Here is a 95,228-nt window from a genome sequence, read left to right on the forward strand (position 1 = left end):
CCCGCTCCCACACTTGATCTTCACAAGACCTTGCTACTCATTCGGCTTACTTAAGTAAGCCGGGATAAAACAATAAGAAAGGGATTCCATCATGCCCAGCGAACCGAATGGCGCTCCGGCGTCCGGGTCTTCCGTCGACTTTGAAAAAGTCGGCACCGAATACTTCCAACAACGGGAACTGAAAAAAGGCGCTGCCGGCTGGGTACTATTAGTCGGTCTCGGTGTTGCCTACGTCATCTCCGGCGACTACGCCGGCTGGAACTTCGGCCTGGCCCAGGGTGGCTGGGGCGGCATGTTCCTCGCCACACTGCTGATGGCCACCATGTACCTGTGCATGTGTTTCTCCCTGGCCGAACTGTCTTCCATGATTCCTACCGCCGGCGGCGGCTACGGCTTTGCCCGAAGCGCGTTCGGCCCCTGGGGCGGGTTCCTCACCGGCACCGCGATCCTTATCGAATACGCCATCGCCCCCGCCGCCATCGCGGTGTTTATCGGCGCCTATTGCGAATCGCTGTTCGGCATTGGCGGCTGGATGATCTACCTAGCGTTCTACATCATCTTTATCGGCATCCACATCTTCGGCGTGGGTGAAGCGCTGAAGCTGATGTTTGTGATTACCGCCGTCGCCGCGATTGCCCTGGGTGTGTTCCTGGTGTCGATGGTGCCGCACTTCAGTGTCGCCAACCTGCTGGACATCCCGGTGACCGAGGCCAAGGGCGCCAGCTCTTTCCAGCCCTTCGGTTATGTCGGCGTTTGGGCGGCGATTCCCTATGCGATCTGGTTCTTTTTGGCCGTCGAAGGTGTGCCACTGGCCGCTGAAGAAACCAAGAACCCCAAACGCGACCTGCCCCGCGGCCTGATCGGCGCCATTGTGGTACTGACCAGCTTCGCCCTGCTGATTTTGGTGATCGCCCCCGGCGGTGCTGGCGCCTACGCGCTGATGGCATCGGGCAATCCGCTGGTGGAAGCCTTGTCCAAAGCCTACGGCGGCTCCACGTGGATGGGCCACTTCGTCAATCTGGTGGGCCTGGCCGGGCTGATCGCGAGCTTCTTCTCGATCATCTACGCCTACTCCCGGCAGATCTTCGCCCTCTCCCGCGCCGGATACCTGCCGCGCAAGCTGTCGCAGACCAACAAAAGCAAGGCACCGGTACTGGCCCTGGTGATCCCCGGCATCATCGGGTTCGGCCTGTCGCTGACCGGCCAAGGCGATTTGCTGATCCTGGTCGCCGTATTCGGCGCGACCATTTCCTACGTGCTGATGATGGCCGCGCACATTACCTTGCGCATCCGCCGCCCCAAAATGGACCGCCCTTACCGTACTCCGGGCGGCATCTTCACCTCGGGCGTCGCCCTGGTACTGGCCTGCATCGCTGTTGTGGCGGGCTTTCTGGTGGATCCGCGCGTGGTGATTGGCGCGGCGATCATCTATGGAGTATTAATTGCTTACTTTGCTTTCTACAGTCGGCATCACTTGGTAGCAGGCACGCCGGAAGAAGAATTTGCGGCGATCCAGGCCGCAGAGGCCGCCTTGCACTAACTGCCATAAACCTCGACGCGGGCGCTTTACTCACATTCAGCCCGCGTCGACAAGGAGACTCTGTATGGCAAGCTTTTCCCACGCGGTCGGTGTATTGACCTACCGCTTCGACAGCCTCAAGGACGTGATGGCCAAGGCCAGCCCGGCCCGCTCCGGGGATTTTTTGGCGGGTGTTGCCGCCCAGAACGATGGCGAGCGGGTCGCGGCGCAAATGGCCTTGGCCAACATTCCGTTGAAGCACTTTCTCGAAGAAGTGTTGATCCCGTACGAAAGCGACGAAGTCACCCGGCTGATTATCGATACCCACGATAAACAGGCGTTTTCCGTGGTCAGCCACCTGACCGTCGGGGGTTTGCGGGATTGGCTGCTCAGCGACGCGGCCGACGAACAGAGCCTGCGCGCCCTGGCGCCCGGGCTGACACCGGAAATGGCCGCCGCCGTGTCGAAGATCATGCGCGTGCAGGACCTGGTACTGGTGGCGCAGAAAATCCGCGTCGTCACACAGTTCCGCGGCACGATGGGCCTGCGCGGGCGCCTGTCCACCCGCCTGCAGCCCAACCATCCCACCGATGAGCCGGCCGGTATCGCCGCGAGCATTCTTGACGGCCTGCTCTACGGCAACGGCGACGCCATGATCGGCATCAACCCGGCCACCGACAGCATCGCCTCGATCTGCGCGATGCTGGAAATGCTCGACGCGATCATCCAGCGTTATGAAATCCCGACCCAGGCCTGCGTGCTGACCCACGTCACCACCTCCATCGAAGCCATCAACCGTGGCGTGCCGCTGGACCTGGTGTTCCAGTCGATCGCCGGCACCGAGGCGGCCAATGCCAGCTTCGGCATCAGCCTGAGCGTGCTGCAGGAAGGCTACGACGCGGGCCTGAGCCTTAATCGCGGCACCCTCGGGCAAAACCTGATGTATTTCGAAACCGGCCAGGGCAGCGCCTTGTCGGCCAACGCACACTTTGGCGTCGACCAGCAAACCTGCGAAACCCGCGCCTATGCCGTTGCCCGGCATTTCAAGCCGTTTTTGGTGAACACGGTCGTAGGATTTATCGGCCCCGAGTACCTGTACAACGGCAAGCAGATCATCCGCGCCGGCCTCGAAGACCACTTCTGCGGCAAGCTACTGGGCGTGCCCATGGGGTGCGACATCTGCTACACCAACCATGCCGAAGCCGACCAGGACGACATGGACACCCTGCTCACCCTGCTGGGCGTGGCCGGGATCAACTTCATCATGGGCATCCCGGGCTCCGACGACATCATGCTCAACTACCAGACCACTTCATTTCACGACGCGCTGTACGCCCGCCAAACATTGGGTTTAAAGCCGGCACCGGAGTTTGAACAGTGGCTGGCGAAAATGGGCATCTTCACGCAAGCCGACGGCAAGGTGCACTTCGGCAACAGCCTGCCACCGGCATTCCGCCACGCCTTGGCGCAACTGGGATGAAGAAGGAACCGCCCGTGCACATCGACACCCCGGAAAACAACGTGGACAACCCGTGGCTTGAGCTGCGGCGCCTGACCCCGGCGCGGATTGCCCTGGGCCGCACCGGCACCAGCATGCCTACCGGCGCGCAGCTGGATTTCCAGTTCGCCCATGCCCAGGCCCGCGACGCGGTACACCTGCCGTTTGATCATGCAGGACTCAGCAGCCAACTGGCGGAGCGCGGCCGCGACAGCCTGTTGCTGCACAGCGCCGCCGTCGACCGCCACAGCTACCTGCAACGCCCGGACCTTGGGCGCCGCCTCAGTGATGAATCCGTCCAGGCCCTGCGGGACTATGCCGAAGCCAACCCCGGCGGCGTGGACCTGGCGGTGGTGGTGGCCGATGGCTTGTCGGCCCTGGCGGTGCATAAACATACGTTGCCGTTTCTTACACGCATGGAGGAACAAACCGACGCTGAAGGCTGGTCGCTGTCACCGGTGATTCTGGTGGAACAGGGCCGTGTCGCCGTCGCGGATGAAGTCGGCCAGTTGCTCGGGGCAAAAATGGTAGTGATCCTGATCGGCGAGCGGCCGGGGCTCAGCTCGCCGGACAGCCTGGGGCTGTATTTCACCTACAACCCCAAGGTCGGACTCACTGACGCCTACCGCAACTGCATCTCCAATGTGCGCCTGGAAGGCTTGAGCTACGGCATGGCCGCTCACCGCCTGCTTTACTTGATGCGGGAGGCCTGTCGCCGGCAGTTGTCGGGGGTCAACCTCAAGGATGAAGCGCAGGTACAAACCCTCGATTCGGATGATCCCGACCTGATGAAAGGAAACTTCCTGCTCAGCCCACCGAAGGACTGATCCCTGCACGATTGCGCTTTTTCTCTGCTTTAGGCAGCATCGAGACACGGCCGCTTGTGTGGTCATACCCCATTTGGAAGTTGAGGCCTGGCATGCGGATTACTCAAGCGACCCTGGAACACCTGGACCTGTTGACCCCGCTTTTCGTCAAATACCGCGAGTTTTACGGCGCGCTGCCATTTCCTGATTCGAGCCGCGCCTTCCTGGAAAAACGCCTGCGCCGCAAGGAGTCCGTGATCTACCTGGCGCTGGCCGACGATGACGACAAGAAACTGCTTGGCTTTTGCCAGCTGTATCCAAGCTTTTCATCGTTGTCCCTCAAGCGGGTGTGGATCCTCAACGACATCTACGTCGCCGAAGACGCACGCCGGCAGTTGGTGGCCGACAACCTGATGCGTACCGCGAAGAAGATGGCCAAGGAAACTCAAGCCGTGCGCCTGCGTGTGTCCACCAGCAGTGACAACCAGGTGGCGCAGAAAACCTATGAGTCCATCGGTTTTCGGGAAGACACCGAGTTCAAGAACTACGTGCTTGCGATCAGCGATGACTGACAACTATTAACCAAACCTCATACATCTGTTGTGGGAGCCCCCTCCCACACTGACGCTGTGTCTACAATCAGATCGCTTTCGCGACATTCCCCGCTACAAAACCAGCACGCTTTTCACAACTCTATCCGTATAATGCGGACCTTTCAGGGTCGTAAGAAATACGCCACTACCTTGTAGCCCTTATTACCCGAAGCCTCCGCACAGGCCCGCTGAGCCAGGCCATTCACACAGGTGCCCTCCATGGATTTCAACCCGCTCGACCTTATCCTGCATCTCGACGTGTACCTCGACATGCTGGTGAGAAACTACGGAGTGTGGATCTACGCCATTCTGTTCCTGGTTATCTTTTGCGAAACCGGCCTGGTGGTCATGCCGTTTCTGCCGGGTGATTCCTTACTGTTCATCGCCGGCGCTGTTGCAGCGGGCGGCGGCATGGACCCGATATTGCTGGGCGGCCTGCTTATGCTCGCGGCCATCCTGGGTGACAGTACCAACTACGTGATCGGACGAACGGCCGGGGAACGCTTGTTCAGCAACCCCAACTCGAAGATCTTCCGCCGCGACTACCTGCAAAAAACCCACGACTTCTACGACAAGCACGGCGGCAAAACCGTGACCCTGGCGCGCTTCCTGCCGATCCTGCGGACCTTCGCACCGTTCGTCGCCGGCATCGCCAAGATGCCTTACCCGCGCTTCTTCGGTTTCAGCGTGTTCGGCACCGTCCTCTGGGTCGGCGGCCTGGTAACCCTGGGCTACTTCTTCGGCAACGTGCCGTTCATCAAGAAAAACCTGTCGCTGCTGGTGGTGTTCATCATCCTGCTGTCGCTGGTACCGATGATCATCGGCGTGTTCCGCAGCCGCTTTGGCCGCAGCTCCTCCGAAGCCAAGCCGCAGTAATCTGCGATGTGGTCCCTGAGCGCCTGGCGTCGCCGGCGCCTGCTGGCCAAGCACCCGATTGCCGATGAAACGTGGCAGCGGGTGCGCCATCACCTGACCTTCCTCGACGGCATCACTGCCGAGCAAGACCAGTGGTTGCGGGAAGCCTGCGTGGTGTTCCTCGCCGAAAAACACCTCACCGCCCTGCCCGGCGTCGAACTGCACCAGGAACAACGCCTGCTGCTCGCCGCCCAGGCACAACTGCCGCTGATGAACCTCGGCGACCTCGACTGGTACCAGGGCTTCCACGAGATCGTGCTGTACCCCGACGACTTCCTCAGCCCGCAGCGCCATCGCGACGCCAGCGGCGTGGAGCACGAGTGGGACGGCGAGCACAGCGGCGAAGCCTGGCAACAGGGCCCGGTGATCCTTGCGTGGCCCGGCGTACTGGCCAGCGGCAACTGGGAAGGCTACAACCTGGTCATTCACGAACTGGCCCACAAGCTGGACATGCTCAACGGCGACGCCAACGGCCTGCCACCCCTGCACCACGACATGCGCGTGCAGGAATGGGCCAGCGTCATGCAAAGCGCCTTCGACGACCTCAACCGCCAGCTCGACCGCAACCCTGACGCCGAAACGGCCATCGACCCCTACGCCGCGGAAAACCCGGCCGAGTTCTTTGCCGTCACCAGCGAATATTTCTTCAGTGCCCCGGATTTACTGGTCAGCAGTTATCCACAGGTGTACGAGCAACTGAGCCACTTCTACCGTCAGGATCCCCTGGCGCGCCTGCACCAACTGCAGGCCGGCGACGTGCGGTATCAGACGGAACGCCAAGCGCACTACGACGTCTGACGCATGGCATCGGCGTCAGAATATGCCTATAATCGCCGCCACTTTTAGGCCAATCCGGCCATGTTCCATGGCCAACTACGGGGGCAACGCCCAATGAGCTACAGCAAGATTCCGGCTGGCAAAGACCTGCCGAACGACATCTACGTCGCCATCGAGATTCCGGCCAACCACGCGCCGATCAAATACGAAATCGACAAAGACAGCGACTGCCTGTTCGTTGACCGTTTCATGGCCACCCCGATGTTCTACCCGGCCAACTACGGTTTCATCCCCAACACCCTGGCAGACGACGGTGACCCCCTCGACGTGCTGGTCGTGACCCCTTACCCGGTTACCCCAGGCTCGGTTATCCGCGCCCGCCCGGTCGGCATCCTGAACATGACTGACGACGGCGGCGGCGATGCCAAAGTTATCGCAGTACCACACGACAAGCTGTCCCAGCTGTATGTCGACGTGAAGGAATACACCGATCTGCCGCCACTGCTGCTGGAACAGATCAAACACTTCTTCGAGAACTACAAAGACCTCGAAAAAGGCAAATGGGTGAAGATCGACGGTTGGGGCAATGCAGACGCCGCCCGCGCCGAGATCCTGAAGTCGGTCGCTGCCTACAAAGGCTGATACCGCTATTCGCTCTGAAAAAGCCCCGATTAAACGGGGCTTTTTTTGTGGGAAAAATATAAACATTCGGCTACTTTAATAAACATATTTACAGCAATTGTTTAACTAGCTTAATAAACTAGCAGAATAGTCCTGCGATAAGGAAACACCTACATACAGCAACTCAACGCATGGTTTATTTGATCTGATTTTACGGCCAGTAAACTCTGCGTTTATGAATACATCAGGTGATCGCTTAAGAGCGCTATTACGGGAAGTTCATCTTTCCGCTTCCGACTTCGCCAAGAACCGCGATGTTACGCCTCAACACGTAAACAACTGGTTCAAACGCGGCGTCCCCATGGGCCGGCTCAACGAGTTCGCAGAATTGTTGTGCGTCACCAGCCGTTGGCTGCGCACAGGCGAAGGCCCCAAACATCCACCCGCCAACTACCTGCTGGAAGGATCCGATGCAGACACCTCCCACCGTATCGCCCGCGAGACCAGCGGCAACTACATCACCCACCCGGTCTCGGGCCCGGTAAAAATCGACGTGGAGATCCCCCTCCACCCCACCTTCACCTCGACCGAAAGCATCCGCCTCTCCCTGCACACCCTTGAAGCCATCGGTGTAAGCCCGGAGCGGGCACTCGGGGCCTACATGGTCGGCAACAGCATGATCGACATCATCCAGGACGGAAGTACCCTTGCCATCGACTGTGGTCGCAAACAGATCATCGATGGCGAAATCTACGCGGTAGAGCACGACGGAATGCTGCGGATCAAATACCTCTACAACCGTCCAGGAGGTGGCCTGCGGATGCGCAGCCACAACAGCGCCGAGCATCCGGACGAGTTTTTGACCTATGAGCAGCGGCATGAGCAGAACTTTGAGATTCTGGGTTGGGTGTTCTGGTGGGCGACACTGAATAACCGCCGCCCGCCGGTGCCGCTGGATGAGCATTTATTGGGCTACGAAGGCTCTAAATCGGATCCGGAGCTGGGAAATTGAGGCGAATGTGGGTATTATCCGCCGCACATTTGGCAGGGGGTTGGCGTGAAGCCGGTCCGCCCTGCCTGGCGATGCGGAGGAGTTCCCGCTGATGCCCCTTATCACCTGGGTGTGAGCCCGGGTGAACGATTTGAAGGCTGGTGAGGTTTACCAAAAATAAGCTGAACCAGTCCCCGAGAAGCCGGCCACAAGCCGGCTTTTTAATGCCTGGAAGAAATGCGCTACACCTGCCAGGCATCGAGCTATTTGAGAACGCGCCAACCGCTCCAAGGCACGCAAGCCGTCTTTTCCATCCTCAGGACATTCGCCTGATACGTCGCTAAAAGCCCGTTCCAAGAACACGTTTCGCATACCTGTCGTTACCAACGACATGACATCAAGACGTGTCGCAGAAATCAAAATATAGCGACACGTAGTGCACGCATGTTTACACTGACGCCACGAAAGGGCGCCCTGATGAGCCCCTCTTACCTTTAGACGGATAAGTCAAAGACCGAGCCCCATCCATGACCGCATCCCACCTTCCCTGGCAGGCTGACAAGCCCTACAACCAGCTTCCCACTTTGCCACCGGCAACTGTTCTGGAAACCCATGCAGTGCTCAAACGCTGCATTGAGGCCCGCACAGCCCTGGCCGAATTGAAGCAAGCGGCTGAGCTGATCCCTAACCAGACAATGCTGATCAACACCATTCCATTGCTGGAGGCCAAGGACAGCTCAGAGATCGAAAGTATCGTCACCACCACGGATTTGCTCTTTCAGCATGCTCAGGATGGAGATAGCCACGCAGACCCAGCGACCAAGGAAGCACTGCGCTACCGCAAAGCCCTGCAGAAAGGTTATCAATCGTTGGCCGACCGCCCACTCTCCACCGGTACTGCAGTCGAAATCTGCCGCACGCTTAAAGGCGTGAACATGGATATACGCCGGGTGCCAGGAGTCCAGCTAGCCAACGACCGAACCGGCGAGATCATCTATACCCCACCGGAAGGCGAAGATCGCTTACGTGACATGCTCGCCAACTGGGAGCGCTTCCTGCACAACGAGACCGACCTGGATCCATTAGTACGTATGGCGGTTAGTCACTATCAATTCGAAGCCATTCACCCATTCACCGACGGCAATGGCCGTACCGGGCGAGTGCTCAACACCCTGTACCTGATCCAGGAAGGCCTGCTGAATCTACCGATTCTCTACCTTAGCCGTTACATCATTGCCCATAGAGCCGATTACTACCGCCTGTTGCTTGATGTCACTCGCAAACAAGCCTGGGAGCCTTGGCTGCTGTACATGCTCAGCGCTGTGGAAGAAACAGCACGCTGGACTTGTGCAAAAATTGCCGCTATTCGCAGCCTGTCCGAGCACACCACCCAGTTTGTTCGTGAGCAGTTGCCGAAAACCTATTCCCGCGAGCTGGTAGACGTCATTTTCGAACAGCCCTACTGCCGCATCAGCAACGTCGTCGACAAACAGATTGCCCAGCGTCAAGCAGCCTCCCGTTACCTCAAAGAACTAGTCGCCATCGGCGTTCTGCAAGAGGTTCAGGTTGGCAAGGAAAAGCTCTTCATCCATCCCAAGCTGATGCAGTTACTCACTCGCGACAACAACGACTTCAAGCCATACGCCTGAGGGGAGAGCTTTACTCGATGACAATCGTCTGCCGGGATCTGCGCCCCTGAGCCGTGATGATTAGCATTTGGTCAGTAGGTTGCTGACCAAATGCATCGTTACCTCAGTGTCGGCTTAGGATCCTCACCTCGGCTGCAAGCAATCCAACGCCCTATCCACCACCACCTTCGACATCTCCACCAAATGCATCACCGCCCGCTGCGCGCCGTTCAGCGGCTCGGTCGACGCCTGGGCGGTTGCTACGGCGCAATGCAGCAACTCGGCAGCATGGGCCAGCGCATCTTCGAAACTCAGTTCGTCATCGACGGTAAACGGGTTGGGTGAAGGCTGCGCGTCCGGCGCTTTAAGGTAGTGATCGATCACTCGACGCGAGGCATCAGTGTCGCGGAGTAAGGCTTTATGGAATGCGGGTGGATCGGGGGTAACTTTGACCATGGTAAATCTCCAATCAAACATTTGGAGCCACCACTCCTCGCGACTAAACGAAGGCGGCAGCTGTACGCAGGTTAGTCGACCGGTCGATTGGAAACCCGGCGCGCCCGAGGGCGCCCTGCGCACAGCCACCATAAAAGTGCAGGCGAAAAACGGCCTGACTCATGAACTGATCGTGCGCCAATCGAATCCGGGCGACTAAACCCGATCACCGAATATGCAGTGACGGAACGCAGACTAGTCGCGGGATTTTGCTGGCGCAAGCGCTTGGAATTCTCTAGGAAACGTCCTGCAAATGAAAGGGATCAGTCTTCCTGGCCATTCCCAATCACTGCATCTTCTTGACTCTCCCCCTAAGGTCACACCTCACCCTGAAACCCCAGTTTTCAGGACCGCACCACCATGAGCCAACGCATCCTGGTCATCCTCGGCCACCCTTCCAGCACCAGCTTCTGCTCGGCCCTCACCGACACCTACATCACCAGCGCCAAAAACGCCGGCCACGAAGTACGCATCCTGCGTCTGGGTGAACTGGCTTTCGACCCTATCCTCCACAACGGCTACAACCAGGCCCAGCCTCTGGAACCCGACCTGCTCAACGCTCAATCCGACATCCTGTGGGCCAATCACCTGACGTTTGTTTTCCCCGTCTGGTGGGGTGGCATCCCTGCGTTGATGAAAGGTTTTATCGACCGAATTTTCCTATCCGGTTTCGCCTTCAAATACCGCAAGGGAAAGACCTTCCCCGACAAACTCCTGAAGGGCAGAACCGCGCACTTGCTGGTGACCCTGGACACGCCGCCGTGGTATTACAGGTGGTTCTACCGCATGCCCGCGCTGCACCAGATACGCAAGACGACGCTGGAGTTTTGTGGCATCCAGCTGATCAAGACGTTGCAGTTCGGGCCGGTGCTTGGCTCTACGCCAGCACAGCGGGAACAGTGGCTGAAACAGGCCGGCGCACTCTTTGGGAAAAGGACTTTTCATGTACATCGGCAAAGCCGCGCAACTGTCGGGCACAACCATCAAAGCGATTCGTCACTATGAAGCCATCGGCCTGTTGCCGCCGCCGCAGCGGGAAGGTCGTTATCGGATTTACTCCACGCAAAGTGTCGAACTGCTGACGTTCATCAAGTGCGCCCAGCAGTTGGGTTTCAAGCTCAAGGAGTTGCAGGCGATTCTAAGTGGGCATCCTGGTGATGGTTTGCCCTGGGAGCTGGCGGACAAGGCGATCGCCAACAAGAAGCAGGAGTTGGTGCGGCAGATCGAGGCATTGCAGAAGATGCATGGAGGACTGGTCGAGTTTGAGGCCAGTCTCAAGGATGCTCAGGGCCAATGCACCGCACCACTGAAAACGCCACTGCCGTCAATGAGCTGAATCGCTGTTTTACGTAGTACCGGGCAGCGGCTCGGAACAGAAAAAGCTTCGCAAGTAATGGAGTGGTTTCCGGCCGCACTGGGAAAGGTCCACTTCGAGCGCGATTGGCAATGGCGTGCTGGCGGGAAGTTGGACGGCGATTACCGGCGTGTGGGACGCCATCAAGCAAGCGCAGGAGATCTTCAAGGACGCCGGCAAGCTGTTTGAAAGCCTGGGGGCGACAGCCAGCGAATCGATGGAGCTGGCGAGTACTGCGCCAAAGGTTATGGAACAGGCGATCCTGCTGGCCAGTGATGAGGCGGCGCTGTACCTGATGTGCGCATCTGACTGGACAGTGAGCCGAATAGCTCACACAATCGACTCACCAAATGAGCCGAATAAGCCTCCTATTCGGCTCACGCACAGAGCATGCCTCCATGGATCAACCGAACTGGATCTGGCAACAACCCGACTGGCCGCACTTTCACTGGCAACCAGAGCGCCTTGCAGCGTTGTTGCGAGAGTGCACGCAGGCGCAAGGAAAGTTGCTGGGCATGCTCGGTTCGGTCAGCCAGGCCCAGAGTTCGGAGAATGAACTGGATGCGTTGCTGCAAAACATTCTGACCTCCTCGGCCATCGAGGGTGAGCAACTGAATGTGGGTTCCGTACGTTCCTCTTTGGCCCGACGCCTGGGCCTGGAGCAATTGCAAGACGGCTCCGTGAGCCGACGTAGCGAGGGCCTGGCTGACTTGATGCTGGACGCCACGCAACAGTTTGCTCAACCGTTTACCCTCACCCGTCTATTCAAATGGCATCGATGGTTGTTTCCCGCCGAGGAAGCCCGCTTTTCAACCCACGGCTTGAACGTAGGCGCGTTAAGGGGGGATGAGCCTATGCAGGTTGTGTCGGGACGACTGGACCGACCCACTGTGCATTTCGAGGCCCCACCCCGCCAAGGACTGGAGCAGTCGCTGGACGATTTCATCGAATGGTTTGAAGCCAGCCGGAATCATGCGGCCCTTGACCCATTGCTCCGCGCAGGCCTGGCGCATTTCTGGTTCGTCACCCTGCACCCCTTCGATGATGGCAACGGTCGTCTGACGCGGGCTATTACTGACCTCGCGCTTGCCCAGGCGGAGAACCAGGCGATCCGCTTCTACGCCATGTCGGCAAGCATCCTTGAAGACCGGGCAGGCTATTACCGTGCACTGGAAACCAGTCAAAAAGCCACGCTGGATGTCACCGATTGGCTAGAGTGGTTCCTGCAAACCCTGCTTCGTAGCCTGCAGCAGGCGATGGCGCGGATCGACCGGGTGCTGGGTAAAACTCGCTTCTGGCAACGGCATCGAGACAACGTACTCAGCGCCGAGCAGACAAAAGTCTTGAATCGCTTGCTCGACGGCGGCGAGAAGGGCTTTGAGCACGGGATCAGCGCGGCCCAATATCAAGCGGTAGCCAAAGTGTCCAAGGCAACGGCGACCCGACATCTGGCCGATCTTCTGGAAAAAAACTTCCTGGTTCGGCTACCCGGCGGCGGCCGCAGCACCCGCTATCAAATCAACACCCAAGGCGATTGATTTACAAGGCAAATCCCCCCACTCATTTGCCCCAATCCCCCATGTCTGCTAGTGTCGCGCCGGTTTACCGTCTACCGGAATAGCCGCCATGGCCCGCAAAAAAGTTGCACTCGATTTCGAACAATCCCTCGCCGACCTGCAAACCCTGGTCGAGCGGATGGAGAACGGCGAGTTGTCGCTGGAAGACTCGTTGACCGCATTCGAGCAAGGCATCGGACTGACCCGCGACTGCCAGAGCGCCCTGGCGCAGGCGGAGCAGAAGGTCCAGGTGTTGCTGGAACGCGATGGGGAGTTGGCCGAAGAACCTTTCGATGCGGAACAGCCTGAATGATCGACGCTTATCAGGCCGGCAGCCAGGCCCGGGTCAATGCTGCGCTGGATCCGCTGTTTGTCGCGCCCAGCCCTGAGCTGAACCGCCTGTATGAGGCCATGCGCTACAGCGTGATGAACGGTGGCAAGCGCGTTCGCCCGTTGCTCGCCTATGCGGCCTGTGAAGCCCTCGGCGCCCAGCCGGAGGAAGCCAACGGCGCCGCCTGTGCGGTGGAGTTGATCCACGCTTACTCCCTGGTACACGACGATTTGCCGGCAATGGACGACGACGATCTGCGTCGCGGCCAACCCACTACCCATAAAGCCTTTGATGAAGCCTGCGCGATTCTCGCCGGTGACGGCCTGCAAAGCCTGGCGTTCAGCGCCCTGCTGGACCCGCGCCTGAGCAGCGTTAACGCCGAGATCCGTCTGCGCATGGTTACCGCGCTGGCGCTGGCCGCAGGGCCTGCCGGCATGGTCGGCGGCCAGGCGATTGACCTGGGCTCGGTCGGTTTGAAGCTCGATCAACAAGCCCTGGAATACATGCACCGCCACAAGACCGGCGCGCTGATCGAGGCCGCCGTGCACCTCGGCGCCCTGGCCAGTGGCCGTGCCGAAGCGGCGCAACTGGCGGCGCTGCAAACCTACGCGCGGGCCATCGGCCTGGCGTTCCAGGTGCAGGACGATATTCTCGACGTTGAAAGTGATACCGCGACCCTCGGCAAGCGCCAGGGTGCTGATATCGCACGGGACAAGCCGACTTATCCTTCGCTTCTCGGGCTGGAAGCCGCCAAGGCGTACGCCCTGGAGCTGCGGGACCAGGCCCTGGATGCCCTGCGACCTTTCGACGCGGCTGCCGAGCCACTGCGTGACCTGGCGCGGTATATCGTCGAACGTCGCCACTGACAACAGCGGCCTTTTCCACCGCATATCAGCCAAGTTCGGCGCTCTGCGTGGGCAGTTTGCGATGCTTGAGGTAAACTGCCGCCTCTTCTATACCTATAACGATTCGCCTGATGCCCACGACGTTTCAAGAGATTCCCCGCAAGCGCCCGGCCACGCCCCTGCTGGACCGTGCCAACACGCCAGCCGGCCTGCGCCGCCTGGGTGAAGCCGAGCTGGAAACCCTGGCCGATGAGTTGCGCCTGGAATTGCTCTACACGGTCGGCCAGACCGGTGGGCATTTCGGTGCCGGCCTGGGCGTCATTGAGCTGACCATTGCGCTGCATTACGTATTCGACACTCCGGATGACCGGCTGGTGTGGGACGTGGGTCATCAGGCCTATCCGCACAAGATTCTAACCGGACGCCGCGAGCGCATGGCCACACTGCGCCAGAAGGATGGCATCGCCGCCTTCCCGCGCCGCTCCGAGAGCGAGTACGACACCTTTGGCGTCGGCCACTCCAGCACCTCTATCAGTGCAGCGTTGGGCATGGCGATTGCCGCCCGCCTGCAAAACAGCGATCGCAAGGCGATTGCGGTGATCGGTGATGGCGCGTTGACCGCCGGCATGGCCTTCGAGGCGCTGAACCACGCACCGGAAGTGGACGCCAACATGCTGGTGATCCTCAACGACAACGACATGTCGATCTCGCGCAATGTCGGTGGCCTGTCGAATTACCTGGCAAAAATCCTCTCCAGCCGCACTTACGCAAGCATGCGTGAAGGCAGCAAGAAGGTGCTCTCGCGTCTGCCCGGCGCGTGGGAAATTGCCCGTCGTACCGAAGAATATGCCAAGGGCATGCTGGTTCCCGGCACCCTGTTCGAAGAGTTGGGCTGGAACTACATCGGCCCGATCGACGGCCATGACCTGCCAACCCTGATCGCCACCCTGCGCAACATGCGTGACCTTAAAGGCCCGCAGTTCCTGCATATCGTGACCAAGAAAGGCAAAGGCTTCGCCCCGGCGGAAGTCGACCCGATTGGTTACCACGCGATCACCAAGCTGGAACCGCTGAACGCCCCGGCCGCCGCGCCGAAGAAGCCCAGCGGTCCAAAGTATTCCGGTGTGTTCGGCGAATGGCTGTGTGACATGGCCGCCGCCGACCCGCGCCTGGTGGGCATCACCCCGGCGATGAAGGAAGGTTCCGACCTGGTGGCGTTCAGCGAGCGTTTCCCGCTGCGCTATTTTGACGTGGCCATCGCCGAGCAACATGCGGTGACCTTCGCCGCGGGCATGGCCTGTGAAGGCGCCAAGCCGGTGGTAGCGATCTACTCCACGTTCCTGCAACGCGGTTATGACCAGTTGATTCATGACGTCGCGGTGCAGAACCTCGACGTGCTGTTCGCCATCGACCGTGCGGGCCTGGTGGGCGAAGACGGCCCGACCCATGCCGGCAGCTTCGACCTCTCGTACCTGCGCTGCATCCCCGGCATGCTGGTGATGACCCCGAGCGACGAGAACGAACTGCGCAAGATGCTCAGCACCGGCCACCTGTACAACGGCCCGGCGGCTGTGCGCTATCCGCGGGGGAATGGTCCGAATGCGGTGATCGAAAAGGACCTTGAGCCTATCGAAATCGGCAAGGGTATCGTCCGCCGCCAGGGCAGCGGCGTTGCCTTGCTGGTGTTCGGCGTGCAATTGGCTGAAGCCTTGAAAGTGGCCGAGAAGATCGACGCCACGGTGGTAGACATGCGTTTCGTCAAGCCACTGGACGAGGCCTTGGTGCGCGAGATCGCCGGCAGCCATGAGCTGCTGGTGACCCTCGAAGAAAACGCCATCATGGGCGGCGCCGGTGCGGCAGTCAGTGAGTTCCTGGCGCGGGAGAATATCCTCAAGTCGGTGCTGCACCTGGGCCTGCCGGATGTGTATGTCGAGCATGCCAAGCCGGCGCAGATGCTGGCCGAGTGCGGGCTGGATGAATCCGGGATTGAAGCTTCGGTTCGTCAGCGCATGGCCCTGCTGGGCCTGTAGAAACGCGATTAAAAATGTGGGAGCGGGCTTGCTCGCGAAAGCGCTGGGTCAGTCGACAGATGCATTGACTGACACTGCGCCTTCGCGAGCAAGCCCGCTCCCACATTTGTTTTATGCCAACTTCAAATGCTACGGACAGCCCATGAACCGCCTTCGCCTCGCCCTGCCCCTTCTGTTACTGCCCGCCACCGACTTGCTCGCCGACAGTTTCGAACGCGACCAAGCCCTCAAGCTGCCCGACGTGGTGATCAGCGCCAACCGCCAGGTCCAGGCGCGCAACGACAGCAGCGCCGCCAACACCGTCTTCACCCGCGACGACATCGACCGCCTGCAACCCACCAGCGTGACCGACTTGCTCAGCCGCGTGCCCGGCGTGCAGGTTTCACAGGCCGGTGGCCGTGGCAGTCTGGCAAGCGTTTACATTCGTGGCACCAAGTCGGCCCAGAGCCTGGTGCTGGTCGACGGCCAGCGCATCGGCAACTCGACTTCCGGCGACAGCAACCTGCAGCACCTGAACATCCAGCAGATCGAACGCGTGGAAGTCCTGCGTGGTTCGCGCTCGGTGATCTACGGCAGCGATGCGATTGGCGGGGTGATCCAGATTTTCACCCGGCGTGGTAACGAGTCCGGCCTGCAACCCCGCCTGCATGTGGGATTTGGCAGCAACCAGACGTGGGAACGCAGCCTGGGCTTGTCCGGCGGCGATGCGCAAACCCGCTTCAACCTCGGCGCCAGCCTGGATGACACGGCGGGAATCAATCGCACGTACGACTCCTATCCCAGCGACCGTGACCATGACGCCTATCGCAACCAGGCCATCAGTTTCAGCCTGAGCCATGCCTTCAACGATGACCTCGAAGCGGGTGTGAACGTGCTGGATAACCGCGGCAAAAGCGAATTCGACAACCCGTTCGGTCGCTTCGATTCGACCACCTTCCAAAGCTTCCAGCAAAAGCCCTACACCCACTTCACCGTGAGCAGTGTCAGCACCTATGTTGACGCGCGTATCAATGACACGTGGAAGTCCCGGCTGGAAGCGGGCCACAGCGAAAACCGCGAAGAAACCCGGGACAAGCTCAGCACCGAACGCAGCGTGTTCAACACTTACCGCAACTCACTGAATTGGCAGAACGACCTGACCCTCAATGAGCAGAACAGCCTGATCCTGGGCGGCGACTGGTACGAGGACCAGGTCAACAGCAGCACAGCGTTCGCCGAAGACAGTCGCTGGAATCGAGCGGCGTTTATCCAGCACCGTTTTCAAGCCCAGTCCTTTTCCACTGAACTGGGCCTGCGTCGCGACGATAACCAACAGTTCGGCGGCCACAACAGTTGGAGCGGCACCTTCACCCTGCCGCTGAACCCGGACAATGATCTGTTGCTGAGCTACAGCGAAGGCTTCCGCGCGCCTACGTTCAACGACCTCTACTACCCGGACGAATTCGGCTTCAAAAACAGTAACCCGAACCTCAAGCCCGAGACATCGAAAAGCTACGAAGTGCAATGGCGCAGCCAGCTCAGCGACAGCAGCCGACTGGAAGCCTCGCTGTACCGCACCGATATTCAGGATGCGATCGTGTTTGCCAGCAACGGCCCGCAAAACGTCAGCGCCGCACGCATCAACGGCTTCGAGGCAGCGCTCAAGCAAGAACTGTTCGGCTGGCAAAGCAGCCTCGCCGTTGCATTGATCGACCCACGCGACCGCGACACCGGGCGCACACTGGCGCGTCGAGCCCGGCGCACCCTGAGCCTGGACCTGGATCGCCAATTCGATCAATTCGGCGTCGGCGCCAGCTGGCAAGCGGTCAGCAGCAGCTACGACGATGCGGCGAACCAGCAACGCCTGGGCGGGTATGGCTTGCTGGGGCTACGGGGCAGTTGGGCGGTGAACCATGAAGTCACGCTGGAAATGAAGCTCGATAACCTGCTGAACAAGGACTACAGCCGGGCGCTGTATCAGTATCAAGGCCAGCAATATGGCTATCGGGAAGAAGGCCGGGCACTGATGTTCGGGGTGACCTGGACGCCGGAACTCTAAGTCGTCTGCACCGGCCTCATCGCGGGCAAGCCCGGCTCCCACAGGGGACCGTGCTTATCCAGACGACTCAGTCAAATGTGGGAGCTGGCGTGCCTGCGATAGCGGTCTCACAGCCCCGGAGCAAGAACCTGACACAACCGCGCCACCGCCTGCAGCATCTGCCCGCTGGGCCGTTCCAGGCCCTTGTCGGGCACCAGCAGCAAATGCCCGTTCGCTACCGCCGCCACCTGGGGCCAGGCCTTCCAGGCATCCAGCTGCGCTTGATCGCCCGCCAGAATCACCTCGGGATTACGCTGCAACACCGACTCAATGCTGACCTGCGGTGCCGGTAATTTCAGGTCATCGAACACATTGCGCGCGCCGCACACACTCAGCGCATCGCTGATGATCTGCCCGCCACCCACGGTGTACAGCGGCTGGTTCCACACCTGATAAAACACCCGCAACGGCTCGGCCCGGTGATAGCGCGAGCGCAACTCGGCCAAGCGCTGACGCAACTGCGCGGCCAATTGCCGGCCGGCGTCATCCCGCCCGAGTTGCCGGGCAATGGTTTCGACCTGTGAAGTGAGTTGTTCGAGGCTGTGGGGTTCGGCGACAAATACCGGGATGTTCAGGCGTTGCAGCTGTTCACGCGGGCCCGGGCCGACGCTGCCGGGCCAAAGCAGGATCAGGTCGGGCTTGAGGCTGAGCAGCCGCTCCATGTCCAACTGCCCGTAGTTGCCCACAGACGGCACGTTCGCCAACGCCTGTGGCCGCTCGCCGCCATCCAGCACGCCCACCAGCAAATCGGCGGCGCCCAGTTCAACGACGATTTCAGACAACGAAGGCGCAAGGCTGACCACCCGCTCGACCGCCGCAGCCTGGGCCGCGACAACCAGCAGCCACACCGCCAGCCAGACGCGCATCAACCCAACTGGCGCGGGATGCGGTAGAGGTAGAACAGCACCAGGGTCGACAGTGCCAACAGAAACAGCGGCACCGCTTCCAGCCCGACAAACACTGCCAGCGCGCCGACCCAGGCCGGCAGTGCAGCCACCAGCAACGCCACACGACGGCGGGCCGCGAGGGTGATCCAGGCAGCCGGCTCTTCAGGGGTATCGAGGGCTTTGCCGGTGGCGATCAGCGCGTGTTTATAGCCGTGAAAGTAACGCAGGCTGACAAACATCGAGGCTACGCCGGCGATAAAAAACGGCATCGCCAGCACCGGCAGCAAGGGCTCGGCCTTGCCAAACACGAGGTTGATCACAAACAACGGCGCCAGCGCCAACGCCAGGTATTGCCACCAGTTAAACGACAGCCGCCGCTTGACCTGGCCGCGCGTCACGCCCGATCGGCCTCGCCCTGGTGCTCGTTGCCCATCATGTGGTCGAGCTTGCTGGCCTTGGTGGCCAGGTAGAGCTTGTTGTGCGGGTTGTGGCCGGTGTGCAGCGGCACGCGCTCGGCGACGGTGATGCCCATGTCGGTCAAGGCTTTGACCTTGCGCGGGTTGTTGGTCATCAGGCGCAGGGATTTGACGCCCAGGTGCTGGAGCATCGGCAGGCAGATCCCATAGTCGCGCTGGTCAGCGGCAAAACCGAGGCGCTCGTTGGCTTCCACAGTGTCGGCGCCGCCATCTTGCAGCTCATAGGCGCGGATCTTGTTCAGCAGGCCAATGCCACGGCCTTCCTGACGCAGGTACAGCAACACGCCACGGCCTTCACGGGCGATGGCCTGCAGGGCGGCTTCCAGTTGCGAGCCGCAGTCACAGCGCTGGCTGAACAGCGCATCACCGGTCAGGCATTCGGAGTGCACGCGACCGAGGACCGGGGCACCGTCCGCCACGTCACCGAGGCTGAGAACAACGTGTTCGCGCCCGGTGGCTTCTTCAAGAAAGCCATTCATGGTGAACGTGGCAAAAGGGGTTGGCAGCTTGGAAGCGGCGACGAAAACGACGGGCACCTTGTGCTCCTGATTTCAGATTTCACAGGGGAGGGATTGTAACAGTAGGTTCCTACAGACGCTTAAGCTGAATTATCGCTGATAAAGATCAATAGGTTCGATTGGCCTTCAGCTTGGTTCTATGCCTTTCAGAAATGTTGATAGCCACGAATGGCCGGCGTGACGTCCTGGCCAGACGCATCCAGCAGGGTAACGCCCTGCCCCGCCTCGACCCGGCCGATTACATGGACCGGTACACCGGCGGCCAACAGCGGCGCCAGTTCGGCGGGCGGCAAGGTGAACGCCAGTACGTAGTCGTCCCCCCCGCTCAACGCTGCCACCCGGGCATCCGCCTCACCGACGAACGCCAGCAAGGCGGCGGACAACGGCAGTTTTTGCTGCTCGATCAACAAGCTGACAGCCGACGCCTTGGCGATATGCCCGCAATCAGCCAAAAGGCCGTCGGAAATATCCATGGCAGACGTGGCCTTGCCCCGCAACGCCAAGCCCAGCGCCAACTGCGGTTGCGGCGACCAGTAATGGGCCAGCAGCGGCTCGGCGATAGCCGCCTCCGCCGTGCGCTGCCCCAGCACCAGCGGCAAGGCGCTCGCTGCGTTACCCAGCTCACCGCCCACACACAGCAAGTCGCCGGGCCGCGCGCCGCTGCGGGTCAAGGCCTGGCCCGCCGGCACCCGGCCAAACACGGTCATGGTCAGGCTCAGCGGCCCACGGGTGGTGTCGCCACCTACCAGAACCACGCCACAACCCTGCGCCATGGCGTTCAAGCCCTGGGCATAGCGTTGCAGCCAATCGGCATCAACCGTCGGGGTGGTGAGGGCAAGGGTAAACGCGAGGGGATTGGCGCCCATGGCCGCCAGATCGCTGACTGCCACGGCCAGCGAGCGCTGGCCGAGCAGAAACGGGTCGCAGGGGTCGGCAAAATGCACGCCGGCCACCAGGGTATCGGTAGAAATCGCCAGCTGGTCCCCGGGAGGAACAGCCAGCAAGGCGCAGTCGTCGCCAATCCCCAGTGCAATGCCTTCGCCGCCCTGCGCACAGGGCGCGGCGGCGAAGTAGTTGCGGATCAGCTCAAACTCGCCCATTGCGTCAGCAAGCGCCAGTTAGCGCTTGTACGCCTTCACTTCGGCTTCACGCAGGCGCGGGGCCAGCTTGTCGAGCACGCCGTTGACGAACTTGTGACCGTCGGTGGAACCGTAGACTTTCGCCAGTTCGATCCCTTCGTTGATCACAACGCGGTAAGGCACGTCGACGCGCTTGAGCAGTTCCCAGGTGGACAGGCGCAGTACGGCCAGTTCAACCGGGTCCAGCTCTTCGATCGCCAGGTCCAGGCACGGCGTCAGTGCAGCGTCGATCTCCGCCAGGTTGGCCGGAACACCGTGCAGGATGTCGTGGAAGTAGCTGGCATCGGCCGCGCTGAAATCGTTGTCGACGCGAAACTGCGCCTCGATTTCGTTCAGCGAGGTTTTCGCCATGTGGCGCTGGTACAAAGCCTGGGTCGCGAGCTGGCGGGCCGAACGACGCTTTTCGCTTTTCGATGGCTTGCCGGCGTCTGCCGGGCGCGGGTCCTGGGGGTTGAACTGATCGCTGTCGTCGCTAATCACTTGGCCTCCAACTGCGCCAGCAGGCTGACCATTTCCAGGGCGGACAGGGCAGCTTCAGCACCTTTGTTGCCGGCCTTGGTGCCGGAACGCTCGATGGCTTGTTCGATGGAATCAACGGTCAGGACGCCAAAGGCGACCGGCACGCCGAACTCCATGGACACCTGGGCCAGGCCCTTGGTGCATTCGCCAGCCACGTATTCGAAGTGCGGAGTGCCGCCACGAATGACCGCGCCCAGGGCGATGATCGCCGCGTATTCACCCTGCTGTGCAACTTTCTGCGCAACCAGTGGAATTTCGAAGGCGCCAGGAGCGCGGATGATAGTGATGTCGCTTTCGCTCACACCGTGGCGAACCAGGGCATCCACGGCACCGCTTACCAGGCTTTCAACCACGAAGCTGTTGAAGCGGCCAACCACCAGGGCATAGCGGCCTTTGGGGGCGATGAAGGTACCTTCGATGGTCTTCAGGGTCATTCGACAAATCTCTTAAAGAGCCGGGACGCGCTTAGTGCGCGCCCCTCAGTGATATTTGAACCGCGAACAAGGGGCAAACAACGCCGGCCTTTATTCGGAGGGCACGTATTCTACTACTTCCAGGTCGAAACCGGATATGGCATTAAATTTCATTGGCGCACTCATCAGGCGCATTTTGCGCACGCCCAGGTCCCGCAGGATCTGCGAACCGGCCCCGACGATGCTGTAGGTGGTCGGTTTTTTCACCGGCGCGTGGTCGGCGGTTTCGCGGATATGCGCCAGCAGCACGTCGCCATCCAGCGGATGGCCCAGCAGCAATACAACACCGCTGCCGGCCTCGGACACCGCGGACATCGCGGCCCGCAGGCTCCAGCGCCCCGGTTGCTTGACCATCAGCAGGTCGCGCAGCGGGTCCATGTTGTGCACCCGCACCAGGGTTGGCTCTTCAGCGCAGATGGTGCCCAGGGTCAGGGCCATGTGCACGTCGCCTTCCACGGAATCACGATAGGTCACCAGGTTGAACTGGCCCAGTTCGCTGTCCAGCGGCTGCTCGGCAATCCGCTGAACGGTACGTTCGTGGATCATCCGGTAGTGGATCAGGTCGGCAATGGTGCCGATCTTGATGTTGTGCAGCGCGGCAAATTCTTCCAGCTCGGCGCGACGGGACATGGTGCCGTCGTCGTTCATCACTTCGCAGATCACACCGCTCGGCTCGAAACCGGCCATGCGCGCCAGGTCGCAGGCCGCTTCGGTGTGGCCGGCGCGAGCCAGGGTGCCACCCGGCTGGGCCATCAGCGGGAAGATGTGGCCCGGGCTGACGATGTCTTCGGCCTTGGCGTCTTTCGCGGCAGCGGCTTGTACGGTGCGGGCGCGGTCAGCAGCGGAGATGCCAGTGGTGACACCGGTGGTGGCTTCGATGGACACGGTGAACTTGGTGCCAAACCCGGAACCATTGCGCGGCGCCATCAACGGCAGCTTCAGCAGCTCGCAGCGCTCGCGGCTCATCGGCATGCAGATCAGGCCACGGGCGTGCTTGGCCATGAAGTTGATGTGTTCCGGCTGGCAGCACTCGGCGGCCATGATCAGGTCGCCTTCGTTCTCGCGGTCTTCGTCATCCATGAGGATGACCATCTTGCCTTGGCGGATGTCTTCAACCAGTTCTTCGATGCTGTTGAGCGCCACGCGGCACCCCCTTGGGTCAGGATTTAAGGTAGCCGTTAGCGGCTAAAAAACTTTCAGTGATGTTCCCGGCGGGCCCTTGAAGAGAGTCAGACTCTGCGGCCTTATCGCCCAACAACAGGCGCTCCAGGTAACGGGCAAGCAAGTCCACTTCCAGGTTCACCCGGCGACCCGGCTGGTACGACGCCATGATGGTTTCGCTCAGGGTGTGGGGAATGATGGTCAGTTCAAATTCGGCGCCATTCACGGCGTTCACCGTCAGGCTCGTGCCGTCGACGGTGATCGAGCCTTTGTGGGCGATGTACTTGGCCAGCTCTTTCGGTGCGCGAATGCGAAATTCCACGGCACGCGCGTTTTCGCTGCGGGCAACCACTTCGCCGACACCGTCGACGTGGCCGCTGACCAGGTGCCCACCGAGGCGGGTGGTCGGGGTCAGGGCTTTTTCCAGGTTCACCGGGCTGCCGCTCTTGAGGTCGTTCATCGCGGTGCAGTCCAGGGTTTCCCGACTGACATCGGCGGCAAAGCCGTTGCCAGGCAACTCGATAACGGTCAGGCACACACCGCTGACGGCGATGCTGTCGCCCAGTTTGACGTCGCTCAGGTCGAGCTTGCCGGTTTCAACCAGCAGGCGTACATCGCCGCCTTTTGGGGTCATTGCACGGATGCTGCCGATGGATTCGATAATGCCGGTGAACATGCCGTTCTCCTGAAGACGTGGCGCAGGCCGGGAATTATACGCTCGCTGATGGCAGAGGGATGGCAGTGACTCTCCAGTCATCGCCAACAGCGCGCATTTCAGTGATCTTGAGTTGGGGGGCGTCGGCCAGTTTCTCAAGCGGCCAGTCCAGCAAAGGCCGGGCGGCAGAGCCAAGAAACTTGCCGGCGACGAATATCACGTACTCGTCCACCAGCCCTTGCTGGGCGAAGGCACCCGCCAGGCTTGGGCCCGCTTCCACCAACACTTCGTTGACACCACGGGCCGCCAGGGCCACCAGCGCGGAACGCAGGTCGACCTGGCCGTCGACACCCGGCACCACCAGGCACTCGGGGCCTGTGGGGTACTGGTTGTCCGGCGTCACGCAGGTGATGACCAGCGCGGGGCCAGCCTTGAAGAACGGCGCATTCAGCGGCACCCGCAGGCGGCCGTCGATCAGCACACGCAGCGGCGGACGGGACATCGCCAGTGCGGTGGTTTCTTCATCCAGGCCCAGTTCGGCGGCGCGCACGGTCAGGCGAGCACCATCGGCCAGCACCGTGTCGGCGCCGGTCAGCACTACGCTGGCCTGGGCCCGCAGGCGCTGCACCGCGGCACGGGCGGCCGGGCCGGTGATCCATTGGCTTTCGCCGTTGGCCATCGCGGTGCGACCGTCCAGGCTCATGGCCAACTTGACCCGCACAAACGGCAGGCCATGCTCCATGCGCTTGAGAAAGCCCGGGTTAAGCGCCCGCGCTTCGTTTTCCAGCAAGCCGCTGTGGGTCTCGATCCCGGCCTGGGCCAGGCGGCGCATGCCACGCCCGGCGACTTCCGGATTCGGGTCCTGCATCGCTGCCACCACACGGGCCAGGCCGGCATTCACCAAGGCATCGGCGCACGGCGGTGTGTGCCCGTGGTGGCTGCACGGTTCAAGGGTCACGTAGGCCGTGGCGCCCCGGGCTTTGTCGCCCGCTGCCCGCAGGGCATGGACTTCCGCATGGGGTTCGCCGGTGCGCACGTGCCAGCCTTCGCCGACAACCTGCCCGTCACGCACGATCACGCAGCCAACCCGCGGGTTGGGGTGGGTGGTGTACAGGCCCTTACGCGCCAGTTCCAGGGCACGGGCCATGTAATGGGCGTCGAGTACCGCTTGTTCTGCCGAAGGTGGGTTCATTCTTTTACCGGCTCACGGGCCAGGCGGTCGATCTCTTCGCGGAACTCGTTGAGGTCCTGGAAGCGTCGATACACCGAGGCGAAACGGATATAGGCGACTTCGTCGAGCTTTTGCAGCTCGCCCATCACCAGTTCTCCAACCACCAGGGATTTGACTTCGCGCTCGCCGGTGGCGCGCAGCTTGTGCTTGATATGCACCAGTGCCGCTTCCAGCCGCTCGACACTCACCGGGCGTTTTTCCAGGGCGCGCTGCATTCCGGCGCGCAGTTTTTCTTCGTCGAAAGGCTGGCGACTGCCGTCGGTCTTGATCAGACGTGGCAATACCAGTTCGGCGGTTTCGAAGGTGGTGAAACGTTCACCGCAGCCAGAGGCCAGGCATTCACGCCGGCGACGCACCTGTTCGCCCTCGGCGACCAGACGCGAGTCAATGACCTTGGTGTCGTTGGCACCGCAGAAGGGACAGTGCATGGTGGCAGGCAACAAAAAATGGGAGGGCCATGGTAGCGCATCCCTGTGGCAAGACAAGCCATAGCCTTTACGGTATATAGGCTGACTATTATGTTTCATATTTTTTAAGCCACGGATTTTGTCCTTTCTGGAGCCGTACATGCAGTTACGACCACTTGTTTTGCTCACGTTGCTCGGTTTTCTGGTCGCCTGCAGCAGCCATGCCCCAAAACCTGCGGCGCCGGCTCCGGCACCGCAACAAGAGAAAAAACTGCCGGGTGTGGAAGAAGATCTCGGCCCGTTGCCCGCCTACCAGCGTGAAGTCAGCGGCCAATTGAACGGTATACCGGCGGGTGCGGAAGTCGAACTGGCGCTGCTGGTGATCGACGACCGTTCGCGCCCGCAACAACTGCTGGCCAGCAGCGTGCTGATCGGCAACAACAAGCCCCTGGCCTTCCGCCTGCGCTTCAACCCGCAAGCGTTCCCGGCGGGCGGGCGCGTTGAATTGCGTGGTCGCGCCAGCCAGTCCGGCCAGTTGATCCTGCACCTGCCGCCGGTGCGCATCACCCAGGCGATCACCCAGACCACCGGGCCGCTGCAACTCGTTCCCGCACCATGACGCCACCGCTGGGCCTGCAACGCGCACTGAGCGAACTGATCGGCGACGCCCAACTGGTGCCCTGCCCGCTGCCGGGCACCGAGTTGTCGCTGTGGTTACTGGACGCCGACAACATGGACCGCGCCTTCAGCCCCGAAGAAACCCGGCGCATCCTGCATGAGCCGCCGTACTGGAGCTTTTGCTGGGCCAGTGGCCTGGCGCTGGCGCGATACCTGGCGGCCAACCCCGAGTGGGTCGCGGGTAAGCGGGTGCTGGATTTCGGCGCAGGTTCGGGTGTTGCCGGGATTGCCGCGGTAAAGGCCGGAGCGCTGGAAGTGGTGGCGTGCGACCTGGATCCGCTGGCCCTGGCTGCCTGCCGGGCGAATGCCGAACTCAACGGCGTAACACTGGGCTATTCAGAAGACTTCTTCACCGAAGCCGACCGGTTTGACCTGATCCTGGTCGCCGATGTGCTGTACGACCGGGCGAACCTGCCGCTGCTGGATCAATTCCTGACACGCGGCCGCGAAGCGCTGGTCGCCGATTCCCGGGTTCGGGACTTCCAGCACCCGGAGTATCAGCGCCTGGGTATCCTCGACGCCCTGACACTGCCCGACCTGGCCGAGCCGTGGGAGTTTCGCAAGGTGAGCCTGTACCATTCGCAGCGCGCTTGAGAGCATCGCGGGCAAGCCCGCTCCCACATTTGAAATGCATTCCCCTGTGGGAGCTGGCTTGCCTGCGATTGCGATCCTGAGACCGCCCCGCTTTCAGCTAACCCCACCAACCCTTATAGTTGCCCCATCCCCTGCTTTCTTCGAGATTCCCCATGAGTGAGCCCACGCCGTACATCTTCGATGCCACCACCGCCACCTTCGATCAGGCGGTGATCCAGAACTCCTTCGAAAAACCCGTGCTGGTGGATTTCTGGGCCGAGTGGTGCGCGCCGTGCAAGGCGTTGATGCCGATGCTCGCGCAGATTGCCGAGAGTTATCAGGGTGAGTTGCTGCTGGCCAAGGTCGATTGCGATGCCGAGCCGGACGTGGTCTCGCGCTTTGGCATTCGCAGCCTGCCGACCGTGGTGCTGTTCAAGGATGGCCAGCCAGTGGATGGGTTTGCCGGTGCGCAGCCTGAATCCGCCGTGCGCGCGATGCTGGAACCCCATGTGCAGATGCCACCACCGGCGGCTGCCGATCCACTGGAGCAGGCCCAGGCGCTGTTTGCCGAAGGCCGTATCACCGACGCCGAGGCCGTGCTGGTCACCCTGCTTGGCGAAGACAACACCAACGCCGCCGCGCTGATCCTGTACGCACGCTGCCTGGCCGAGCGCGGTGAACTGGGCGAAGCGCAAACTGTGCTCGACGCGGTCAAGAGCGATGATCACAAGGCCGCACTGGCCGGCGCCAAGGCGCAGATCACTTTCCTGCGCCAGGCCGCCGACCTGCCGGACGCCGCAGACCTGAAAGCCCGCCTGGCGCAAAACCCGCAGGATGACGAGGCGGTGTACCAACTGGCCGTGCAACAACTGGCGCGCCAGCAATACGACGCCGCGCTGGATGGCTTGCTCAAGCTGTTCATCCGCAACCGCAGCTACAGCGAGGGCCTGCCCCACAAGACGCTGTTGCAGGTATTCGAACTGCTCGGCAACGATCACCCGCTTGTCACCGTGTACCGCCGCAAGCTGTTCGCCGCGCTGTATTAAGCCTTACTCGATCCAGCTGTACAGCGGCGTATCCCCGCCGCTGGCTACCTTGACCTTGGCGCTATGGCGCAGGCGCACCAGCAGGCGCTTGCCCGCCGAGGCGCTGCCGGCCAGGCCTTCCAACTGATCAAGCAATTCCAGGCCGTTGAGTTGCCCGGCCTTGCGCAGTAAATCCTGGGCGGCCTGCCACAGGCTCTCGTCCAGGTTACCCGCCGCCGGCGTCACTACCGGTTCCGCACTCGGGGTTTTGCTGGCCTGCAACTGCGCGCCCAGCCGGGCCCAGTCGCCGTCATCCAGCTCCAGGGTCAAGTCCACCGGCAGGTCACCGACGGTTCCACGAATTCTCAACATCGCACTTACTCCCGCACTTTTCTGACGAGCATGCTCCCACGCGTCTTGCGCTACGCCAAGCAGGCGGTCAAACTCCTCGCAAAATTGTTATAAGATCACATAACAAAACTTTCATCTTTGTCCGGGAGCTTCACCATGCGCCGTTTGCTGCTCGCTTTGCCGTTTGCCCTGTTGCCACTGGCCATCGCCCAGGCTGCCGACGAGCACGACCATGATCACGAGCACGGCAGCCTCGGTGCCCACGAACACGGCGTGGGTCGCCTCAATGCGGTGCTCGACGGCCAGGCCCTGGAGCTGGAACTGGACAGCCCGGCGATGAACCTGGTGGGCTTCGAACACCTCGCTACAACGTCCGCCGACAAAGCCAAGGTCGCCGCTGCCCGCAAACAACTTGAACAACCTTTGGTGCTGTTCAGCCTGCCCAAGGCCGCCGGTTGCGTGATCAGCACCCAGGAACTGAACAGCCCGCTGTTCGGCGACAAGCCTGAAGCCGACCACGATGAAGACGATGACGACCACGCCACCGATGGCAAAGGCGCCGCCGCCCACGAACATCACCACGACCACAGCGAAATCCACGCTCACTACCAGTTCACTTGCGGCACGCCGACCGCCCTGAGCAACCTCGACCTGACCCAGGTGTTCAAGACCTTCCCCGCCACCCAGAAAATTCAGGTACAACTCATTGGCCCGAGCGGCCAGCAGGGTGTGGAAGCGACGGCCACAGCAGCCACCCTGAAATTCTGATGTAAACACCACACTGTAGGAGCTGGCTTGCCTGCGATGCAGACGCCGCGGTGCTCCAGAAACACTGCGGTGATGCCATCGCAGGCAAGCCAGCTCCTACAGTTGATCGGTGTCATCATCCAAATCGAGCCAGACCACTGACCTCCCTATGACCCAAGCACTTATCGAACTGTCTGACCTGGGCTTCAATTGGCCCGGTCACCCACAGTTGCTGGACATCCCTACGTTCCGCCTGGAGCCGGGGGAAACCCTGTTCCTCAAGGGCCCCAGCGGCAGTGGCAAGACCACCCTGCTCGGCCTGCTGGGCGGTGTGCAAAAGCCCAGCCGGGGCAGCATCCGCCTGCTGGGCCAGGAGCTGACCGAACTCTCGGCCGGCGCCCGCGACCGTTTCCGGGTCGACCACACCGGCTACATCTTCCAGCAGTTCAACCTGTTGCCGTTTCTCTCGGTGCGCGAGAACGTCGAGTTGCCCTGCCACTTTTCAACGTTACGGGCACAGCGGGCAATCCAGCGTCACGGCAGCGTCGACCAGGCTGCCGCGACCTTGCTCGCCCACCTGGGCCTGAAGGACAAGAGCCTGCTGGAGCGCCGCGCCGACTCCCTGTCCATCGGCCAACAACAACGGGTGGCCGCTGCCCGTGCGCTGATCGGCCAGCCGGAGCTGGTGATCGCCGACGAGCCGACCTCGGCCCTGGACTACGACGCCCGGGAAGCCTTCATTCAGTTGCTGTTCGCCGAATGCCGCGAAGCAGGCGCCAGCCTGTTGTTCGTCAGCCATGACCAGAGCCTGGCGCCGCTGTTCGACCGCAACCTGTCGCTGGCCGAACTCAATCGCGCCGCCACGCCCGCAGAGGTTTGAGATGTATTTGTTTCGACTAGCCATGGCCAGCCTGGCTAACCGCCGCTTTACCGCGATCCTCACCGCCTTCGCCATCGCCCTGTCGGTGTGCCTGTTGCTGGCGGTGGAACGGGTACGCACCGAAGCCCGCGCCAGCTTCGCCAGCACCATCAGCGGTACCGACCTGATCGTCGGCGCGCGCTCCGGCTCGGTGAATTTGCTGCTGTATTCAGTGTTCCGCATCGGCAACGCCACCAACAACATTCGCTGGGACAGCTACGAACACTTCGCGGCCAACCCGCAGGTAAAATGGGCGATCCCGATTTCCCTCGGCGACTCCCACCGTGGCTACCGCGTGATGGGCACCAACGAATCCTATTTCGAACACTACCAATACGGCCGCCGGCAGAACCTGGAACTGGCCAGCGGCCGCGCCTTCGCCACCGATCCATTCGAAGTGGTGCTCGGCGCCGAAGTGGCCGACGCGCTGCATTACAAGCTCGGCGACAAGCTGGTGCTGGCCCACGGCGTGGCGGTGGTCAGCCTGGTCAAGCACGATGACAAGCCTTTCACCGTGGTCGGCATTCTCAAGCGCACCGGCACTCCGGTGGACCGCACACTGCATATCAGCCTCGGCGGCATGGAAGCGATTCACATCGACTGGCACAACGGCGTGCCGGCCCAGGGCAAAGGCCGGATCAGCGCCGACCAGGCTCGCAACATGGACCTGACGCCACAAGCCATCACCGCGTTCATGCTCGGTTTGAACAACAAGATTTCCACCTTCGCCCTGCAACGGGAGATCAACGAGTTCCGTGGCGAGCCGATGCTGGCGATCCTGCCGGGCGTGGCGCTGCAAGAGCTGTGGAGCATGATGGGCACGGCTGAAAAAGCGCTGTTCGTGATCTCGCTGTTCGTGGTGCTGACCGGCTTGATCGGCATGCTCACCGCGATCCTCACCAGCCTCAACGAGCGCCGCCGGGAAATGGCAATCCTGCGTTCAGTGGGCGCGCGGCCCTGGCATATTGCGACCTTGCTGATCTTCGAAGCCTTCGCCCTGGCATTGTCGGGCGTGATCGCCGGCGTCGGGCTGCTGTATGTGTGCATCGCCGCGTCGCGCGGGTATTTGCAGGCCAACTACGGCCTGGACCTACCGCTGTCGTTGCCGAGCGAATATGAATGGACTTTGTTGGGCGGTATTCTCGTCGCAGCCCTGCTGATGGGCAGCGTGCCGGCCTGGCGCGCCTACCGGCAATCGTTGGCCGACGGCCTGTCGATACGTTTATGAGGAAGCTGTTGATGCGTCGCGTCGTGCTCGCACTGTTACTGCTGGTGGCCCTGCCCGTGTGGGCTGAAGACCAGCCCAAGGACCTGTCGTGGCAGGAGATGATCCCGCCGGACGCGCCGCCGGAAATCCCCAACATGAAACCGCTGCACGACTTGTCGGGCATGGCCGATGCGTTGTCGGTGGAGTCAGCGCCGGCCGCCAAGCAGGACCTGCCCAACGCGCCGGTCGTACAAAGCCTGGACGGCAAGCACATCCGCCTGCCGGGTTATATCGTGCCGCTGGAAGTCAGCGAGGAAGGCCGCACCACGGAGTTCCTGCTGGTGCCGTATTTCGGCGCCTGCATTCACGTGCCGCCACCGCCGTCGAACCAGATCGTGCATGTCAAAAGCGAAGTCGGCGTGAAGCTCGACGAGTTGTATCAGCCGTACTGGATCGAAGGCCAGATGCAGGTCAAACCGTCCAGCAGTGAACTGGCCGATGCCGGCTACCAGATGGATGCCGACAAGATCTATGTGTACGAGTTGCAGGAATAACCCGTGATTGCGCTTTCATTGAGCTGAGTCAAAAGCTCGAACGTTACGATCTTTACCATTGGACACAAGCAATTAATAACGTCCTTTGGAGCTCCCATGAACAAGTCCCTGCTCGGCGCGTCGCTTGTCGCGCTCGCCCTCGTCGCCCCTGTTGCCCACGCTCACGAAGCGGGTGACATCCTGATTCGCGCCGGTGCCATCACCGTCAACCCGAAAGCGGACAGCAGCAGTGTCAAGGTTGACCAGGGCCCGCTGGCCGGGACCAACCTGGGCGGCAAGGCGACCATGAGCAGCGACACTCAACTGGGTTTGAACTTCGCCTACATGTTCACCAGCCACTGGGGTATCGAACTGCTGGCGGCCACGCCGTTCGAACATGATGTGAAGATCAAGAACACCGCCCTGGGCGCTGCCAACGGCAAGCTCGGTACGCTGAAACACCTGCCACCGACCCTGAGCGTCGTGTACTACCCGCTGGACAGCAAGTCGGTATTCCAACCGTACATCGGCGCCGGTATCAACTACACCTGGATCTACGACGAGCACGTCGGCAGCCGCGCCGAGCAGGCCGGCTTCAGCAACTTCAAGGCGGAAAACTCCTGGGGTTGGGCCGCGCAGATCGGTGCGGACTACATGATCAACGACAAGTGGATGATCAACGCCCAGGCGCGCTACATCGACATCAGCACCAAGGCCACCGTGGATAACAACGCGCTGGGCCAGGGCACTCGGGCCAGGGTCAATGTGGATGTTGACCCGATGGTGTACATGGTCGGTATTGGCTACAAGTTCTAGGTTCTACCCAAGGCCCTGTTATACAGGGCCTTTTTTGTCAGGCTTCCCATAGGAGGCAAGTACCGATCAGAGGCCAGGCACACGCCCGTGTGCTGCGATTCAGGCTTCAGCCAGGAGTTGGCGAACTTCAGCGATGACCAAGTCAATGTTGAACGGCTTTTTCAACACCGCATTGAACAAGTCCGACCGCTCCATACCAATATGTGCCTGGGCTCCGCTGATCAGAATGATGGGCAAGTGTTTGACTGCCGGCAGAGCACGAACCGCTTCGGCAAACTCCTGGCCATCCATGACCGGCATCATGAAGTCGGTGATGATCAACGCTGGCCGCTCGCGCTCCAGGACCTCGAGTGCTTTCTGGCCATTGCTCGCTTTTACGACCATGTACCCCTCATCCTCCAGCGCATAGCCGAGAATGTCAGCGATCAAATACTCGTCGTCGACGACCAGGATGGTGGTCATGTCAATTCAACCCGAATCAGAGACTTTGGACGTTGAGCCCGGCCGCCAGGAATCATCAGCGACAGCCAATGCATTTCTTGATGCCTTCTTCAAGTCAACGCCGTGTTCATGGATTACCACTTCAAGAAGCGAAGGATCGTAGAAGCTGTCTCGTACCTTAAGAATCGAAAGCATTCTTCTTAGTTCAGATTGAATCTCGAAGAAACGCATCAGCAGCAGGTTATCGACAATACTGGAGAGGTCCGGGGTTGGAGAGCTGACCTCCGAACCAAAAACGTCACGCATCTCCCATGAGGCAAACACCGTTACGCCACGGGCACGAAGCTCGCTCATCAGGGCGCTGTAGAAATCAGTGATACGTGCCGGGTTCGTCGACACTCGGGTCATGCCGCTCAAGCTGTCGATGAACAGGCGCTTGATGCCCTTTTCCTCAACCATTTTCAGCAGCCGTGCGCCGAGACCGTCGATCAGGCCTTCTGTCGTGGGTTGCCAGGCAATATTCAGCGCACCACTTTCTTCCATACCCTTGATATCAATCCCCAGCGATTGGCCTTTGAGACGTAACCGCTGCGGGCTTTCATAAAAACCGAAATGCAGGCCCGGCGCTTCCACTGTCGACTCTGCGAGAAACCTGAGCCCCAACGTGGTTTTCCCGACGCCGGAAGGCCCCATGACGAGGGTAACGGAGGAACTGTGCAGGCCACCGCCGATGATGGCGTCCAGCGAACCGATGCCGCTGGTGATACGCGTCAGATCAGCACTGTCAGGTAAAGACGGATGGCTGTAGAGGCTTTCCAGACGCGGATAAACCACCAGGCCATCGTCGGTGATTTCACACTCGTGCAATCCGGTCAGTGCACCACTGCCGCGAGTCTTGCGCAGTTGAATACGGCGCACTGAACGGCTGCCGTGAAGCTCTTCACCCATCTCGATCACACCATCAACCATGGTGTGCTCGGGACTGCCGTCGTCCAACCGGGAACTGGTGAGAAACAGCACCGTACAACCGGCGAACGCAGCGTGCCCTTGCAGCTCGGAAATGAATTTCTTGGTGTCGATGGGCGAGTCAGCCTTGGAGCGTGCATTGAGCAAGCCATCGACCACTAACACGGTGGCCTTCTGGCGACTGATCTCACGCCGAAGCAGCTTGACCACCTCATCGAGACCTTCGTTCTCAAGGGTGTCAAACGCACTGACGAACTGAATTTCAGCCCCCACCCGGGAAACATCAAAGAAGTTCAGGGTCGAGAGAAACTGAAATAAACGGTCGTGGGATTCGGCCAGCAACGTGGCCACCAGTACACGGCCCCCATTGCGCGCATGGTTAAACCCCAGCTGATTGGCGAGGATGGTTTTACCGGATCCCGGGCGCCCCTGGATGATGTAGGAGGCACCTGCGACTAGCCCACCCTTGAGCAGAGCATCCAGCCCTTCTATTCCGCTTTGAAGGCGATTTAGCTTTTCCACAATGCAACCCTGATGTGAACAACAGGCTCTTGAGCCGAAGGTTTACGATGCTAACTCCATTTGTGCAATCGGGCTATCCACTCAGCCCGTTCAAGCGCGGGGCAAATAAAGCGTGAACGTACTTCCCTGACCAGGACGACTCTCTACCCTGATCTCTCCCCCCGACTGCTTGGCAAAACCAAATACCTGGCTGAGCCCCAACCCGGTTCCCTGGCCGTTGCCTTTGGTGGAGAAAAACGGTTCAAAGATTCTGTCGAGGTTGAGCGGTGCGATACCCGAACCATTGTCTGTGATGGAGACGGCAACGTAACTTCCGTTCATAAGGGCATGACCATTGGACGCAGGGATAAGGTCCATCGACTCAACACGGATAACCACCTCACCGTGATCAGGCATGGCGTCTCGGGCATTCATGAGCATATTGAGAATGGCGGTTTCAAACTGTTCTGGGTCAACGTGAACAACGCAGGGTGCTGCTGTGGACTCGATGCGTACGTTGATGCCTGTGCCAACCCGCAAAGCAATCGTATCGGCCATGGCCAACGTGCTTGAATTGACGTCCAGCGGTGCGGGATGGAGGGTTTGCCTGCGAGCGAAGGACAGCAATTGGCTGGTGAAGTGAGAACCACGCTTTACCGCCTCGGAAATGGCTTGCACCAGGCGCAGCCGCCGCTCTTCCGATACTGAAGGACGCTTCAAAAGATCTGCTGAAGAACGGATCACCGTCAGCAGGTTGTTAAAGTCATGAGCCACGCGGCCCGTTATCCGCCCCAGCGCTTCCATGTTTTGCGACTGCAGTAACTGCTCCTGGGTCGCATCCTGAACGGTTCCCGTCATCGCGACGGGGTGACCGTCATCGGCGTAACGGGCTCTGGCACACACGTGCAGCCAGCGAGTTTCACCGTGGGGCGTGACGATCCGGTAGTGAACGTCGTAGGCGCAGCGTTGAGCGATCGAGTGATCCCATGCGTCAGCCACTCGGCCTCTGTCTTCGGAGTGCACCAGGCGCTGCATGTGTTCATAACTGAACGGTATCTGTGGTTCGAGTCCGAAGTTGAGGCGGCAAGTGGCCGAGGTCTTCAGCTCGCCCGTCGTCAAATCCAGGCGCCATATACCAAGCCCGGCGGCACTCAAAGCGAACTGCAGGTCGTGCGCTTCCTCATACACATCATCGTAAGGCGGCGGCGAACCATTCACCGGAGAGTTTGTTGCCATGATGGGTAGGGCTCCTCTTTTAGGCTGCCCATGGCTGGATGGGCGAAGTCTTCTTCTGAATGCAGACTTTTGCTTTTGCTGAACGAGCCGTAAGCACAATCAATCCCTATTGGCATGGATGACCGGGCGCACCAAAGGTTTCAAATTTTTCGTATGCCGTGGCGCATCCGACTTGCCAACACATATCACTTTTAACCGTCCGCGCACCGCCACAAAAAAAGGCGCCTGTTTCAGGCGCCTTTTTTATGTTTGACCGTGTCGATAGAACCGATCGAGCAACGCCGGCAGCCCGGCCCGCCATGCCCGTGGCTTGATGCCGAAGGTGTGGAGGATTTTCTTGCAGGCCAGCACCGCGTGTTGCGGCTCGTCGGCTGCATCCGGACGGGCGGCGTGGGCCTGGGCGGTCGGCGCTTCCACGGCCAGCGGGTGGAAGTTGCGCGCTTCGGTCAGGATCGCCTGCCCCAGCGCCAGCGGGGTAGTCGCTTCGTGGCCGGCATAGTGATAAGTGCCCCACAACGGCGCGGCGCAATCGAGTTGCTTGAGCACCGAAATGATCACCCGCGCGGCATCGTCCACCGGCGTCGGGTTGCCCCGGCGGTCGTCGGCCATCAGCAGTTCGTCAGGTTTTTCGGCACGGGCCAGGAAGCGCCCGAGGGTGCCGTCGACGCTGTCATCCAGCAGCCAGCCGAAACGCAACAGCACGTGCTGCGGGCAGGTGGCGCGTACGCTCTGCTCGATGCGCCACAACGCCTGGCCTCGCAGGCCCAAGGGCACGGGTTCGTCTTTTTCGCTGTAGGCGGTCGCGCGGGAGCCGTCGAACACCCGGTAGCTGGACGGTTGCAGCAGGGTGATGCTGTGGTGCTGGCACAGTTCAGCCAGGCGCTCGATCGCATATTCCTGGGCGGCCAGGCGTGTCTCGCTGACCGTCTCCGCCTGAAACCAGTCGAAGTAATAGGCGAGATTGATCAAGGCATCGGGACGGGTGTCGTCGAGCAGTTGCGTGAGGCTCGCGGCATCCCAGCCGTCTTGGGGCGGGCGCGGGGCGAGGAAACCGATGTCTTCCTCCGCACCGAGGCGAATCAGCGCCTGCCCGAGGGCATTCCCGCCGCCCAGTAACATAAGGCGCATTCGCATAGATTGAGCAGGCCCGGTCTGTTTGGAACGATGGTTATTATCGACAGGCTTGTGAGCCATGCCGTTGGCATTTGCCAGAATCGTTGCATTTTGCGGGTTTGTAGCGCAACCGTCACTTATAAAGTGCGCCGCCGATTGCGGCCGGGGGGGTTTAGGCAGAGAGAGCCTTTTTATGGCCAGGGAGCATGCAGTGGCCAGGGAGCATGCAGTGGCCAGGGAGCTTGCTGTGGCCAGGGAGCTTGCTGTGGCCAGGGAGCTTCTTGTGGCGAGGGAGCTTGCTCCCGCGGGAGTGCGCAGCGCTCCCGCTTTTTTGGGGCCGCTACGCAGCCCAGCGGGAGCAAGCTCCCTCGCCACTGCAAGCTCCCTGGCCACACCAAGCTCCCTTACCGCAGCAAGATCCCTCACCACAGGGAATGCATCCCGGGGTTGCAAGTTGCCGGGGCCGGCCGCATAAATTGGGGATGAACCTTCCAGAATCAACGGACACGGTCTTGAACGGTTTCCACCCCGCCGTCAGCACCTGGTTCCGCAGCACGTTCCCGTCGGTGACCGCCGCCCAGGCCCAGGCGTGGCCGCTGATCCGCCAGCGCCGTTCCACACTGATCGCCGCACCCACCGGCTCCGGCAAGACCCTGACTGCCTTTCTCGCGGTGCTGGACGATCTCGTGCACCAAGGCCTGGCCAATGGCGGCCAACTGCCAGACCAAACGCTGGTGGTCTACGTCTCGCCCCTGAAGGCTCTTTCCAACGACATCCAGATCAACCTGCAAACCCCGCTGGCCGGCATCACCGAGCACTTGCAGCGCCTCGACCTGCCACCGCTGGCGATCCGCACCGCCGTGCGTACCGGCGACACCCCACAGAAAGACCGCGCCCTGATGCGCAAGCACCCGCCGCACATCCTGGTCACCACCCCGGAATCGCTCTACGTGCTGCTCGGCTCGGATTCCGGCCGGCAGATGCTTGCCAGCACCCGCACGGTGATCGTCGATGAGATCCACGCCATCGCCGCCAGCAAGCGCGGCAGCCACATGGCCCTGACACTGGAGCGCCTGCAGGGTTTGTGCAGCGAACCGCTGACCCGCATCGGCCTGTCCGCCACGCAAAAGCCCATCGAGGCGGTGTCGCGCTTTCTGGTGGGCACCGGCCGGCCTTGCGAGATCGTCGATATCGGCCACGCACGCCCACGGGACCTGGATATCGAAGTGCCGCCGGTGCCGCTGTCGGCCGTCATGGCCAACGACGTGTGGGAGCTGGTCTACGACCGCCTCGCCGAACTGGCCAGGCAACACCGCACCACGCTGATTTTCGTCAACACCCGGCGCCTGGCCGAACGCCTGGCCCGGCACTTGAGCGAGCGCCTGGGCAAAACCGCCGTCGCCGCCCACCACGGCAGCCTCGCGAAGGAAATGCGCCTGGACGCCGAACAACGGCTCAAGGCCGGTGAGCTGCAGGTGTTGATCGCCACTGCGTCGCTGGAACTGGGGATCGATATCGGCGATGTCGACCTGGTGTGCCAGATCGGCTCGCCCGGCTCGATCAACGGTTTTCTGCAACGGGTCGGACGCTCCGGGCATCAGGTCGGCGGCACGCCCAAGGGCCGGTTGTTCGCCACCACCCGCGACGACCTGATCGAATGCGCCGCCCTGCTCGACTGCGTGCGCCGGGGCGAGCTGGACACCTTGCTGATCCCGGTTGCGCCGCTGGATGTGCTGGCCCAGCAGATCATCGCCGAAGTCAGCTGCCAGGAATGGCAGGAACAGGCCCTGCTCACGCTGATCCGCCGCGCCTCGCCCTACGCCGAGCTGGATGAGCGTCACTATCAGGCACTGCTGCAAATGCTCGCCGAAGGCTACAACGGGCGCCAGGGCCTGCGCAGCGCCTACCTGCACCGCGACGCCATCACCCGCACCCTGCGTGGCCGGCGGGGCGCCAAGCTCACCGCCGTGACCAGCGGCGGCACCATCCCCGACAACGCCGACTACAGCGTGCTGCTTGAGCCGCAGAGCCTGAACATCGGCAGCGTCAACGAAGACTTCGCGGTGGAAAGCATCGCCGGGGATATCTTCCAGCTGGGCAACACCTCCTACCGCATCCTGCGAGTGGAGCCCGGCAAGGTGCGGGTCGAGGATGCCCACGGCCAGCCGCCGACCATTCCGTTCTGGCTCGGCGAAGCACCGGGGCGCAGTGCCGAGTTGTCGTTTGCCGTGGCGCGTTTTCAGGGGCAACTGGACGCGCTGCTGGGCGCCACGCCGGGTAACCTGCAACCGGCGCTCGATTGGCTCACCGGTACCCTCGGCCTGAACCTGGCCAGCGCCGAACAACTGCTGGATTACCTGGCGCGGGCGCGGCTGGCGCTGAGCGCGCTGCCGTCCCAGGACACGTTGATCATGGAACGGTTTTTCGACGAGTCCGGCGGCACCCAATTGATCATCCACACGCCGTTCGGCAGTCGCATCAACCGCGCCTGGGGCCTGGCGCTGCGCAAGCGGTTTTGCCGCACCTTCAACTTCGAACTGCAAGCCGCCGCCAGCGAGGATGCGATCGTGTTGTCGCTGTCCACCAGTCACAGCTTTGAGCTGGACGAAGTGTGGCGCTACCTGAACAGCAACACCGCCGAGCACATCCTGATCCAGGCGGTACTGGATGCACCGCTGTTCGGCGTGCGCTGGCGCTGGAATGCCGGGGTGGCCCTGGCATTGCCGCGCTACACCGGTGGGCGCAAGGTGGCGCCGCAGATCCAGCGCATGAAGAGTGAAGACCTGATCGCCAGTGTGTTCCCCGACCAGATCGCTTGCCTGGAAAACCTCGCCGGCGAGCGCGAAGTGCCCGAGCATCCGCTGGTGGAGCAAACCCTCGACGACTGCCTGCACGAAGCCATGGACAGCGAAGGCTGGCTGGCCCTGTTGCGGCGCATGGAGCGCGGCGAAATCCGCCTGATCAGCCGTGATCTGCCGGCGCCGTCGCCACTGGCAGCAGAGATTCTCAGCGCCCGCCCCTACACCTTTCTCGACGACGCTCCGCTGGAGGAGCGCCGCACCCAGGCCGTGCTCAACCGGCGCTGGAGCGACCCGCAAAGCACTGATGACCTTGGCGCGCTGGATGCCGAAGCGATTGCCGGTGTGTGCGAGGAAGCCTGGCCGGCGCCCAATGGCCTGGACGAGATGCATGAAGCGCTGATGAGTTTGGCGTGCATTACCGAATCGGAGGTCACGGCGCAGTGGGCAGAATGGCTGCAAGCCCTGGCCGACGGTGGGCGCGCCAGCCGATTGCAGATCGGTACCGACCAGGCCGTTTGGGTCGCTCTGGAGCGCTTGAGCTGTTTGACGGCGATCTACCCGAATGACCTGCCGCTGTTGCCCGGTTTCGATGAGCCCTGGACCTTCGATGAAGCCTTGGTGGAAGTGCTGCGGGCGCGCCTGAGCGGCTTCGGCCCATTGACGCTGATCGAGATCGCCGCGCCCCTGGCCTTGCCGGTGGCCGACGTATCACAGGCACTCGCGCGGCTGGAGAGCGAAGGCTACGTGCTGCGCGGCCGTTTCAGCCCCGGCGCCAGCGCCGAACAATGGTGCGAACGCCACCTGCTGGCGCGCATTCACCGCTACACGGTCAAGCGCCTGCGCCGGGAAATCGAGCCGGTGGCGTTGCAGGATTTCATGCGTTTTCTGTTCGACTGGCAGCACCTGTCGAACGGTACCCGCGGCCAGGGCGGCGCCGTGTTGCCGCAGATCGTCGCGCAGTTGGAAGGGTACGCCGCAGCCACTTCGGCCTGGGACAGCGATTTGCTCAGCGCACGAATCAAGGATTACGCGCCCCACTGGCTGGACGATTTGTGCCGCAGCGGCAAAGTGGTGTGGACACGCCTGAGCAACAAGGCCGGCGCGACGGCCCTGCGCAGCACGCCAGTGGTGCTGTTGCCCCGCAGCCAGGTGCCATTGTGGAGTGGACTGACCGAAGCGCCGGACAGCACCGAGCTGTCGCCCAAGGCACAGAAAGTCCATCAGGCGCTGCGGGAAAACGGCGCGCTGTTTTTCGATGAATTGATCCACGAAGCCCATCTGCTGCGCAGCGAACTGGAAACCGCGTTGCAGGAACTGGTGGGCGCGGGGCTGGCGAACGCCGACAGTTTTGCCGGCCTGCGCGCCCTGACCACGCCGGCGAGCAAACGTCAGGCCCGCAGCAGTCGGCGCGGGCGTGGCGCGTTTGTCGGCGGGATGGACGATGCCGGGCGTTGGGCCCTGGTACGGCGGGCGCCGGTGGCGGATGGCACACGTCCGGGGGCTCACTCGGCCGAGACGCTGGAGCATGTGGCGATGACCTTGCTGCGCCGCTACGGGGTGGTGTTCTGGCGCCTGCTGGAGCGCGAGGCGGACTGGCTGCCCAGTTGGCGCGAATTGCTGCGTACGTTCCACCGGCTGGAGGCCCGGGGCGAGATTCGGGGCGGGCGGTTTGTAAGTGGTTTGGCGGGGGAACAGTTTGCGTTGCCGGAAGCGATTCCGCTGCTGCGGGAAGTTCGGCGGCGGCCTCACGATGGAAGCTTGATTGCCGTGTGTGGGGCGGATCCGCTGAACCTGGTCGGTACGCTGCTGCCGGGTAGCAAGGTGCCGGCGTTGAGCGGTAATCGGCTGGTGTACCGGGATGGTTTGCCGGCGGCGGTGGAGATTGCCGGCAAGCAGCAGGTATTGCTGGAGCTGGATCAGCAGGAGGCCGGGTTGGTGCGGGAAAAACTGATCAGGCGCTGACTTGTGCAGTGCCCGTAATGACGCCTTCGCGAGCAAGCCCGCTCCCACATTTGACCGCATTCCAAGGGTGGAACCGTATCGAATGTGGGAGCGGGCTTGCTCGCGAAGAGGCCGGCGGCCTCAACACAAAACTATTGGGTTCTTGGCTGCTCAGTGAGCACCACCGACGAAGGCACTTCTTCCTCCGGCTCATCCACCTGCTGCCCGACCCGCTGCGGCAGCATCACCTGCTGTGGATAAGTTTGCGCGAAATGAACAAAGGCACAGTTATCCACAAGCTTTTTCAAGCGCTGGTTAAACGCGCGGCTCACCGCATATTGCCCACCCGACACCGTGCGGAACTGCGCCGTCAGCACCACGCCGTTGAGGTCCATCTTGTCGACGCCAAATACCTCCAGCGGCCCTTGCAGGTTGTACTTGAGGAACACGTCGTCACGGATCGACTGTCCCGCCTCGCGAATCAGCTCCACGGCCTTGTCGACATCGGTGTCGTAGGTGAACTGCACCGAGAAGAACGCATAGGCGAATTGCCGCGACTGGTTGGTGACGGCCTTGATTTGCCCGAACGGCACCGAATGCACAAACCCCTTGCCGTCCCGCAGGCGCAGGGTGCGGATGGTCAGCCCCTCGACGGTACCGGCGTGGCCGGAGTCGAGCACCACCCAATCGCCAATCGACAGGGTGTCTTCGATGATGATGAACAGCCCGGTGATTACATCCTGCACCAGTTGCTGGGAGCCAAAACCAATGGCCAGGCCCACCACCCCGGCACCCGCCAGCAGCGGTGCGACGTTGATCCCCAGGTTGGCCATGGTGGTGATCGCGCAGATCACCACCAGGATGATTTTCACTGCGTTGCGCAGCAGTGGCAGGATGGTTTTCACCCGCGTGCTGGGCTGGCGGCTGGAGCGTTTGTTGACCGGGGGTTTCAATGCTTCCTGAATCGCCGTGTCGAGCACCACCCAGAACAGCCAGGTCACCAGCAGGATCAAACCGATGCTGCTCAGGGAATCACTGATGGCCCGGCCCACGGAGTTGCGCTGGGCAAACTCAAACAGCGAAACGCCCCAGATACGCCCGAGGATTTCGATAAAGGCGATGGCCATCACGATGCGCAACAGCGCGTGCAGCAGGCTGAGGAAACGTTCCTTGTAGGCGCTGCTGCGCTGGACCGCCACCGTGCTGCGGGACTGGAACAGGTGCTGCAACACCGTGCTGAGAAACACCGTGCCGATCAGCAGGATCGTGGTGAACAGCGCACAGCGCAGGGCTTTCTGGCTGTCGTCGCCGGCGCCGATCAGGTTGATCGCCGACACCAGCACCATCAGCAGGATCGGCCAATACCACAGGCCGGAAAACACCCGCAGGGATTGCTGCACCGCCGGGTGTTTCAGGCGCTGGGCCAGGGGCCGGTTGCGGATCAAATGCGCCACCGGACGGCGCAGGCGAATCACCAGCATGCCGAAGATCACCGAGGCAAACAGCCCGGTGAAGATCGCGACGCTGGCGGTGATATTGCCCCCCAGTTGACGGGCGATCTGTGGGCTGGTCAGCGCATCGCTGAGGGCGGCAAGGAAGCCGATCAGGAACAACGGCTTGGGGCAGTAGTCCCGAATAATCTGCACCGCCGGGCGCTTGTGGCCGACGTTGAACATGACGATCACGCACAACAGGATCGAGGTGGAGAAAATGCCGCTGCTGGTGGCGTAGGCAAAACACAGCGCCAGCGCACGGCCCACCGAGGTGGGCAGGAAGTGGCTGACGTAGAGCGTCAATGGCAGGCAGATAAGCGCCGGTATCGTGTAGGGAATCAGGTAACCCAGCAACGCCTGGAGGCGCTGGCGAGGTGCGATATGCCGCTGCAGGCTCAGGCGCTTGACGATAAAGCGCCCCAGCAGGGTCTGCGCGGCGAACGCGCCGATCCACACCCCGGACAACAACAGGAAATCCCCGGCCACGCTCCACGAGGAACGTTCGGACGGCTGGTTGACCAGCTTGTCCACCTCATCTGCCGCCCGGTCGGCCCGCAGGCGCCAGGCGTCCACCAGGTTCTGGTTGAGGTCGAGCTTGTCCTGCACATCATCGATGCTGGAGCTGATGGCGCCGAGCAGGCCGCCTTCTACCAAAAGTTCCGGCTTCGCCGGGGCGGCAGGCGCTGGAGCCGCGGGGGCAGTGGCCGCTTGCAGCGCGCCGCTGCCGCAGAACAGCAGCGTGCCGAGCAGTAGCACAGTCTTTAAATTCAACAAAACACCGGGCTCCTTCAGAAGGGTCTGTAAGGAACTGACGGGTTTGACGCCTGATCGTTCCCCGCAGACTTCGATCCGTGCGCCCCAGGCAAATATCAAATGCCAATACCTGGCTTTTTCCGCACAAGCCGAACCCCGAGACTGCGCTCCTGATTGAAACCCACCGGAGTTGCAGCCATGCCCATTGCCTTGCTCGCGCTGACCCTCAGCGCTTTTGCCATCGGGACGACCGAGTTCGTCATCGTTGGCCTGTTACCCACCATCGGCGCCGACCTGGGTGTCGACTTGCCGTCCGCCGGCCTGCTGGTCAGCCTTTACGCCCTGGGCGTGGCCATCGGCGCGCCGGTACTCACCGCCCTCACCGGCAAAGTGCCACGCAAACTGCTGTTGTTGTCGCTGATGGTGCTGTTCACCCTCGGCAACCTGCTGGCCTGGCAAGCGCCGAGTTATGAGTCCCTGGTACTGGCACGGATCGTCACCGGCCTGGCCCACGGGGTGTTCTTCTCGATTGGCTCCACCATCGCCACAAGCCTGGTGCCCAAGGAAAAAGCCGCCAGCGCGATTGCCATCATGTTTACCGGCCTGACCGTGGCGTTGGTGACCGGTGTGCCACTGGGGACGTTTATCGGCCAGCACTTCGGCTGGCGCGAAACCTTCCTCGCCGTCTCGGCCCTGGGCTTGATCGCGTTTATCGGCAGCCTGCTCTACGTACCGAAAAACATCGCCCACAGCAAACCCGCGTCGCTGTTGCAGCAACTGCAAGTGTTGAAACAACCACGGCTGCTGCTGGTGTACGCCATGACGGCGGTGGGTTACGGCGGCTCGTTCATCGCGTTCACCTACCTGGCGCCGATCCTTCAGGACATCTCCGGCTTCAGCGCCGGCACCGTCAGCCTGGTGTTGCTGGTGTATGGCATCTCGGTGGCCATCGGTAATATCTGGGGCGGCAAACTGGCCGACAAACGCGGCCCGATCAGCGCGCTGAAAATCATCTTTGCCCTGCTCGCTGCCGTGTTGTTTGTACTGACCTTTACCGCAGGCAACCCATGGCTGGCCCTGGCCACTGTGCTGGTGTGGGGCGCGGTCGCTTTCGGCAACGTGCCGGGCTTGCAGGTGTATGTGGTGCGCCAGGCGGAACATCACACGCCGAATGCGGTGGACGTGGCCTCGGGCCTGAACATCGCGGCGTTCAACTTGGGGATTGCCGGTGGCGCGTGGGCCGGCGGCCTGATCGTCGCCCACATGGGCTTGATCCACACGGCGTGGATTGGCGGTTCGGTGGTGTTGGTGGCCTTGGCGCTGACGGCCTGGAGCGGGCGCCTTGACCGGCTGGGGCCGGTGTATGCCGAGAGCTCGACCCGGGTGGTTGGCGGGCACTGATCCCGCAGCGATAAAGAACCCAATGTGGGAGCGGGCTTGCTCGCGAAAGCGGTAAGTCAGTCAACAGAGATATCGACTGACCCACCGTCTTCGCGAGCAAGCCCGCTCCCACATTTTGAGAGGTGCCGTCTGTAGGACCATCGAAACTTTCTCCCGATCCTCACAGTCATCCAAAAACGGAGGTCACCACACAGTTAACCCACGGGAGTCATCATGGCCGCGATTCATATCGGCATTTCCGGCTGGCGCTACACGCCCTGGCGGGGGGATTTCTACCCCGAGGGCCTGACCCAGAAGCGCGAGCTGCAGTTTGCCTCACGGGCGGTCAACAGCATCGAGATCAACGGCTCGTTCTACGCGCTGCAAACACCCAAGCGCTATGCCGAATGGTATGGCGACACGCCTGAAGGGTTTGTGTTCAGCGTCAAGGCGCCGCGCTATATCACGCATATCCTGCGGTTGCGGGAGGTGCACAAGCCGATGGCGAATTTCTTCGCCTCCGGGGTGCTGGAACTCAAGGAAAAGCTCGGGCCGATCCTCTGGCAGTTCCCGCCCAGTTTCAAATTCGACCCGCCGTTGTTTGAAGCCTTTCTCGCCGAATTACCCACTACTACCCAGCAGGCCGCCGCCCTCGCCCGCGAGCATGAGCCGCGCCTGAACGGCAAGGCGAGCCTGCAAGCCCACGGTAAAAAGCCGCTGCGCCATGCGGTGGAGATTCGCCACAAGAGTTTCGCCGTGCCGGAGTTTGTCGAGATGCTCGACAAGCACGGCGTGGCCCTGGTGGTGGCCGACACAGCCGGCAAGTGGCCGTACCTGGAAGACGTCACGGCCAACTTTGTGTACCTGCGCCTGCATGGGGACAAAGCGCTGTATGCCAGCGGCTATACGTCCGAAGCGCTCAAGCGCTGGGGCGATCGCATCGAACGCTGGAGCCACGGCAAACAACCCGCCGATGCACAGTTGATCGACCCAAAGCACAAACCCCGCGCCCGCAAGCAACGCGACGTGTTTTGCTATTTCGATAACGACATCAAGGTGCGCGCGCCCTTCGACGCGCGCCAATTACTGCAGCGTTTTGGCCTGGACCGGGCACTGGCCACCGAACCCGGCAAGTTGCCGGACACGGGAGTGTTGCCATGACCCATCCGGAACTGATGCCAACCACGCCCACCGAAACCATCACCCGCTTCAGGGTGCTGACGGTCAATACCCACAAGGGCTTCACCGCGCTCAACCGGCGCTTCATATTGCCCGAGTTGCGCGAGGCGATCCGCAGCGTGGCCGCCGACGTGGTGTTCCTTCAGGAAATCCACGGCACCCATGAACGCCACCCCAAGCGCTACAGCAACTGGCCGAGCATGCCGCAATACGAGTTCCTCGCCGACAGTATCTGGCCGCAATACGCCTACGGTCGCAACGCGGTGTATCCCCATGGCGACCACGGTAATGCGTTGCTGTCGAAATTCCAGATCATCCGCTACGACAATCTCGACATCTCCCAGAGCGGCCACGAAAGTCGCGGGCTGCTGCATTGCGTGCTGCGCTTGCCGGGCAACGTGCAGGACGTGCATGCCATCTGCGTGCACCTGGGGCTGCGGGAAGTCCATCGCCAGCAGCAACTGCGCCTGATCGCGCAGCGGGTCGCCGAGATTCCCGTCGACGCGCCGGTGATTGTCGCCGGTGATTTCAATGACTGGCGCCAGCGCGCCGATCTCGCTCACTGCGGGCTGCGGGAAGTGTTTATCGAAACCCACGGCAAGCCGGCCCGCACCTTCCCGGCGCGCCTGCCGCTGCTGCCGCTGGACCGCATCTATGTGCGCAACCTCAAGGTGCATCAGCCCCAAGTCCTGACCAGCCGCCCGTGGTCACACTTGTCGGACCATGCGCCGCTGTCGGTGGAGATCGAGCTATGAACAGCGCACCACTGGAAAAGGTCGCGGTGGAACACATCGCGACCGACCAACCGCCGGACGATGCCGTGGCCCGGGATCTGGATTACGGCTGGCAGAGCGGTAACCAGATCGAGTTGCTGGAGAACGGCGAGGCCTACTTTCCCAAAGTGTTCGAGGCGATGCGCCAGGCCCAGCGGGAGATCTTGCTGGAGACCTTTATCCTTTTCGAAGACAAGGTCGGCCACGAGCTCAAAGGCATTTTGATCGAGGCGGCGCAGCGTGGCGTCAAGGTCGTCGCCAGCCTCGATGGCTTTGGTTGTGGTGAGCTGACACCGGGGTTTCTCAGCGAATTGAGCCAGGCCGGCGTGACCGTGCAGATGTTCGACCCGGCGAGCAAGACATTGGGTTTTCGCACCAACTGGTTTCGCCGCTTGCACCGCAAGATTGTGGTGGTGGATGCCAGTGTGGCGTTTATCGGCGGGATCAATTTCTCGGCGGATCACCTGGGGGATTTCGGCCCCGAGGCCAAGCAGGATTATGCCGTGCAGGTGCAGGGCCCGGCAGTCGCCGACCTGCATCATTTCGCCCTCGCACAAAGTGGCCGGCGTGTGCGCAAGCGGCGCGGCTGGCGGCGCGAGCAACGCCCGTCGCCATGGGCTGCCGGCGAAGGCGATGGCCTGGTACGGCTGATCTACCGGGACAATCTGCAACACCGTACCGATATCGAAGAGGCCTACCTGCACGCCCTGCGCAAGGCCGAGCGGCGGGTGGTGATCGCCAACGCCTATTTCTTTCCCGGCTACCGCCTGCTGCGGGAGATTCGTAATGCCGCGCGGCGCGGCGTGCACGTGCAGTTGATCATGCAGGGCCAGCCGGATGTGCTGCTGGCCAAGCTGGCGGCACGCATGCTCTATGACTATTTGCTCAAGGAAGGCGTGGTGATCCACGAGTACTGCCAGCGTCCGTTGCACGGCAAGGTGGCGCTGGTGGATGAAGAGTGGAGCACGGTGGGTTCGAGCAATCTCGACCCGCTGAGCCTGTCGCTGAACCTGGAGGCGAATGTGCTGGTTCGTGATCGTGGCTTCAACCAGCAGTTGTTCGAGCGCCTGGGATATCTGAGCCAGAACCACTGCAAGACCATGCCGGAAAACCGCGCGCCTCGCGGCTGGTTCTGGCGGGTGACCGTGGGTTTCGTGGTGTTCCATGTGCTGCGGCATTTTCCGTCGTGGACCGGCTGGTTGCCGGCCCACAAGCCGAGGTTGAAACCCTTCGTTCTTGAGGAGCGTGCGGATCATGACCCAAGCTCGCATCGCTGAAGAAAGCGCTCGCCCCGGCTTCTTGAAACGCTGGAAAAAACCGCTGACGGTGGTGTTTTTCCTGGTGCTGATCGTGTTGTTCACCCTGCTCGCCCGGCGTATCGACTGGAGCGAAGTGCTCGACACCCTGGGCGACTTCAAGCTGCGCACGCTGCTCATCGCGGGTGCGCTGACCCTGTGCAGTTTCCTGGTGTATTCGTGCTTCGACCTGATCGGCCGCACCTACATCCGCCAGCCGTTGGGCTGGAAGCAGATTTTGCCGGTGGGCATCATCAGCTATGCGTTCAACCTCAACCTGAGCGCGTGGGTAGGTGGCATCGCCATGCGCTATCGGTTGTATTCCCGACTCGGGGTGAGCAACGGGAACATCGCGAAGATCCTCGGCTTGAGCCTGGCCACCAACTGGTTCGGCTACATGGCGATCGCCGGCGCGGTATTCAGCAGCGGGCTGGTGACATTACCGCCGGGGTGGAAGCTCAGCAGCGGTGCGTTGCAAGGCGTCGGCGTGCTGTTGGTACTGGCGAGCCTGGGTTACCTGCTGGCCTGTCGCTTGTCGAAAAAGCGCGCATGGTCGATACGCGGGATTGAAATCAGCCTGCCGTCGCTGCGCATGGCAGTGTTGCAGTTGGCGCTCGGCGCGCTGAACTGGTCGCTGATGGCAGCGGTGATTTTTACCCTGCTGCCCAAGCAACTGGATTACCCCGTGGTGCTCGGGGTGTTGCTGATCAGCAGCATTGCCGGGGTGGTCACGCATATCCCGGCAGGGCTGGGTGTGCTGGAGGCAGTGTTCATTGCCTTGCTGCAGCACGAAGCGTCCCGCGGCAGTCTGCTCGCGGGGCTGATCGCCTACCGCGCGATCTACTTCATCCTGCCCCTGCTGGTGGCCCTGGTGATGTACCTCGCGGTCGAAGCCAAGGCCAAGGCATTGCGCGTGAAGAAAACGCCTACGACTGGATGATGCTCAAGCGCTCGCCCACCACCATCTCGGTAATCCAGTCCACCAGGATCGAGGTGTAGGCCTGCTGGGAAACCGGATCACTCAGGGAATGATCCGCACCGTCGATAATCCGGTGAGTCAGCGAATGCGTCTGCTGGCAGGCGGCGCGGTAGCTCATGATGGTGGCGTGGGGCACGTGGTCGTCGGTCTCCGACTCCACGATCAACACATCACCGGTAAACGCCGCGCAAGCATGCAGGGCGCGATTGGTTTCAGCGTGCACAAAGGTGCCGCGATAATCCATCAGGTCGGCCTTGTCCAGGTCGCGCTTGGGCTTGAGCCATTCCTGGTCGCGGTACAGCGCCGGCACCCGCAAAGCCAGCCAGCGCACCGGGCGCAGTGACGTGAGGATGGCGGCCAGGTAACCGCCGTAGCTGGTGCCCACCACCGCCACCGCCGAGGTGTCGATGGCCGGGTGTGACAACAGGCGGTCGTAGGCCGCGAGCAGGTCGCGCAGGTTGTCTTCGCGGGTGACGCGGGATAACGGAATGCCGTTGCCGGCATGGCCGCGCAGGTCGAATGTAAGGCATACACAACCGAGCCCGGCTATACCCTTGGCGCGTTCCAGGTCACGCTCCTGGCTCCCGCCCCAGCCGTGCACAAACAACACCCCCGGTACTTTCGATTTGGGACTGAGGAAGGTCCCGCTCATCTGTTCGTCGTCGATATCAATGGCAATGGTTTCGCTTCTAGCCGTCATAGGATTTGACCGTCACGTACTTGAGAAGAAAGTCGCTGTTTTCTGCCGGGCCCCGGTACACCTCGATCGCGTCAGCCGGCAGTGGCTGGTCGACGTAGGTTTCTACCGACGAGACATAAATCGCCCGCAGCCCGGGATTGTTGACGAAGCTTTGCAGCGCCGCGACTTCCGCGCTGCTGGCCCCGCCCATGCGCCAGGATTGCTCGAGCACGCCGCTGCGGCGTTGGCCGTCGCTGTCCAGGCCCTGGGCGATGTCGTAATTGCGCCGCGAGGCGTAGAACGCGGGATAGGCCTCATCCGCCGCGTTATCGAAGACCTGCGCTTGCTGGATGGCCAGGCGCACGTCAGCGGGCAGGTCGAGCTTGAGCAGGTCTTCGTAGTAGCCCTGGACCAGCAACAGGTTGGAACCACCATAGACCTCTTCGCCCTGCCCGTCCCGGGTCAGGTATTGATCGCCGCAGTAGCTGATGACGTGATCGCCGATAAAGCTCTGGCCGACACTGTGGGTGACCACGTCGCGCAGGTCCTGCTCCAGCACCACGCCGTCGCTGAACAATTGCGCCGCATCAGGGCGCGCGAGGATGGCGTCGAACTCGTCGAGGCTGCGGATCACTTCCTGGCCGCGACCGGCGCAGGCATGCACGGGCTTGAGACGGATCGGCCCGGTGTACAGCAAATGGGTCGCCGCCGGCCGCGCATCTGCCAGGGCGTGCACACTCAACCCATCCAGCACCACATTGCGGATGCGCTCGGAAAACAGCGGCGACCAGCCTTCGGGCGCAACCGCGTTTTTATTCAGCAAACCGTGGCTGATGGCCTTGGTGCAGATGAAATCGTGATCGACGTAGCCGCCCCACAGATCCTCAGGGCCTTTGACGCCGAATTGCCGCGCCTGGGCCGCACCGATCAGCGTCTGAGTGGGTAACAGGTAGAGCTCGCGCCCACTGTGCAGCTCAGGGTTATAGCTGCCGCCATATTTGAGCCCGAGGACGTGCGCCAGCCAACGGGCCAGGGCGCGGTTGGTCTCCACTTCGTGCAATGGCGCTTGCGGACGGATTGAATGCGCCACCACGATTTTTTTGCGATTTGTCGGGGTCATGCGTCCCCCTTGGCTGTTATGCCATGTGTGTAGGGAAACGGTTGCAGGGATCAAGCCAAGGCGGCATTTATCCAAACGCGCGGGGAATCAATTAGTTGCGGGAAAAGCGATAGCACTTGGCCTGTTTTATTCTGCACGAAATGCTCAAGGTGTCGCGGCGTTCTGCACGATTCAGGCTTGCGCCTTAGAGGGCGTCACGCCGAAACGGCTGCGGTAATCACTTGGCGCCAGCCCGGTGATTTTCTTGAATGTGGCGCGGAAAGCACCAGGGTCCTGATAACCCACGGTCCAGGCGATGTGATCAATGGTGCCGTTGGTGAACTCGAGCATCTGGCGCGCCTTGCCGACACGCAGGTGCTGGCAATATTCGGTGGGTTTCAAACCGGTGGCGGCGCGGAACCGTCGCAGGAAGGTGCGTTCCTCAAGTCCCGCCTCCTGCGCCATGGCAGCCAACGAAACATCCACCGCACCGCTGGCCTGCAGCCAATGTTGCACCTTGAGAATCGCAGCGTCGCCATGGGCAAGGATCGGCGCAAAGTTACTGCCGCACTCACTGGCGCTGTCGCTGTGTTCGATCACCAGGAAACGCGCGGTGCTGGCAGCGATGCTCGGGCCGAGCAAACGGTCCACCAGGCGCAGGCCCAATTCGGACCAGGCCATGAGGCCGGCGGTGGTGATCAAGTCACCGTCGTCGACGATGGGTTTGTCGGCCTCCAGGCGAATCGCCGGGTAACGCGCGGCGAAGGACTTGGCCGACGTCCAGTGCGTGGTGGCGCTGCGACCGTCCAACAGGCCGCTTTCTGCCATCAGGATCGAACCTACGCACACCCCGCCCAGAATGGTCCCGGAGCGATGTTGCTGGCGCAGCCAATCCAGCAATTCGGCGGACGCCTGGCCCTCGGAAAAGCCGGCAATGGAGGGTGGAATCAGCAAGGCCGTCAACCTATCCCCGCTACCGGGCTCGCTATCGAATACACGGGTCGGCGCACCGCCTGTTTCAGCCTGCCAATGGCTGATGCGCAGGGACGGCAGTTGCTCCGACTGATGCTCGGTCGCAATCCGGTTGGCGACCGCGAACAGGTCGGTCAAGCCATGCACGGCGGCCATTTGCGCACCGCTGTAGATCAGCACGCCGAGTTCGACGATCGCCATTGTCAGTTTTCCCTCTGTTATTGTCGGTGCGGCCAATCCCCAGGCGTCACGCCAGCCAGGATACTGGACGCATCAACCCTCACAAGGAAACCAACATGGCCAAGCAAGCGCTCATCCTAATCGATATCCAGAACGACTACTTCCCCCAGGGCAAGTGGCCGCTAGACGGAGTGGACGCGGCGGCAGACAAGGCGCAGCAAGTGCTACAGGCATTTCGCCAGGCAGGCGATACGGTGATTCACGTACGCCACGAATTCACCTCCGACGATGCCCCCTTCTTCACCCCGGGCTCGGAAGGTGCACACCTACACCCCAAGGTGCTGAACCAGGCCGATGAGCCCGTGGTGCTCAAGCATTTCGTCAATGCGTTCCGCGAAACCAACCTGCGGGCCCTGCTGGAACAACGCAGCATCACCGAGCTGGTGGTGGTGGGCAGCATGAGCCATATGTGCATCGACGGCGTGGTGCGCGCCGCGTCGGACCTGGGCTACTGCGTGACCGTGATCCACGATGCCTGCGCCACGCGGGACCTGGAATTCAATGGCAGCATCGTGCCGGCAGCCCAGGTGCATGCGGCGTTTATGTCGTCGCTGGGGTTTGCTTATGCGAGCGTGGTGTCGGCGGAACAGTTCTTGTCCGCCGATTGACCTTCTCCGCGCTTACCGGGTAGCGATGATGAACAGGCGCGGAAACGGCAGCAACACAGTGCCATCGGCCAACGCTGGATAAGCCTTGGTGATCCGCGCCAGGTACTCGTCGAGGAAGGCGTTCCTTTCTGACTCGGTCAGGGGCGCCAGGAATGGACGCAACGCCGAACCCTTGAACCACTCCACCACCGCGGCGGAACCTGCCAGCGGATGGTGGTAAGTGGTGCGCCATACATCCACGGTGGAACAGTGTTGGCTCAGCAACTCAAAGTAGTAGCTCGCGGTATGGCGTTCATTGTGTTTGACGCTGCCGATCTTTGCGGCCCACGGGCCGTCCGCCGCGACTTCCCGCGCCAGCTTGTGGGCCGGCTCGTCAAGATTGTCGGGCGTCTGCACCGCCAGGGTGCCGCCGGAGGTCAGTTGATTGACTAAATGCGGATACAGCGTGGCGTGATCAGGCAGCCATTGCAGCGATGCATTGGCGAGGATGACGTCAAATTTCTGCACGGGGTTCCAGGCGCCGATATCCGCCAATTCGAAGTTCAACGCGGGTAGGCGCTTGCGGGCGTCCACCAGCATGTCATCAGAGCTGTCCATGCCGGTGACCAATGCCTGCGGAAAGCGCTCAGCCAGGACTTCAGTCGAATTGCCCGGGCCGCAACCCAGGTCGACGGCGGTGCGCACGTCACCCTCAGGGATGGCCGCTACCAGATCCCGGACGGGACGAGTGCGCTGTTGTTCGAACATCGAGTATTGCTTGGCTGACCAGGTCATTGCGGCATTCCTTCTTCTGTGAGGAGTGAGGACAGCCTAAATCTTGTGATCCATGAGAACAAATGCCACGATTGATCATCTCCCATACCTGAAAAGTATCCCTATGCTGGAACTCAGGCAGCTCAGGGCCTTCGTCGCGATTGCCGAAGAAGGCTATATCACTCGCGCGGCAGAACGTCTGGGCATGCAGCAACCGCCGCTGACCCGCCTGCTGCAAAGTCTTGAAGCCGAGTTGGGTGTGGTGCTGATGGAGCGCCTGCCACGAGGCGTGCGCCCGACCACTGCGGGGCTGGCCTTGCTGGAAGAGGCGCGGCATATCTTGGACAGCGTCGATGGTGTGGCCGACATTGTGCGCCGCGCCGCCCGAGGTGAACGCGGACGCCTGGCGATTGGTTTCACCAGCTCTGCCGCCTTGCATCCGTTTGTGCCCAGCGTACTGCGCCTGTTTCGGGAAACCTTTGTCGGCGTTTCAGTGGTACTGGAAGAAGCCGGTACCGGTGAACTGCTGGACGCGTTGCTGCACGAAAAGCTCGACGCGGCGTTCATTCGCTCGCCGCTGAGCGGGACGCAGGCGTTGCAGGACCAGCCAATTCTGGTGGAGCCAATGTTGCTGGCGCTGCCTACCGACCACCCACTGGCTATCAACCCGTCGACGCCGCTGCCGTTGGCGGCATTGGCCACCGAGGCGTTTGTGCTGTATCGGCGCCGGGTAGGGCTTGGGTTGTATGACGCGATTCTGGTGGCGTGTCGCGAAGCGGGTTTCAGCCCGCAAGTTGTGCAAGAGGCGCCGCGCATGACGGCGACGTTGAGCCTGGTGGCTGCAGGGCTTGGGGTTTCGATTGTGCCTGCCTCAATGCAACGGTTGCGGGGCGACGGGATTGTTTATCGCGAGCTTTCGGAGTGCCGGAGCCTGGTGGCGCCGTTGCACCTGGCTACCCGGGTAGGTGATACGTCGTCGGTATTGGAGAGGTTTCGGGAGTTGGTGGTGAGCGCCGCTTCTACTGACGTTTAGCGGATTGCCGTGTCCGCAATGAAAAACCCCCGGGGCCAAGGCCACCGGGGGTTTTCTGGTGTTACGCGACAGTTCTGGGTCTCAAGCGACCTTAGAACGGAATATCGTCATCAAAGCTGTCGAAGTCGGCTGCCGGCTGAGGAGCGGCCTGCTGTGGCGCTGGACGCGACTCACGCTGTGGCTGCTGGGTTGGCTGCGGACGGGACTGCTGCTGTGGACGCGGCGCCGAGTTGGACATGCCGCCCTGGCCCTGTTGGTCGCCCTGTGGACGGCCGCCCAGCAGTTGCATGGTGCCTTGCATGTCGACCACGATTTCTGTGGTGTAACGCTTGATGCCGTCTTTTTCCCACTCGCGGGTTTGCAGCTTGCCTTCGATGTAGACCTGCGAACCTTTGCGCAGGTATTCACCGGCGATCTCTGCAACCTTGCCGAACATCGACACACGGTGCCATTCGGTTTTCTCGACCTTCTGGCCGGTTTGCTTGTCGGTCCACTGTTCGCTGGTCGCCAGACTCAGGTTGGTCACGGCGTTACCGTTCGGCAAGTAGCGAACTTCGGGATCCTGGCCGCATGTACCGACCAATATGACTTTGTTAACCCCACGGGCCATAACGTTCTCCTAGGCTGGGCGCGCTGTCGGCACTGGGTTGACCAGTTGCTCGAGCGTCGCGCGATCCAATAATTCGGTGTCCAATTTGATGTAGATGGCGGCTTCTTCAGTAACAACCACAGCATCCGTAACCCCAACAACGGCCTTAAGGCGCTCGACCAGACCGGCTTCGCGGATCGCTTCGGGCGATAACGGCAAGCGCAGGCTCGTCACATAGGGAGGTTCGCGCATGGTAACAGCAAAGGCTAGCCAGAGGGCAGCCAGACCTGCGCATCCCAGGAACACAACCGACAAACCGCCATGCTGGAACATCCAGCCACCCATGATCCCGCCCAGTGCAGAACCGAGGAACTGGCTGGTGGAATACACGCCCATCGCCGTGCCTTTGCCGCCGGCCGGTGAAACCTTACTGATCAGCGAAGGCAGTGAAGCCTCCAGCAGGTTGAACGCGGTGAAGAACACCACCGTGCCGATCACCAGCGCCCGCAGGCTGTCGCCGAACTGCCAGAAGAATAGCTCAGTGAGCATCAATGTCGCGACGGCGCCCAGCAGAACTCGTTTCATTTTGCGTTTCTTCTCGCCGTAGATGATGAACGGGATCATGGCGAAGAACGAAATCAGCAGCGCGGTCAGGTACACCCACCAGTGCTGCTCCTTGGGCAGCCCGGCTTTTTGTACCAGGGCCAGGGGCAAGGCGACGAAGCTGCACATCAGCATTGCGTGTAATACGAAGATACCCAAATCCAGGCGCAACAGGTCCGGGTGCTTGAGTGTCGGCAGCAATGCTTGCTTGGCGACGCCCGACTCACGGTGCTGCAACGGCCCCGTGGAATGCGGAACCATGAAGGCGACAATCACGATGCCGAACAGCGCCATGCCACCGGTGGCCAGGAACAGACCGTGCAAGCCGAACGCGCGGGTCAGCAGCGGGCCGACTACCATCGCCACGGCGAACGAAAGACCGATGGTCATGCCGATCATCGCCATGGCCTTGGTACGGTGTTGTTCGCGGGTCAGGTCGGAGAGCAGTGCCATGACGGCGGCGGAAATCGCGCCGGCGCCTTGCAGGACGCGTCCGGCGATCACGCCCCAGATCGAATCGGCATTGGCCGCAAGCACACTGCCCAGGGCGAAGACGATCAGGCCGAGGTAGATCACCGGCCGGCGGCCGATGCGGTCGGAAATGACGCCGAACGGAATCTGAAACAGCGCCTGGGTCAGGCCATAGGCGCCAATCGCCAGGCCGATCAGGGCCGGGGTCGCTCCTGCGAGATCCATTCCATAGGTTGCCAGCACCGGCAACACCATAAACATGCCAAGCATACGGAATGCGAACACCAGGGCCAGACCGCTTGCTGCGCGGGTCTCGCTGCCACTCATGCGTTCGCTGTGGGGATCGTGCATGGATAAACCTCGTGTGAACCGGCGGCGATTCTACCAGTCCCATCGATTGAGAGGGTATATGCGGCGCTTTGCCGCGCAGCTTTCATGTAAGGCTGCACCCGGCACTTTGACAGTGTATATTCATCCAGTCTTTAGCCGTATACTCCTGCATTATTTACGCCCGCCGTGCGAGGCCATCTTGGACAAGATCCTGATTCGTGGGGCTCGAACCCACAACCTGAAGAACATCGACCTGACCCTGCCACGGGACAAACTGATCGTCATCACCGGCTTGTCCGGGTCCGGCAAGTCGTCCCTGGCGTTTGACACGCTGTACGCCGAAGGCCAGCGCCGCTATGTGGAATCCCTGTCGGCCTATGCCCGCCAGTTCCTGTCGATGATGGAAAAGCCCGACGTCGACACCATTGAAGGCCTGTCGCCTGCGATTTCCATCGAACAGAAATCCACCTCCCACAACCCGCGTTCCACCGTGGGCACCATCACCGAGATCTACGACTACCTGCGCCTGCTGTATGCCCGCGTGGGTATTCCCCGCTGCCCGGACCACGACATTCCCCTGGAAGCCCAGACCGTCAGCCAGATGGTCGACCTGGTGCTGGCCCAGCCGGAGGGCGCCAAGCTGATGCTGCTGGCACCGGTGATTCGCGAGCGCAAGGGTGAACACCTTTCGGTCTTTGAAGAACTGCGTGCCCAGGGTTTCGTGCGTGCCCGCATCAACGGCAAGCTCTACGAGCTGGACGAAGCGCCGAAGCTGGATAAACAGAAGAAGCACTCGATTGATGTGGTCGTCGACCGTTTCAAGGTGCGTGCCGATTTGCAGCAGCGCCTGGCGGAGTCTTTCGAGACCGCGCTGAAGCTGGCAGACGGTATCGCCCTGGTGGCGCCGATGGACGACGAACCCGGGGAAGAAATTATCTTCTCCGCGCGCTTCGCCTGCCCGATCTGCGGCCATGCCATCAGCGAGCTGGAACCGAAGCTGTTTTCCTTCAACAACCCGGCCGGCGCTTGCCCGACCTGTGATGGCCTGGGGGTTAAGCAATTCTTCGACATCAAGCGCCTGGTCAACGGTGACCTCACACTGGCGGAGGGTGCGATACGTGGCTGGGACAGGCGTAACGTCTATTACTTCCAGATGCTGGGGTCGTTGGCTTCGCACTACAAGTTCAGCCTGGAAGTGCCGTTCAACGAACTGCCCGCCGAACAGCAGAAATTCATCCTGCATGGCAGCGGTTCACAGAACGTCGACTTCAAGTATTTGAACGACCGTGGCGATATCGTCAAACGCTCGCACCCGTTCGAAGGCATCGTGCCGAACCTGGAGCGGCGCTACCGCGAGACGGAGTCCGCCAGCGTGCGCGAGGAACTGGCCAAGTTCCTCAGCACCCAGCCTTGCCCGGATTGCCGTGGCACACGCCTGCGCCGTGAGGCACGGCATGTGTGGGTTGGCGAGAAGACCCTGCCGGCAGTGACCAACCTGCCGATTGGCGATGCCTGCGAATACTTCGGCACGCTGAAACTGACGGGCCGCCGCGGGGAAATTGCCGACAAGATCCTCAAGGAGATTCGTGAACGGCTGCAGTTCCTGGTCAACGTGGGCCTGGACTACCTGTCGCTGGACCGCAGTGCCGACACGCTTTCCGGCGGTGAAGCCCAGCGGATTCGCTTGGCCAGCCAGATCGGTGCCGGCCTGGTGGGCGTGTTGTACATCCTCGATGAACCGTCGATTGGCTTACATCAACGGGACAACGACCGCTTGCTGGGCACGCTGAAGCACCTGCGGGACATCGGCAATACGGTGATCGTGGTCGAGCACGATGAAGACGCGATTCGCCTGGCCGATTATGTGGTCGATATCGGTCCGGGAGCGGGTGTTCACGGTGGGCATATTGTCGCCGAGGGCACGCCGGCTGAAGTGATGGCGCATCCTGACTCGCTGACCGGTAAGTACCTGTCGGGTCGCGTGAAGATCGCCGTACCGGCCAAACGCACCCCGCGCAACAAGAAGATGGCACTGCACCTCAAGGGCGCGCGTGGCAACAACCTGCGCAATGTCGACCTGGAGATCCCGCTGGGCCTGCTGACCTGTGTGACCGGTGTATCCGGTTCGGGCAAATCAACGCTGATCAACAACACGCTGTTCCCGTTGAGTGCCACTGCACTGAACGGCGCGACCACCCTGGAAGCCGCCGCTCACGACAGCATCAAGGGCCTGGAACACCTGGACAAGGTGGTCGATATCGACCAAAGCCCGATTGGCCGCACACCGCGCTCCAACCCGGCGACCTACACCGGGCTGTTCACGCCGATTCGCGAGCTGTTCGCCGGCGTGCCGGAATCGCGCTCCCGTGGCTACGGGCCTGGCCGGTTCTCGTTTAACGTCAAGGGCGGCCGCTGCGAAGCGTGCCAGGGCGATGGCTTGATCAAGGTGGAGATGCACTTCCTGCCGGACATCTACGTGCCGTGCGACGTGTGCAAGAGCAAGCGCTACAACCGCGAAACCCTGGAAATCAAGTACAAGGGCAAGAGCATCCACGAAACCCTCGAGATGACGATCGAGGAAGCGCGGGTGTTCTTCGACGCGGTACCGGCCCTGGCGCGCAAGCTGCAGACACTGATGGATGTTGGCCTGTCGTACATCAAGCTGGGTCAGTCGGCGACGACGCTGTCGGGTGGCGAGGCCCAGCGGGTCAAGCTGTCTCGCGAGCTGTCCAAGCGTGATACCGGCAAGACGCTGTACATCCTCGACGAGCCGACCACAGGCCTGCACTTCGCGGATATTCAGCAATTGCTGGACGTGCTGCATCGCCTGCGTGACCACGGCAATACGGTGGTAGTGATCGAGCACAATCTGGATGTGATCAAGACCGCCGACTGGCTGGTGGACCTGGGGCCGGAAGGCGGTTCCAAAGGTGGGCAGATCATTGCGGTCGGCACACCGGAGCAAGTCTCGGAGATGAAGCAGTCTCACACCGGCTTCTACCTCAAGCCTCTGCTGGCTCGCGACAAGGACTGATTGTTCAGCCCCACGAAAAAGCCCCTGTCACCGTGTAAGTGACAGGGGCTTTTTAGTAGCTGGAGGAATCAGAACTGCGATTGCAGGTAATTCTCCAGGCCAATCAGCTTGATCAGGCCCAACTGCTTTTCCAGCCAGTAGGTGTGATCCTCTTCGGTGTCATTCAACTGCACCCGCAGGATTTCCCGCGTGACGTAGTCGTTGTGCTGCTCGCAGAGCTCAATGCCCTTGCAGAGCGCGGCACGGACCTTGTACTCAAGGCGCAAGTCGCTGGCGAGCATCTCAGGCACCGTGGTGCCGGTATCCAGGTCGTCGGGACGCATACGGGGCGTGCCTTCGAGCATCAGGATACGGCGCATCAGTGCGTCGGCGTGCTGTGCCTCTTCTTCCATTTCATGGTTGATACGCTCGTAGAGTTCGGTAAAGCCCCAGTCTTCGTACATCCGCGAGTGAATGAAATATTGGTCACGAGCTGCCAGTTCGCCCGTCAGCAACGTGTTGAGGTAATCGATTACGTCGGGGTGACCTTGCATCGCCCTACATCTCCCTGCTTGAAAGTCTGTAGTTTGAACCATGATGACCCGGAGGTCACGGGACCAACGGCAGAAAAGTGAAGATTTCCGGTGAAAAGTAGCTTAAATAACGCAAAAACCGCCCAAATGAGGGCGGTTCTGCTTATCGTTTAGAGTCAGTTAAGCGATACACACAGTGCAGATGCGATCCCTTCTCCATAAGCCGGGTCGGCCTTGAAGAAGTACTGCAACTGGCGCTGCACCACGTCGCTGGAAACACCCGCCATTGCGCCGGCGATATTGTTGATCAGCAGGGCTTTCTGCTCATCGTTCATCAGGCGGAACAGCGCACCGGCATGGCTGTAGTAGTCGGTATCTTCGCGGTGATCGTAACGATCAGCCGCACCGCTCAGGACCAAGGCTGGCTCGGCGTACTGAGGAGCCTGCTTCGGCGCATCGGCGTAGCTGTTTGGCTCGTAATTGGGGGCCGCACCACCATTGGAGCCGAATGCCATCGAACCATCACGCTGGTAGCTGTTGACCGGGCTGCGTGGCGCATTTACCGGCAGTTGCTGGTGATTGGTACCTACGCGGTAGCGATGGGCATCGGCGTAAGCGAACACGCGCCCTTGCAGCATGCGGTCTGGCGACAGGCCAACACCCGGGACCATGTTGCTTGGACCGAAAGCCGCCTGTTCAACTTCAGCGAAGTAGTTCAGCGGGTTGCGGTTCAGTTCCAGCTCACCCACTTCGATCAGCGGGAACTCTTTCTGCGACCAGGTCTTGGTCACGTCGAACGGGTTTTCGTAGTGAGCGTTGGCCTGGGCCTCAGTCATGATCTGAATGCACACGCGCCATTTCGGGAAGTCACCACGCTCAATAGCACCGAACAGATCGCGCTGAGCGTAATCAGGGTCGGTACCCGCCAGGCGTGCAGCGTCAGCCGGCGCCAGGTTCTTGATACCTTGCTTGGTCTTGTAGTGCCACTTCACCCAGTGACGCTCGCCTTTGGCGTTAATCAAGCTGTAGGTGTGACTGCCGAAGCCGTGCATGTGACGGTAGCCGTCCGGGATGCCACGGTCCGAAAACAGGATGGTGACCTGGTGCAGCGCCTCAGGGGAGTGCGACCAGAAGTCCCACATCATCTGTGCACTTTTCAGGTTGCTTTGCGGCAGGCGCTTTTGGGTGTGGATAAAGTCGGGAAACTTCAGCGGGTCGCGGATGAAGAACACCGGGGTGTTGTTACCAACGATGTCCCAGTTGCCTTCTTCGGTGTAGAACTTCAACGCGAAACCACGCGGGTCGCGCTCAGTATCAGCCGAACCACGCTCGCCACCCACCGTGGAGAAGCGCAGGAAAGTCGGAGTTTGCTTGCCCACAGAATCGAACAGCTTGGCGCTGGTGTACTGCGTGATGTCTTGAGTGACGGTGAAGGTACCGTAAGCGCCCGAGCCTTTGGCGTGTACACGACGCTCAGGAATGTTTTCACGGTTGAAGTGAGCGAGCTTCTCGATCAGGTGAAAGTCGTCGAGCAGCAGCGGGCCGCGTGGACCGGCGGAACGGGAATTCTGGTTATCCGCGACAGGTGCGCCGCTGGCGGTAGTAAGGGTTTTATTCTGGCTCATGCTCAATCTTCCTCAGGTCAGTCTTGGAACTGCCGGCTAATCGGCTTGGAGCGATTATTGACCAGGAAGATGACACCATCAAATTTATTAAATCATGCCAACCGATAGAAATTAACTAACGATACATCCGAACGGATATCAAAAGTTGCTGCACGGGATGAACGTGTATTCGCTCGAGGTAATTCCAGTTTTCCAACGCGCACAAAAAACCGGGCACTAGGCCCGGTTCTTCGTTACAGACTGACGTCTTACTCAGCGGATACAGCTTCACCGCCAACTGGACGATCGATCAGCTCAACGTACGCCATAGGCGCGTTGTCACCAGCGCGGAAACCGCACTTGAGGATGCGCAGGTAGCCACCCTCACGGGTAGCGTAACGCTTGCCCAGGTCGTTGAAGAGCTTACCAACGATAGCTTTCGAACGGGTACGGTCGAAAGCCAGACGGCGGTTAGCCAGGCTGTCTGTCTTGGCCAAAGTAATCAGCGGCTCAGCAACGCGACGCAGTTCTTTAGCTTTCGGCAGTGTAGTTTTGATCAGCTCGTGCTCGAACAGCGACACCGCCATGTTCTGGAACATAGCCTTACGGTGCGAGCTGGTACGGCTCAGGTGACGACCACTTTTACGATGACGCATGGTTCATTCCTTACCAAACTCACGTTCGGTGATTACGACGATCAGGCAGTCGCCTTGTCGTCCTTCTTAAGACTTGCAGGCGGCCAGTTGTCGAGGCGCATGCCGAGGGACAGACCGCGGGAGGCCAGAACGTCCTTGATTTCAGTCAAGGATTTCTTGCCCAGGTTCGGAGTCTTCAACAGTTCTACTTCGGTGCGCTGAATCAGATCACCGATGTAGTAAATGTTTTCCGCCTTAAGGCAGTTAGCCGAACGTACAGTCAGTTCCAGATCGTCAACCGGGCGAAGCAGGATCGGATCGATCTCGTCTTCCTGCTCGATTACCACTGGTTCGCTGTCACCCTTGAGGTCGACGAACGCAGCCAACTGCTGTTGCAGAATGGTTGCAGCGCGGCGGATAGCCTCTTCAGGATCCAGAGTACCGTTGGTTTCCAGATCAATAACCAGCTTGTCCAGGTTAGTACGCTGTTCGACACGGGCGTTTTCCACCACGTATGCGATACGGCGAACCGGGCTGAACGAAGAGTCGAGCTGCAAGCGACCAATGCTGCGGCTTTCGTCTTCATCGCTCTGACGCGAGTCGGCCGGTTCATAACCACGACCACGAGCTACGGTGAGCTTCATGTTCAGGGCGCCGTTAGACGCCAGGTTAGCGATTACGTGATCGGGATTAACGATCTCGACATCATGATCCAGCTGAATATCGGCAGCGGTAACCACCCCCGAACCCTTCTTCGACAAGGTCAGCGTAACTTCGTCACGGCCGTGCAGCTTGATAGCCAGACCTTTAAGGTTCAACAGGATTTCAATTACGTCTTCCTGTACACCTTCGATGGCGCTGTACTCGTGGAGCACACCGTCAATCTCGGCCTCGACTACTGCACAGCCGGGCATTGAGGACAACAGGATGCGGCGCAGCGCGTTGCCCAGGGTGTGGCCAAAACCACGCTCGAGAGGCTCGAGAGTGATCTTGGCGCGGGTTGGACTGACAACCTGCACATCAATGTGACGGGGTGTCAGGAACTCATTTACCGAAATCTGCATGGATGCACCTATTTTCTAGCCCTTACTTGGAGTAGAGCTCGACAATCAGGCTTTCGTTGATGTCGGCGGACAGATCACTGCGAGCAGGAACGTTCTTGAAAACGCCCGACTTCTTCTCAGTGTCTACTTCTACCCATTCTACGCGGCCACGTTGGGCACACAGATCGAGAGCTTGGACAATGCGAAGTTGATTTTTTGCTTTCTCGCGAATCGCGACCACGTCACCAGCACGAACCTGGTACGACGGGACGTTAACGGTTTGGCCGTTTACGCTGACGGATTTGTGCGATACCAGCTGACGGGATTCGGCACGAGTCGAACCAAAGCCCATACGGTATACAACGTTGTCCAGACGGCATTCGAGCAGTTGCAGCAGGTTTTCACCGGTTGCACCTTTCTTGCCAGCAGCTTCTTTGTAGTAGCCGCTGAACTGACGCTCGAGAACGCCGTAGATACGACGGACCTTCTGCTTTTCACGCAGTTGGGTGCCGTAGTCGGACTGGCGACCGCGGCGTTGGCCGTGGATACCAGGTGCTGCTTCAATGTTGCACTTCGATTCGATCGCGCGCACGCCGCTCTTCAGAAAGAGATCGGTGCCTTCACGACGAGCGAGTTTGCATTTTGGACCAATGTAACGAGCCATTCTTTACAATCTCCTGGATTACACGCGGCGCTTCTTCGGCGGACGGCACCCGTTGTGCGGGATTGGCGTCACGTCGGTGATGCTGGCGATCTTATAGCCACAGCCGTTCAATGCACGGACAGCAGACTCACGACCTGGACCTGGACCTTTGACGTTGACGTCGAGGTTTTTCAGGCCATATTCCAGCGCAGCTTGACCAGCACGTTCAGCAGCTACTTGAGCAGCAAACGGGGTGGACTTGCGGGAACCGCGGAAACCCGAACCACCGGAGGTAGCCCAAGAAAGCGCGTTACCTTGACGGTCGGTGATGGTCACGATTGTGTTGTTAAAAGATGCATGGATGTGGGCGATGCCATCAACCACTGTCTTTTTAACTTTTTTACGAGGACGAGCAGCAGGTTTTGCCATGATTAATTTCCTGTCGATTCGCGTGGGCGATTACTTGCGGATCGGCTTACGCGGACCTTTACGGGTACGCGCGTTAGTCTTGGTACGCTGACCGCGTACTGGAAGACCACGACGATGACGCAGACCACGGTAGCAACCGAGGTCCATCAAACGCTTGATTTTCATGTTGATTTCGCGACGCAGGTCACCTTCAGTGGTGAACTTCGCCACTTCGCCACGCAACAGCTCAATCTGCTCGTCGCTCAGATCCTTGATCTTTGCGGCTGGGTTTACCCCAGTATCTGCGCAAATTTTCTGCGCAGTAGTGCGACCAACACCATAGATGTAGGTCAGCGAGATAACAGTGTGCTTGTTATCTGGAATGTTAACGCCTGCAATACGGGCCATTCAGTGGGACTCCAATTGACAGCTACCTACGCCCCGGAAGCCAAGAAATAGGGCGCGAGATAATATCGCTGTAATAACAAATAATCAACCCGGCAGCGCACTAGCTGCCGGGCTTCAAGCGGATCACACTCAGCCTTGGCGCTGTTTGTGACGCGGTTCCGCGCTGCAAATTACTCGAACAACACCTTCGCGGCGAATAATCTTGCAGTTACGGCACAGCTTTTTCACCGATGCACGAACTTTCATCACCAACTCCTCGAACCTTATGGGTACTCAGCGCAACATGCCGCTGCCGTAACCCTTCAGGTTGGCTTTCTTCATCAGGGATTCGTACTGGTGCGAAACGAGGTGCGATTGTACTTGGGACATGAAGTCCATCACAACCACGACGACGATCAGCAACGAGGTCCCGCCAAGGTAGAACGGAACGTTTGCTGCAACCACCAGGAACTGGGGCAACAGGCAGACGGCCGTCATATATAGAGCACCGAACATGGTCAAGCGAGTCAGAACGCCATCAATGTAGCGCGCAGACTGCTCACCTGGACGAATACCCGGAATAAAGGCACCGGACTTCTTCAGGTTTTCCGCTACGTCTTTCGGATTGAACATCAACGCCGTATAGAAGAAGCAGAAGAAAATAATCCCTGCACTAAACAGCAGAATATTCAACGGCTGACCAGGAGCGATCGACTGCGAGATGTCCTGCAACCAGCCCATACCTTCAGACTGACCGAACCAGGCACCCAACGAAGCCGGAAACAGCAAAATGCTGCTCGCGAAAATGGCAGGAATAACCCCGGCCATGTTCACTTTCAGCGGCAGGTGGCTGGTCTGCGCGGCAAAGACCTTGCGGCCCTGCTGACGCTTGGCGTAGTGAACAGCAATACGACGCTGGCCACGCTCAATGAACACCACAAAACCGATAATCGCTACTGCCAACAAACCGATGGCAACCAGGGCGAAGATATTGATATCACCCTGACGTGCAGACTCGAAAGACTGCCCAATCGCTCTCGGAAGACCGGCAACGATACCTGCGAAAATCAACATCGAGATACCGTTACCAACACCACGCTCAGTAATCTGCTCACCCAGCCACATCATGAACATCGCACCAGCCACAAATGTGGATACCGCGACGAAATGGAAGCCAAAGTCACCAGTGAACGCAACACCCTGCCCGGCCAGGCCAACGGACATGCCGATAGCCTGGACCAGGGCGAGGATGACAGTGCCGTAGCGGGTGTACTGGCTTATCTTGCGACGGCCAGCTTCACCTTCCTTCTTCAACTGCTCCAACTGCGGACTGACGGCGGTCATCAGTTGCATGATGATCGATGCCGAGATGTACGGCATGATCCCCAGTGCAAAGATGCTCATCCGTTCCAGCGCGCCGCCGGAAAACATGTTGAACAAGCTAAGAATGGTCCCCTCATTCTGTCGAAACAGGTCTGCGAGTCGGTCCGGGTTGATACCTGGAACCGGGATGTGTGCGCCTATTCGGTAGACGATAATCGCCAGGAACAGAAAACGCAGACGAGCCCAAAGTTCAGACATACCGCCTTTGCCGAGCGCTGAGAGAGCACCTTGCTTAGCCATTTATTCCTCGAACTTGCCGCCAGCTGCTTCGATAGCCGAACGCGCACCTTTGGTGGCGCCGATTCCCTTGCCGATAGTGACAGCGCGAGTCACTTCACCGGACAGCATGATTTTCACACGCTGTACGTTGACGTTGATCACGTTGGCATCTTTCAGGGTCTGCACGGTAACGATGTCGCCTTCCACTTTGGCCAGCTCGGACAGACGCACTTCTGCGCGGTCCATGGCTTTCAGGGAAACGAAACCGAACTTCGGCAGGCGACGATGCAGCGGCTGTTGACCGCCTTCAAAGCCTGGAGCGATGGTGCCACCGGAGCGGGAGGACTGACCTTTGTGGCCACGGCCACCGGTCTTGCCCAAACCACTACCGATACCACGGCCCGGACGATGCTTTTCGCGACGGGAACCCGGCGCTGGACTCAGATCATTGAGTTTCATCGAATTAACCCTCGACACGCAGCATGTAGTAAGCCTTGTTGATCATCCCGCGATTCTCGGGAGTATCAAGTACTTCTACAGTGTGACCGATGCGACGCAGACCCAAACCCTTAACGCACAATTTGTGGTTAGGGATGCGGCCGGTCATGCTTTTGATCAGCGTTACTTTAACGGTAGCCATGATCAGAAGATCTCCTTGACGCTTTTGCCACGCTTGGCGGCAATGGATTCAGGAGACTGCATTGCTTTCAAACCCTTGAAAGTGGCGTGAACCACGTTTACCGGGTTAGTCGAGCCGTAGCACTTGGCCAGAACGTTCTGAACGCCAGCAACTTCGAGGACAGCACGCATAGCGCCGCCAGCGATGATACCGGTACCTTCAGAGGCAGGCTGCATGTACACCTTCGAAGCGCCGTGAGCGGACTTCATTGCGTACTGCAGAGTGGTGCCGTTCAGATCAACTTGGATCATGTTGCGACGAGCAGCTTCCATTGCCTTCTGGATCGCAGCAGGCACTTCACGTGACTTGCCACGGCCGAAGCCAACGCGCCCTTTACCATCACCTACCACGGTCAACGCGGTGAAAGTGAAGATACGGCCGCCTTTAACGGTTTTGGCTACGCGGTTAACTTGAACCAGCTTCTCAATGTAGCCTTCGTCGCGCTTTTGGTCGTTATTTGACATAACTTAGAACTCCAGCCCAGCTTCACGAGCAGCATCAGCCAGCGCTTTCACGCGGCCGTGGTACTTGAAGCCAGAGCGGTCGAAAGCCACTTGCGAGACGCCGGCGGCCTTAGCACGCGTAGCGACCAGCTGGCCAACCTTAGTGGCCGCGTCGATGTTGCCAGTGGCACCATCACGCAGTTCTTTATCCAAAGTCGAGGCGCTTGCCAGGACTTTGTTGCCGTCGGCCGAGATGACCTGGGCGTAGATGTGCTGCGACGAGCGGAACACGCAGAGACGCACGACTTCGAGTTCGTGCATTTTCAGGCGTGCTTTGCGAGCGCGACGCAGTCGAGTAACTTTTTTGTCGGTCATTTGCTATGCCCTACTTCTTCTTGGCTTCTTTACGACGGACGACTTCGTCCGCGTAGCGCACACCTTTGCCTTTGTACGGCTCTGGTGGACGGAAGTCGCGGATCTCAGCGGCCACCTGACCTACCAGCTGCTTATCAATACCCTTGATCAGGATATCGGTTTGGCTAGGGGTCTCAGCGGTGATGCCTTCCGGCAGTTCGTAATCCACTGGGTGCGAGAAGCCAAGGGCCAGGTTCAGAACCGTGCCTTTTGCTTGCGCTTTGTAACCAACACCGACCAGCTGGAGCTTGCGCTCGAAGCCTTGGCTTACGCCTTGGACCATGTTGTTTACCAACGCACGAGTGGTACCGGCCATTGCGCGAGTTTGTTGATCGCCATTGCGAGCAGCGAAACGCAGCTCACCAGCTTCTTCAACGATCTCAACGGACGAATGGATATTCAGTTCCAGAGTGCCCTTGGCACCCTTCACCGAAAGCTGTTGACCTGCGAATTTTACTTCGACACCGGCTGGCAGCTTAACGGGGTTCTTAGCGACGCGTGACATGCTTATCCCCCCTTAGAACACAGTGCAAAGAACTTCGCCGCCGACACCGGCAGCGCGCGCAGCACGATCCGTCATCACACCTTTGTTGGTGGAGACGATAGACACACCGAGACCGCCACGAACTTTTGGCAGATCATCAACGGACTTGTACTGACGCAGGCCTGGACGGCTAACGCGCTTCACTTCTTCGATGACCGGACGGCCTTCGAAGTACTTCAGCTCGATGGACAGCAGTGGTTTGATTTCGCTGCTGATCTGATAACCCGCAATGTAGCCTTCGTCTTTCAGGACTTTGGCAACAGCAACCTTCAACGTGGAAGATGGCATGCTTACGACGGACTTTTCAGCCATCTGGGCATTACGGATACGAGTTAGCATGTCCGCTAACGGGTCCTGCATACTCATGGCTAGACGCTCCTAATACAAAAAAATTAGCCTTGCGGCCATTACGTGTCGCCGAGAATCTCCGAGCACAAAACACACGGGCTCAGGCGAGCCGCGTATTTTAGACACACTCCGGAAATGAAACAAGCCCCAAAAGGGGCTTGTTCCAGATTCTAGGCCACCGGCGGTCAGTATCTTGCGATCCTGGCCACCGAGACTTCGAACGTACTTACCAGCTGGCTTTAACCAGACCTGGTACGTCACCACGCATTGCCGCTTCACGCAGTTTGTTACGGCCGAGGCCGAACTTGCGGTAAACGCCGTGTGGACGACCGGTCAGGCGGCAGCGGTTACGCATGCGCGAAGCGCTTGCGTCACGTGGCTGCTTCTGCAGAGCAACTGTAGCTTCCCAACGCGCTTCTGGACTTGCGTTCAGATCAACGATGATTGCTTTCAGTGCTGCACGCTTCTTGGCGTACTTGGCAACCGTGAGCTGACGCTTCAGCTCGCGGTTTTTCATGCTCATCTTGGCCATGGTCCTACTCCAATCAGTTGCGGAACGGGAATTTGAACGCACGCAGCAGAGCGCGGCCTTCATCATCGTTCTTGGCAGTGGTGGTCAGGGTGATGTCCAGACCGCGGAGAGCATCGATCTTGTCGTAGTCGATTTCCGGGAAGATGATCTGCTCTTTAACGCCCATGCTGTAGTTACCACGACCATCGAAGGACTTGGCATTCAGGCCGCGGAAGTCGCGGACCCGAGGCAGGGAGATCGACAGCAGACGATCCAGGAATTCGTACATACGCTCACGGCGCAGAGTCACTTTGACGCCGATCGGCCATCCTTCACGGACTTTAAAGCCAGCGATGGATTTACGAGCGTAGGTCACAACGACTTTTTGGCCGGTGATCTTTTCCAGGTCAGCAACAGCGTGCTCGATGACTTTTTTGTCGCCGATCGCTTCGCCCAGACCCATGTTCAGGGTGATTTTGGTAACGCGCGGAACTTCCATCACGTTCGAAAGCTTAAGTTCTTCCTTAAGTTTCGGTGCGATTTCCTTCCGGTAAATCTCTTTTAGTCGTGCCATGGTCTTCTACCTAGCAGTGTTCAAGCATCAACCGCTTTTTGGGTCGACTTGAAGACACGAATTTTCTTACCGTCTTCTACTTTGAAACCAACGCGGTCAGCCTTGTTGGTTTCGCCGTTGAAGATGGCGACGTTAGAAGCGTGCAGTGGCGCTTCTTTCTCGACGATACCGCCTTGTACGCCCGACATCGGGTTAGGCTTGGTATGACGCTTGACCAGGTTCAGACCACCAACGACCAGACGGTCATCAGCAAGAACCTTCAGCACCTTACCGCGCTTACCTTTGTCTTTGCCGGCGATCACGATGATCTCGTCGTCACGACGAATCTTTTGCATGTCGGATCTCCTTACAGCACTTCTGGGGCGAGCGAGACGATCTTCATGAACTTCTCAGTACGAAGTTCACGGGTCACTGGCCCAAAGATACGGGTGCCGATCGGCTCTTGCTTGTTGTTCAGAAGAACAGCAGCGTTGCCATCAAAGCGGATAATGGAGCCATCTGCACGGCGTACGCCGTGACGAGTGCGGACTACAACAGCAGTCATCACTTGGCCTTTTTTCACTTTACCGCGAGGAATTGCTTCCTTCACGGTAACTTTGATGATGTCACCGATACCAGCGTAACGACGATGGGAGCCACCCAGCACCTTGATGCACATAACGCGGCGTGCGCCGCTGTTATCGGCCACATCGAGCATGGATTGAGTCTGAATCATATAATTTCTCCGACCCCTAGTCCTTAGACTTCCACAGCGCGTTCGAGAACATCAACCAGGGCCCAAGACTTGGTCTTGGCCAACGGACGAGTTTCACGAATAGTGACTTTGTCGCCGATGTGGCACTGGTTGGTTTCGTCGTGCGCGTGCAGCTTAGTCGAACGCTTAACGTATTTACCGTAGATCGGGTGCTTAACGCGACGCTCGATCAAAACGGTGATGGTTTTGTCCATCTTGTCGCTGACAACACGGCCAGTCAGCGTACGGACAGTCTTTTCGGCTTCAGCCATGATCACTTACCTGCCTGCTGGTTGAGCACAGTCTTCACGCGAGCAATGTCACGCTTAACTTGCGAGAGCAGATGAGACTGCCCCAACTGGCCAGTTGCTTTCTGCATACGCAGATTGAACTGGTCGCGCAGCAGGCCGAGCAGTTGCTCGTTCAGCTGCTGTGCGGATTTTTCACGAAGTTCATTCGCTTTCATCACATCACCGTCCGTTTAACAAAGGAGGTGGCGAGCGGCAGCTTTGCAGCAGCCAGGGCGAAAGCCTCACGCGCCAGCTCTTCAGTAACACCCTCGATTTCATACAGGACTTTGCCTGGCTGAATCTGGGCAACCCAATATTCCACGTTACCCTTACCTTTACCCATCCGAACTTCGAGGGGCTTTTTGGAGATAGGCTTGTCCGGGAATACACGGATCCAGATCTTGCCGCCACGTTTAACGTGACGGGTCAGTGCACGACGCGCTGACTCGATCTGACGAGCGGTGAGACGACCACGAGCTACAGACTTCAGCGCATATTCGCCGAAGCTGACTTTGCTACCGCGCTGAGCCAGACCACGGTTGTGGCCTGTCATCTGCTTGCGGAACTTCGTACGCTTTGGTTGCAACATTTGGCGTACCCCTTACTTAGCAGCTTTTTTACGAGGCGCTGGTGCTTGTGGTTTCAGTTCTTCTTGGCGACCACCAATTACTTCGCCTTTGAAGATCCAAACCTTTACACCGATCACACCGTAGGTGGTGTGAGCTTCGTAGTTGGCATAGTCGATGTCGGCACGCAGGGTGTGCAGTGGCACACGACCTTCGCGATACCATTCAGTACGTGCGATTTCAGCACCGCCGAGACGACCGCTCACTTGGATTTTGATGCCTTTGGCACCAATGCGCATGGCGTTCTGTACTGCGCGCTTCATAGCGCGACGGAACATTACGCGACGCTCCAGCTGCTGAGCTACGCTCTGCGCAACCAGCATACCGTCGAGCTCCGGCTTGCGGATCTCTTCGATATTGATGTGCACAGGCACACCCATTTGCTTGGTCAGGTCCTGACGCAGTTTCTCAACATCTTCACCTTTCTTCCCGATAACGATACCTGGACGAGCGGTGTGGATGGTGATACGTGCAGTTTGAGCAGGACGATGGATATCGATACGGCTCACGGACGCGCTTTTTAGTTTGTCTTGGAGATACTCACGCACCTTCAGATCAGCGAACAAGTAGTCCGCATAAGTCCGACCGTCTGCGTACCAGACGGAGGTGTGCTCCTTGACGATTCCCAGGCGAATGCCAATGGGATGTACTTTCTGACCCATCTCTTCGACTCCGTTACTTGTCAGCAACCTTGACAGTGATATGGCAAGACCGCTTGACGATGCGATCAGCTCGGCCTTTGGCACGAGGCATGATGCGCTTCAGCGAACGCCCTTCGTTGACGAAAACGGTGCTGACCTTCAGGTCATCAACGTCTGCGCCTTCGTTGTGCTCGGCGTTGGCTACGGCCGACTCCAGCACTTTCTTGATGATCTCGGCGGCTTTCTTACTGCTGAAAGCCAACAGGTTGAGCGCTTCGCCCACCTTCTTCCCGCGGATCTGGTCGGCGACCAAGCGGGCTTTCTGGGCGGAGATTCGAGCGCCCGACAACTTAGCGGCTACTTCCATCGTTCCTTACCCCTTAACGCTTGGCTTTCTTGTCTGCCACGTGCCCACGATATGTGCGGGTACCGGCAAACTCGCCTAGTTTGTGGCCGACCATGTCTTCGTTCACGAGAACTGGAACATGTTGACGACCGTTATGCACTGCAATGGTCAGACCGACCATTTGTGGCAGGATCATCGAACGACGCGACCAGGTTTTCACCGGTTTGCGATCGTTCTTTTCCGCCGCCACTTCGATCTTCTTCAGTAGGTGAAGATCAATAAAAGGACCTTTTTTCAGAGAACGTGGCACTGTCGTATCCCTCTATTTACTTGCGACGACGGACGATCATTTTGTCGGTACGCTTATTACCACGAGTCTTCGCGCCCTTAGTCGGGAAGCCCCATGGCGATACCGGATGACGACCACCAGAGGTACGACCTTCACCACCACCGTGTGGGTGGTCAACCGGGTTCATGGCAACACCACGAACGGTTGGGCGAACGCCACGCCAGCGTTTGGCACCAGCTTTACCCAGCGAACGCAGGCTGTGCTCGGAGTTCGAGACTTCGCCCAGGGTCGCACGGCATTCAGCCAATACTTTACGCATTTCACCAGAGCGCAGACGCAGGGTCACGTAGACACCTTCACGAGCGATCAGCTGAGCCGAAGCACCAGCGGAACGAGCGATTTGCGCGCCTTTACCCGGCTTCAATTCGATGCCGTGTACGGTGCTACCAACTGGAATGTTGCGCAGTTGCAGAGCGTTGCCCGGCTTGATCGGTGCCAAAGCACCTGCGATCAGCTGGTCACCAGCACTCACGCCTTTAGGGGCGATGATGTAGCGACGCTCGCCATCTGCGTACAGCAGCAGAGCGATGTGAGCAGTACGGTTTGGATCGTATTCGATACGCTCGACAGTGGCAGCGATGCCATCTTTGTCGTTGCGACGGAAGTCGACCAGACGATAATGCTGCTTATGGCCACCACCGATGTGACGAGTGGTAATACGACCATTGTTGTTACGACCACCAGTCTTCGATTTCTTCTCGAGCAGCGGTGCGTGAGGAGCGCCTTTATGCAGCTCCTGGTTGACCACCTTGACCACAAAACGGCGGCCAGGGGAAGTCGGTTTGCATTTAACGATTGCCATGATGCACCCCTTCCTTACTCAGCACTGCTGCTGAAATCGAGATCTTGGCCTGGCTGAAGGGAGATAACTGCCTTCTTCCAGTCATTACGCTTGCCCAGACCGCGAGCAGTGCGCTTGCTCTTACCCAGAACATTCAGGGTAGTAACACGCTCTACTTTCACGCTGAACAGGCTTTCGACGGCCTTCTTGATTTCCAGCTTGGTTGCGTCAGTTGCAACCTTGAAAACGAACTGGCCTTTCTTGTCAGCCAGAACCGTAGCCTTTTCGGAAACGTGCGGGCCAAGCAGAACTTTAAATACGCGTTCCTGGTTCATCCCAGCAGCTCCTCGAATTTCTTCACGGCCGACACGGTGATCAACACCTTGTCGTATGCGATCAGACTAACTGGATCGGAACCTTGCACGTCACGTACATCAACGTGTGGCAGGTTGCGAGCAGCCAGGTACAGGTTCTGATCAACAGCTTCAGACACGATCAGGACGTCAGTCAGGCCCATGCCGTTCAGCTTGTTCAGCAGATCTTTGGTTTTCGGCGCTTCAACAGCGAAGTCCTGAACCACGACCAGACGATCAGTACGCACGAGTTCAGCAAGGATGGAGCGCAGTGCTGCGCGATACATCTTCTTGTTGAGCTTCTGGGTGTGATCCTGTGGACGTGCTGCGAAAGTGGTACCGCCGCCACGCCAGATTGGGCTACGGATAGTACCGGCACGAGCGCGGCCAGTACCTTTCTGACGCCAAGGGCGCTTACCGCCACCACGAACGTCGGAACGGGTCTTTTGCTGCTTGCTACCTTGACGGCCGCCGGCCATGTAGGCCACGACTGCTTGGTGAACCAGCGTCTCGTTGAATTCGCCGCCAAATGTCAGTTCGGAAACTTCGATCGCTTGAGCGTCATTTACGTTTAATTGCATGTCAGCTTCCCCTTAACCGCGAGCCTTGGCCGCTGGACGTACAACCAGGTTGCCGCCAGTAGCGCCAGGAACAGCACCCTTGACCAACAACAGATTGCGTTCAGCGTCGACGCGCACTACTTCGAGGGACTGCACGGTCACGCGCTCAGCGCCCATATGACCGGACATTTTTTTGCCCTTGAATACACGACCAGGAGTCTGGCACTGGCCAATAGAGCCCGGGACGCGGTGGGAAACGGAGTTACCGTGAGTGTTGTCTTGGCCACGGAAATTCCAACGCTTGATCGTACCCTGGAAGCCTTTACCCTTGGACTGACCGGTTACATCAACCAGTTGACCAGCGGCGAAGATTTCAGCGTTGATCAGATCGCCAGCCTGGTAGTCGCCGTCTTCAAGACGGAACTCCATGACAGTACGACCAGCTGCAACGTTTGCTTTAGCGAAGTGACCTGCTTGAGCAGCAGTCACACGCGAAGCACGACGCTCGCCGACAGTGACTTGCACTGCACGATAGCCATCGGTTTCTTCAGTTTTAAACTGGGTGACGCGATTCGGTTCGATCTCAATGACCGTGACCGGAATGGAGACACCTTCTTCGGTGAAAATACGGGTCATACCGCATTTACGACCGACTACACCAATAGTCATGTTGTAAACCTCATGAGTGTACGGGGCTTTCACCCGCTATGGCCGCCCATTTCAGAGCGTTACACGACTAAGACCCAAGTCTTAGCCGAGGCTGATCTGTACTTCCACACCGGCCGCCAGATCAAGCTTCATAAGTGCATCAACGGTTTTATCCGTTGGCAGGACGATGTCCAGCACGCGCTTATGAGTACGGATCTCGTACTGGTCACGCGCGTCTTTGTTGACGTGCGGGGAGACCAGAACGGTGAACCGCTCTTTACGGGTAGGCAGTGGAATTGGACCACGCACTTGAGCACCAGTACGTTTCGCGGTTTCCACGATTTCCTGGGTGGATTGGTCGATCAGTTTGTGGTCAAAAGCCTTCAACCTGATACGAATTTGCTGATTTGCCATTGGATTTCAGACTCCGGCTGCTATTCCCAGCGAGCGCAACACGCCCGTTAAAAGGAGGCGCAATTCTATAGACGCCCCATATGGGTGTCAACTCAATAAAAAAGCCCCCGCTGAGCGGGGGCTTTTTCAAGTCATCACTTATTAAGCGATGATTTTGGCTACGACGCCAGCGCCGACGGTACGACCGCCTTCACGGATAGCGAAACGCAGACCATCTTCCATTGCGATGGTTTTGATCAGGGTGACAACCATTTTGATGTTGTCGCCTGGCATTACCATTTCAACGCCTTCCGGCAGTTCGCAGTTACCGGTCACGTCAGTGGTCCGGAAGTAGAACTGTGGACGGTAGCCTTTGAAGAACGGAGTGTGACGACCGCCTTCTTCTTTGCTCAACACGTACACTTCAGCTTCGAAGGTAGTGTGCGGCTTAACCGAACCTGGCTTGACCAGAACCTGGCCACGCTCAACGTCGTCACGCTTGGTACCACGCAGCAGAACGCCGCAGTTCTCGCCTGCACGACCTTCGTCGAGCAGTTTACGGAACATTTCAACACCGGTGCAGGTGGTGACGGTAGTGTCACGCAGACCAACGATTTCCAGTGGATCTTGAACCTTAACGATACCGCGCTCGATACGACCAGTCACAACAGTACCACGACCGGAGATCGAGAATACGTCTTCGATTGGCATCAGGAACGGCTTGTCGATAACACGAACTGGATCTGGGATGTAGCTGTCCAGAGTCTCAACCAGTTTACGAACGGCAGTGGTGCCCATTTCGTTGTCGTCAAGACCGTCCAGAGCCATACGAGCAGAACCGATGATGATCGGAGTGTCGTCGCCCGGGAAGTCGTAAGTGCTCAGCAGATCGCGCACTTCCATCTCAACCAGTTCCAGCAGCTCAGCGTCGTCTACCAGGTCAGCCTTGTTCAGGAAAACCACGATGTACGGAACGCCTACCTGACGGGACAGCAGGATGTGCTCACGGGTTTGTGGCATCGGACCATCAGCGGCCGAGCAAACCAGGATCGCGCCGTCCATCTGGGCAGCACCGGTGATCATGTTCTTCACATAGTCAGCGTGACCTGGGCAGTCAACGTGAGCGTAGTGACGGATCAGCGAGTTGTATTCAACGTGCGCGGTGTTGATGGTGATACCACGAGCTTTTTCTTCTGGTGCGCTGTCGATCTTGTCGAAGTCAACACGAGCCGAACCGAAAACTTCGGAGCAGACGCGAGTCAGAGCAGCGGTCAGAGTGGTTTTACCGTGGTCAACGTGGCCGATAGTGCCAACGTTTACGTGCGGTAGGGAACGATCAAATTTTTCTTTAGCCACGACAATTAACTCCTTGCCTAAAGGACTGAATCAGCCTTGTTTTTTGGATACAGTTTCAGCGATGTGCGCCGGAGCTGTGTTGTATTTTTTGAATTCCATAGAGTAGCTTGCGCGACCCTGAGACATGGAACGAACGTCGGTCGCATAACCGAACATCTCGCCCAACGGAACCTCGGCACGAATCACTTTGCCGGAAACCGTATCTTCCATACCCAAGATCATGCCGCGACGACGGTTAAGGTCGCCCATCACGTCACCCATGTAGTCTTCAGGCGTAACGACTTCTACTGCCATGATTGGCTCAAGCAACTCACCACCGCCCTTCTGGGCCAGTTGCTTGGTAGCCATGGAAGCAGCCACCTTAAACGCCATCTCGTTGGAGTCGACGTCGTGGTAAGAACCGTCAAAAACGGTCGCCTTCAGGCCGATGAGCGGATAGCCGGCAACAACACCGTTCTTCATCTGCTCTTCGATACCCTTCTGGATAGCCGGGATGTATTCCTTAGGAACAACACCGCCCACTACTTCGTTCACGAATTGCAGACCTTCCTGACCTTCATCAGCAGGAGCAAAACGGATCCAGCAATGGCCGAACTGGCCACGACCGCCGGACTGACGAACGAATTTGCCTTCGATTTCGCAGTTCTTCGTGATGCGCTCACGATAGGAAACCTGAGGCTTACCGATGTTGGCTTCGACGTTGAACTCACGGCGCATCCGGTCAACCAGGATGTCCAGGTGAAGCTCGCCCATGCCGGAGATGATCGTTTGACCAGTCTCTTCATCAGTCTTGACGCGGAAAGATGGATCTTCCTGAGCAAGCTTGCCCAGAGCGATACCCATTTTTTCCTGGTCATCCTTGGTCTTAGGCTCAACGGCAACCGAAATAACCGGCTCCGGGAAGTCCATGCGAACCAGGATGATTGGCTTGGCAGCGTCGCACAAGGTCTCACCAGTAGTGACGTCCTTCATGCCGATCAGGGCCGCGATGTCACCAGCGCGTACTTCCTTGATCTCTTCACGGGCGTTTGCGTGCATTTGCACCATACGACCCACGCGCTCTTTCTTGCCTTTAACCGAGTTGATCACGCCGTCGCCGGAGGCCAACACGCCCGAGTAAACGCGGACGAAGGTCAAAGTACCCACGAATGGGTCAGTAGCGATCTTGAACGCCAGAGCCGAGAACGGCTCGCTGTCATCGGCGTGACGCTCCATCTCTTCTTCCTCGTTATCAGGGTTGGTACCCTTGATAGCAGGAATGTCGGTTGGAGCAGGCAGGTAGTCGATAACGGCGTCGAGAACCAGGGGAACACCCTTGTTCTTGAAGGAAGAACCGCAAACAGCCAGAACGATCTCACCAGCGATAGTACGCTGACGCAGAGCGGCCTTGATTTCCACGTTGGTGAGTTCTTCACCTTCGAGGTACTTGTTCATCAGCTCTTCGCTGGCTTCGGCAGCAGCCTCAACCATGTTGTTACGCCACTCGTCAGCCAGCTCCTGCAGTTCTGCAGGGATAGGCTTACGAACAGGAACCATGCCTTTGTCAGCGTCATTCCAGTAAACAGCTTCCATGTTGATCAGATCGATCTGACCCTGGAAGTTGTCTTCGGAACCGATAGCCAACTGGATTGGCACCGGAGTGTGACCCAGACGCTGTTTGATCTGACCGATCACGCGCAGGAAGTTGGCACCAGCACGGTCCATCTTGTTTACGTAAACAAGACGTGGAACGCCGTACTTGTTGGCCTGACGCCATACGGTTTCCGACTGAGGCTCAACACCCGAAGTACCGCAGAACACAACGACAGCGCCGTCGAGTACACGCAGGGAACGCTCAACTTCAATGGTGAAGTCTACGTGGCCCGGGGTATCGATTACGTTGAAGCGGTGCTCGTCCTTGTACTGCTTCTCGGAACCTTTCCAGAAGGCGGTAATAGCAGCAGAAGTAATGGTAATACCACGCTCCTGCTCCTGAACCATCCAGTCTGTGGTCGCGGCGCCGTCATGCACCTCGCCCATTTTGTGACTTTTGCCGGTGTAAAACAGTACGCGCTCGGTGGTGGTGGTTTTACCAGCATCCACGTGAGCAACGATACCGATGTTACGGTAGCGGCTAATCGGAGTAGTACGAGCCATAAAGCCCTCGCAAAATTAGTGAAGCTAGAATTAGAAGCGGTAGTGCGAGAAAGCTTTGTTGGCTTCAGCCATACGGTGCACGTCTTCACGCTTCTTAACAGCAGCACCTTTACCTTCAGCAGCGTCCAACAGTTCGCCAGCCAAACGCAGGGCCATAGACTTCTCGCCGCGCTTACGGGCGAAGTCTACCAACCAGCGCATTGCCAAAGCGTTACGACGGGACGGGCGAACTTCAACCGGAACCTGGTAAGTAGCACCGCCTACACGGCGCGACTTCACTTCGACCAGCGGAGCGATGGCGTCGAGAGCTTTCTCGAAGATTTCCAGGGGGTCGCTGTTCTTGCGTTCTTTAACCTTTTCCAGCGCGCCATAAACGATACGCTCGGCAACGGCTTTCTTGCCGCTTTCCATTACGTGGTTCATGAACTTGGCCAGGATTTGGCTTCCGTATTTTGGATCGTCAAGCACTTCGCGCTTGGCTGCTACGCGTCTTCTTGGCATGGATAAGCCCTCAAACGGTCTTCAGGTTCGCTCGGAATCGGTGCCCTTTCGGGACGCCTCCGACCTTACTCTTATCGACTCAGAAAATAAGATGATTCAGTTTTACAAAAAGCCGCTACTACTTAGGCTTCTTGGTACCGTACTTCGAACGACCCTGGTTACGACCTTTAACGCCGGAAGTATCCAAGGAGCCGCGTACGGTGTGGTAACGAACACCTGGCAAGTCTTTTACACGACCGCCGCGGATCAGTACCACGCTGTGCTCTTGCAGGTTGTGACCTTCACCGCCGATGTACGAGGAAACCTCGAAACCGTTGGTCAGGCGCACACGGCATACTTTACGCAGTGCCGAGTTAGGTTTTTTCGGCGTAGTGGTATACACGCGAGTGCATACGCCACGACGTTGCGGGCAGTTCTGCAGCGCAGGCACGTCGGATTTCTCGACGATACGCTTACGCGGCTGACGTACCAGCTGGTTGATAGTTGCCATCTACTAGCTCCACTGTTGTCTTGCGACGCTATTGTCTTGCAAGAAAAGCAAAATGGCAGGAACGAATTCCCGCCAAATTTAGGGGTACAAGAGTCTAAAGAGGATCTTGTCCCCAGTCAAGGCAAGGCCCCGACCTCCCCTTCCATCGAACCGGGACAAATCTGTCTCGATCCGACGAACGGGGCTGCCAGGGCCCGGTCTTATTTACCGCAGAACTCAGTTACCGCTTGAGTTCAGCGCTTCGGTCAGTGCAGCTTCCACTTCACTGGCGCTTACGCGCAACGGCTTGTCGAGTTCACGGCGACGCTTACGCTCGCTGTGGTAGGCCAAACCGGTACCGGCCGGGATCAGACGACCCACAACCACGTTTTCTTTCAGGCCGCGCAGGTAATCGCGCTTGCCGGTTACCGCTGCTTCGGTCAGTACGCGAGTGGTCTCCTGGAAGGAGGCCGCCGAGATGAACGACTCAGTGGACAACGACGCCTTGGTGATACCCAGCAACACACGAGTGAACTTGGAAACGAATTTCTCGTCGTTCGCCAGGCGCTCGTTCTCTACCAGTACGTGAGTCAGTTCCATCTGGTCGCCCTTGATGAAACTCGAATCGCCGGATTCAGCGATTTCAACTTTACGCAGCATCTGACGCAGGATGGTCTCGATGTGCTTATCGTTGATCTTCACGCCTTGCAGACGGTAAACGTCCTGGATCTCGTTAACGATGTACTTGGCCAGCGCACTCACACCCAGCAGACGCAGGATGTCGTGTGGATCGCTCGGGCCGTCGGAGATAACTTCGCCGCGGTTTACCTGTTCGCCTTCGAAGACGTTCAGGTGACGCCACTTCGGAATCAGCTCTTCGTACGGATCGCTACCGTCGTTCGGGGTGATAACCAGGCGGCGCTTGCCCTTGGTCTCTTTACCGAACGCGATGGTGCCGCTGACTTCAGCCAGAATCGACGCTTCTTTCGGACGACGAGCTTCGAACAAGTCGGCAACACGCGGCAGACCACCGGTGATGTCACGGGTCTTCGAGGTTTCTTGCGGGATACGAGCGATAACATCACCGATCGCGATCTTCGCACCATCCGCAACACCGACCAGGGCGTTGGCTGGCAGGAAGTACTGAGCGATAACGTCAGTGCCTGGCAGCAACAGATCCTTGCCGTTGTCATCAACCATCTTCACGGCAGGACGGATATCTTTGCCTGCAGCTGGACGGTCTTTGGCGTCGAGTACTTCAATGTTGGTCATACCGGTCAATTCGTCAGTCTGACGCTTGATCGTGATGCCTTCTTCCATGCCCACGTAGGTCACGGTACCTTTCATTTCGGTAACGATTGGGTGAGTGTGCGGATCCCACTTGGCCACGATTGCGCCAGCGTCGACCTTGTCACCTTCTTTAACCGAAATCACAGCACCGTACGGCAGCTTGTAACGCTCGCGCTCACGACCGTAGTCATCAGCGATTGCCAGCTCACCGGAACGGGACACAGCAACCAGGTGGCCATCCACTCGCTCAACGTGCTTCAGGTTGTGCAGACGGACGGTACCGCCATTCTTCACCTGAACGCTGTCGGCGGCGGAGGTCCGGCTTGCCGCACCACCGATGTGGAACGTACGCATGGTCAGCTGGGTACCCGGCTCACCGATGGACTGGGCAGCGATAACGCCGACCGCTTCACCGATGTTCACCTGGTGACCACGAGCCAAGTCACGGCCGTAGCACTTGGCGCAAATGCCGTAGCGGGTTTCGCAGCTGATCGGCGAGCGAACAATCACTTCGTCGATGCTGTTGAGTTCGATGAACTCGACCCACTTCTCGTCTACCAGGGTGCCGGCAGGAACGATGACTTCCTCGGTACCTGGCTTGAATACGTCACGGGCGATTACTCGACCCAGTACGCGCTCACCCAACGGTTCTACAACGTCGCCGCCTTCGATGTGCGGAGTCATCAGCAGACCGTGTTCGGTGCCGCAGTCAACTTCAGTCACAACCAAGTCTTGCGCAACGTCTACCAGACGACGAGTCAGGTAACCGGAGTTAGCGGTTTTCAACGCGGTATCCGCCAGACCTTTACGAGCACCGTGAGTCGAGATGAAGTACTGAAGTACGCTCAAACCTTCACGGAAGTTCGCAGTAATCGGCGTTTCGATGATGGAACCGTCCGGCTTGGCCATCAGGCCACGCATACCGGCGAGCTGACGGATCTGCGCAGCAGAACCCCGTGCGCCCGAGTCGGCCATCATGTACATCGAGTTGAACGACTCTTGATCGACTTCCACGCCATGACGGTCGATAACACGCTCTTTCGAGAGGTTCGACATCATCGCCTTCGACACTTCGTCGTTGGCCTTGGACCAAAGGTCGATCACTTTGTTGTACTTCTCGCCCTGGGTTACCAGGCCGGAGGCGTACTGGCTTTCGATCTCTTTCACTTCATCGGTGGCAGCACCGATGATGGCGGCTTTCTCGTCCGGGATAACGAAGTCGTTAACACCGATGGAAACGCCGGAAATGGTCGAATAAGCAAAACCGGTGTACATCAACTGGTCAGCGAAGATAACGGTCTCTTTCAAACCAACCACGCGGTAGCACTGGTTGATCAGCTTGGAGATCGCCTTTTTCTTCATTGGCTGGTTGACCACGTCGTACGACAGGCCAGGTGGAACAACCTGGAACAGCAGCGCACGGCCGACAGTGGTGTCGACGATACGGGTGTTCTTGACGCTGCCACCGTCACGATCGTTGATGGTTTCGTGGATGCGGACTTTAACCTTGGCGTGCAGTGCGGCTTCGCCGGCACGGAACACACGGTCAACTTCCTGCAGATCCGCGAACACACGACCTTCGCCCTTGGCGTTGATCGCTTCACGAGTCATGTAGTACAGACCCAATACAACGTCCTGCGACGGAACGATGATTGGCTCACCGTTGGCTGGCGACAGAATGTTGTTGGTCGACATCATCAACGCACGCGCTTCCAGCTGGGCTTCCAGCGTCAGCGGTACGTGCACGGCCATTTGGTCGCCGTCGAAGTCGGCGTTGTACGCAGCACAGACCAGCGGGTGCAGCTGGATAGCCTTACCTTCGATCAGTACTGGCTCAAACGCCTGGATACCCAGACGGTGAAGGGTCGGTGCACGGTTGAGGAGAACCGGGTGTTCACGGATCACTTCAGCGAGAACGTCCCAAACCTCTGGCAGCTCGCGCTCGACCATTTTCTTGGCAGCTTTGATGGTGGTCGCGAGACCACGCATTTCCAGCTTGCCGAAAATGAACGGCTTGAACAGCTCGAGAGCCATCTTCTTCGGCAGACCGCACTGGTGCAGACGCAGGGTCGGGCCTACGGTAATTACCGAACGACCGGAGTAGTCAACACGCTTACCGAGCAAGTTCTGACGGAAACGACCTTGCTTACCCTTGATCATGTCAGCCAGGGATTTCAGAGGACGCTTGTTCGAACCGGTGATAGCGCGGCCACGACGACCGTTGTCGAGCAGGGCATCGACAGCTTCTTGCAACATACGCTTTTCGTTGCGCACGATGATGTCCGGAGCGGACAGGTCGAGCAGACGCTTCAAGCGGTTGTTACGGTTGATCACGCGACGGTACAGGTCGTTGAGGTCGGAAGTCGCGAAGCGACCGCCATCCAACGGTACCAGCGGACGCAGGTCTGGCGGCAGAACCGGCAGAACGGTCAGCACCATCCACTCTGGCAAGTTGCCGGAACCCTGGAAGGCTTCCATCAACTTCAGACGCTTGGACAGTTTCTTGATCTTGGTTTCGGAGTTGGTTTGCGGAATTTCTTCACGCAGACGGCCAATCTCGTGTTCCAGGTCGATAGCGTGCAGCAGTTCGCGGACAGCTTCGGCACCCATGCGGGCATCGAAATCGTCGCCGAACTCTTCCAGCGCTTCGAAGTACTGCTCGTCGTTGAGCAGCTGACCCTTTTCAAGGGTGGTCATGCCTGGATCGATAACGACATAGCTCTCGAAGTAGAGAACGCGTTCGATATCACGCAGGGTCATGTCCATCAGCAAGCCGATACGGGACGGCAGCGATTTCAGGAACCAGATGTGGGCAACCGGCGAAGCCAGTTCGATGTGCGCCATGCGCTCACGACGAACCTTGGCCAGTGCAACTTCAACGCCGCACTTCTCGCAGATCACACCACGGTGCTTCAAGCGCTTGTACTTACCGCACAGGCACTCGTAATCCTTTACCGGGCCAAAGATCTTGGCGCAGAACAGGCCGTCACGTTCTGGTTTGAACGTACGGTAGTTAATGGTTTCCGGCTTTTTAACTTCACCGAACGACCACGAACGGATCATCTCAGGCGATGCCAACCCAATACGGATGGCGTCGAACTCTTCGACTTGACCCTGGTTTTTCAGCAAATTCAGTAGGTCTTTCAAGGCCTTTCCTCCTGGCGGAGCAGAGAGCGGGCTAAACAGCCCCGCTCTCGATTCGCGTCACGTGTTATTCGGTTTCCAGATCGATATCGATGCCGAGGGAACGAATTTCTTTGATCAACACGTTGAAAGACTCGGGCATGCCCGGCTCCATACGGTGATCGCCGTCCACGATGTTTTTGTACATCTTGGTCCGACCATTCACATCGTCCGACTTCACTGTGAGCATTTCTTGCAGAGTGTAAGCAGCACCGTATGCTTCCAGTGCCCAGACCTCCATCTCCCCGAAACGCTGACCACCGAACTGAGCCTTACCACCCAGCGGCTGCTGGGTAACCAGGCTGTACGAACCGGTAGAACGAGCGTGCATCTTGTCGTCTACCAAGTGGTTCAGCTTCAGCATGTACATGTAGCCAACAGTAACCGGGCGCTCAAACTTGTTGCCGGTACGGCCGTCGAACAGCTGCATCTGGCCGCTTTCTGGCAGGTCTGCCAGTTTCAGCATGGCCTTGATTTCGCTTTCCTTGGCACCGTCGAACACCGGGGTAGCCATTGGAACGCCGCCGCGCAGGTTCTTCGCCAGATCCAGGATTTCCTGGTCGGAGAAGGTGTCCAGCTCTTCGTTGCGACCGCCGATCTCGTTGTAGATCTCGTGCAGGAACTTGCGCAGGTCTGCAACCTTGCGCTGCTCTTCGATCATACGGTTGATCTTCTCGCCCAGACCTTTGGCCGCGAGGCCCAGGTGGGTTTCAAGGATCTGACCAACGTTCATACGCGAAGGTACGCCCAACGGGTTGAGGACGACATCGACCGGGGTGCCATTGGCATCGTGCGGCATGTCTTCAACCGGCATGATCACGGAGACCACACCTTTGTTACCGTGACGACCGGCCATCTTGTCGCCCGGCTGGATGCGGCGACGGATTGCCAGGTAAACCTTGACGATTTTCAGCACGCCTGGAGCCAGGTCATCGCCCTGCTGCAGTTTGCGCTTCTTGTCTTCGAACTTGTCGTCCAGCAGACGGCGACGATCGACGATGTAGGCCTGGGCCTTCTCGAGCTGCTCGTTCAGAGCATCTTCAGCCATGCGCAGTTTGAACCACTGCCCGTGCTCAAGACCGTCGAGTACTTCGTCGGTGATGTCCTGACCTTTCTTCAGACCTGCGCCGCCTTCAGCCTTGTGGCCTACCAGGGCGGAACGCAGACGTTCGAAGGTCGCGCCTTCAACGATACGGAACTCTTCGTTCAGATCCTTGCGGATCTCGTCGAGTTGGGTCTTCTCGATGGACAGTGCACGAGCATCACGCTCAACGCCGTCACGGGTGAAGACCTGTACGTCGATGACAGTGCCCTTGGTACCGGTAGGTACACGCAGGGAAGTGTCTTTAACGTCGCTGGCTTTTTCACCGAAGATGGCACGCAACAGCTTCTCTTCCGGAGTCAGTTGGGTCTCGCCTTTCGGAGTGACCTTACCTACCAGAATGTCGCCTGCGCCAACTTCAGCACCTACGTAAACGATACCGGCTTCGTCCAGCTTGTTCAGTGCAGCTTCACCCACGTTCGGGATGTCTGCAGTGATTTCCTCTGGCCCAAGCTTGGTGTCACGCGCCACACAGGTCAGTTCCTGAATGTGGATCGTGGTGAAGCGATCTTCCTGAACCACACGCTCGGACAGGCAGATGGAGTCTTCGAAGTTGTAACCGTTCCAGGCCATGAACGCGATGCGCATGTTCTGACCCAGTGCCAGCTCACCCATATCGGTGGACGGACCGTCTGCCATGATGTCGCTGCGCTGAACCCGATCACCCTTGCTCACCAGCGGACGCTGGTTGATGCAGGTGTTCTGGTTGGAGCGGGTGTACTTGGTCAGGTTGTAGATGTCGACACCGGCTTCGCCAGTTTCAACTTCGTCATCGGCAACACGAACCACGATACGGCTGGCATCAACGGAGTCGATCACGCCGCCACGACGAGCCACGACGCAAACGCCGGAGTCACGGGCTACGTTACGCTCCATGCCGGTACCTACCAGCGGCTTGTCGGCGCGCAGGGTCGGTACAGCTTGACGCTGCATGTTGGAACCCATCAACGCACGGTTGGCGTCATCGTGCTCCAGGAACGGGATCAGCGACGCTGCAACCGAAACTACCTGCTTCGGCGATACGTCCATCAAGGTGACGTCTTCCGGCGCCTTGACGGTGAACTCGTTCAAGTGACGAACAGCTACCAGCTCGTCGATCAGCATTTTCTTGTCGTTCATCGTGGCCGAAGCCTGAGCGATCACGTGATCAGCTTCTTCGATGGCGGACAGGAACACGATCTCGTCGGTGACCAGTGCGTCTTTCACCACGCGGTACGGGCTCTCGAGGAAGCCGTACTGGTTGGTGCGCGCGTAGGCAGCCAGGGAGTTGATCAGACCGATGTTCGGACCTTCCGGCGTTTCAATCGGGCATACACGACCGTAGTGAGTCGGGTGTACGTCACGAACTTCAAAGCCTGCACGCTCACGAGTCAGACCGCCCGGGCCCAGTGCGGAAACACGGCGCTTGTGGGTGATCTCGGAGAGCGGGTTGTTCTGGTCCATGAACTGCGAGAGCTGGCTGGAACCGAAGAACTCTTTCACCGCCGCAGCCACTGGCTTGGCGTTGATCAGGTCTTGCGGCATCAGGCCTTCGCTTTCGGCCATCGACAGACGCTCTTTGACCGCACGCTCAACACGTACCAGGCCAACGCGGAACTGGTTCTCGGCCATTTCGCCTACGCAGCGAACACGACGGTTACCCAGGTGGTCGATGTCATCGACGATGCCTTTGCCGTTACGGATGTCGACCAGGGTCTTCAGTACCGCGACGATGTCTTCCTTGCACAGCACGCCCGAACCTTCGATCTCGGTACGACCGATACGACGGTTGAACTTCATCCGGCCGACCGCAGACAGGTCATAGCGCTCAGGGCTGAAGAACAGGTTGTTGAACAGGGTCTCGGCAGCGTCTTTGGTTGGTGGCTCGCCAGGACGCATCATGCGATAGATCTCGACCAGCGCTTCCAATTGGTTGCTGGTGGAGTCGATCTTCAGGGTGTCGGAGACGAACGGGCCGCAGTCGATGTCATTGGTGTACAGGGTCTCGATGCGAACAACCTGGGACTTGGCGATTTTCGCCAGGATCTCGGTGTTCAGCTCGGTGTTGCATTCAGCCAGGATTTCGCCGGTGGCCGGGTGCACGATGACCTTGGCGGTGGTGCGACCCAGGACGTAGTCCAGAGGCACTTCCAGCGTCTTGATACCGGCTTTTTCGATCTGGTTGATGTGGCGCGCGGTAATACGGCGGCCGGCTTCAACGATGACCTTGCCTTTGTCGTCCTGGATGTCCAGAACGGCAATCTCACCACGCAGGCGCTGAGGCACCAGTTCCAGGCTGAGGGTTTCGCCGCTCAGGTGGAATACGTTAGTGGTGTAGAAAGCGTCCAGCACTTGCTCAGTGGTATAGCCGAGCGCGCGCAGCAGTACCGAGGCCGGCAGCTTGCGACGACGGTCGATACGCACGAACACGCAGTCTTTCGGGTCGAACTCGAAGTCCAACCACGAACCGCGGTACGGAATGATCCGCGCGGAGTACAGGAGCTTGCCGGAGCTGTGCGTCTTGCCGCGGTCGTGGTCAAAGAACACGCCCGGGGAACGGTGCAGCTGGGAAACGATAACGCGCTCGGTACCGTTGATAACGAAGGTACCGTTCTCAGTCATCAGGGGGATTTCACCCATGTAGACTTCTTGCTCTTTGATGTCCTTGATCGCTTTGTTCGACGACTCTTTGTCGAAGATGATCAGACGGACTTTTACCCGCAAAGGTACGGCGTACGTAACACCGCGCAACACGCATTCTTTGACATCAAATGCCGGTTCGCCCAGGCGATAACCGACGTACTCCAGCGCAGCATTGCCGGAGTAGCTGATGATCGGGAAAACGGATTTGAAGGCCGCATGCAGGCCCACGTCGCGGAACTGATCTTTGGTCGCTCCCGCCTGCAAGAATTCACGATACGAATCCAGCTGGATAGCCAGAAGGTACGGGACATCCATGACGTCCGGCAACTTGCTAAAGTCCTTGCGGATACGTTTTTTCTCAGTATATGAGTAAGCCATCAGCGTTCCCCAGCTTGGTCACCTGCTTGTTTGGCCCCTCCCGACGGGAGCAGCCAGAAAATCTTGCAAACCCCATGGTTTGCGCCACCGCATCGGGTGGTTACAGCGCGTTATAGGCGACGACCGAGTCGATTGCCAATAACGGAAAAAGGCCGGTGGCAAGAGCCACCAGCCATCAGCCTTCAGCTTAACGCTTGGGCTGGAGACGCAAGGTCGATGCTTACTTCAGCTCGACTTTAGCGCCTGCTTCTTCCAGCACTGCTTTAGCTTTGTCAGCTGCGTCTTTCGACACTGCTTCCAGAACCTGGGCAGGGGCGCCGTCAACTACTGCCTTGGCTTCTTTCAGGCCCAGACCGGTCAGTTCACGTACTGCCTTGATCACGTTTACTTTCTTCTCGCCAGCTTCCAGCAGCATGACGTTGAATTCGGTTTGCTCTTCAGCAGCAACAGCGGCAACAGCTGGGCCAGCCGAAGCAGCGGCAGCGGAAACACCGAATTTTTCTTCGAAAGCTTTGATCAGCTCAACAACCTGCAGAACCGACATTTCAGCTACGGCGTTGAGGATATCGTCTTGGGAGATAGACATTGCTGTAATTCCTGAATTGGGGGACGGCCTACGCGGCCATCGAAATAAACAAAAATACGCGAGGGGAGATGCTCAGCCTTAGGCTGCGGCAGCTTCTTTTTGCTCGCGAACTGCGGCCAGAGTACGAGCCAACTTGCTGGTAGCGCCTTGAATCACGCTCATCAGCTGAGAAATAGCTTCGTTACGGGTCGGCAGTGTTGCCAGTACGTCGATTTGGTTAGCTGCGAGGAACTTGCCCTCGAACGCAGCTGCCTTGATCTCGAACTTATCCTGACCCTTGGCGAATTCCTTGAACAAACGGGCAGCAGCGCCAGGATGTTCCTTGGAGAACGCAATCAGGGTCGGGCCAGTGAACACGTCGTTGAGGACACTGTATTCAGTGTCAGCAACAGCGCGCTTGAGCAGGGTGTTACGTACAACACGTACGTATACGCCAGCTTCACGAGCCTCTTTACGGAGTCCGGTCATAGCGCTTACTGTCACACCACGGGCATCAGCCACGACAGCGGACAGAGCAGCTTTGGCAGCCTCGTTGACTTCAGCGACGATGGCCTTCTTGTCTTCGAGATTAATTGCCACGGGTTTAACTCCTGCTTGTTACCGTTTCATCTGGCCTGGGCCGGATGTCGTTTTGGTGTCTGATTCGGTAAGGAACCGGGAGCACCATCTGCGTAGGCTTGTGGTTTAAGACTTGCGTCGCCTACGGTCTTGGATAGCCCCCGCCAGGCAGGGACCCCAATCTTTCAATTGGCGCAATTACTTGCGCCAATTTGTGTCTTATACGTCCAGCGAGCCTTGGTCGATGACCAGACCTGGGCCCATAGTGGTGCTCAGGGTAACGCGCTTGACGTAGATACCTTTCGAGGAAGCTGGCTTGATACGCTTCAGATCAGCGATCAGGGCTTCAACGTTTTCCTTCAGCTTGACGGCATCAAAGCCGACTTTGCCAACGGAGGTGTGAATGATGCCGTTTTTGTCGGTGCGATAACGAACCTGACCAGCCTTGGCGTTTTTAACCGCGGTAGCTACGTCTGGAGTCACGGTGCCGACTTTAGGGTTAGGCATCAGGCCACGTGGACCGAGGATCTGACCCAACTGACCTACAACGCGCATTGCATCCGGGGAAGCAATTACGACGTCATAGTTCAGGTCGCCGCCTTTCATTTCGGCAGCCAGGTCGTCCATGCCAACGCGATCGGCGCCGGCGGCCAGAGCAGCTTCAGCTGCTGGGCCTTGGGTGAAGACAGCTACACGTACAGTCTTGCCAGTACCGTGTGGCAGCACAGTAGCGCTACGAACGACCTGGTCGGATTTACGTGGGTCAACGCCCAGGTTTACAGCAACGTCAACAGACTCGCTGAACTTGACAGTCGACAGCTCGGTCAGCAGAGCAGCAGCGTCTACAAAATTGTAGGACTTGCCCGCTTCGATTTTGCCGGCGATAGCCTTTTGGCGCTTGGTCAGCTTAGCCATTACACACCCTCCACGTTAAGGCCCATGCTACGAGCAGAACCGGCGATGGTACGCACGGCTGCATCCATATCAGCTGCAGTCAGATCCGCGTTTTTGGTTTTCGCGATTTCTTCCAGCTGAGCACGGGTCACGGTGCCAACCTTAACGGTGTTAGGACGAGCGGAACCGCTAGTCAGACCAGCAGCTTTCTTCAACAGAACCGAAGCCGGGGTCGACTTGGTTTCGAAGGTGAAGCTACGGTCGCTGTATACAGTGATGATCACTGGAGTCGGCAGACCTGGCTCAATACCCTGAGTACGGGCGTTGAAGGCCTTGCAGAATTCCATGATGTTCACGCCGTGCTGACCCAGAGCTGGACCAACAGGTGGGCTTGGGTTGGCCTGAGCGGCCTTCACTTGCAGCTTGATGTAAGCGGTAATCTTCTTGGCCATGAGGCACTCCAATTACGGGTTCGAACGCCTCGAAAGGCTCCCCGGTTACTTGCGCGTTTATCCCAGTGACGACAAAACCCCACAGCCTAAGGCTGCGGGGTTGGGATGCTTGCTCAGCTAGACTTTTTCGACCTGGCTGAACTCTAGCTCTACCGGAGTAGAGCGACCGAAAATGAGCACTGCCACTTGGATCCGGCTCTTTTCGTAGTTAACTTCTTCGACGGTGCCGTTAAAATCAGCGAACGGACCATCTGTGACACGAACAACCTCACCCGGCTCGAACAACGTCTTCGGCTTGGGCTTGTCGCTACCATCAGCAACGCGACGCAGAATTGCTTCTGCTTCTTTGTCAGTGATCGGAGCAGGCTTATCAGCGGTACCGCCGATGAAACCCATGACGCGAGGAGTGTCCTTGACCAAGTGCCAAGTACCCTCATTCATGTCCATTTGAACCAGCACGTAGCCAGGGAAGAACTTACGTTCGCTTTTGCGTTTCTGGCCATTACGCATTTCAACCACTTCTTCAGTGGGAACCAGAATTTCGCCGAAGCCATCTTCCATGCCTGCCAGCTTTACGCGCTCTAGCAAAGAGCGCATGACATGCTTCTCGTAACCCGAGTAAGCATGCACAACGTACCAACGCTTAGCCACGGGACACCCTTAGCCAACAATCAAGGAAACAAGCCAGCCGAGCAGGGAATCAAGCCCCCACAACAGCAACGCCATAACCAGAACAACAGCTACCACGATCAACGTGGTCTGCGTGGTTTCTTGGCGAGTCGGCCAAACGACTTTACGGATCTCGGTACGAGCTTCCTTCACCAGGACCGCAAACGACTTGCCTTTTGCAGTCTGCAAGCCAACAAAGGCAGCAACAGCAGCAAGGGCGAGCAATGCGAGGACACGGTACAGGATTGGCGACCCAGAGTAGTACTGGTTACCAACAACGCCTACAACCACAACAGCGACTACTACAAGCCACTTGAGCAGATCGAAGCGAGAGCCTTGAGCTTCAGCCTTAGGAGTCATCTATGAAGATCCTGTGAAAAGAAAGCCAGACACACCAAGTGAATCTGGCAGGTCAGGAGGGAATCGAACCCCCAACCTACGGTTTTGGAGACCGTCGCTCTGCCAATTGAGCTACTGACCTAAAACAAAATCAGGCCGACAATTATGCCGATCTGAAAAAGACTTTACAACAACAAACCCCTGCAGACCTGAAACCCACCCAAACAAAACAGCGAGAGAGGGCATATTCAACCGGAGGTAGCTGTTAAAACAAAGGCAGATATTTTCATATCTGCCTTGTTATATGGAGCTCTTGAGCGGATTTGAACCGCTGACCTCACCCTTACCAAGGGTGTGCTCTACCAACTGAGCTACAAGAGCGAAACAACTTGCACAACCTGCAAACTTGGAGCGGGTAGCGGGAATCGAACCCGCATCATCAGCTTGGAAGGCTGAGGTTCTACCACTAAACTATACCCGCGGAGCTTGCAGCTCACGCTAAAATGGTGGAGGGGGAAGGATTCGAACCTTCGAAGTCGTAGACGTCAGATTTACAGTCTGATCCCTTTGGCCGCTCGGGAACCCCTCCTAAGCGAGCCGGCATTCTACATCATGCCAGCCTTCTGTCAAGCATTTTCTCATTAAAAAATATGAGGTTAGCTGCGTTGACCTTCACTTCACCCTGTCGACCTAGAAGGTCTTCACTGCGAAGCGGGCGCCATTCTATGCAAACTATTCGAAGGTTGCAATGCCTTCGCACGGCATTATTTTATGTTTTAACTCATTGAATTCATTAGCAAGGTTTTCAAAGGGCAGATCATCGGCCAGACGCCTGCTTTCAGGGGCCACTCGCAGCCAGTATCCCGACGCATCAGGCAGGTTCAGAGACTGCAGCCTGACCTTGATATCCAGGCTGGTGAGGCGCTGCTCAACGGACTGAGCCTCTTTCTGATCAGGCAAACCGCCGATATACAAGCACGTCGCCTGCGCATCAGGCGCTTTTGCCCTGTCTCGCCGAACCATCGCATCAGCCGATTCGCTCAACAGGCGGATATCTTGCTGAGAACCACGATAGAGAGCCAAAGGCGTGACATCTTTAGCGCGCAGAGGGGCCTCCTGCTGATGCCAGATGTAATAGAAGACATTGAGGACCAGCAAAAGCAGAAACAGCCAACGCATAAAAACCTCAGGACAAAGGGCACGCCATCGCCAAGCCAACAAAAACCAGATCAGGAACAAGCCTACCGTGAGGCACAGCGTCAGCCACGAGCTCAGCGTCCCCACCGGTAAGGAAGACGGTAAAATCGCTCCCCCAATAGCTTCGAGCCAACTCCAGCTGGGTCAACACAAAACCCCTCAGCATGAGCGTACAGCCGCGCTCTACCGCCTCCACAGTTGTGCGCCCTGGAGACAGCGCCTCAAGAGCCCGTTCAGCGGCGATATCGTCATAGCGTATTTTGCGGGTATGTGTTCGAAGCTGATTACGCATCAGCGGCATCCCCGGACAAATGAAACCGCCGAGATGCTCACCGTCTGCGGAAATGAAGTCTGCTGTTGCGGCGGTGCCAAAATCGAGCACCAGGCACGCGCCCGACGCCAGCTGAAACCCACCCAGCATCGCGAGCCAACGATCCAGTCCCAGGCGCTCGAAATCTTCGTACCCGTTCCGCACCCCACCCATCTGCCTCGCCGAAGCAGCACACAGCACCTTGACGCCAAATGCCTCGACCAGGGTAGCGACCAGTTGACTTGTCTCATCCGAAGCGCGAACACTCACCAGCCGGCAGTCTTTTAACGCGAGCCCCGGGAGCGCGAACAGGCTGTCGATCAGCGAGGCATCCGACCCAACGACACCTTCGGCAAAGATACGAGCCTTATCCGACTCAAGTACCCGCCATTTGATAAAGCTATTCCCACAGTCGAGCTCAAGAATCATCACGCAACCTCAGGCTTAGCTCACCACCGCTATATACTTTCTCAACACCATCCACGCTCAACCGCAATGCACCTTGCCCATCGACCCCCAGCACCACGCCGTCAATCTGGTTCACGCCCGCGATGAGCGATACAGGCCGGCCCTGCCATAAATGGCTTTGCTCCCACTCACCCTGAATTGCCGAAAAGCCAGATGCCTGGTGACGCTCAAGATAAGCCTGCAGCTGCACTCCAAGACGCGCTACCAGGTAGTTGCGATCAACAGCACTGCCGCTCTCCAACTGTACGGAGCTCCATTGCTGATCGACCTCATCCGCCTTCTGCATGTTCACGTTGATGCCGATACCAATAACGACGTGACAGACGTCAGCGGGATCCCCGACCAGTTCCAGGAGAATTCCGGCGATCTTTTTCTGCCCGACCAAAACGTCATTTGGCCACTTCAACCCCGCACCACGAACACCCGCGTCGCGCAGCGCCTGCATAACTGCAAGTCCGACCACCAGGCTTAGCCCTTCCAACTGACGCATGCCGCCTTCGATCCGCATCACAAGGCTGTAGTAGACGTTTTGAGCGAAAGGACTGACCCACTTTCGTCCGCGCCTTCCCCTGCCTGCAGTTTGCTGTTCTGAAAGCACAAGAAATGGCGCAGTGCGACCCGATTCAATCAGCCGCAATGCCTCGGCATTGGTAGAGTCAATGGAGTCAGAGATATGAACAGGCCATGCAGGAACAGGTACATGCCGAGCTATTTCATCGGCACTTAACAGTATCAGGGGCGCAGCCAACTGATACCCCCTGCCGCGCACTTTATGGATAGGTAGACCCAATTCCGCCTCGAGATGCTGAAGCTGCTTCCATACAGCACTGCGACTGACACCCAAGGCAGCACCGAGCGCCTCCCCGGAGTGGAATCGACCATCTTTTAGAAGTTTCAACAACGTCAGCATGCAGGTCTCGCCTCACAATGAGGCACGCATGATAGCCATGCATTAGGCCATTGCATAGAAAGGCAGGACGTTAGCATTGAAGATGCTTGAAATTCGACCGCCCAAATTTTCCGACCGCCCAAAACAAA

Annotated in this window: 101 protein-coding genes and 4 tRNA genes; 33 read left to right on the forward strand and 72 right to left on the reverse strand. The window is 59.2% G+C overall.

Annotated features, from left to right (window positions below; translation table 11 throughout):
• Positions 1-91: 91 nt before the first annotated feature.
• From eat to fic, 9 genes are all read left to right on the forward strand, one after another.
• Positions 92-1,540, forward strand: coding sequence for an ethanolamine permease (gene eat, locus HX817_RS19160; RefSeq protein ID WP_177040879.1), 1,449 nt, complete (start codon positions 92-94; stop codon positions 1,538-1,540).
• A 64-nt stretch (positions 1,541-1,604) separates the two neighbouring features.
• Positions 1,605-2,999, forward strand: a complete 1,395-nt coding sequence (locus HX817_RS19165) for an ethanolamine ammonia-lyase subunit EutB (RefSeq protein WP_008436522.1) — start codon at positions 1,605-1,607, stop codon at positions 2,997-2,999.
• Positions 2,996-3,844, forward strand: a complete 849-nt coding sequence (gene eutC / locus HX817_RS19170) for an ethanolamine ammonia-lyase subunit EutC (RefSeq protein WP_102605733.1) — start codon at positions 2,996-2,998, stop codon at positions 3,842-3,844. Before HX817_RS19165 ends, eutC begins: the two co-directional genes overlap by 4 nt.
• Positions 3,845-3,936: 92 nt before the next feature.
• Positions 3,937-4,395, forward strand: coding sequence for an N-acetyltransferase (locus tag HX817_RS19175; RefSeq protein WP_003219389.1), 459 nt, complete (start codon positions 3,937-3,939; stop codon positions 4,393-4,395).
• 240 nt (positions 4,396-4,635) lie between these two features.
• A complete protein-coding gene (locus tag HX817_RS19180) occupies positions 4,636-5,292 on the forward strand; it encodes a DedA family protein (protein ID WP_177008861.1) in 657 nt (218 codons plus the stop codon).
• Between the two features lie 6 nt (positions 5,293-5,298).
• The gene (locus HX817_RS19185; RefSeq protein ID WP_008436519.1) at positions 5,299-6,129 is read left to right on the forward strand and encodes a zinc-dependent peptidase; all 831 of its coding nucleotides are present in this window, start codon (positions 5,299-5,301) and stop codon (positions 6,127-6,129) included.
• A gap of 93 nt (positions 6,130-6,222) precedes the next feature.
• On the forward strand, positions 6,223-6,750 hold the full coding sequence (ppa, locus tag HX817_RS19190) for an inorganic diphosphatase (RefSeq protein WP_003219382.1): 528 nt from the start codon (positions 6,223-6,225) through the stop codon (positions 6,748-6,750).
• A 214-nt stretch (positions 6,751-6,964) separates the two neighbouring features.
• Positions 6,965-7,741, forward strand: coding sequence for an XRE family transcriptional regulator (locus HX817_RS19195; protein ID WP_177021485.1), 777 nt, complete (start codon positions 6,965-6,967; stop codon positions 7,739-7,741).
• A gap of 506 nt (positions 7,742-8,247) precedes the next feature.
• Entirely contained in the window at positions 8,248-9,369 is a 1,122-nt protein-coding gene (gene fic / locus HX817_RS19200; RefSeq protein ID WP_177040881.1) for a protein adenylyltransferase Fic, read from the forward strand.
• Positions 9,370-9,492: 123 nt separating this feature from the next.
• On the opposite strand, the gene HX817_RS19205 is transcribed toward fic, so the two are convergent.
• Complete coding sequence (locus tag HX817_RS19205; protein ID WP_003219377.1) at positions 9,493-9,804, reverse strand: DUF6124 family protein; 312 nt, start codon at positions 9,802-9,804, stop codon at positions 9,493-9,495.
• A 399-nt stretch (positions 9,805-10,203) separates the two neighbouring features.
• On the opposite strand from HX817_RS19205, the gene HX817_RS19210 reads away from it, so the two are divergent.
• The 7 genes from HX817_RS19210 (at position 10,204) to HX817_RS19240 (ending at position 17,997) form a co-directional block, all read left to right on the forward strand.
• Positions 10,204-10,848: an NAD(P)H-dependent oxidoreductase gene (locus HX817_RS19210; protein ID WP_177040883.1), complete on the forward strand. Its 645-nt coding sequence runs from the start codon at positions 10,204-10,206 to the stop codon at positions 10,846-10,848.
• A complete protein-coding gene (locus tag HX817_RS19215; RefSeq protein WP_177040884.1) occupies positions 10,787-11,179 on the forward strand; it encodes a MerR family transcriptional regulator in 393 nt (130 codons plus the stop codon). The genes HX817_RS19210 and HX817_RS19215 overlap by 62 nt, the downstream gene beginning before the upstream one ends.
• A gap of 416 nt (positions 11,180-11,595) precedes the next feature.
• Positions 11,596-12,735 (forward strand): Fic family protein, encoded by a 1,140-nt coding sequence (locus HX817_RS19220; protein WP_177040886.1) that lies wholly within the window; start codon positions 11,596-11,598, stop codon positions 12,733-12,735.
• A gap of 88 nt (positions 12,736-12,823) precedes the next feature.
• Complete coding sequence (locus tag HX817_RS19225) at positions 12,824-13,066, forward strand: exodeoxyribonuclease VII small subunit (RefSeq protein ID WP_003209964.1); 243 nt, start codon at positions 12,824-12,826, stop codon at positions 13,064-13,066.
• Positions 13,063-13,950: a (2E,6E)-farnesyl diphosphate synthase gene (ispA, locus tag HX817_RS19230; protein ID WP_177028978.1), complete on the forward strand. Its 888-nt coding sequence runs from the start codon at positions 13,063-13,065 to the stop codon at positions 13,948-13,950. Before HX817_RS19225 ends, ispA begins: the two co-directional genes overlap by 4 nt.
• Before the next feature lie 110 nt (positions 13,951-14,060).
• A complete protein-coding gene (dxs, locus tag HX817_RS19235) occupies positions 14,061-15,959 on the forward strand; it encodes a 1-deoxy-D-xylulose-5-phosphate synthase (protein WP_177035955.1) in 1,899 nt (632 codons plus the stop codon).
• A 142-nt stretch (positions 15,960-16,101) separates the two neighbouring features.
• The gene (locus tag HX817_RS19240) at positions 16,102-17,997 is read left to right on the forward strand and encodes a TonB-dependent receptor domain-containing protein (RefSeq protein ID WP_003209975.1); all 1,896 of its coding nucleotides are present in this window, start codon (positions 16,102-16,104) and stop codon (positions 17,995-17,997) included.
• Between the two features lie 107 nt (positions 17,998-18,104).
• Here HX817_RS19240 and HX817_RS19245 read toward each other — a convergent pair whose 3' ends face one another.
• The 10 genes from HX817_RS19245 to nrdR form a co-directional block, all read right to left on the reverse strand.
• Complete coding sequence (locus HX817_RS19245) at positions 18,105-18,902, reverse strand: cobalamin-binding protein (RefSeq protein WP_177040888.1); 798 nt, start codon at positions 18,900-18,902, stop codon at positions 18,105-18,107.
• Positions 18,902-19,321 (reverse strand): nuclear FMR1 interacting 1 family protein, encoded by a 420-nt coding sequence (locus tag HX817_RS19250; protein WP_008436498.1) that lies wholly within the window; start codon positions 19,319-19,321, stop codon positions 18,902-18,904. The genes HX817_RS19245 and HX817_RS19250 overlap by 1 nt, the downstream gene beginning before the upstream one ends.
• Entirely contained in the window at positions 19,318-19,935 is a 618-nt protein-coding gene (gene ribA / locus HX817_RS19255; protein ID WP_003209983.1) for a GTP cyclohydrolase II, read from the reverse strand. Before ribA ends, HX817_RS19250 begins: the two co-directional genes overlap by 4 nt.
• 128 nt (positions 19,936-20,063) lie before the next feature.
• Entirely contained in the window at positions 20,064-21,017 is a 954-nt protein-coding gene (thiL, locus tag HX817_RS19260; protein WP_177040890.1) for a thiamine-phosphate kinase, read from the reverse strand.
• 18 nt (positions 21,018-21,035) lie between these two features.
• Complete coding sequence (gene nusB / locus HX817_RS19265) at positions 21,036-21,536, reverse strand: transcription antitermination factor NusB (RefSeq protein ID WP_003209985.1); 501 nt, start codon at positions 21,534-21,536, stop codon at positions 21,036-21,038.
• Positions 21,533-22,009 (reverse strand): 6,7-dimethyl-8-ribityllumazine synthase, encoded by a 477-nt coding sequence (gene ribE / locus HX817_RS19270; protein ID WP_003209986.1) that lies wholly within the window; start codon positions 22,007-22,009, stop codon positions 21,533-21,535. Before ribE ends, nusB begins: the two co-directional genes overlap by 4 nt.
• 90 nt (positions 22,010-22,099) lie before the next feature.
• The gene (ribBA, locus tag HX817_RS19275) at positions 22,100-23,191 is read right to left on the reverse strand and encodes a bifunctional 3,4-dihydroxy-2-butanone-4-phosphate synthase/GTP cyclohydrolase II (RefSeq protein ID WP_003209987.1); all 1,092 of its coding nucleotides are present in this window, start codon (positions 23,189-23,191) and stop codon (positions 22,100-22,102) included.
• Positions 23,192-23,207: 16 nt separating this feature from the next.
• Complete coding sequence (locus tag HX817_RS19280; RefSeq protein WP_003209988.1) at positions 23,208-23,885, reverse strand: riboflavin synthase; 678 nt, start codon at positions 23,883-23,885, stop codon at positions 23,208-23,210.
• Positions 23,886-23,919: 34 nt separating this feature from the next.
• On the reverse strand, positions 23,920-25,056 hold the full coding sequence (ribD, locus tag HX817_RS19285) for a bifunctional diaminohydroxyphosphoribosylaminopyrimidine deaminase/5-amino-6-(5-phosphoribosylamino)uracil reductase RibD (RefSeq protein WP_003209989.1): 1,137 nt from the start codon (positions 25,054-25,056) through the stop codon (positions 23,920-23,922).
• The gene (gene nrdR / locus HX817_RS19290; RefSeq protein WP_003209990.1) at positions 25,053-25,523 is read right to left on the reverse strand and encodes a transcriptional regulator NrdR; all 471 of its coding nucleotides are present in this window, start codon (positions 25,521-25,523) and stop codon (positions 25,053-25,055) included. Before nrdR ends, ribD begins: the two co-directional genes overlap by 4 nt.
• A 139-nt stretch (positions 25,524-25,662) precedes the next feature.
• On the opposite strand from nrdR, the gene HX817_RS19295 reads away from it, so the two are divergent.
• From HX817_RS19295 to trxA, 3 genes are all read left to right on the forward strand, one after another.
• Entirely contained in the window at positions 25,663-26,121 is a 459-nt protein-coding gene (locus tag HX817_RS19295; protein WP_003209991.1) for a YbaY family lipoprotein, read from the forward strand.
• Positions 26,118-26,774: a methyltransferase gene (locus HX817_RS19300; protein ID WP_087692350.1), complete on the forward strand. Its 657-nt coding sequence runs from the start codon at positions 26,118-26,120 to the stop codon at positions 26,772-26,774. Before HX817_RS19295 ends, HX817_RS19300 begins: the two co-directional genes overlap by 4 nt.
• 152 nt (positions 26,775-26,926) lie before the next feature.
• Positions 26,927-27,799, forward strand: coding sequence for a thioredoxin (gene trxA / locus HX817_RS19305; RefSeq protein WP_003209995.1), 873 nt, complete (start codon positions 26,927-26,929; stop codon positions 27,797-27,799).
• 3 nt (positions 27,800-27,802) lie between these two features.
• Here the strand turns inward: trxA and HX817_RS19310 are convergent, their stop codons facing one another.
• Positions 27,803-28,150, reverse strand: coding sequence for a hypothetical protein (locus tag HX817_RS19310; RefSeq protein WP_003209997.1), 348 nt, complete (start codon positions 28,148-28,150; stop codon positions 27,803-27,805).
• Between the two features lie 135 nt (positions 28,151-28,285).
• Between HX817_RS19310 and HX817_RS19315 the strand changes: the two genes are divergently transcribed.
• The 5 genes from HX817_RS19315 to HX817_RS19335 all read left to right on the forward strand — a co-directional run bounded on the left by HX817_RS19315 (position 28,286) and on the right by HX817_RS19335 (position 32,351).
• A complete protein-coding gene (locus HX817_RS19315; protein ID WP_177040892.1) occupies positions 28,286-28,897 on the forward strand; it encodes a DUF2796 domain-containing protein in 612 nt (203 codons plus the stop codon).
• A gap of 148 nt (positions 28,898-29,045) precedes the next feature.
• Entirely contained in the window at positions 29,046-29,756 is a 711-nt protein-coding gene (locus HX817_RS19320; protein ID WP_008436477.1) for an ABC transporter ATP-binding protein, read from the forward strand.
• A gap of 1 nt (position 29,757) precedes the next feature.
• Positions 29,758-31,023 carry an ABC transporter permease gene (locus HX817_RS19325; protein WP_003210004.1) on the forward strand — a complete coding sequence of 422 codons (1,266 nt, stop codon included), beginning with the start codon at positions 29,758-29,760 and terminating at the stop codon, positions 31,021-31,023.
• An 11-nt stretch (positions 31,024-31,034) separates the two neighbouring features.
• Positions 31,035-31,556 carry a DUF3299 domain-containing protein gene (locus tag HX817_RS19330; RefSeq protein WP_008436468.1) on the forward strand — a complete coding sequence of 174 codons (522 nt, stop codon included), beginning with the start codon at positions 31,035-31,037 and terminating at the stop codon, positions 31,554-31,556.
• Between the two features lie 96 nt (positions 31,557-31,652).
• Positions 31,653-32,351, forward strand: coding sequence for an OmpW family protein (locus HX817_RS19335; protein ID WP_003210007.1), 699 nt, complete (start codon positions 31,653-31,655; stop codon positions 32,349-32,351).
• 99 nt (positions 32,352-32,450) lie between these two features.
• Here HX817_RS19335 and HX817_RS19340 read toward each other — a convergent pair whose 3' ends face one another.
• The 4 genes from HX817_RS19340 to HX817_RS19355 all read right to left on the reverse strand — a co-directional run bounded on the left by HX817_RS19340 (position 32,451) and on the right by HX817_RS19355 (position 36,629).
• Positions 32,451-32,813, reverse strand: a complete 363-nt coding sequence (locus tag HX817_RS19340; protein WP_003210009.1) for a response regulator — start codon at positions 32,811-32,813, stop codon at positions 32,451-32,453.
• A 6-nt stretch (positions 32,814-32,819) separates the two neighbouring features.
• Entirely contained in the window at positions 32,820-34,280 is a 1,461-nt protein-coding gene (locus tag HX817_RS19345) for an ATPase domain-containing protein (RefSeq protein ID WP_023659166.1), read from the reverse strand.
• Between the two features lie 90 nt (positions 34,281-34,370).
• On the reverse strand, positions 34,371-35,495 hold the full coding sequence (locus tag HX817_RS19350) for a PAS domain-containing hybrid sensor histidine kinase/response regulator (protein ID WP_177040894.1): 1,125 nt from the start codon (positions 35,493-35,495) through the stop codon (positions 34,371-34,373).
• A 243-nt stretch (positions 35,496-35,738) separates the two neighbouring features.
• Positions 35,739-36,629, reverse strand: a complete 891-nt coding sequence (locus tag HX817_RS19355; protein ID WP_008436463.1) for a sugar nucleotide-binding protein — start codon at positions 36,627-36,629, stop codon at positions 35,739-35,741.
• A 461-nt stretch (positions 36,630-37,090) separates the two neighbouring features.
• Here HX817_RS19355 and HX817_RS19360 point away from each other — a divergent pair, with 461 nt between their 5' ends.
• The gene (locus tag HX817_RS19360; RefSeq protein WP_177040895.1) at positions 37,091-41,371 is read left to right on the forward strand and encodes a DEAD/DEAH box helicase; all 4,281 of its coding nucleotides are present in this window, start codon (positions 37,091-37,093) and stop codon (positions 41,369-41,371) included.
• Positions 41,372-41,502: 131 nt separating this feature from the next.
• Here HX817_RS19360 and HX817_RS19365 read toward each other — a convergent pair whose 3' ends face one another.
• Positions 41,503-43,617: a mechanosensitive ion channel family protein gene (locus tag HX817_RS19365; RefSeq protein ID WP_177040897.1), complete on the reverse strand. Its 2,115-nt coding sequence runs from the start codon at positions 43,615-43,617 to the stop codon at positions 41,503-41,505.
• A 177-nt stretch (positions 43,618-43,794) separates the two neighbouring features.
• Between HX817_RS19365 and HX817_RS19370 the strand changes: the two genes are divergently transcribed.
• The 5 genes from HX817_RS19370 (at position 43,795) to HX817_RS19390 (ending at position 49,163) form a co-directional block, all read left to right on the forward strand.
• Positions 43,795-44,997 carry an MFS transporter gene (locus HX817_RS19370; RefSeq protein ID WP_102369997.1) on the forward strand — a complete coding sequence of 401 codons (1,203 nt, stop codon included), beginning with the start codon at positions 43,795-43,797 and terminating at the stop codon, positions 44,995-44,997.
• 213 nt (positions 44,998-45,210) lie between these two features.
• Complete coding sequence (locus HX817_RS19375; protein WP_177040899.1) at positions 45,211-46,137, forward strand: DUF72 domain-containing protein; 927 nt, start codon at positions 45,211-45,213, stop codon at positions 46,135-46,137.
• Positions 46,134-46,910 (forward strand): endonuclease/exonuclease/phosphatase family protein, encoded by a 777-nt coding sequence (locus HX817_RS19380; protein WP_177040901.1) that lies wholly within the window; start codon positions 46,134-46,136, stop codon positions 46,908-46,910. The genes HX817_RS19375 and HX817_RS19380 overlap by 4 nt, the downstream gene beginning before the upstream one ends.
• On the forward strand, positions 46,907-48,205 hold the full coding sequence (gene clsB / locus HX817_RS19385; RefSeq protein WP_177020917.1) for a cardiolipin synthase ClsB: 1,299 nt from the start codon (positions 46,907-46,909) through the stop codon (positions 48,203-48,205). The genes HX817_RS19380 and clsB overlap by 4 nt, the downstream gene beginning before the upstream one ends.
• Complete coding sequence (locus tag HX817_RS19390; protein WP_003210030.1) at positions 48,183-49,163, forward strand: lysylphosphatidylglycerol synthase domain-containing protein; 981 nt, start codon at positions 48,183-48,185, stop codon at positions 49,161-49,163. Before clsB ends, HX817_RS19390 begins: the two co-directional genes overlap by 23 nt.
• On the opposite strand, the gene HX817_RS19395 is transcribed toward HX817_RS19390, so the two are convergent.
• The 3 genes from HX817_RS19395 to HX817_RS19405 form a co-directional block, all read right to left on the reverse strand.
• Entirely contained in the window at positions 49,150-49,902 is a 753-nt protein-coding gene (locus HX817_RS19395) for a S9 family peptidase (RefSeq protein WP_003210032.1), read from the reverse strand. The genes HX817_RS19390 and HX817_RS19395 overlap by 14 nt on opposite strands.
• Entirely contained in the window at positions 49,892-51,001 is a 1,110-nt protein-coding gene (locus HX817_RS19400; protein WP_177040902.1) for a DUF3182 family protein, read from the reverse strand. The genes HX817_RS19395 and HX817_RS19400 overlap by 11 nt, the downstream gene beginning before the upstream one ends.
• Before the next feature lie 171 nt (positions 51,002-51,172).
• A complete protein-coding gene (locus tag HX817_RS19405; RefSeq protein WP_177040904.1) occupies positions 51,173-52,153 on the reverse strand; it encodes a GlxA family transcriptional regulator in 981 nt (326 codons plus the stop codon).
• Positions 52,154-52,248: 95 nt separating this feature from the next.
• Between HX817_RS19405 and HX817_RS19410 the strand changes: the two genes are divergently transcribed.
• On the forward strand, positions 52,249-52,800 hold the full coding sequence (locus HX817_RS19410; RefSeq protein ID WP_177040906.1) for a cysteine hydrolase family protein: 552 nt from the start codon (positions 52,249-52,251) through the stop codon (positions 52,798-52,800).
• A gap of 12 nt (positions 52,801-52,812) precedes the next feature.
• Here HX817_RS19410 and tam read toward each other — a convergent pair whose 3' ends face one another.
• A complete protein-coding gene (gene tam / locus HX817_RS19415) occupies positions 52,813-53,574 on the reverse strand; it encodes a trans-aconitate 2-methyltransferase (RefSeq protein ID WP_177040908.1) in 762 nt (253 codons plus the stop codon).
• Positions 53,575-53,677: 103 nt separating this feature from the next.
• Here tam and HX817_RS19420 point away from each other — a divergent pair, with 103 nt between their 5' ends.
• Positions 53,678-54,586: a LysR family transcriptional regulator gene (locus tag HX817_RS19420; protein WP_177040910.1), complete on the forward strand. Its 909-nt coding sequence runs from the start codon at positions 53,678-53,680 to the stop codon at positions 54,584-54,586.
• A gap of 91 nt (positions 54,587-54,677) precedes the next feature.
• Here the strand turns inward: HX817_RS19420 and HX817_RS19425 are convergent, their stop codons facing one another.
• Together HX817_RS19425 and HX817_RS19430 are read right to left on the reverse strand one after the other, a co-directional pair.
• Entirely contained in the window at positions 54,678-55,196 is a 519-nt protein-coding gene (locus HX817_RS19425; protein ID WP_003210042.1) for a single-stranded DNA-binding protein, read from the reverse strand.
• A 9-nt stretch (positions 55,197-55,205) separates the two neighbouring features.
• The gene (locus HX817_RS19430) at positions 55,206-56,600 is read right to left on the reverse strand and encodes an MFS transporter (RefSeq protein ID WP_003210044.1); all 1,395 of its coding nucleotides are present in this window, start codon (positions 56,598-56,600) and stop codon (positions 55,206-55,208) included.
• A 178-nt stretch (positions 56,601-56,778) separates the two neighbouring features.
• Here HX817_RS19430 and uvrA point away from each other — a divergent pair, with 178 nt between their 5' ends.
• Positions 56,779-59,613, forward strand: a complete 2,835-nt coding sequence (gene uvrA, locus HX817_RS19435) for an excinuclease ABC subunit UvrA (RefSeq protein WP_003210046.1) — start codon at positions 56,779-56,781, stop codon at positions 59,611-59,613.
• A gap of 68 nt (positions 59,614-59,681) precedes the next feature.
• On the opposite strand, the gene bfr is transcribed toward uvrA, so the two are convergent.
• The 49 genes from bfr to birA all read right to left on the reverse strand — a co-directional run bounded on the left by bfr (position 59,682) and on the right by birA (position 95,100).
• A complete protein-coding gene (gene bfr, locus HX817_RS19440; protein ID WP_003210048.1) occupies positions 59,682-60,146 on the reverse strand; it encodes a bacterioferritin in 465 nt (154 codons plus the stop codon).
• 155 nt (positions 60,147-60,301) lie between these two features.
• Positions 60,302-61,750, reverse strand: coding sequence for a catalase (locus HX817_RS19445; protein WP_177040912.1), 1,449 nt, complete (start codon positions 61,748-61,750; stop codon positions 60,302-60,304).
• Positions 61,751-61,998: 248 nt separating this feature from the next.
• On the reverse strand, positions 61,999-62,385 hold the full coding sequence (gene rplQ, locus HX817_RS19450; protein ID WP_003210053.1) for a 50S ribosomal protein L17: 387 nt from the start codon (positions 62,383-62,385) through the stop codon (positions 61,999-62,001).
• A 41-nt stretch (positions 62,386-62,426) separates the two neighbouring features.
• Positions 62,427-63,428 (reverse strand): DNA-directed RNA polymerase subunit alpha, encoded by a 1,002-nt coding sequence (gene rpoA / locus HX817_RS19455; protein WP_003176403.1) that lies wholly within the window; start codon positions 63,426-63,428, stop codon positions 62,427-62,429.
• 22 nt (positions 63,429-63,450) lie between these two features.
• Positions 63,451-64,071 (reverse strand): 30S ribosomal protein S4, encoded by a 621-nt coding sequence (rpsD, locus tag HX817_RS19460; RefSeq protein WP_003210056.1) that lies wholly within the window; start codon positions 64,069-64,071, stop codon positions 63,451-63,453.
• Between the two features lie 18 nt (positions 64,072-64,089).
• Positions 64,090-64,479, reverse strand: a complete 390-nt coding sequence (rpsK, locus tag HX817_RS19465; RefSeq protein ID WP_002555466.1) for a 30S ribosomal protein S11 — start codon at positions 64,477-64,479, stop codon at positions 64,090-64,092.
• A gap of 30 nt (positions 64,480-64,509) precedes the next feature.
• The gene (gene rpsM / locus HX817_RS19470) at positions 64,510-64,866 is read right to left on the reverse strand and encodes a 30S ribosomal protein S13 (protein ID WP_003210063.1); all 357 of its coding nucleotides are present in this window, start codon (positions 64,864-64,866) and stop codon (positions 64,510-64,512) included.
• A gap of 129 nt (positions 64,867-64,995) precedes the next feature.
• The gene (gene rpmJ, locus HX817_RS19475) at positions 64,996-65,112 is read right to left on the reverse strand and encodes a 50S ribosomal protein L36 (protein ID WP_002555468.1); all 117 of its coding nucleotides are present in this window, start codon (positions 65,110-65,112) and stop codon (positions 64,996-64,998) included.
• Between the two features lie 27 nt (positions 65,113-65,139).
• Positions 65,140-66,468 (reverse strand): preprotein translocase subunit SecY, encoded by a 1,329-nt coding sequence (gene secY / locus HX817_RS19480; RefSeq protein WP_003210064.1) that lies wholly within the window; start codon positions 66,466-66,468, stop codon positions 65,140-65,142.
• Complete coding sequence (gene rplO, locus HX817_RS19485; RefSeq protein WP_003210066.1) at positions 66,469-66,906, reverse strand: 50S ribosomal protein L15; 438 nt, start codon at positions 66,904-66,906, stop codon at positions 66,469-66,471.
• 4 nt (positions 66,907-66,910) lie between these two features.
• Positions 66,911-67,087, reverse strand: a complete 177-nt coding sequence (gene rpmD / locus HX817_RS19490) for a 50S ribosomal protein L30 (RefSeq protein WP_003186033.1) — start codon at positions 67,085-67,087, stop codon at positions 66,911-66,913.
• Positions 67,088-67,089: 2 nt separating this feature from the next.
• Positions 67,090-67,590 (reverse strand): 30S ribosomal protein S5, encoded by a 501-nt coding sequence (gene rpsE, locus HX817_RS19495; protein WP_003186035.1) that lies wholly within the window; start codon positions 67,588-67,590, stop codon positions 67,090-67,092.
• Between the two features lie 3 nt (positions 67,591-67,593).
• Entirely contained in the window at positions 67,594-67,944 is a 351-nt protein-coding gene (gene rplR / locus HX817_RS19500; RefSeq protein ID WP_003186037.1) for a 50S ribosomal protein L18, read from the reverse strand.
• Positions 67,945-67,954: 10 nt separating this feature from the next.
• On the reverse strand, positions 67,955-68,488 hold the full coding sequence (gene rplF, locus HX817_RS19505) for a 50S ribosomal protein L6 (RefSeq protein WP_003176412.1): 534 nt from the start codon (positions 68,486-68,488) through the stop codon (positions 67,955-67,957).
• Positions 68,489-68,500: 12 nt separating this feature from the next.
• Complete coding sequence (rpsH, locus tag HX817_RS19510) at positions 68,501-68,893, reverse strand: 30S ribosomal protein S8 (RefSeq protein ID WP_003186040.1); 393 nt, start codon at positions 68,891-68,893, stop codon at positions 68,501-68,503.
• Positions 68,894-69,101: 208 nt separating this feature from the next.
• Positions 69,102-69,407: a 30S ribosomal protein S14 gene (gene rpsN / locus HX817_RS19515; protein ID WP_003176414.1), complete on the reverse strand. Its 306-nt coding sequence runs from the start codon at positions 69,405-69,407 to the stop codon at positions 69,102-69,104.
• A gap of 13 nt (positions 69,408-69,420) precedes the next feature.
• A complete protein-coding gene (gene rplE / locus HX817_RS19520) occupies positions 69,421-69,960 on the reverse strand; it encodes a 50S ribosomal protein L5 (protein WP_003210069.1) in 540 nt (179 codons plus the stop codon).
• 20 nt (positions 69,961-69,980) lie between these two features.
• A complete protein-coding gene (gene rplX / locus HX817_RS19525; protein ID WP_007896770.1) occupies positions 69,981-70,295 on the reverse strand; it encodes a 50S ribosomal protein L24 in 315 nt (104 codons plus the stop codon).
• Between the two features lie 11 nt (positions 70,296-70,306).
• Positions 70,307-70,675, reverse strand: a complete 369-nt coding sequence (rplN, locus tag HX817_RS19530; protein ID WP_002555479.1) for a 50S ribosomal protein L14 — start codon at positions 70,673-70,675, stop codon at positions 70,307-70,309.
• 23 nt (positions 70,676-70,698) lie between these two features.
• Positions 70,699-70,965: a 30S ribosomal protein S17 gene (rpsQ, locus tag HX817_RS19535; RefSeq protein ID WP_003176419.1), complete on the reverse strand. Its 267-nt coding sequence runs from the start codon at positions 70,963-70,965 to the stop codon at positions 70,699-70,701.
• Positions 70,966-70,967: 2 nt separating this feature from the next.
• Positions 70,968-71,159 carry a 50S ribosomal protein L29 gene (gene rpmC / locus HX817_RS19540; protein ID WP_002555481.1) on the reverse strand — a complete coding sequence of 64 codons (192 nt, stop codon included), beginning with the start codon at positions 71,157-71,159 and terminating at the stop codon, positions 70,968-70,970.
• Entirely contained in the window at positions 71,159-71,572 is a 414-nt protein-coding gene (gene rplP, locus HX817_RS19545) for a 50S ribosomal protein L16 (protein WP_003210075.1), read from the reverse strand. The genes rpmC and rplP overlap by 1 nt, the downstream gene beginning before the upstream one ends.
• A gap of 12 nt (positions 71,573-71,584) precedes the next feature.
• Positions 71,585-72,271: a 30S ribosomal protein S3 gene (gene rpsC, locus HX817_RS19550; RefSeq protein ID WP_003176422.1), complete on the reverse strand. Its 687-nt coding sequence runs from the start codon at positions 72,269-72,271 to the stop codon at positions 71,585-71,587.
• Positions 72,272-72,284: 13 nt separating this feature from the next.
• Positions 72,285-72,617, reverse strand: coding sequence for a 50S ribosomal protein L22 (gene rplV / locus HX817_RS19555; protein WP_003210077.1), 333 nt, complete (start codon positions 72,615-72,617; stop codon positions 72,285-72,287).
• A 13-nt stretch (positions 72,618-72,630) separates the two neighbouring features.
• Positions 72,631-72,906, reverse strand: a complete 276-nt coding sequence (rpsS, locus tag HX817_RS19560; RefSeq protein WP_002555486.1) for a 30S ribosomal protein S19 — start codon at positions 72,904-72,906, stop codon at positions 72,631-72,633.
• A 16-nt stretch (positions 72,907-72,922) separates the two neighbouring features.
• Positions 72,923-73,747 (reverse strand): 50S ribosomal protein L2, encoded by an 825-nt coding sequence (rplB, locus tag HX817_RS19565; protein WP_003210080.1) that lies wholly within the window; start codon positions 73,745-73,747, stop codon positions 72,923-72,925.
• A gap of 14 nt (positions 73,748-73,761) precedes the next feature.
• Complete coding sequence (gene rplW / locus HX817_RS19570) at positions 73,762-74,061, reverse strand: 50S ribosomal protein L23 (protein WP_002555488.1); 300 nt, start codon at positions 74,059-74,061, stop codon at positions 73,762-73,764.
• The gene (gene rplD, locus HX817_RS19575) at positions 74,058-74,660 is read right to left on the reverse strand and encodes a 50S ribosomal protein L4 (RefSeq protein ID WP_003210082.1); all 603 of its coding nucleotides are present in this window, start codon (positions 74,658-74,660) and stop codon (positions 74,058-74,060) included. The genes rplW and rplD overlap by 4 nt, the downstream gene beginning before the upstream one ends.
• A gap of 12 nt (positions 74,661-74,672) precedes the next feature.
• Positions 74,673-75,308, reverse strand: a complete 636-nt coding sequence (gene rplC, locus HX817_RS19580) for a 50S ribosomal protein L3 (protein WP_003194649.1) — start codon at positions 75,306-75,308, stop codon at positions 74,673-74,675.
• Positions 75,309-75,389: 81 nt separating this feature from the next.
• Positions 75,390-75,701: a 30S ribosomal protein S10 gene (rpsJ, locus tag HX817_RS19585; RefSeq protein ID WP_003210084.1), complete on the reverse strand. Its 312-nt coding sequence runs from the start codon at positions 75,699-75,701 to the stop codon at positions 75,390-75,392.
• A 141-nt stretch (positions 75,702-75,842) separates the two neighbouring features.
• Positions 75,843-77,036, reverse strand: a complete 1,194-nt coding sequence (gene tuf / locus HX817_RS19590; RefSeq protein ID WP_003210085.1) for an elongation factor Tu — start codon at positions 77,034-77,036, stop codon at positions 75,843-75,845.
• A gap of 30 nt (positions 77,037-77,066) precedes the next feature.
• On the reverse strand, positions 77,067-79,172 hold the full coding sequence (fusA, locus tag HX817_RS19595) for an elongation factor G (protein WP_003210087.1): 2,106 nt from the start codon (positions 79,170-79,172) through the stop codon (positions 77,067-77,069).
• 30 nt (positions 79,173-79,202) lie between these two features.
• The gene (gene rpsG / locus HX817_RS19600; RefSeq protein WP_002555493.1) at positions 79,203-79,673 is read right to left on the reverse strand and encodes a 30S ribosomal protein S7; all 471 of its coding nucleotides are present in this window, start codon (positions 79,671-79,673) and stop codon (positions 79,203-79,205) included.
• A 118-nt stretch (positions 79,674-79,791) separates the two neighbouring features.
• Positions 79,792-80,163 (reverse strand): 30S ribosomal protein S12, encoded by a 372-nt coding sequence (gene rpsL / locus HX817_RS19605; protein WP_002555494.1) that lies wholly within the window; start codon positions 80,161-80,163, stop codon positions 79,792-79,794.
• A gap of 216 nt (positions 80,164-80,379) precedes the next feature.
• Positions 80,380-84,579: a DNA-directed RNA polymerase subunit beta' gene (gene rpoC / locus HX817_RS19610; protein WP_003210090.1), complete on the reverse strand. Its 4,200-nt coding sequence runs from the start codon at positions 84,577-84,579 to the stop codon at positions 80,380-80,382.
• 64 nt (positions 84,580-84,643) lie between these two features.
• On the reverse strand, positions 84,644-88,717 hold the full coding sequence (rpoB, locus tag HX817_RS19615; RefSeq protein WP_008436421.1) for a DNA-directed RNA polymerase subunit beta: 4,074 nt from the start codon (positions 88,715-88,717) through the stop codon (positions 84,644-84,646).
• 220 nt (positions 88,718-88,937) lie between these two features.
• Positions 88,938-89,303, reverse strand: coding sequence for a 50S ribosomal protein L7/L12 (gene rplL / locus HX817_RS19620; RefSeq protein ID WP_003210093.1), 366 nt, complete (start codon positions 89,301-89,303; stop codon positions 88,938-88,940).
• A 78-nt stretch (positions 89,304-89,381) separates the two neighbouring features.
• Positions 89,382-89,882 (reverse strand): 50S ribosomal protein L10, encoded by a 501-nt coding sequence (gene rplJ, locus HX817_RS19625; protein ID WP_003210095.1) that lies wholly within the window; start codon positions 89,880-89,882, stop codon positions 89,382-89,384.
• 198 nt (positions 89,883-90,080) lie between these two features.
• Positions 90,081-90,776, reverse strand: a complete 696-nt coding sequence (gene rplA, locus HX817_RS19630) for a 50S ribosomal protein L1 (RefSeq protein ID WP_003176434.1) — start codon at positions 90,774-90,776, stop codon at positions 90,081-90,083.
• Positions 90,776-91,207: a 50S ribosomal protein L11 gene (gene rplK / locus HX817_RS19635; RefSeq protein WP_003210097.1), complete on the reverse strand. Its 432-nt coding sequence runs from the start codon at positions 91,205-91,207 to the stop codon at positions 90,776-90,778. The genes rplA and rplK overlap by 1 nt, the downstream gene beginning before the upstream one ends.
• Positions 91,208-91,324: 117 nt before the next feature.
• Positions 91,325-91,858: a transcription termination/antitermination protein NusG gene (gene nusG / locus HX817_RS19640; RefSeq protein ID WP_003176436.1), complete on the reverse strand. Its 534-nt coding sequence runs from the start codon at positions 91,856-91,858 to the stop codon at positions 91,325-91,327.
• Positions 91,859-91,867: 9 nt separating this feature from the next.
• Positions 91,868-92,236 (reverse strand): preprotein translocase subunit SecE, encoded by a 369-nt coding sequence (gene secE, locus HX817_RS19645; RefSeq protein ID WP_003210099.1) that lies wholly within the window; start codon positions 92,234-92,236, stop codon positions 91,868-91,870.
• A gap of 45 nt (positions 92,237-92,281) precedes the next feature.
• Positions 92,282-92,357: transfer RNA gene (locus HX817_RS19650), tRNA-Trp, on the reverse strand.
• Between the two features lie 163 nt (positions 92,358-92,520).
• Positions 92,521-92,596 (reverse strand) — tRNA-Thr (locus HX817_RS19655).
• 26 nt (positions 92,597-92,622) lie between these two features.
• Positions 92,623-92,696, reverse strand: a tRNA-Gly gene (locus HX817_RS19660).
• 23 nt (positions 92,697-92,719) lie between these two features.
• Positions 92,720-92,804, reverse strand: a tRNA-Tyr gene (locus HX817_RS19665).
• 143 nt (positions 92,805-92,947) lie between these two features.
• Complete coding sequence (locus HX817_RS19670) at positions 92,948-93,394, reverse strand: hypothetical protein (RefSeq protein WP_087692334.1); 447 nt, start codon at positions 93,392-93,394, stop codon at positions 92,948-92,950.
• Positions 93,395-93,401: 7 nt separating this feature from the next.
• Positions 93,402-94,151, reverse strand: coding sequence for a pantothenate kinase (locus HX817_RS19675; RefSeq protein WP_008436414.1), 750 nt, complete (start codon positions 94,149-94,151; stop codon positions 93,402-93,404).
• Positions 94,141-95,100, reverse strand: coding sequence for a bifunctional biotin--[acetyl-CoA-carboxylase] ligase/biotin operon repressor BirA (birA, locus tag HX817_RS19680; protein ID WP_003210105.1), 960 nt, complete (start codon positions 95,098-95,100; stop codon positions 94,141-94,143). The genes HX817_RS19675 and birA overlap by 11 nt, the downstream gene beginning before the upstream one ends.
• Positions 95,101-95,228 lie beyond the last annotated feature (128 nt).

The organism is Pseudomonas sp. C6002, assembly GCF_013385805.1.
Classification (GTDB): domain Bacteria; phylum Pseudomonadota; class Gammaproteobacteria; order Pseudomonadales; family Pseudomonadaceae; genus Aquipseudomonas.

Bases quoted from the DNA above. Each gene is read 5' to 3' on its own strand.
- eat (WP_177040879.1), top strand. From the start codon at position 92: ATGCCCAGCGAACCGAATGGCGCTCCGGCGTCCGGGTCTTCCGTCGAC.
- HX817_RS19165 (WP_008436522.1), top strand. From the start codon at position 1,605: ATGGCAAGCTTTTCCCACGCGGTCGGTGTATTGACCTACCGCTTCGAC.
- eutC (WP_102605733.1), top strand. From the start codon at position 2,996: ATGAAGAAGGAACCGCCCGTGCACATCGACACCCCGGAAAACAACGTG.
- HX817_RS19175 (WP_003219389.1), top strand. From the start codon at position 3,937: ATGCGGATTACTCAAGCGACCCTGGAACACCTGGACCTGTTGACCCCG.
- HX817_RS19180 (WP_177008861.1), top strand. From the start codon at position 4,636: ATGGATTTCAACCCGCTCGACCTTATCCTGCATCTCGACGTGTACCTC.
- HX817_RS19185 (WP_008436519.1), top strand. From the start codon at position 5,299: ATGTGGTCCCTGAGCGCCTGGCGTCGCCGGCGCCTGCTGGCCAAGCAC.
- ppa (WP_003219382.1), top strand. From the start codon at position 6,223: ATGAGCTACAGCAAGATTCCGGCTGGCAAAGACCTGCCGAACGACATC.
- HX817_RS19195 (WP_177021485.1), top strand. From the start codon at position 6,965: ATGAATACATCAGGTGATCGCTTAAGAGCGCTATTACGGGAAGTTCAT.
- fic (WP_177040881.1), top strand. From the start codon at position 8,248: ATGACCGCATCCCACCTTCCCTGGCAGGCTGACAAGCCCTACAACCAG.
- HX817_RS19205 (WP_003219377.1), bottom strand. From the start codon at position 9,804: ATGGTCAAAGTTACCCCCGATCCACCCGCATTCCATAAAGCCTTACTC.
- HX817_RS19210 (WP_177040883.1), top strand. From the start codon at position 10,204: ATGAGCCAACGCATCCTGGTCATCCTCGGCCACCCTTCCAGCACCAGC.
- HX817_RS19215 (WP_177040884.1), top strand. From the start codon at position 10,787: ATGTACATCGGCAAAGCCGCGCAACTGTCGGGCACAACCATCAAAGCG.
- HX817_RS19220 (WP_177040886.1), top strand. From the start codon at position 11,596: ATGGATCAACCGAACTGGATCTGGCAACAACCCGACTGGCCGCACTTT.
- HX817_RS19225 (WP_003209964.1), top strand. From the start codon at position 12,824: ATGGCCCGCAAAAAAGTTGCACTCGATTTCGAACAATCCCTCGCCGAC.
- ispA (WP_177028978.1), top strand. From the start codon at position 13,063: ATGATCGACGCTTATCAGGCCGGCAGCCAGGCCCGGGTCAATGCTGCG.
- dxs (WP_177035955.1), top strand. From the start codon at position 14,061: ATGCCCACGACGTTTCAAGAGATTCCCCGCAAGCGCCCGGCCACGCCC.
- HX817_RS19240 (WP_003209975.1), top strand. From the start codon at position 16,102: ATGAACCGCCTTCGCCTCGCCCTGCCCCTTCTGTTACTGCCCGCCACC.
- HX817_RS19245 (WP_177040888.1), bottom strand. From the start codon at position 18,902: ATGCGCGTCTGGCTGGCGGTGTGGCTGCTGGTTGTCGCGGCCCAGGCT.
- thiL (WP_177040890.1), bottom strand. From the start codon at position 21,017: ATGGGCGAGTTTGAGCTGATCCGCAACTACTTCGCCGCCGCGCCCTGT.
- ribE (WP_003209986.1), bottom strand. From the start codon at position 22,009: ATGACCCTGAAGACCATCGAAGGTACCTTCATCGCCCCCAAAGGCCGC.
- HX817_RS19280 (WP_003209988.1), bottom strand. From the start codon at position 23,885: ATGTTCACCGGCATTATCGAATCCATCGGCAGCATCCGTGCAATGACC.
- ribD (WP_003209989.1), bottom strand. From the start codon at position 25,056: ATGAACCCACCTTCGGCAGAACAAGCGGTACTCGACGCCCATTACATG.
- nrdR (WP_003209990.1), bottom strand. From the start codon at position 25,523: ATGCACTGTCCCTTCTGCGGTGCCAACGACACCAAGGTCATTGACTCG.
- HX817_RS19295 (WP_003209991.1), top strand. From the start codon at position 25,663: ATGCAGTTACGACCACTTGTTTTGCTCACGTTGCTCGGTTTTCTGGTC.
- HX817_RS19300 (WP_087692350.1), top strand. From the start codon at position 26,118: ATGACGCCACCGCTGGGCCTGCAACGCGCACTGAGCGAACTGATCGGC.
- trxA (WP_003209995.1), top strand. From the start codon at position 26,927: ATGAGTGAGCCCACGCCGTACATCTTCGATGCCACCACCGCCACCTTC.
- HX817_RS19310 (WP_003209997.1), bottom strand. From the start codon at position 28,150: ATGTTGAGAATTCGTGGAACCGTCGGTGACCTGCCGGTGGACTTGACC.
- HX817_RS19315 (WP_177040892.1), top strand. From the start codon at position 28,286: ATGCGCCGTTTGCTGCTCGCTTTGCCGTTTGCCCTGTTGCCACTGGCC.
- HX817_RS19320 (WP_008436477.1), top strand. From the start codon at position 29,046: ATGACCCAAGCACTTATCGAACTGTCTGACCTGGGCTTCAATTGGCCC.
- HX817_RS19325 (WP_003210004.1), top strand. From the start codon at position 29,758: ATGTATTTGTTTCGACTAGCCATGGCCAGCCTGGCTAACCGCCGCTTT.
- HX817_RS19330 (WP_008436468.1), top strand. From the start codon at position 31,035: ATGCGTCGCGTCGTGCTCGCACTGTTACTGCTGGTGGCCCTGCCCGTG.
- HX817_RS19335 (WP_003210007.1), top strand. From the start codon at position 31,653: ATGAACAAGTCCCTGCTCGGCGCGTCGCTTGTCGCGCTCGCCCTCGTC.
- HX817_RS19340 (WP_003210009.1), bottom strand. From the start codon at position 32,813: ATGACCACCATCCTGGTCGTCGACGACGAGTATTTGATCGCTGACATT.
- HX817_RS19350 (WP_177040894.1), bottom strand. From the start codon at position 35,495: ATGGCAACAAACTCTCCGGTGAATGGTTCGCCGCCGCCTTACGATGAT.
- HX817_RS19355 (WP_008436463.1), bottom strand. From the start codon at position 36,629: ATGCGAATGCGCCTTATGTTACTGGGCGGCGGGAATGCCCTCGGGCAG.
- HX817_RS19360 (WP_177040895.1), top strand. From the start codon at position 37,091: ATGAACCTTCCAGAATCAACGGACACGGTCTTGAACGGTTTCCACCCC.
- HX817_RS19370 (WP_102369997.1), top strand. From the start codon at position 43,795: ATGCCCATTGCCTTGCTCGCGCTGACCCTCAGCGCTTTTGCCATCGGG.
- HX817_RS19375 (WP_177040899.1), top strand. From the start codon at position 45,211: ATGGCCGCGATTCATATCGGCATTTCCGGCTGGCGCTACACGCCCTGG.
- HX817_RS19380 (WP_177040901.1), top strand. From the start codon at position 46,134: ATGACCCATCCGGAACTGATGCCAACCACGCCCACCGAAACCATCACC.
- clsB (WP_177020917.1), top strand. From the start codon at position 46,907: ATGAACAGCGCACCACTGGAAAAGGTCGCGGTGGAACACATCGCGACC.
- HX817_RS19390 (WP_003210030.1), top strand. From the start codon at position 48,183: ATGACCCAAGCTCGCATCGCTGAAGAAAGCGCTCGCCCCGGCTTCTTG.
- HX817_RS19395 (WP_003210032.1), bottom strand. From the start codon at position 49,902: ATGACGGCTAGAAGCGAAACCATTGCCATTGATATCGACGACGAACAG.
- HX817_RS19400 (WP_177040902.1), bottom strand. From the start codon at position 51,001: ATGACCCCGACAAATCGCAAAAAAATCGTGGTGGCGCATTCAATCCGT.
- HX817_RS19405 (WP_177040904.1), bottom strand. From the start codon at position 52,153: ATGGCGATCGTCGAACTCGGCGTGCTGATCTACAGCGGTGCGCAAATG.
- HX817_RS19410 (WP_177040906.1), top strand. From the start codon at position 52,249: ATGGCCAAGCAAGCGCTCATCCTAATCGATATCCAGAACGACTACTTC.
- tam (WP_177040908.1), bottom strand. From the start codon at position 53,574: ATGACCTGGTCAGCCAAGCAATACTCGATGTTCGAACAACAGCGCACT.
- HX817_RS19420 (WP_177040910.1), top strand. From the start codon at position 53,678: ATGCTGGAACTCAGGCAGCTCAGGGCCTTCGTCGCGATTGCCGAAGAA.
- HX817_RS19425 (WP_003210042.1), bottom strand. From the start codon at position 55,196: ATGGCCCGTGGGGTTAACAAAGTCATATTGGTCGGTACATGCGGCCAG.
- HX817_RS19430 (WP_003210044.1), bottom strand. From the start codon at position 56,600: ATGCACGATCCCCACAGCGAACGCATGAGTGGCAGCGAGACCCGCGCA.
- bfr (WP_003210048.1), bottom strand. From the start codon at position 60,146: ATGCAAGGTCACCCCGACGTAATCGATTACCTCAACACGTTGCTGACG.
- HX817_RS19445 (WP_177040912.1), bottom strand. From the start codon at position 61,750: ATGAGCCAGAATAAAACCCTTACTACCGCCAGCGGCGCACCTGTCGCG.
- rplQ (WP_003210053.1), bottom strand. From the start codon at position 62,385: ATGCGTCATCGTAAAAGTGGTCGTCACCTGAGCCGTACCAGCTCGCAC.
- rpoA (WP_003176403.1), bottom strand. From the start codon at position 63,428: ATGCAGATTTCGGTAAATGAGTTCCTGACACCCCGTCACATTGATGTG.
- rpsD (WP_003210056.1), bottom strand. From the start codon at position 64,071: ATGGCTCGTTACATTGGTCCAAAATGCAAACTCGCTCGTCGTGAAGGC.
- rpsK (WP_002555466.1), bottom strand. From the start codon at position 64,479: ATGGCAAAACCTGCTGCTCGTCCTCGTAAAAAAGTTAAAAAGACAGTG.
- rpsM (WP_003210063.1), bottom strand. From the start codon at position 64,866: ATGGCCCGTATTGCAGGCGTTAACATTCCAGATAACAAGCACACTGTT.
- rpmJ (WP_002555468.1), bottom strand. From the start codon at position 65,112: ATGAAAGTTCGTGCATCGGTGAAAAAGCTGTGCCGTAACTGCAAGATT.
- secY (WP_003210064.1), bottom strand. From the start codon at position 66,468: ATGGCTAAGCAAGGTGCTCTCTCAGCGCTCGGCAAAGGCGGTATGTCT.
- rplO (WP_003210066.1), bottom strand. From the start codon at position 66,906: ATGAAACTCAATGATCTGAGTCCAGCGCCGGGTTCCCGTCGCGAAAAG.
- rpmD (WP_003186033.1), bottom strand. From the start codon at position 67,087: ATGGCTACCGTTAAAGTAACGCTGATCAAAAGCATGACCGGCCGCATC.
- rpsE (WP_003186035.1), bottom strand. From the start codon at position 67,590: ATGTCAAATAACGACCAAAAGCGCGACGAAGGCTACATTGAGAAGCTG.
- rplR (WP_003186037.1), bottom strand. From the start codon at position 67,944: ATGACCGACAAAAAAGTTACTCGACTGCGTCGCGCTCGCAAAGCACGC.
- rplF (WP_003176412.1), bottom strand. From the start codon at position 68,488: ATGTCACGCGTCGCTAAGAACCCCGTTAAGCTGCCAGCCGGTGTCGAA.
- rpsH (WP_003186040.1), bottom strand. From the start codon at position 68,893: ATGAGTATGCAGGACCCGTTAGCGGACATGCTAACTCGTATCCGTAAT.
- rpsN (WP_003176414.1), bottom strand. From the start codon at position 69,407: ATGGCCAAGATGAGCATGAAAAACCGCGAGCTGAAGCGTCAGCTCACG.
- rplE (WP_003210069.1), bottom strand. From the start codon at position 69,960: ATGGCACGACTAAAAGAGATTTACCGGAAGGAAATCGCACCGAAACTT.
- rplX (WP_007896770.1), bottom strand. From the start codon at position 70,295: ATGCAAAAGATTCGTCGTGACGACGAGATCATCGTGATCGCCGGCAAA.
- rplN (WP_002555479.1), bottom strand. From the start codon at position 70,675: ATGATTCAGACTCAATCCATGCTCGATGTGGCCGATAACAGCGGCGCA.
- rpsQ (WP_003176419.1), bottom strand. From the start codon at position 70,965: ATGGCTGAAGCCGAAAAGACTGTCCGTACGCTGACTGGCCGTGTTGTC.
- rpmC (WP_002555481.1), bottom strand. From the start codon at position 71,159: ATGAAAGCGAATGAACTTCGTGAAAAATCCGCACAGCAGCTGAACGAG.
- rplP (WP_003210075.1), bottom strand. From the start codon at position 71,572: ATGTTGCAACCAAAGCGTACGAAGTTCCGCAAGCAGATGACAGGCCAC.
- rpsC (WP_003176422.1), bottom strand. From the start codon at position 72,271: ATGGGTCAGAAAGTACATCCCATTGGCATTCGCCTGGGAATCGTCAAG.
- rplV (WP_003210077.1), bottom strand. From the start codon at position 72,617: ATGGAAGTAGCCGCTAAGTTGTCGGGCGCTCGAATCTCCGCCCAGAAA.
- rplB (WP_003210080.1), bottom strand. From the start codon at position 73,747: ATGGCAATCGTTAAATGCAAACCGACTTCCCCTGGCCGCCGTTTTGTG.
- rplW (WP_002555488.1), bottom strand. From the start codon at position 74,061: ATGAACCAGGAACGCGTATTTAAAGTTCTGCTTGGCCCGCACGTTTCC.
- rplD (WP_003210082.1), bottom strand. From the start codon at position 74,660: ATGCAATTAAACGTAAATGACGCTCAAGCGATCGAAGTTTCCGAACTG.
- rplC (WP_003194649.1), bottom strand. From the start codon at position 75,308: ATGACTATTGGTGTAGTCGGTCGTAAATGCGGTATGACCCGTATTTTC.
- rpsJ (WP_003210084.1), bottom strand. From the start codon at position 75,701: ATGGCAAATCAGCAAATTCGTATCAGGTTGAAGGCTTTTGACCACAAA.
- fusA (WP_003210087.1), bottom strand. From the start codon at position 79,172: ATGGCTCGTACTACTCCGATTAGCCGCTACCGTAACATCGGTATCGTT.
- rpsG (WP_002555493.1), bottom strand. From the start codon at position 79,673: ATGCCAAGAAGACGCGTAGCAGCCAAGCGCGAAGTGCTTGACGATCCA.
- rpsL (WP_002555494.1), bottom strand. From the start codon at position 80,163: ATGGCAACTATCAACCAGCTGGTACGTCAGCCGCGTAAGCGTATCGTC.
- rpoB (WP_008436421.1), bottom strand. From the start codon at position 88,717: ATGGCTTACTCATATACTGAGAAAAAACGTATCCGCAAGGACTTTAGC.
- rplL (WP_003210093.1), bottom strand. From the start codon at position 89,303: ATGTCTATCTCCCAAGACGATATCCTCAACGCCGTAGCTGAAATGTCG.
- rplA (WP_003176434.1), bottom strand. From the start codon at position 90,776: ATGGCTAAGCTGACCAAGCGCCAAAAGGCTATCGCCGGCAAAATCGAA.
- rplK (WP_003210097.1), bottom strand. From the start codon at position 91,207: ATGGCCAAGAAGATTACCGCTTACATCAAGCTGCAAGTGAAGGCCGCT.
- secE (WP_003210099.1), bottom strand. From the start codon at position 92,236: ATGACTCCTAAGGCTGAAGCTCAAGGCTCTCGCTTCGATCTGCTCAAG.
- HX817_RS19670 (WP_087692334.1), bottom strand. From the start codon at position 93,394: ATGCGTTGGCTGTTTCTGCTTTTGCTGGTCCTCAATGTCTTCTATTAC.
- HX817_RS19675 (WP_008436414.1), bottom strand. From the start codon at position 94,151: ATGATTCTTGAGCTCGACTGTGGGAATAGCTTTATCAAATGGCGGGTA.
- birA (WP_003210105.1), bottom strand. From the start codon at position 95,100: ATGCTGACGTTGTTGAAACTTCTAAAAGATGGTCGATTCCACTCCGGG.